Source organism: Herbidospora sp. NBRC 101105 (genome assembly GCF_030269205.1).
Taxonomy (GTDB): Bacteria; Actinomycetota; Actinomycetes; order Streptosporangiales; family Streptosporangiaceae; genus Herbidospora; species Herbidospora solisilvae.
This window is the reverse complement of the sequence record NZ_BSSX01000002.1, coordinates 224,601-339,943: the sequence shown is the minus strand read 5'-3', so window position 1 is coordinate 339,943 and position 115,343 is coordinate 224,601. Positions and strand designations below refer to the sequence as shown.

Annotated in this window: 77 protein-coding genes (2 of these 77 cut by a window edge); 38 read left to right on the top strand and 39 right to left on the bottom strand. The window is 72.2% G+C overall.

All coding sequences use genetic code 11. The features are described from left to right. On the bottom strand, positions 1-900 hold the beginning of the coding sequence (locus tag QSK34_RS10455) for a DEAD/DEAH box helicase (RefSeq protein ID WP_285582632.1). Its footprint begins 1,965 nt before the window's first position; only the first 900 of its 2,865 coding nucleotides appear in the window; the start codon lies at positions 898-900; the stop codon falls past the left edge of the window. 87 nt (positions 901-987) lie between these two features. Between QSK34_RS10455 and QSK34_RS10450 the strand changes: the two genes are divergently transcribed. The 3 genes from QSK34_RS10450 to QSK34_RS10440 are packed head-to-tail and all read left to right on the top strand — an operon-like array spanning position 988 to position 5,589. Then, complete coding sequence (locus QSK34_RS10450) at positions 988-1,380, top strand: hypothetical protein (RefSeq protein WP_285582630.1); 393 nt, start codon at positions 988-990, stop codon at positions 1,378-1,380. 1 nt (position 1,381) lies between these two features. After that, positions 1,382-3,511, top strand: a complete 2,130-nt coding sequence (locus tag QSK34_RS10445; protein ID WP_285582628.1) for a DUF4132 domain-containing protein — start codon at positions 1,382-1,384, stop codon at positions 3,509-3,511. A 14-nt stretch (positions 3,512-3,525) separates the two neighbouring features. Continuing rightward, entirely contained in the window at positions 3,526-5,589 is a 2,064-nt protein-coding gene (locus QSK34_RS10440; RefSeq protein ID WP_285582626.1) for a DUF4132 domain-containing protein, read from the top strand. Between the two features lie 142 nt (positions 5,590-5,731). Here QSK34_RS10440 and QSK34_RS10435 read toward each other — a convergent pair whose 3' ends face one another. The 4 genes from QSK34_RS10435 to QSK34_RS10420 all read right to left on the bottom strand — a co-directional run bounded on the left by QSK34_RS10435 (position 5,732) and on the right by QSK34_RS10420 (position 12,630). Then, a complete protein-coding gene (locus QSK34_RS10435) occupies positions 5,732-6,442 on the bottom strand; it encodes a hypothetical protein (protein ID WP_285582624.1) in 711 nt (236 codons plus the stop codon). A 56-nt stretch (positions 6,443-6,498) separates the two neighbouring features. Beyond that, the gene (locus tag QSK34_RS10430) at positions 6,499-7,086 is read right to left on the bottom strand and encodes a hypothetical protein (RefSeq protein WP_285582622.1); all 588 of its coding nucleotides are present in this window, start codon (positions 7,084-7,086) and stop codon (positions 6,499-6,501) included. A gap of 142 nt (positions 7,087-7,228) precedes the next feature. Next, positions 7,229-9,577 (bottom strand): glycoside hydrolase family 9 protein, encoded by a 2,349-nt coding sequence (locus QSK34_RS10425; protein ID WP_285582620.1) that lies wholly within the window; start codon positions 9,575-9,577, stop codon positions 7,229-7,231. 290 nt (positions 9,578-9,867) lie between these two features. Continuing rightward, positions 9,868-12,630 (bottom strand): glycoside hydrolase family 48 protein, encoded by a 2,763-nt coding sequence (locus QSK34_RS10420; RefSeq protein WP_285582618.1) that lies wholly within the window; start codon positions 12,628-12,630, stop codon positions 9,868-9,870. Between the two features lie 214 nt (positions 12,631-12,844). Here QSK34_RS10420 and QSK34_RS10415 point away from each other — a divergent pair, with 214 nt between their 5' ends. Continuing rightward, a complete protein-coding gene (locus tag QSK34_RS10415; RefSeq protein ID WP_285582616.1) occupies positions 12,845-13,186 on the top strand; it encodes a hypothetical protein in 342 nt (113 codons plus the stop codon). Here the strand turns inward: QSK34_RS10415 and QSK34_RS10410 are convergent, their stop codons facing one another. From QSK34_RS10410 to QSK34_RS10400, 3 genes are read right to left on the bottom strand one after another with little or no spacing between them, the layout of a single operon-like run. Next, positions 13,187-14,980 carry a hypothetical protein gene (locus QSK34_RS10410; protein ID WP_285582614.1) on the bottom strand — a complete coding sequence of 598 codons (1,794 nt, stop codon included), beginning with the start codon at positions 14,978-14,980 and terminating at the stop codon, positions 13,187-13,189. 14 nt (positions 14,981-14,994) lie between these two features. Further along, on the bottom strand, positions 14,995-15,627 hold the full coding sequence (locus QSK34_RS10405; RefSeq protein ID WP_285582612.1) for a DUF47 domain-containing protein: 633 nt from the start codon (positions 15,625-15,627) through the stop codon (positions 14,995-14,997). Further along, complete coding sequence (locus QSK34_RS10400; RefSeq protein ID WP_285582610.1) at positions 15,624-16,559, bottom strand: inorganic phosphate transporter; 936 nt, start codon at positions 16,557-16,559, stop codon at positions 15,624-15,626. The genes QSK34_RS10405 and QSK34_RS10400 overlap by 4 nt, the downstream gene beginning before the upstream one ends. Before the next feature lie 99 nt (positions 16,560-16,658). Between QSK34_RS10400 and QSK34_RS10395 the strand changes: the two genes are divergently transcribed. Then, on the top strand, positions 16,659-17,174 hold the full coding sequence (locus QSK34_RS10395) for a MaoC family dehydratase (RefSeq protein WP_285582608.1): 516 nt from the start codon (positions 16,659-16,661) through the stop codon (positions 17,172-17,174). Next, on the top strand, positions 17,171-18,325 hold the full coding sequence (locus QSK34_RS10390) for an acyl-CoA dehydrogenase family protein (RefSeq protein ID WP_285582606.1): 1,155 nt from the start codon (positions 17,171-17,173) through the stop codon (positions 18,323-18,325). Before QSK34_RS10395 ends, QSK34_RS10390 begins: the two co-directional genes overlap by 4 nt. A 2-nt stretch (positions 18,326-18,327) precedes the next feature. Here QSK34_RS10390 and QSK34_RS10385 read toward each other — a convergent pair whose 3' ends face one another. Further along, a complete protein-coding gene (locus QSK34_RS10385) occupies positions 18,328-21,120 on the bottom strand; it encodes a carbohydrate-binding protein (protein WP_285582604.1) in 2,793 nt (930 codons plus the stop codon). Between the two features lie 299 nt (positions 21,121-21,419). Between QSK34_RS10385 and QSK34_RS10380 the strand changes: the two genes are divergently transcribed. Next, the gene (locus QSK34_RS10380; RefSeq protein WP_285582602.1) at positions 21,420-21,827 is read left to right on the top strand and encodes an HIT family protein; all 408 of its coding nucleotides are present in this window, start codon (positions 21,420-21,422) and stop codon (positions 21,825-21,827) included. Here QSK34_RS10380 and QSK34_RS10375 read toward each other — a convergent pair. After that, positions 21,815-22,486: a response regulator gene (locus tag QSK34_RS10375; protein WP_285582600.1), complete on the bottom strand. Its 672-nt coding sequence runs from the start codon at positions 22,484-22,486 to the stop codon at positions 21,815-21,817. The genes QSK34_RS10380 and QSK34_RS10375 overlap by 13 nt on opposite strands. After that, positions 22,483-24,054, bottom strand: coding sequence for a sensor histidine kinase (locus QSK34_RS10370; protein ID WP_285582598.1), 1,572 nt, complete (start codon positions 24,052-24,054; stop codon positions 22,483-22,485). Before QSK34_RS10370 ends, QSK34_RS10375 begins: the two co-directional genes overlap by 4 nt. A 113-nt stretch (positions 24,055-24,167) precedes the next feature. Between QSK34_RS10370 and QSK34_RS10365 the strand changes: the two genes are divergently transcribed. From QSK34_RS10365 to QSK34_RS10320, 10 genes are all read left to right on the top strand, one after another. Next, positions 24,168-25,511 carry a cation:dicarboxylate symporter family transporter gene (locus QSK34_RS10365; RefSeq protein WP_161479251.1) on the top strand — a complete coding sequence of 448 codons (1,344 nt, stop codon included), beginning with the start codon at positions 24,168-24,170 and terminating at the stop codon, positions 25,509-25,511. 10 nt (positions 25,512-25,521) lie between these two features. Next, complete coding sequence (locus tag QSK34_RS10360) at positions 25,522-26,697, top strand: sensor histidine kinase (protein ID WP_285582596.1); 1,176 nt, start codon at positions 25,522-25,524, stop codon at positions 26,695-26,697. Between the two features lie 211 nt (positions 26,698-26,908). Then, entirely contained in the window at positions 26,909-27,661 is a 753-nt protein-coding gene (locus tag QSK34_RS10355; protein ID WP_285582594.1) for a LytR/AlgR family response regulator transcription factor, read from the top strand. Further along, on the top strand, positions 27,642-28,097 hold the full coding sequence (locus QSK34_RS10350) for a hypothetical protein (protein WP_285582592.1): 456 nt from the start codon (positions 27,642-27,644) through the stop codon (positions 28,095-28,097). Before QSK34_RS10355 ends, QSK34_RS10350 begins: the two co-directional genes overlap by 20 nt. Next, positions 28,094-29,581: a sodium/solute symporter gene (locus QSK34_RS10345; protein WP_161479253.1), complete on the top strand. Its 1,488-nt coding sequence runs from the start codon at positions 28,094-28,096 to the stop codon at positions 29,579-29,581. The genes QSK34_RS10350 and QSK34_RS10345 overlap by 4 nt, the downstream gene beginning before the upstream one ends. Before the next feature lie 184 nt (positions 29,582-29,765). Further along, positions 29,766-30,095: a DUF485 domain-containing protein gene (locus QSK34_RS10340; protein WP_030454132.1), complete on the top strand. Its 330-nt coding sequence runs from the start codon at positions 29,766-29,768 to the stop codon at positions 30,093-30,095. After that, complete coding sequence (locus QSK34_RS10335; protein ID WP_285582588.1) at positions 30,096-31,706, top strand: monocarboxylic acid transporter; 1,611 nt, start codon at positions 30,096-30,098, stop codon at positions 31,704-31,706. Positions 31,707-31,831: 125 nt separating this feature from the next. Further along, the gene (locus tag QSK34_RS10330; RefSeq protein WP_285582586.1) at positions 31,832-32,374 is read left to right on the top strand and encodes a TetR/AcrR family transcriptional regulator; all 543 of its coding nucleotides are present in this window, start codon (positions 31,832-31,834) and stop codon (positions 32,372-32,374) included. 81 nt (positions 32,375-32,455) lie between these two features. After that, positions 32,456-33,022, top strand: a complete 567-nt coding sequence (locus QSK34_RS10325; RefSeq protein ID WP_285582584.1) for a DUF998 domain-containing protein — start codon at positions 32,456-32,458, stop codon at positions 33,020-33,022. A 41-nt stretch (positions 33,023-33,063) separates the two neighbouring features. Then, the gene (locus QSK34_RS10320; RefSeq protein WP_285582582.1) at positions 33,064-35,337 is read left to right on the top strand and encodes an ABC transporter permease; all 2,274 of its coding nucleotides are present in this window, start codon (positions 33,064-33,066) and stop codon (positions 35,335-35,337) included. A 3-nt stretch (positions 35,338-35,340) separates the two neighbouring features. Here the strand turns inward: QSK34_RS10320 and QSK34_RS10315 are convergent, their stop codons facing one another. The 3 genes from QSK34_RS10315 to QSK34_RS10305 form a co-directional block, all read right to left on the bottom strand. Then, positions 35,341-36,771 carry a WS/DGAT/MGAT family O-acyltransferase gene (locus QSK34_RS10315; RefSeq protein WP_285582580.1) on the bottom strand — a complete coding sequence of 477 codons (1,431 nt, stop codon included), beginning with the start codon at positions 36,769-36,771 and terminating at the stop codon, positions 35,341-35,343. A 206-nt stretch (positions 36,772-36,977) separates the two neighbouring features. After that, a complete protein-coding gene (locus tag QSK34_RS10310) occupies positions 36,978-38,024 on the bottom strand; it encodes a molybdopterin-dependent oxidoreductase (protein ID WP_285582578.1) in 1,047 nt (348 codons plus the stop codon). Between the two features lie 52 nt (positions 38,025-38,076). Then, positions 38,077-38,601, bottom strand: coding sequence for a CGNR zinc finger domain-containing protein (locus tag QSK34_RS10305; RefSeq protein WP_285582576.1), 525 nt, complete (start codon positions 38,599-38,601; stop codon positions 38,077-38,079). Positions 38,602-38,690: 89 nt separating this feature from the next. Here QSK34_RS10305 and QSK34_RS10300 point away from each other — a divergent pair, with 89 nt between their 5' ends. Next, a complete protein-coding gene (locus QSK34_RS10300) occupies positions 38,691-39,563 on the top strand; it encodes an alpha/beta fold hydrolase (protein WP_285582574.1) in 873 nt (290 codons plus the stop codon). Beyond that, on the top strand, positions 39,560-40,366 hold the full coding sequence (locus tag QSK34_RS10295) for an MOSC domain-containing protein (protein ID WP_285582572.1): 807 nt from the start codon (positions 39,560-39,562) through the stop codon (positions 40,364-40,366). Before QSK34_RS10300 ends, QSK34_RS10295 begins: the two co-directional genes overlap by 4 nt. Before the next feature lie 92 nt (positions 40,367-40,458). Here QSK34_RS10295 and polX read toward each other — a convergent pair whose 3' ends face one another. After that, the gene (polX, locus tag QSK34_RS10290; RefSeq protein ID WP_285582569.1) at positions 40,459-42,138 is read right to left on the bottom strand and encodes a DNA polymerase/3'-5' exonuclease PolX; all 1,680 of its coding nucleotides are present in this window, start codon (positions 42,136-42,138) and stop codon (positions 40,459-40,461) included. A 5-nt stretch (positions 42,139-42,143) separates the two neighbouring features. After that, positions 42,144-43,478, bottom strand: a complete 1,335-nt coding sequence (locus tag QSK34_RS10285; protein WP_285582568.1) for a phenylacetate--CoA ligase family protein — start codon at positions 43,476-43,478, stop codon at positions 42,144-42,146. A gap of 23 nt (positions 43,479-43,501) precedes the next feature. Between QSK34_RS10285 and QSK34_RS10280 the strand changes: the two genes are divergently transcribed. After that, entirely contained in the window at positions 43,502-43,714 is a 213-nt protein-coding gene (locus QSK34_RS10280; protein ID WP_285582567.1) for a cold shock domain-containing protein, read from the top strand. A gap of 158 nt (positions 43,715-43,872) precedes the next feature. Here QSK34_RS10280 and QSK34_RS10275 read toward each other — a convergent pair whose 3' ends face one another. The 3 genes from QSK34_RS10275 to QSK34_RS10265 form a co-directional block, all read right to left on the bottom strand. Then, on the bottom strand, positions 43,873-44,355 hold the full coding sequence (locus QSK34_RS10275; RefSeq protein ID WP_161479266.1) for a hypothetical protein: 483 nt from the start codon (positions 44,353-44,355) through the stop codon (positions 43,873-43,875). Positions 44,356-44,690: 335 nt separating this feature from the next. Further along, on the bottom strand, positions 44,691-45,665 hold the full coding sequence (locus QSK34_RS10270; RefSeq protein ID WP_285582565.1) for an aldo/keto reductase: 975 nt from the start codon (positions 45,663-45,665) through the stop codon (positions 44,691-44,693). Between the two features lie 35 nt (positions 45,666-45,700). Beyond that, a complete protein-coding gene (locus QSK34_RS10265; RefSeq protein WP_285582563.1) occupies positions 45,701-45,913 on the bottom strand; it encodes a hypothetical protein in 213 nt (70 codons plus the stop codon). A 1,002-nt stretch (positions 45,914-46,915) separates the two neighbouring features. On the opposite strand from QSK34_RS10265, the gene QSK34_RS10260 reads away from it, so the two are divergent. Then, on the top strand, positions 46,916-48,769 hold the full coding sequence (locus tag QSK34_RS10260) for a hypothetical protein (RefSeq protein ID WP_285582561.1): 1,854 nt from the start codon (positions 46,916-46,918) through the stop codon (positions 48,767-48,769). Positions 48,770-48,805: 36 nt separating this feature from the next. On the opposite strand, the gene QSK34_RS10255 is transcribed toward QSK34_RS10260, so the two are convergent. After that, on the bottom strand, positions 48,806-49,801 hold the full coding sequence (locus QSK34_RS10255) for an SDR family oxidoreductase (protein WP_285582558.1): 996 nt from the start codon (positions 49,799-49,801) through the stop codon (positions 48,806-48,808). 103 nt (positions 49,802-49,904) lie between these two features. Here QSK34_RS10255 and QSK34_RS10250 point away from each other — a divergent pair, with 103 nt between their 5' ends. After that, entirely contained in the window at positions 49,905-50,771 is an 867-nt protein-coding gene (locus QSK34_RS10250) for a helix-turn-helix domain-containing protein (RefSeq protein ID WP_285582556.1), read from the top strand. On the opposite strand, the gene QSK34_RS10245 is transcribed toward QSK34_RS10250, so the two are convergent. Continuing rightward, the gene (locus tag QSK34_RS10245) at positions 50,722-51,129 is read right to left on the bottom strand and encodes a hypothetical protein (protein WP_030454114.1); all 408 of its coding nucleotides are present in this window, start codon (positions 51,127-51,129) and stop codon (positions 50,722-50,724) included. The two genes, QSK34_RS10250 and QSK34_RS10245, sit on opposite strands and share 50 nt — an antisense overlap. A gap of 266 nt (positions 51,130-51,395) precedes the next feature. Here QSK34_RS10245 and QSK34_RS10240 point away from each other — a divergent pair, with 266 nt between their 5' ends. Further along, the gene (locus QSK34_RS10240; protein ID WP_285582553.1) at positions 51,396-51,932 is read left to right on the top strand and encodes an RICIN domain-containing protein; all 537 of its coding nucleotides are present in this window, start codon (positions 51,396-51,398) and stop codon (positions 51,930-51,932) included. A 61-nt stretch (positions 51,933-51,993) separates the two neighbouring features. Continuing rightward, complete coding sequence (locus QSK34_RS10235; RefSeq protein ID WP_285582551.1) at positions 51,994-52,947, top strand: hypothetical protein; 954 nt, start codon at positions 51,994-51,996, stop codon at positions 52,945-52,947. 193 nt (positions 52,948-53,140) lie between these two features. On the opposite strand, the gene QSK34_RS10230 is transcribed toward QSK34_RS10235, so the two are convergent. After that, positions 53,141-55,012, bottom strand: a complete 1,872-nt coding sequence (locus QSK34_RS10230; protein WP_285582549.1) for an RICIN domain-containing protein — start codon at positions 55,010-55,012, stop codon at positions 53,141-53,143. Between the two features lie 115 nt (positions 55,013-55,127). Further along, entirely contained in the window at positions 55,128-56,156 is a 1,029-nt protein-coding gene (locus tag QSK34_RS10225) for a LacI family DNA-binding transcriptional regulator (protein ID WP_161479276.1), read from the bottom strand. A gap of 56 nt (positions 56,157-56,212) precedes the next feature. Here QSK34_RS10225 and QSK34_RS10220 point away from each other — a divergent pair, with 56 nt between their 5' ends. Further along, a complete protein-coding gene (locus tag QSK34_RS10220) occupies positions 56,213-57,106 on the top strand; it encodes a GNAT family N-acetyltransferase (protein WP_285582545.1) in 894 nt (297 codons plus the stop codon). Here the strand turns inward: QSK34_RS10220 and QSK34_RS10215 are convergent. Continuing rightward, a complete protein-coding gene (locus QSK34_RS10215) occupies positions 57,103-58,425 on the bottom strand; it encodes an MFS transporter (protein WP_285582543.1) in 1,323 nt (440 codons plus the stop codon). The two genes, QSK34_RS10220 and QSK34_RS10215, sit on opposite strands and share 4 nt — an antisense overlap. Positions 58,426-58,496: 71 nt before the next feature. Between QSK34_RS10215 and QSK34_RS10210 the strand changes: the two genes are divergently transcribed. Further along, entirely contained in the window at positions 58,497-59,336 is an 840-nt protein-coding gene (locus QSK34_RS10210) for a helix-turn-helix transcriptional regulator (protein ID WP_161479279.1), read from the top strand. A gap of 68 nt (positions 59,337-59,404) precedes the next feature. On the opposite strand, the gene QSK34_RS10205 is transcribed toward QSK34_RS10210, so the two are convergent. Beyond that, entirely contained in the window at positions 59,405-61,504 is a 2,100-nt protein-coding gene (locus tag QSK34_RS10205) for a M6 family metalloprotease domain-containing protein (protein WP_285582539.1), read from the bottom strand. Positions 61,505-61,611: 107 nt separating this feature from the next. Here QSK34_RS10205 and QSK34_RS10200 point away from each other — a divergent pair, with 107 nt between their 5' ends. Beyond that, positions 61,612-62,400 (top strand): phosphotransferase, encoded by a 789-nt coding sequence (locus QSK34_RS10200; RefSeq protein ID WP_285582537.1) that lies wholly within the window; start codon positions 61,612-61,614, stop codon positions 62,398-62,400. A 1-nt stretch (position 62,401) separates the two neighbouring features. Continuing rightward, entirely contained in the window at positions 62,402-62,764 is a 363-nt protein-coding gene (locus QSK34_RS10195; protein ID WP_285582535.1) for a DUF2203 domain-containing protein, read from the top strand. On the opposite strand, the gene QSK34_RS10190 is transcribed toward QSK34_RS10195, so the two are convergent. Together QSK34_RS10190 and QSK34_RS10185 are read right to left on the bottom strand one after the other, a co-directional pair. Beyond that, positions 62,761-63,165 carry a hypothetical protein gene (locus QSK34_RS10190; protein WP_285582533.1) on the bottom strand — a complete coding sequence of 135 codons (405 nt, stop codon included), beginning with the start codon at positions 63,163-63,165 and terminating at the stop codon, positions 62,761-62,763. The two genes, QSK34_RS10195 and QSK34_RS10190, sit on opposite strands and share 4 nt — an antisense overlap. Positions 63,166-63,207: 42 nt before the next feature. Further along, positions 63,208-64,077, bottom strand: coding sequence for a sirohydrochlorin chelatase (locus QSK34_RS10185; RefSeq protein WP_051760398.1), 870 nt, complete (start codon positions 64,075-64,077; stop codon positions 63,208-63,210). A 106-nt stretch (positions 64,078-64,183) separates the two neighbouring features. Here QSK34_RS10185 and QSK34_RS10180 point away from each other — a divergent pair, with 106 nt between their 5' ends. Together QSK34_RS10180 and QSK34_RS10175 are read left to right on the top strand one after the other, a co-directional pair. Beyond that, on the top strand, positions 64,184-65,059 hold the full coding sequence (locus tag QSK34_RS10180; RefSeq protein WP_502875417.1) for a ribokinase: 876 nt from the start codon (positions 64,184-64,186) through the stop codon (positions 65,057-65,059). A 5-nt stretch (positions 65,060-65,064) separates the two neighbouring features. Continuing rightward, a complete protein-coding gene (locus QSK34_RS10175) occupies positions 65,065-66,246 on the top strand; it encodes a DNA polymerase domain-containing protein (RefSeq protein WP_285582526.1) in 1,182 nt (393 codons plus the stop codon). Here the strand turns inward: QSK34_RS10175 and QSK34_RS10170 are convergent. The 5 genes from QSK34_RS10170 to QSK34_RS10150 form a co-directional block, all read right to left on the bottom strand. After that, the gene (locus tag QSK34_RS10170; protein WP_285582524.1) at positions 66,228-68,408 is read right to left on the bottom strand and encodes an FAD-dependent oxidoreductase; all 2,181 of its coding nucleotides are present in this window, start codon (positions 68,406-68,408) and stop codon (positions 66,228-66,230) included. The two genes, QSK34_RS10175 and QSK34_RS10170, sit on opposite strands and share 19 nt — an antisense overlap. Further along, positions 68,395-69,486, bottom strand: a complete 1,092-nt coding sequence (locus QSK34_RS10165; protein WP_285582522.1) for an alpha/beta fold hydrolase — start codon at positions 69,484-69,486, stop codon at positions 68,395-68,397. Before QSK34_RS10165 ends, QSK34_RS10170 begins: the two co-directional genes overlap by 14 nt. 71 nt (positions 69,487-69,557) lie before the next feature. Then, on the bottom strand, positions 69,558-72,365 hold the full coding sequence (locus tag QSK34_RS10160; RefSeq protein WP_285582520.1) for a helix-turn-helix transcriptional regulator: 2,808 nt from the start codon (positions 72,363-72,365) through the stop codon (positions 69,558-69,560). A 303-nt stretch (positions 72,366-72,668) separates the two neighbouring features. After that, positions 72,669-73,688, bottom strand: coding sequence for a glutamine synthetase (gene glnII / locus QSK34_RS10155; protein WP_285582518.1), 1,020 nt, complete (start codon positions 73,686-73,688; stop codon positions 72,669-72,671). 133 nt (positions 73,689-73,821) lie between these two features. Beyond that, positions 73,822-74,583 carry a VOC family protein gene (locus QSK34_RS10150; protein ID WP_285582516.1) on the bottom strand — a complete coding sequence of 254 codons (762 nt, stop codon included), beginning with the start codon at positions 74,581-74,583 and terminating at the stop codon, positions 73,822-73,824. Positions 74,584-74,730: 147 nt separating this feature from the next. Here QSK34_RS10150 and QSK34_RS10145 point away from each other — a divergent pair, with 147 nt between their 5' ends. From QSK34_RS10145 to QSK34_RS10130, 4 genes are read left to right on the top strand one after another with little or no spacing between them, the layout of a single operon-like run. Next, the gene (locus tag QSK34_RS10145) at positions 74,731-75,036 is read left to right on the top strand and encodes a hypothetical protein (protein ID WP_161479290.1); all 306 of its coding nucleotides are present in this window, start codon (positions 74,731-74,733) and stop codon (positions 75,034-75,036) included. A gap of 19 nt (positions 75,037-75,055) precedes the next feature. Further along, positions 75,056-76,951, top strand: coding sequence for an APC family permease (locus tag QSK34_RS10140; RefSeq protein ID WP_285582510.1), 1,896 nt, complete (start codon positions 75,056-75,058; stop codon positions 76,949-76,951). Next, entirely contained in the window at positions 76,941-77,288 is a 348-nt protein-coding gene (locus QSK34_RS10135; RefSeq protein ID WP_285582508.1) for a potassium-transporting ATPase subunit C, read from the top strand. Before QSK34_RS10140 ends, QSK34_RS10135 begins: the two co-directional genes overlap by 11 nt. Then, complete coding sequence (locus tag QSK34_RS10130; protein WP_285582507.1) at positions 77,285-79,822, top strand: DUF4118 domain-containing protein; 2,538 nt, start codon at positions 77,285-77,287, stop codon at positions 79,820-79,822. The genes QSK34_RS10135 and QSK34_RS10130 overlap by 4 nt, the downstream gene beginning before the upstream one ends. On the opposite strand, the gene ybiA is transcribed toward QSK34_RS10130, so the two are convergent. Next, entirely contained in the window at positions 79,767-80,324 is a 558-nt protein-coding gene (ybiA, locus tag QSK34_RS10125; protein WP_285582505.1) for a riboflavin biosynthesis intermediates N-glycosidase, read from the bottom strand. The two genes, QSK34_RS10130 and ybiA, sit on opposite strands and share 56 nt — an antisense overlap. An 85-nt stretch (positions 80,325-80,409) precedes the next feature. Here ybiA and QSK34_RS10120 point away from each other — a divergent pair, with 85 nt between their 5' ends. The 3 genes from QSK34_RS10120 to QSK34_RS10110 all read left to right on the top strand — a co-directional run bounded on the left by QSK34_RS10120 (position 80,410) and on the right by QSK34_RS10110 (position 84,471). Then, on the top strand, positions 80,410-81,474 hold the full coding sequence (locus QSK34_RS10120; protein ID WP_285582503.1) for a beta propeller repeat protein: 1,065 nt from the start codon (positions 80,410-80,412) through the stop codon (positions 81,472-81,474). Between the two features lie 129 nt (positions 81,475-81,603). After that, positions 81,604-82,959: a DNRLRE domain-containing protein gene (locus QSK34_RS10115; protein WP_285582501.1), complete on the top strand. Its 1,356-nt coding sequence runs from the start codon at positions 81,604-81,606 to the stop codon at positions 82,957-82,959. Positions 82,960-83,124: 165 nt separating this feature from the next. Next, entirely contained in the window at positions 83,125-84,471 is a 1,347-nt protein-coding gene (locus QSK34_RS10110; RefSeq protein WP_285582499.1) for a DNRLRE domain-containing protein, read from the top strand. On the opposite strand, the gene QSK34_RS10105 is transcribed toward QSK34_RS10110, so the two are convergent. The 3 genes from QSK34_RS10105 to QSK34_RS10095 are packed head-to-tail and all read right to left on the bottom strand — an operon-like array spanning position 84,466 to position 87,676. Continuing rightward, entirely contained in the window at positions 84,466-85,641 is a 1,176-nt protein-coding gene (locus tag QSK34_RS10105; RefSeq protein WP_285582497.1) for an alpha-hydroxy-acid oxidizing protein, read from the bottom strand. The genes QSK34_RS10110 and QSK34_RS10105 overlap by 6 nt on opposite strands. Further along, entirely contained in the window at positions 85,638-86,546 is a 909-nt protein-coding gene (locus tag QSK34_RS10100) for a ketopantoate reductase family protein (protein ID WP_285582494.1), read from the bottom strand. The genes QSK34_RS10105 and QSK34_RS10100 overlap by 4 nt, the downstream gene beginning before the upstream one ends. A 47-nt stretch (positions 86,547-86,593) precedes the next feature. Next, the gene (locus QSK34_RS10095; RefSeq protein WP_285582492.1) at positions 86,594-87,676 is read right to left on the bottom strand and encodes an enolase C-terminal domain-like protein; all 1,083 of its coding nucleotides are present in this window, start codon (positions 87,674-87,676) and stop codon (positions 86,594-86,596) included. Positions 87,677-87,810: 134 nt separating this feature from the next. Between QSK34_RS10095 and QSK34_RS10090 the strand changes: the two genes are divergently transcribed. Further along, positions 87,811-88,995 (top strand): cytochrome P450, encoded by a 1,185-nt coding sequence (locus tag QSK34_RS10090; RefSeq protein WP_285582490.1) that lies wholly within the window; start codon positions 87,811-87,813, stop codon positions 88,993-88,995. Here QSK34_RS10090 and QSK34_RS10085 read toward each other — a convergent pair. The 3 genes in view from QSK34_RS10085 to QSK34_RS10075 are tightly spaced (at most 14 nt apart) and all read right to left on the bottom strand, a layout consistent with a single transcriptional unit that may run on beyond the window. Continuing rightward, positions 88,985-91,981 carry a type I polyketide synthase gene (locus QSK34_RS10085; protein ID WP_285582488.1) on the bottom strand — a complete coding sequence of 999 codons (2,997 nt, stop codon included), beginning with the start codon at positions 91,979-91,981 and terminating at the stop codon, positions 88,985-88,987. The two genes, QSK34_RS10090 and QSK34_RS10085, sit on opposite strands and share 11 nt — an antisense overlap. A gap of 14 nt (positions 91,982-91,995) precedes the next feature. Further along, positions 91,996-103,212: a type I polyketide synthase gene (locus QSK34_RS10080; RefSeq protein ID WP_285582486.1), complete on the bottom strand. Its 11,217-nt coding sequence runs from the start codon at positions 103,210-103,212 to the stop codon at positions 91,996-91,998. A 7-nt stretch (positions 103,213-103,219) separates the two neighbouring features. Further along, positions 103,220-115,343, bottom strand: partial view of a type I polyketide synthase gene (locus tag QSK34_RS10075; RefSeq protein ID WP_285582484.1) — the 3' portion only. 5,630 nt of this gene lie beyond the right edge of the window; the window shows 12,124 of its 17,754 coding nt (coding positions 5,631-17,754); its start codon lies beyond the right edge, outside the window; its stop codon occupies positions 103,220-103,222.

Genomic DNA, 115,343 nt, shown 5'->3' with positions numbered 1-115,343 from the left:
TTCGGGCCGGGGGTCGCGGAGCGCCCGGTCGAGCTCCGGATAGAGCCGGACCGCCCGGCCCAGCCCCGCGAGCAGCTCGTTCTCCGCGACGACCCCCGGCAACCGCGCCCCCCGCCACACCTCGGCGGCCGGCAGGTCGAGGCTCGGGTCGTCGGCCGACTGCAACGAGAAGCCGACCTCCCAGCCGTCGTCGCCGGTCTCGGCCAGCCGGAAGGCCACCCTGACCGGGCCGTCGAAGGCGTGCGCGGCGTCGTGCCAGCGGTCGAGCTCCGCGCGCAGCTCATCGAGGTCGCCGTCGAGGTGGACGTCGTCGCCGATCAGCCTCACCGCCCACTGGTCGGCCACCGGGCTGCGTTTGCCCGGCCGGTGGCCCATGAGGATGCGGTCGGGCAGGGCGGCCCGGACGGCCCGGTCGGCCAGCCGGGTCAGCGCGTCGTGCAGCACCTCGCGGGCGGGCCGCGCGTCGGCCGCCCGGAACACCGGCGGCATCGCGGCGGCCAGTTCGGCGGCCCGGCTCGCGTCGGGGCCCGTCAGCACCGGCCGCCAGCGGGCCTCCCGGCCGACCAGGCCGGGCAGCACCCGGCCTCTTCTCACCAGGTCACGCGCGAACTCGTCGAGGGCGGCGAGGAAGCGTACCGACCCCGAAGGCTCCTCCAGTTCGGGTAGCTCGCCCGGGAAGACCGCGGACAGGGACCACTCGCGCAGATGGGTCGCCGTGGTGAACGACGAGTGCACCGGCCCGTCGGCGTCGGACGGCAACCGCAACACGACCTCCTCGGGCCGGCCGTCGACCTCCTCCGGCGGCCCGGCGAACGGATGACGTTCCGACGTCGCGGGGCATGGCGAACCTTCCGCCCAGAATCCGGCCCGCCCCCCGGCCCAGACCGCGTGCACTGGCATCCCGACAAGCTACCGCCGTTTTTGTCGGAAGCCGTTGCTATGAATTGGGGCCGACACATGATCTTCCCCACGAGGACGGGTGCCCCCATGGCATTGGTGACCTTCCGCGACGAGACCGCGACCGGCCGCGCGCTGGCCGAGTTCTCCCTGCCCGACCTGCCCGAACGCATCACCGCCCGGGAGCTGGTCCGGCTGCGCGTGCGCGAGGAGGTGGCCCGTCACAACGCCGCGCCGTCCCACCACTACCGGGGCCTGGTGAAGCCGACCGACGCCGAGGCCGACCTCAACGGCTACCGCATGCGCACGGCCCGGCGGCTCGACTGGGAGAAGCAGGCCGACGCGGCCGAGGCGGCGTTCCTCCGCAACGGCTTCCTGCTGCTGGTCGGCGACCGCCAGATCCTCGACCTCGACGCCGAGATCGACCTGCTGACCGACCCGGTCGTGTCGTTCGTCAAGCTGGTGCCGCTGGTGGGCGGCTGAGATGGGCGTGCTCGACGGGCTCCCGGCGGAGTCACGCGGCTGGCTCGACGAGCTCGACCCCGGGACGCTGCGGATGTTCGACCGCCTCGACGGCGTCGTCAGCCCGGGTGCCCCCTACGGCTACATCGACAACCCGCGCTTCAAGGAGCTGACCGGCGGGTGGGGCGAGGCCGAATGGCGGGCGACGGCACTGTGGGCGCAACTGCTCACGCTGACCGACGACGTCTTCGACTGGCCGTTCCTCGTCCAGGTGGCCAAACGCCGGCTCAACTGGACACCCCTGGAGCGGGACCTGCTGTGGCGCACCACGGGCACCGTCTCGGAGCGCTACGCCGACACCGTCCTGGAGATCCCCGTCTCCGCCGTCCGCCGGGTGCCGGTGGCCGAGCGCGAACCCCTGCTGGCCCTCATGACCCACGCCCGGCGCCAGATGGAGAAACTTCCCGGGGTCATCGCGTCGCCGGTCATGCGGCGGCTCGACGACCTCCTCGCCGAGCACCTGGCCGGCGATCCCGGCGCGGCCGTGCGCTCGCTCCTGCCCGCCGACGACGCCTTCGCCGACCTGCTGTACGACGAATACGGCGAGCGGCTGGGCCGTGTCCTGCCGATGGTGCGCCACTGGGCGTCCGCGACCGCCGCCACCCCGTCGAGGCGGTGGGCGCAGGTCGCCGCCGAACGCCTCACCCCCGAGGCGGCCGAGCTGGTCCGCGAGATCCTGGGCCGCGTACCGGCCTACCGGGAGAGGCTCCGGCACAACGGTTACGTCGAGCTCCTCGTCTACATGGAGCACCGCACCGCCGACCTGCTGCGCGGGATGATCTGGTCCTGCGAGCCGCTCGACGAGCCTTGGGTGACCGGCCTGCTGGGCGACGTCGCCCTCGCCACCGGCATCGGGATGGGCGGCTCGGGTCCGAACGCGCGCAACGAACGGGTCGCCAACGCGGCCCTGGGCGTGCTCGACCGGCGTGGCGGGCTCGACGTGGTGCCATGGCTTGCCCGGGTGCAGGCGAAGGTCCGCAAGAGGAACATCCTGGCCAAGGTCGCCGCGATCCTGGCGTCGATCGCCGCGCGGGAGGGGCTGTCCTCCGACCAGCTTCTCGAACGCACCGTGCCCACCTTCGGCCTGGGCTTCGACGGCTCCCGCACCGAAGACGGGCTCACCCTGTCGGTGACCGGCGCGATCACCCACCACGGCCGCACGACCATCCCCAAGAGCGTCGACCGCGTGCTGCTGGCCGAGTTCCGGGCCACTGCCAAGGAGCTCAAGAAGGCGCTGCCCGCCGAGCGGTTCCGCGTCGAGCGGGCCATGGCCACCGAGCGCGTCTGGCGCTGGGAAACGGTCCGGGAGTTCTACCTCGACCACCCGGTCACCGGTTCCCACGCGCGTGCCCCCATCTGGGAGGTCCTCCACGGCCCGGCCGGGCTGCCGGTCCAGGTCGACGGCCGGTGGGAGCTCGCCGATCCGGCCGGGCGGCGGGTCCGGCCCGGCCCCGAGACGCCGGTCCGGTTGTGGCACCCGCTCGGCCACCCCGCAGACGAGGTCCGGACGTGGCGCGACCACCTGCTGGAGAAGGGCCTGCGCCAGCCGTTCAAGCAGGCCTTCCGCGAGGTCTACCTGCTGACCCCGGCCGAGGAGGTCACCCGCGACCACTCGCGGCGCTTCGCCGGACACCCGCTCCGCTACGGCCAGGCCAAGGCGCTGCTCGCCGAACGCGGCTGGACCGGCATGTCGCTGGGCCACTGGGACGGCGCCGCCGGTTTGGACATGTGCACCGCCACCAAGGCGCTGCCAAGTGACCTCACCGCCGCCTGGGACTTCCACGTCGACCCCGACCGCGACGGCCTCACCGGCACGGTCTCCGCCTGCGTCAGCGGTGAGCTGCGGTTCTACGACGGCGGTGTGCCGATCCCGCTCGACGAGGTGCCGCCGAGGGACCTGTCGGAGGCGCTGCGCGACGCCGACCTGACCGTGGGCGTCGCCTCGACCGGCCTCGGCCCGCAGGGCGAAGCCGGCGATCTCCCCGAGACCACCAAGGTCAGGCACGACGCCCTGACCCGGCTGCTGCCCCGCCTCGCCATCGCCGACACCGAGATCACCGACCCCACCATCACCCGCCAGCTCCGCCCCTGACCGAAATGACGCACATGTCCTACATGGAACTCTCCCCCCTCGCCAAGCGCCTCTACGACGTGCTCGGGGGAACCGCCCGCGACACGACCACCCTGGCCGGGGCCAACATCCCCGACCTGCGGGTGATGGCGGCCGGGGCCCGCGAACTGGTCGAGAACCTCATGTACGACCGCCATCCCCGACTGGACACCTGGTCCACCGTGGTCGCGGCCGGGATCGGGGGCATGGACGCCCGGCTGGCGGCCTTCCTCGCCGAGAAACAGGGGGTCGTCGCGGTCGCCGAGAAACAGGGGGTCGTCGCGGTCGCCGAGAACACGGTGGTCTTCGGCTGGGAGGTCGAACGGCGGGCGTTGTTCAGCGAGCTGCTGCGGAGCGTCGCCGGGACGGTGCCCCGCAGGCCGATGCCGATCGACGGGCTCGACTGGCTGGCCGAGCAGCCCGGCTACCTCGCCTTCGCCCGCACCTCGCTGGAGTCGGCCGGGGCCAGGGTCGCCCGGTTGCAGGCGGGCGAGATCCCGTACACGACCCGGCTCTTCGACGACGCGGAGGTCGCGGCGCTCGGCCGGGCCGCCCGGCTGGCGCTCCACCGCGACGAGACCTGGCTGCCCGACCTGCTCGACGGTCTTGTACGGGGCATCGCCGTCGCGCCCACCAACGCCAAGACCCTGCCCTCCCAGGCTCTGCTGTACGAGATCGCCCGCGCGACCGAAGACCGGCCGACGCCCGAGGCGATCGCCTCGTTGCGCACCGCCGCCCGGATCACCCGGCACGCCGGGGTGCCCAAGGAGCTGGCCAAGAAGTTCAAGCGCATCGAGCCCACGCTCGCCGAGCGGCTCGACGTCGCGTTCCGGATGCCCGACGGGCGGCTCCGCGAGACCTTCGGCGAGCACACCGCGGTCATCTCCACCGACGGGGCCGTCGAGTTGTCGTGGTGGCACGGCGACCGGAAGCTCAAGTCGGTGCCCGCGGCGGTCCGGCGCGACCACCCCGACGACGTCAAACGGCTGAACGACGCGGCCAGGCAGGCCGCCCAGCGGCAGCTCACGCTGGCCAGGGCGCTGGAGGCCGGATACACGAGCCCGGCCCCGCCGCCCTACCGCCAGCTGGAGGGCAACCCGGTCGCCGACCGCCTGATCTGGGAGTTCGAGGTCACGCCCGGTGTGTGGGAGGCCCGGCTCGGGCTGACCGTCCCCGACGTGCCGGTGCGGTTGTGGCACCCGGCGCGGGCGTCGGTCGAGGAGGTGCGGGCCTGGCGGGAGGTCGTCCAGGACAAGGAGATCCGCCAGCCGTTCAAGCAGGCGTTCCGCGAGGTCTATCTGCTGACCCCGGCCGAGGAGGCGAGCGGGGCCGGTTCCCGCCGGTTCGAGGGGCACATCGTGCACTACTCACGGATCCGCGCGCTGTTCAAGGACCGCGGCTGGACCTCCCGCTACATGGGCTTCTGGGACGGCGGACACGACGACGGCCAGGCCCGGCGCGTGCTGGCAGGCGGGCAGTGGCGGGCCACCCTGAGCCACCACCTCTACGAGGAGGGCTACGCCCAGACCTCCGTCGTCACCTTCGACCGGCACATCGGCGACCGGTGGCGGGAGGCGCCGCTCACGGAGGTCCCGCCGCTGGTCTTCAGCGAGGCCATGCGCGACGCCGACCTGTTCGTCGGAGTCAGCTCGATCATGTCCGAGCCGCAGTGGGCCGACCGCGAACCAGGGGAGCTGCGCCACTACTGGGAGAGCTGCTCCTTCGCCGAGTTGTCGTCGTCGGCCGAGGTGCGCCGCGACGCCCTGGCCCGCCTGCTGCCCCGCCTCACCATCGCCGACCGCTGCACCCTGACGGGCCGCTACCTGGTCGTCAGGGGTGACCTGCGGACCTACCGGATCCACCTGAACTCGGCGAACATCCTGATGGAGCCCAACGACGCCTACCTGTGCATCGTCGCCAAGACCACCCCGTCGAGCGGCCTGTTCCTGCCGTTCGAGGAGGACGGCCGCCTGTCGCTGATCCTCAGCAAGGCCTTCCTCCTGGCCGACGACACCGCGATCACCGACCCGACCATCGTGCGCCAGATCAGAGCGGCCTAGAGGAACGACGTGACCAGGTTCACCGCCGACAACAACGCCGCGCCGGCGAGGCTCACGACCAGGACCAGACAGACGACTTTCACCCAGGGCTTCACCCGGCCATGCTGGGGCGCGATGGCACGTAAATCAAATCACCCGCGCCTCAGCCCAGCAGCAGCCTGACGAGTTCCCCGACGCCCAGGGCGGCGCCGACCGAGACGACGGCCAGCAGAATCGAGTACAGGCAGCCGGTGCGACCGCTGATCGGCCTGCCGTGAGCGGGCCGCTCACCGAGCCCTTCACCGGGCCCCTGCCACAGCGGTCTCGGTTCCAGCACCAGGAACAGCAGCGCGCCGATCTCCCCGACGGTGAACAACCAGAACCACGCCCACCGGTTGCCCAGCCGGGGCCGCGACCCCAGCATGAGCAGGAACGTGAGGATCCAGGCGGCCGCCAGCCACCACAGGTTCGTGCCGCCGGGGAACCGGAACGGCCATGAGGGCGCGAACGACCCGCCCCGTCGATCGTCGACCCGCACGATCGAGGGCACGACCGGGTTGCGCGAGGCGTCGGCGTTGAGCCGCTTGATCGTGTACGGCCCCTTGGCATCCCGCAGCCCGTCACTCTGGACCTCGTGCCAGACCAGCGGCGACTCCGACCACGTCAGCAGCCATATCTCGCCACCGTTGCCCCGCCACGTCACCCGGTCGACCTCACCGGACGAAAGGGCGAACCGGAACTGGTCGAGCGTGCGGACCGACGGCCGGAACGTGGCGCTGACGAGCACGGCCCCGGCCAGCAGGACGAGCAGCAGCACGATGCGCACCGCGAAATGGAACCAGTGCAGGAAACGCCGGGCTGAATCCGATTCCACACTTCGGTTCTACCGTGTTCTTTCCGGCGCGGATGTTCTCATCGCGCCAAGGAATTTCACCATCCGTCCCAGGTCTTGCACGACCACCACGGGCCGGACAGATGCCGGAACCTCTCGCACTCCGTATCGTCGGGCGGTTGAGTTCCGCCCGGAAGCCACAGGAAACCCCGGGACTGCGCGATGGGCGGATCGGTGACCATGAGCTGGGCCCCGCCGGCGATGGGCTGCGCGTCGCAGACGTTATAGAGGCCGACCATTCGGCAATCGGTCTTGGCGCCGGCGCCGGCGACGTCGCGCGCGTACGCCTCCAGGCTGCTCTCCGACAACGCGAAACGCGCTTTGTAGGGAAGGTCGAGCGCCATTCCGAGCAGGCAGACCGGGAAGACCACCAGCACCAGCAGCGACGGGACCGGCGAGGATCCGCCACCGGGCTTGGCCAGCACCAGCTTGACGACGAACGTCGGAAGAATGACGCACCAGGCAAGGAAGCCGAAGACCCACGCCTCCGAATAGGGGTCGGGAACGGAGGTCAGGTAGAAAGCCATCAGCGTCACCAGGATCGTGCAGGAAAGAAACATCTTCCCCGGCGGCTCACCCGTTCGCCGTGCGGCGGGCGAAATCGCTTGCTCGTCCAGATCGGTCACGCGAGCAGAATGCCGCACATCAAATCGGGCGTCCAGGAAACGCATGTGGAAAGCCCCGCCCCCCTGCGGAATGAGGGGCGGGGCCGTTTTGGGGGCCCGCCTCCCCCAGAGGGGTCCGTCTGGGGAAGGCGGGCGGCTCGGGTCAGGCCGGGGTGCAGGTCACCGCCGGCACTCCGTTGGTGCCGTTCCAGCTGGCGTTGAAGCCGAAGCCGGTCGAGGCGTTGGGGGACAGGTTGCCGTTGTAGTTCATGTTCCGGACGGTCACGGCCGAGCCCGACTGGGTGTGCTGGCCGTTCCAGAGCTGGGAGATGCTCTGGCCGTTGGGCCACGTCCAGTTCACGGTCCACCCGGTGATGGCGACGCTGCCGGAGTTCCGCACCGACACCTCCCCGCCGAACGCGCCGCCCCACTGGCTGCTGATCGTGTAGGTCGCCGTGCAGGCCTTACCGGTCGGGGAAGGCGACGGGCTGGGGCTCGGCGAGGGCGACGGCGAAGGCGAAGGTGAAGGTGAAGGCGACGGGCTGGGCGAGGGGGAAGGCGAGGGCGACGGGGACGGGGACGGGGACGGGCTGGGGGAGGGCGACGGGTCGTTGCCCGGGGTGTTGCCCCAGATCTTGGTCGTCCCCGCGTACAGCGGGATGTTGGTGACCCGCACCGGCGTCGAGCCCGGCGTCGTCGACACGCCCACGTACGACCAGTCGTTGGCCGCGCTCCACTGCTTCGAGCTGGCCACCCGGAACTGGACCTCGCGCCGGTGCTGGGACTGGCCCGCCGGGGCGATGTTCTGGCCGGTGCAGTTGATCGTCACGTAGTAGACCGCCCCGGAGTGCTGGGTGGGACCGGTCGGCGCGCTGCACTGGTTGTAGTTGGCCGTGATCGTGATGTCGGCCGGGGTGGTGTCGCCGTCGAGGGTGAAGTAGTAGCGGAACGAGCCGTTGGTCAGGTTCCGGGCCGGCCAGCCCGACTGGTTCCGGACCATGACCTTGACCTCGGTGAAGTTGGGTCCGGTCGCGTTCACCGACGCCTCGGTGAAGATCTCCGGTTCCGGGGCCGTCTCGGGCTGGGGGAAGTTGGCCAGCGGGGTGCCGCCGTACTCGCCGTAGAGGCGGGCCAGGGCGCTGGTGAAGCCGGCGTTGTAGTCGGTCGCGACCTCGTTCATCACGTAGTCGTCGCGCTTGTCGGTGTAGGCGTCGTTCGGGTCCGGGGGGCCGCCGACGAGGGCGCCGTACAGGACGTGGCGGGTCTCGACCGGGTTGGTCATCTGGTCGGTCCACGAGCCGTGCGCCGTGCGGTGGTGCGGGTTCTTCGGGGGGTTGGCGCCGAAGCCGATCACGTACGACGAGTTGCGCGGGTTGTCGCCGAGCGCGTAGTCGATCTGGCGCTTGGCGAAGTCGTGGTAGCGGGCCTTGCGCGTCGTGTCGGTGATCGAGTCGCTGTGGACGAGCGCCGCGAAGGAGGTGTTGGCGGCGTACCGGAGGGAGCCCCAGCGGTCGAGCACGGCCTGGCCGCCCGGCGAGTAGGCCACCCGCTGCCCGTTGACGCCGACGGTCCAGTAGTCGAGCCAGCGGTTGGCGTCGTCGAGGTACTGCTGCTTGCCGGTCAGCTTCGCCAGCAGCACGTAGGCGCCGTAGGACTTGTCGTCCCAGGCGATCGTCCACTTGTACGACTTGGTCGTCGACTGCGGCTCGGTGCCCAGGTTGGCGTACGCCGCCTCGGCCTTGGCCAGGTAGGACGCCTCACCGGTGGCCCGGTGCAGCCAGATGGCGCCCCACACGAGCTCGTCGTTGAAGCCGCTCCACGAGCGGTAGTAGCCGGCCGCGTCGGTGATGCAGTCGCTGTAGGCGCGCTTCACGTTCTCGGCGAAGGTGTAGAGCTGCCGCGCGTGGGTCACCAGCGTGTTCGCGTACGTCGGGTCGGTCGGCCGGAACACGATCGAGGAGGCCGCCATCGCCGCGGCCGTCTCCCCGGCCAGGTCGGCGCCGCCGCAGCTCGCGTCGATCTTGTACGACGGCCGGTTCATCTGCATCGCCTCGGCCGGACCCCACCAGGCGTGGTCGAGCCCGCCGTTGCCGACCTGCCCGTAGAGCACGTTGGCCGACGGGTGCGCCTTGATGAAGTAGTCGTTGACGAACCGCAGGTTGTTCATCAGGTGCGTGAGCTGGGTGCCGTACGACGAGCGGTACTCGACCGCCCCCCACGCCAGCATCGTGGTGGCCGCCGCCATCGGCAGGCCGAACTTGACGTGGTCGCCGGCGTCGTACCAGCCGCCGGTCAGGTCGAGCCCGACGTCCGAACCGTCGGTCAGCCCGGACGGGCCGCGCCACGAGACGCGGTTCCAGGAGGGCAGCGGGCCGGACTGCTGGGCCTCGTAGAACAGGATCGACTTCTGCAGCGCCTCGCCGTAGTTGAAGACGGCTGCGGAGGCCTGCTGCGGTTGCAGGGTGACGGCGGCGACCAGTGCCACGGCCGCGATGCGGAGCGTACGGCGCATAGGAGCGTCCTTACGGAGGGGGGTGTCGGGGGCGCGGCAGCGGGTCAGGCGCTGTCGCGCCCCTCGCCATCTGGGGCGTGGGAGCGCTCCCAAGCCGAATTTCGTGGACGACGGTTGAGATGTCAATCAAGGGGCCCCGGCCAGGCCGCTGACCTGGGCTTCCGTCGTCTGAATGTTTCACTTCGGGGCCCGCGCAAAAGGGAAGGAGCCCTCCGGGGAGGGCTCCTCAGGGGTGTTTCTTCAGGGGCGTGACGGCGGGTCCGGCACCGCCACGCCCCCGTCTTCGGGGATCAGCCGTTCGGGAAGAGGCGGCCGAACTCGCCCATGGCGACGGCTACGTCGACCTGGGCCCAGAAGCGGTGGTAGTTGAAGGTCGGGGCCGGGCCGGTCCCGTCCAGGTAGGCCTTCACCTTCGGCCAGTCGGGGTCGTTCTTGTAGAACGACCGGATCGAGATGAAGGTCGAGCTGGAGTTGATCGCGTCGCCGTTCGGCATGGTGCCGGTCCAGCCCGGGGGCACGTAGACCGGGTCGTCGATGCGGTTGTAGTCGGCCTTGGTCTCCGGCACCGAGACGCCCTTGGCGTCCTGGTTGAGCCAGACGCCGTCCAGCAGCGCCTTGGCCATGTTCTTCGCGCCCGTGTGGTTCGCGCGGGCGGCGTAGTACATGAGGACCTTCGCGTACGAGCCGGCGACGCCGACGTCGGTCGTGTGGTCGGCCACGGTCACGTGCAGGTTCGGGTTGGCCGGCGGCATGCCGGTGGTGGAGCTCCAGTTACCGGCGGGGGCGCCCGACCAGCGCAGCGTCGACGGGATCTGGTAGGTCCCGTTGGCGTTGATGGTGGTGTTGGCCATCGCCCAGGCGACCCACTTGTCGAGGATCGTCTTGGCGTCGGCGTTGCCGCTGGCGTAGTACAACGAGGCCACGCGCTCCATCGACCACGCCTGGAAGCCGAACCACTGGTTCGACGGCGGGTCGTGGTAGACGGGCTGCCAGTCGTAGGTCATGCCGTGGAACTTGGGCAGGTTCGACGGCGGGGTGGCGTAGTGACCCTGCCACGAGTTGGTCGCGCCGCCGGCGATGGCGCCCTCGTCCGACTGCAGCCACTTGTAGAACTGGAGCTGGCGGGTGAGCGAGGTCGCCCAGTCCGAGGCGCCGGTGGTGCTGCGCGGACGCAGGTCCGACTGGGTCGACAGAGCCCAGGCCGCGAGCGGGTTCTGGTAGCCGCCGTGGTTGTGCGACGAACCGATGCGCCAGGCCCAGCCGGCCGACGAGTCGGTCGCGCCGCCCCACGCGTAGTACCAGCTCAGCAGGTAGCTGGCGCTGTTCTTGCCGGTGCCGGCCGGGCACGAGGTGCTGGTGCAGCCGGGCTGCTTGAAGTACTTGTCGTACATCGCGTAGCGCAGGTAGTCGCCCATCTTCGCGGCCTTGGCCACGGTCGAGGCGATCTGCGACTGCTTGCCCTGGGCCTTGGCCCACTCGTTGGCGTAGTAGGCCACCTGCACGGCGCGGGCGTCGGCGTCGGGGGCGTTGGTGTACTTCCACTGGCGGGCGTAGCTGCTGTCCTTGATGAACAGGTCGAGGAAGCCGTTGCGGCCACCGTGCGCGAAGGTGTCGCACGAGGGCTGCGGGATGGTCTCGAAGACCGACTCCTCGGGGCCGCGCTGGTAGGTGTTGATGTACGCCGGCTTGGTCGTGCCGTCGCCGCACCGGCCGAAGCCGTAGGTGTTGTCGACGTCCAGCAGCCAGTGCATGCCGTAGATGTCGCTGGTGTTGTACGCCGTCCGCAGCTCGGCCGCGATCGGGTCGGTGCCCACGGAGACGCCCGAGTTGATCTGCGACGGGTAGGAGCTGATGTCGTCGAACTCACCGGCGTAGGTGGCCGGGGAGTTGGCGTTGTAGAACGAGTTGGTCGGCTGGTCCTGCGTGGAGGGGATGATGTACCTCTCCATCGACGCCCACGCGGTGTTGAACTTGGACCAGTCGCCGGTCACCTGACCGTAGACCGCTTCCAGCCACAGGTAGTAGCTGTAGGCCTCGGAGGTGGTCTCGTGCCCGTGGTCGGGCGCCTCGACCATGAAGGTCTCGACCGAGTGGTAGGGCACGCCCTCCGGCGAGAAGTAGCCGTTCGCCGGGTCGTGGATCTTGTTGTAGAGCGTCGTGAAGCGCTGGATGTACTCGTTGCCCGGCGTGGTCCCGTCGTCGTCGGCCTCGGTGGCGTCCAGGGCCGAGGAGAAGTAGAAGACCCCGCCCCCGCTCGTCGACAGGTTGAAGCGGGCGGTGCCGCCGATCGAGTCGGCGTCCTGGGCGGCGCTCACCGTGACGTTCTGGGTGACGTTCCAGTTGGCCGGCGTGAAGGTCAGCGTCGTGGGCGCCGCGGTCAGGTCGGCGTCACCGCCGCTCTGCTTCGACACGGTGACCGTGACGTTCGAGGTCGGCTGCAGCGACAACGACACCGCCGCCGTGGCCGAACCGCCCTCGGCGACCAGCACCGACGTCGGCGCGACGCGGACGAACCCGTCCGGCTGCGGCGACGGGCTCGGCGACGGAGACGGCGAGGGGCTGGGTGAAGGACTGGGTGAAGGACTCGGGGAGGGAGAGGGCGACGGGCTCGGCGACGGCGAGGGGCTGCCGCCGCAGACCACGTTGTTCACCCGGAAGGACGTCGGCTTGGGGTTGCTGCCGCTCCAGGTCCCGTTGAAGCCCAGGGAGAGGGTCGCGCCGCTCGCCAGCGAGCCGTTCCACGGCATGTTGGTGGCGGTGACGTTGGCGCCCGACTGGGTCCAGTTCGCCGACCAGCCCTGCTGGACGCGCTGGCCGGAGTTGGGGAAGGTGAAGCCCAGGTTCCAGCTGCTCAGGGCGTCGCCGGTGTTCCGCACCGTGATGTTCGCGGTGAAGCCGCCGTTGCCGGGGCTGGTCGTCCAGTCGTTCGTCACGTACGTCACGTCGCAGGTCACGGCGGCGGAGGCCGGTTGTGCGACCAATGTGACGGCGGCCGTGCAGACGGCCAGCGCGGCCGCCCACAGGGTGCGTTTGCGATAAGCACGTATCGCCATTGTCGGGGGGTCTCCAAGCTCTCAGGGACACAGGGGGAATGGGAGCGCTCCCACCGGTAGCATGCCCGGATCGCCCGAATCCCTGTCAATCGACGTGCGGATTCGCCGCTCTTTCACCTGCGCGGAGGTGAAACTTTCACCTCCCCAGGCGTCACGTGTGAGGCCGTCACCTGCGGGTAGTCGCGCGCGCATGGCCAACGACAGAGTGAATGAGATGACCGACGCCGCGAAGACGGCCGCCGCCAAGATCGAAGGGGCGTTCCACGAGACCGCCGCCAAGGTCGCCGCGACCGTCGAGGAGAAGATGCCCGAGGTCCGCGAGGCCGCCCAGAAGGCGGTCGCCACCGTGGACCAGCACATCCCCGACGCCGTGAAGGACAAGGTCAGGGGTGCCGGCGAAACCGTGTCGGCCAAGGCGGCCGAAGTCACGCCCGCGCAGTTCAAGGACGCCACCGACCGGCTGACCGCCGAGGCGAAGAAGCGCCCGATGCTGGCGGTCGCGGCCGGGGTCGCCGCGCTGCTGGTGTTCCGCCGGGTGTTGCGCCGCAAGAGGTGATCAGGGTGCCGTGCTCGCCGGGCGCAGCACGCGGGTGCCGCCCGCGATGAGCGCGGTGGCCAGGATCCAGCCCGATGCGATGAGCGCGTTGGCCACCCAGATCGTCCAGCCGGTGGGCTCCCAGGCGGCCCGCTGCTCGAACAGGCTCACCGGCACGAGATGGTCGAGGGTGTAGACGAAAGGGTTGAAGTGGCGGGGACGTTCGTCCAGTCCGATCTGGACCGGGGGAACCAGGGAGAAGACGACCGTCCCCGCCGTGAGCACGGCCGACAACCAGGCCGCGGCCAGCCAGGGACGGAAGCCGTAGCCGACGACGGCGTCCAGCAACACGCCCCAGGCGCGTCCGGCCACGGTCAGCGTGCGCCGCCGGGCCCGCTGTTTGGCCAGCAGGACCCGCCGGGAGTCGTGCTCGTGCCCGATCCGGCGGTAGTAGGCGGCCAGCTGCTCGTAGGGTTGCGGGCGGTAGCCGTCGGGGTGCCTGGTCAGCCACGACAGGCGGTCGCGCAGCGTCGCGGGGCTGCGGAGGGATTCGTACACGAGCCCGTTGAGCCGCACCGCGCCCGGGTAGCTCTCCGGACGGTCGGCGAGCAGCCCGACCCGGGTGTATCCGAGATCGACCCCGCCCTCGATCGACTCGGGAGTGAGCAGGAACTCACCGACGTCGAGGTGGCGGGTATGAACCGCCAGCTTCTCGGATTTCAGCCTCGCTCCGTCGAGCGAGAGGGTGCCGCTGATGCGAGCGCCACGCAGGCTGATCTCACCCTCGGCGGAGAACCCTGAACCCATGTTCACGACCGTCGCCTGCAGGTAGTCGCCGTGGACGGCGTAGCGGCCGGTCGCCGTGATCTCGGTGTGCTGCAGCCACAACCCGCCGTTGAACCGGGCGCCGTGCAGCCGCAGGCCGCCGGTCACCGTCATCCCGCGCAGGAACGCGCCGCCCTCCACCACCAGGCCGCCCGCCCAGAGCGCGGTGTGCTGCTGCTCCTGTTCGCGGGGGTCGCCGGTGTAGCGGTTGCCGGCCCACCCCGCCTCCTTCAGCGTCCAGTGGGCCGGGCTGCCGATCTCGCAGCCCGACATCCGCAACTGCCCGCTGACGTGGGCGTTGTCGAGGCGGATGCCGTCGTGGACGACGCAGCCGCCGATGTCGAGCACGCCGTCGACCCGCACCCGCCCGGCCCGTAATCGCAGCAGGTCGCAGTCGCGGAGGCGCAGCGCCCTGGTCTGCGCCTCGACCAGGTCGATCACCCCGCCCACCTGGCACTCGATCAGGTGGAGCGTGGTGGTCAGCTCGGCCCCCGCGAGGTCGAGATCGCCCACCACCCGGGCGCCGATGAGCCGGATCGCGGCCACCTGGCCGGGCAGGCCGGGCCGGGCGCCGAGCAGCAGCGCCCGGATCACCTCGGCCCGCACGACCCGCTCCCGATCGGCCGGGCCGTTCCGGTTCACGTAGGCCCAGGCCTCGCGGACCCGGCGGGCCGGTCTGTCGCCGTTCACTTCGGCTCGCCGGTTTTCGCTCAGCCGGGCCCAGGTCTCCCGGACCCGCCCGGCCGGCCTGTCGGCGTTCACGTCAGCTCGGCCGGTCTCGTTCAGCCGGGCCCAAGCCTCGCGGACCCGCCCGGCTCGCCTGTGCTCCTCGTGGTCGGTGGTCTGGTCGTCGTCGGGCGGGGACGCGTCCTTGGGGCGGGTGACGCGGTCGCCCTCGGGGCGGACGTCGACCCATTCGCCCGTCGGGTAGGCGGCGACGAGTCGCTTCTCCGCCGGTGTGAGGCGCCGGAAGGGGAGTGATCTTCGCATGGCCCCGACTGTAGTCACCGCTTCATCGCGCCGTCGGCGATGGCGTCGGCGGCCTCGCCGATCGCGGTGCCCACGATCTCCAGGCGGCGCACCAGCTCGCGTTCGCGCAGCGCCTCGGCGGTGATGTCGGAGGAGAGGATGCGGGCGATCTCGTACTGGTACATCCGCCGGATCGTGCCGCCGGCCTTCTTGGCCTCCAGGGCGTCGTGGCCGACCGCCGAGGAGCGGGTGGCCAGGTCGCGGACCGACTTCTCCAGCGCGTCGACGCCCACGATGACCTGGTCGAGCATCGGCGCGAACCGCTGGCGTCCGCGCACCCGGTAGAGGTGGGACTCGCGGACGAAGTCGCGCAGCGAGTCGAGGATGTCGTCGATCGACCGCGACAACCGGAACAGGTCCTCCCGGTCGATCGGGGTGACCAGGGCGCCGGCGAGCTCGGCGACCAGGCGGGCGCGGCAGGTGTCGCCGCGGTGCTCGATCTCGCGCATCGCCTGGTGGGCCTTGGTGCGGCCGATCTCGCCGCCGCTCATCGCGATGGCCAGCCAGGCGCCCTCCCGGGTCGCGTCGAGCTGGCCGATGAGCGCGTCGGCCAGGGTGGTGTCCATGCGGCCCCGCATCATGCCGAACACCCGCCGGAGCCGTCTCACCCCGCCACCCCCTTGATCATCAGCCCGGCCGTCAGGCCGAGCAGGCCGCTGACCGGCAGGGTCAGCGTCCAGGCGAGCACGATCTTCGACGTCGCCGCCCACCGCACCCGCCGGACGCTGTCGGCCACCCCCGCCCCGACGAAGCCGCCCGCGATGGCCTGCGTCATGCTCACCGGCGCCCCGGCCGCCGCGCAGCCGATCACCGACAGGCCGCTGCCCAGCCCGGCGGCCACGGCATGGAGCGGACGGGCGGGCAGCAACTGCCGGCTGAGGGTCCGCCCGGCGCGCGGCAGCCCGTAGACGGCGCCGACCGCGAACAGCGCCGCGACTAGCAGGCAGACCAGGGGAGGCGCGCCGCCCACCCCGAGCCCGACGAGGAAGACGGCCAGCATCTTCTGGCCGTCGTTGGCGGCGTACGCGAGGCACTGCACCGCGAAGCCGCCCCAGTGGAGCCGCGGCAGCGACTGCGCCCGGCCCAGCCCCGAGACCACGCGGCTGGCCAGCACCGCCACCGTGGCCCCGACGAAGGGCGCGGCGATCCCGGCGACCAGGACCAGGCCGACGGCGCCCGCCGAGACGGGCAGCCCGAGCCCGACGGCCGCGCCGGTCAGCCCTCCGACGATGGCCAGGGTGAGGCTGGTCGGCCACCCCCGGCTGCTGAGGGCCAGCACGACGACGAGCGCGCAGACCACCGCGACGGTCATCGCGACCTGCCCGGCGGAGCCCGGCAGCGACGCCAGCCGGGTCGTGAAGGTCGCGGCCACCCGCGACGTCACCATCGGGACCGCCGCGACCGCGGCGACCAGGACGAACAGCGCCACCAGCGGGCGCACCCCCGGGACCCGGAGCCCGGCGCCCAGCAGGGCGCCTCCGTCGTTGACCCCCGAGACCACCGCGAACACTCCGGCGAGAACAGCCAGTGAGGCGGACAACAATCTCCCCTCGTTTGCCTTTTGTTCACCATTTGTTCACCAAGACATTCCCGGCCGACGGGGTGATCACTCGGGAGACGATCTGGGGACGATAGGGGAGTGACCGTACACGCAGCCCATCTCGGCCGTTACTACGAGGATTTCGTCGTCGGCGACGTGTTCCAGCACCCCCTTGGGCGCACGATCTCCGAGGCGGACAACACCTGGTTCACCCTGCTGACGATGAACACCAACCAGAACCACTTCAACGCCCACTTCGCCGCCAGGGCACCGGTCGGGAAGATCATCGTGAACTCGGGGCTGTCGGTCGCGATCGTGCTCGGCCTGTCGGTGATCGACGTCAGCCAGAACGCCTCGATGAACCTCGGCTGGGACGAGATCCGGCTCACCCACCCCGTCTTCATCGGCGACACCCTCTACGCCGAGTCGCTGGTCGAGGCCGTGCGCGAGTCGCGGTCGCGCCCCTACGCCGGCATCGTCACCTGCCGCACCCGCGGCCTGAACCAGGACGGCGACGAGGTCATGTCGTGGCGGCGCTCCGTCATGGTCTACAAACGCGAGGCCCCCCACGACAAGGGCTTCTTCCCCGTCGCGAAGAACGGCCCGCTGGCATGAACTTCGACCTGACCGACGACCAGCGGCTCTTCCAGCAGACGCTGCGCGCCTTCGTCGACGCCGAGATCGTCCCGGTCGCGGCCGAGTGGGAACGCTCGGGCCGCTACCCGGCCGAGATCGTCGAGTCGTTCAGGGAACTCGGCCTCTTCGGCATGACGGTTCCGGAGGTGTACGGGGGCCTCGACCTCGACCGGGTCTCCTTCGCCCTCGTCTTCGAGGAGATCGCGCGCGGCTGGATGGGCGTGGCCGGCATCCTCGGCTCCCACTCGCTCGCGACGTGGATGGTCGCCCAGTACGGCACCGACGCCCAGAAGGAGGAGTTCCTGCCGGGGTGGGCGTCGGGCGAGCGGCGTACCGGCATCGCGCTGACCGAGCCCGGAGCCGGGACCGACCTCCAGGGCATCACCACCCGCGCCGTCAGGGACGGCGACCACTACGTGGTCACCGGCACCAAGACGTGGATCACCAACGCCCGGCACGCCGACCCGCTGCCCGTGCTGGTGAAGACGTCGGCGGAGACCCCGGCGCACCGGGGCATGTCCGTCCTCCTGATCGACCAGGACGACCTCCAGGTCAGCCGCGACCTGCCGAAACTCGGCTACAAGGGCACCGAGACGTGCGAGGTCGTCCTGGACGAGGTCAGGGTCCCGGCCGGGCGGCTGCTGGGCGGGGCCGAGGGCCGGGGCATGCAGCAGGTGCTCGCGGCGCTCGAACTCGGGCGGATCAACATCGCGGCCCGCGCGGTCGGGGTGGCGCAGTGCGCCTACGACGCCGCGCTGGCCTACTCGAAGGAGCGCACGGCCTTCGGGCAGCCCATCGCCGAGTTCCAGGCGATCCAGCTCAAGCTCGCCGACATGGCGACCGAGATCCAGGCCGCCCGGCTGATGACCTACTGGGCGGCGACCCGGTCGGAGCAGGGCGCGGTGACGGGTGAGGCGGCCATGGCCAAGTACTTCGCCTCCGAGACGGCCCTGACCACGACGATGGAGGCGATGCGGGTGCACGGCGGCTACGGGTACTCGCAGGAGTTCGTGCTCGAACGGCTCTACCGCGACGCGCCGCTGATGGCCATCGGGGAGGGGACCAACGACGTGCAGCGCATGGTCATCGCCCGCGCGCTGCTGAAGGGGGCGCTGAAGGTCGGCTGGTGAGGTCACCTGAACTCGATCCAGTTGACGCGCACGATCTCCCCTTCCTCCTGGGCCCGGAACTCCAGCACCACCTCCTGGAGCCCGGTCAGCTGACGGATCGTCACGTCCTTCGTCTCCCAGTTCTGCCAGCCGCCTGTGCGGGGGACGGCGATGGCGCCTATGGCGGTCCCGCCGTCCTGCAGGACGGTGAGCACACCGCCGTTGTGCGTCGTGGCGCCGTTCGCCAGCCGGATCTTGATGCTGGTGGCGGTGTTCGTGCCGAGGTTCACCCGGTAGGCGAGTCGCTGGCCCTGCTCCTTGACGACGACCGCCCGGGAACCTCCCGTGATGTCGTCGACGGCCACGACATCTGTGGCGCCGGAGCCCTCTTCGGCCTCGATCCGCCGGCCGAAGTCCTCGGCGGAAACACTCGGCGGGGGGCCGATGAACCTGTTGGCGAAGGGTGCGCCGACGGTGGTGACCACCGCGATGGCCAGCGCCGACAGCGGCGCGGCCAGGCCGCGCACGTTGAACCCCCGGATCCGGTGCCACGGCTCCCGGGCCAGCCACATCAGCCGCCACTCCCAGAACAGCCCGAGGGTCAGGGCGAGCAGCGTCACCTCCCCGGCGACGATGGCGAGCACCCCGAGTTTGTCGGCCGCCGGCTCCGTGCCGGTCAACCGGGGCAGCAGCGCCGCCACCTCGACGAGCAGGCCGGCGACGAGGAGATACGAGGCTTTGGAGAGCGGCCGGTCACCCCGGACGCGCGGATAGAAGTACCCGTACAGGAACCCGAACAGCGGCAGCCCGAAGACCATGCGCGCCGAGAGCAGGTGCATCACGGGGTCGGTCTGTTCGATGAAGGGCTGCTTGTAGACGATCGTGATGGGGGCCGTCACGGCGAGGGCCACCAGGAAGGCGGCCACGCCGTTCTGCCAGGGGGCGCGCCCGCCCGAGGTGGCGAAGGCCAGGTCAGGATCGACGGGTCCCGGGCGCTCGGCCGAGATGGCCTGCTCCAGGGCGGTGCGCTGCTCCTCGAACGCCGCCGTGGTCATCTCCCCGGTGCCCAGCCGCGCACGCCCGGTCCGGTAGAGGTGCCGCAGCGCCAAGCGCATGAACCGGCGGTGGATCGACGCGGCGACCGCTTGGGCGTGCGCCGTGCCGGTGACCGCCGCGAAGCCGGGTGCACGCCGCGCCGCCGTGCCGGAGAGCAGCCACCAGACGGCCGCCAGTGCGACCAGAGACGCCACGCCCACGATGGTCGGCGTGGGGATGAGATAGAGCAGCATCGCCAGAAAGGCTACGGAGGCGACGGTCTCGCCCGCGGCGACCGCCGCCGGTCGCCGTCCCAGACGGCGAAGGCGGAGCACCAGCAGGACGACCAGCACGAACGGCGCGGTGAACCCCGTCAATGCCAGCCATTGGGTGGTGCTCCCGGCGGCCCACTGGACGACGTAGACGGCGACCGCGCCCAGCAGCAGGGCGAGCGCGTGCGTTGCCCTCCACTCGCCCGCGCTCACCGCGACGGCGGCCGCCAGGACGACGAGCCACACGAGCGTGCAGGCGAGCCCCACCAGCCCGCCCTCTCCCAGCACCCCGCTGCCGCCGACGAGGACCACACAGAGAATCCCGCTCGCCACGCCGGCGACGGGTATCGCCAGACGCCGCGACGACCGGAACAGCACGCACACGACGGAGGGCGCGACGACGAGCAGGAGCGCGGGCCACTCGACGGACACCCCGCCCGTGGTCCACGTGAGCACTGTCGCCGCCACCCCGGCCGCCAGCAGGACCGCCGAACCGATGAGCACCTCGCGATGTCGCCAGCGTGGCGGCCCGACCCTGCGAAGCGCGTGGTGCACCGCGAGCACGCAGATCAGCGCCACCCAGATCAGTTCCCAGGCCGCCCCCCAGGGGACGATGAAGGAGCCGGCCACGTAGAGCAGCACGATCCCGGCCGCCAAGGCCCAGTTGAGACGCCGCCGCCACCACGCCCGGCCCAGCCACTGCAGCACCGAGACGATCAGCGCGATGGCCGTCATCACTCTGACCAGGTTCTCCCCCATCAAGGCCAGCTCATAGGGCGACTCGGCGGTGGGGTCGGCCGGCTCATCGGTCAGGGTGCCGCCCTGGGCCAGATAGGCGGTGAAGTCGGGCAGCTCAGCGGCGTCGGACTGGATGAGGGCTATTCGCGTCGGCACCCCGCCGGTCAGATCCACGGCCCCGGTGCCCAGCCTGGCCGGAATCTGGCCTCCTACCCCGGCCACCTGCCAGCCGGTCAGCCTGATCTGGACGGTGTGCGGCATGGCCTTCGGGTTGCTGAACAGATCCCAGTCGCTCCATGAGCTCAGTTCAAGCCCCGCATAGGGTGTGTTCTCCGTGTAGACGCTGTATCCCAGGCCCCGGACGGTGACGACGCCGCCACCCGTGTCGTCGGCCCGCAGTTCCGGCGGGAAGAAAACGGTCTCCAGGTACTTGGTGGAGTCATCCGTGTCTATGGATCCGAGGCCGTCTTGAATGAAAGCCGTGCTGAACTCGGCCGCGACGTCTGACCGGGCGATCTGGAGCAGCGGGTCTCCGGCATTCAACCGGACGGTGTGCACGATCGAGACCTTGATGAATTCCGACCCGGCCGGCGCCGGATCCGGCGGGAACTGGTATTTCTTGAGTTCGGCCATCAGCGGGGACTTTTCGGCCTCCGCCCGCGTCGCCGGTCCGAGGGTCACTGTGGTCCGGGCGCTGCGGGCCGGGTGTTGCCGGGCGGCCCATGCGTCGAAGTCCGGATAGTCGGAGTCCGGGTGGTCAGGCTCCACCATGAGACAGGGATCGCCGCCGGGCGTTGCTGCCATGGCTGTCTTCACCGGTTGAGGCGAGGCGGTGCTCGCGACGGTGAAGGTCGGACAGGGGGAGGAGGTCTCCTCGGCCTGTGGCGGTGTCTCGGGCAGCCCACCGGCCGCCCAGAAAGAACCGCCGGCAACGGCCAGAAACATGGCCGAGCCGATAAACGTGCGGACCAGCACCCGGGTGTATAAAGGCTTTCCTGCCGTGGCCGGCTCGTGCGCCATACCGACAATTGCTATCAAATATTTCGCCGGAAGTGACCTAGTCTCGTTGGGTGAGTGACTGCCTGTTCTGCGAGATGGTGGCCGGAACCCGGAACACCGTCGGGGTCTACGACGACGACGTCGTGTTCGCCTTCCTCGACCATCGTCCCGTCTTCAAGGGCCATGTGCTGGTCGTGCCGAAGGTCCACGTCGTCACCCTGCTCGACCTCGTCGAGGTCGGCCCCTACTTCGAGCGTGTCCAGGCCCTCACCCGCGCCGTCATGGAGGGGCTCGGCGCCAAGGGCACTTTCGTCGCCCTCAACAACGTCGTGTCCCAGTCGGTCGCGCATCTGCACACCCATGTCGTGCCGCGAAACCCGAAAGACGGCCTGCGCGGTTTCTTCTGGCCGCGCACGAAATACGCCTCCGATGAGGAGGCCCGCGAGTACGCCGCGAAGATTCGCGGTCAGATGAGCTGATAGACGAGTTCAGGCCGCCCTATTCCGCCGTACTGCGGCAGGCGGCGGGTCACGCCGTTTTCCGTCAGGTGTTCCAGGTAGCGCCGGGCGGTCACCCGTGAGACGCCGACCGAGGCCGCGACCGCCGTCGCCGACAGGCCGCCCGCCGCGCTGCGCAGCTCGGCCACCACCGCCTCCAGCGTCGGCTGGGTCAGGCCCTTCGGCAGGTGGGAGCGGGCCGGGCCGCGCAGGGCGGCGAGCATGTCGTCGACCTCGCCCTGGCCGCTGGCCTCACCGGGGGCGTCGACCGTCGAGCGGAACCTCGCGTACTGCCGCAGTTTCTCGTTGAGCGCGGCGAAGGTGAACGGCTTCAGGACGTACTGGGCCACGCCCGCCGACACCGCCGACCGGACCATCGACAGGTCGCGGGCCGAGGTGATGACGATGACGTCGCACAGGACGCCCGCGCCCCGGATCGCCCGGCACACCTCCAGGCCGTGCATGTCGGGCAGGTAGAGGTCGAGCAGCACCAGGTCGACCGGCCGCCGCCGGAGGAAACGCAGCGCCTCGCCGCCCGACCTGACCACCCCGGCGACCTCGAAGCCGGGGACGCGCTCGACGTAGACCCGGTTGGCCTCGGCGGTGATCTCCTCGTCCTCGACCACGAGCACCGAGATCACGACGGCGTCCTCTCGGGCAGGGGCAGGCGGACGGTGAAGACCGCGCCCTGGTCGGCGGAGACGTCGATGGTGCCGCCCAGCCGCCGCACCGCCTGGGCCGCCAAGGGCAGGCCGAGGCCCCGGCCGTCGCCCTTGGTCGTCCAGCCGCGCTGGTAGGCCTGCTCCACGCGGGCCGGATCGAGGCCGGGGCCGCTGTCGGCGACCCGGATCTCGCACACCGGGCCGGACGTGCCCACGTGCACCTCCACCCGCGCCGGGGGCGGGCCCGACTGGGCGGCGTCGACCGCGTTGTCGATGAGGTTGCCCAGGACGGCCACCAGGTCGTGGGGGTCGAGGCCGATGTCGTCGAGGTCGCTCTCAGGGCTGATCGACAACTCCACGCCGCGCTCGGCCGCCTGGGCCGACTTGCCGAGCAGCAGCGCCGCCAGGACCGGTTCGCGGACCGCCGCGACCACCCGGTCGGTGAGCTCCTGGGCCGCCCGGAGCTCCTCGGTCGCGAAGGACACCGCCTCTTCTGGACGGCCCAGCTCGACCAGGCTGATCACCGTATGGAGGCGGTTGGCCGCCTCGTGGGCGGCCGAGCGGAGGGCGTCGGCGAAGCCGCGTTCGGCGTCGAGCCGGCCCGTCACGTCCTGCAGTTCGGTGTGGTCGCGCAGCGTGACGACCGTGCCGAGAGAACGGGAGCCCGAGCGTACGGCGGCGACGCTGACCAGCAGCACCCGGTCGCCGGTCAGGTGGATCTCGTCGGTCCGGTCTCCGCCGGAGGAGAGCAGGTCGGTGAGGGAGGGCGGCAGGCCCAGCTCGGTGATGCCCAGGCCCTCGGCGTCGGCGGGGAGGCCGAGCAGCTCGCGGGCGCCGTCGTTGCACAGCGTGAGCACGCCCCGGCCGTCGACCAGCAGCAGGCCTTCGCGGACGGCGTGCAGGATCGCCTCGTGGTACTCGTACATGCGGGTCAGCTCGTGGGTTCCCAGGTCGTGGGTGTGGCGGCGGAGGCGGCGGCCGGCCAGATAGGTGCCCGCGGTTCCGGCGGCGAGGCCGAGCAGGCCCGCGAGCACGCCGGCCTCCAGCTGCTCGCGCAGCCGCCCGCCGATGTTCTCCACCGTTATACCGGCGCTCACCAGCGCCCTGACCCGCCCTGCGGCGTCCTCGACGGGGGTGATGGTGCGGATCGAGGGGCCCAGCGTGCCGGTGTAGGTCTCGCTGTAGGGCCGTCCGGCCAGGGCGGGGGCGATGGTGCCCAGGTAGGGCTTGCCGATCTCCTCGCGGGTCGGATGGGTGTAGCGGATGCCGGCCGGGGTCATGATCGTGATGAAGTTGACCCCGGTCTCGGCCCGCACCTTCTCGGCGTAGGGCTGGAGCAGGGCCGTCGGGTCGGGCTCGTCGAGCGCCGCCAGCACCGACGGCGCCGAAGCCACGCTCACCGCGACCGCGTGGGTCACCGCCGTCGCGTCGTCCGCGACCAGCTCACGGGTCTGGAGCACGGCCATCACGGTGCCGGCCGCCACGGTCGCCACCACGACGACGATCTGCAGCACGAGCATCTGCCGCGCGAGGCTCCACCGCCGCATCGGCCTCACCCCTTCTGACTCGGTCCGGTGAACGAAATGTACGCAATAGTGACCCAGGTCACTCCCCGGGCAGATAGTCGCCCCACCGACACCCCCCAGGGAGAGTGAACCTGATGTCCGAACCCCAGGTGAGGCGCGACAAGACCCGCTACCTCTACCTCGCCGTCATCGTGGCGGCCGTCGCCGGTGTCGCCGTCGGCTTCCTCGCCCCCGACCTCGGGGTGGCGCTGAAGCCGCTGGGCACCGCGTTCGTGGCGCTGATCAAGATGATGATCAGCCCGATCATCTTCTGCACCATCGTGCTCGGCATCGGCTCGGTGGCCAAAGCGGCCAAGGTCGGCCGGGTCGGCGGGCTCGCCCTCGGTTACTTCCTGGTCATGTCGACCGTGGCACTCGCGATCGGCCTGGTCGTGGGGAACCTGGTCGACCCCGGTCAGGGGCTGCAGCTTACCGACTCCGCGCGGGAGGCCGCCGCGGCCGAGGCCGCCAAGGGCGGCGAGAGCGACACCACGGCGTTCCTGCTCGGCATCATCCCGGCCACGCTCGTCTCGGCGTTCACCGAGGGCTCGGTGCTCCAGACGCTGCTGGTCGCGCTGCTCGCCGGGTTCGCGCTCCAGGCGATGGGGCCGCGCGCGACGCCCATCCTCACCGGCGTCGAGCACATCCAGCGGCTCGTCTTCCGCATCCTGGCCATGATCATGTGGGCCGCGCCGGTCGGCGCGTTCGGCGCGATGGCGGCGGTGGTCGGCGCCACCGGCGTCGACGCCCTCACCAGCCTCGGCGTCATCATGCTCAGCTTCTACGCGACCTGCCTGCTGTTCGTGTTCGTCGTCCTCGGCCCGCTGCTGCACCTGGTGGCCCGCGTCAACGTGCTCTCGCTGTTCTCCTACCTGCGGCGCGAGTTCCTGCTGATCCTGTCGACCTCGTCGTCGGAGTCGGCGCTGCCGCGGCTGATCGCGAAGATGGAGCACCTCGGCGTGAGCCGCCCGGTCGTCGGCATCACCGTGCCGACCGGCTACTCGTTCAACCTCGACGGGACCGCGATCTACCTGACGATGGCCACCCTCTTCGTGGCCAGCGCGACCGGGGCCCCGCTGTCGTTCGGCGAGCAGGTCTCGCTGCTGGTCTTCATGATGATCGCGTCCAAGGGCGCGGCCGGGGTCACCGGCGCGGGCCTGGCCACCCTGGCCTCCGGCCTCCAGTCACACCGGCCCGAGCTGGTCGACGGCGTCGGCCTCATCGTCGGCATCGACCGTTTCATGTCGGAGGCCCGCGCGCTGACCAACTTCGCCGGCAACGCGGTGGCGACCGTCGTGATCGGGAGCTGGACCGGCGAGTTCGACCGGGAGCGCGCTCAGGAGGTGCTGTCGGGCCGAGACCCGTTCGACGAGACCACGCTGCTGGACGAGGAGCACGAAACCGTCTCGGAAGACAAGGTTCCCGAATCGGTCCGGTAGGCTCCGCGACGTGGAGCCCCTGGTCGCCGTCCTGGTGGTCGCAGCCCTGGTCGGCGTACCGGCGGTCGTGTTGTGGCGCGTGCTGCGCGGACGGCGTGAACTCGGCAGCGGACCGGCCGAGCGGGCCACGTTCGAGACCCTGCACACCGCCAGCCTCGCCGCGCCCCCGCTCCGCGCCGGGCTCACCCAGGCGGGCGTCCTGAAGGCCTCACGTCATCTGCGGCAACTCCTCGGCTCACCGGCGATAGCGATCACCAACGCCGAGGAGTTGCTCGTCTACGACGGGACCGGCGACCACCACGCCCGCGAGGCCTTCGACCACGCCAGGAGCACCCTCAAGGACGGCCGCATCCAGGTGCTCCAGCTCTCCTGCACGCAGCCCGAGTGCCCGATCAGGCACGCGGTGGTCGTCCCGCTCACCACCGACGACCGGGTGGTCGGCTCGCTGGCCGCCTACGGCGACCACACCTCGGCCGGGCTGGTGCGGGCCGTGCAGGAGGTCGCGCGGTGGGTCGACTCCCAGCTCGAACTCGCCGAGCTCGACCGGTCGCGCACCCTGCTCATGGAGGCGGAGGTACGGGCCCTCCGGGCGCAGATCTCGCCCCACTTCATCTACAACTCCCTCACGACGATCGCCTCGTTCGTGCGCACCGACCCCGAACGGGCCCGGGAGCTCCTGATCGACTTCGCCGACTTCACCCGCTACTCGTTCCGGCGGCACGGCGACTTCACCACCCTGGCCGAGGAGCTGCGCTCGATCGACCGCTACCTCACCCTGGAGCGGGCCCGGTTCGGCGACCAGCTCCAGGTCACCCTGCGCATCGCGCCCGAGGTGCTGGCCGTGGCGGTGCCGTTCCTGTGCATCCAGCCGCTCGTCGAGAACGCGGTCAGGCACGGACTGGAGAGCAAGCCCGGGGTGGGCCGCATCTCGATCGTGGCCGAGGACGCCGGGTCGGAGTGCTCCATCACCGTCGAGGACGACGGGCTCGGGATGGACCCGGAGCACCTGCGGCGGGTGCTCGCGGGGGAGGAGCGGGCGACGGGGGTCGGGCTGGCCAACGTCGACGAGCGGCTCCGGCAGGTCTACGGCGACGAGTTCGGGCTGGTCGTCGAGACCGGCAAGGGCGCGGGCACGAAGGTCAGCATGCGGATGCCCAAGTACCGGCCGGGGGTGACGGTCCGGTGAGAGCTTCCGGCGGCCCGAGCACGTTCTCGTCGCGGCGCGCGGTGGCGCGGCCGGTTGGCGCCGGGTGCGGCGCCAGCCGGGTGTGGCGGTCGGTGCCGGGGTGGGCGGAGCCGTAACGGAAGGGCTTCGTAGTTAACGATTCCGAACGAGCGTTGACTTCCAAATGGCGATTTATCACGCTCTAGGGACTTATCAAGGGAAGGGGTAGGACGTGAGCGGGTTGCGGGTGCTGGCTGTGGACGACGAGCAGCCTGCGCTCGAAGACCTCGCCTATCTCCTGCGCGCCGACCCCCGCATCGGCGAGGTGCAGACCGCCCGCGACGGCGCCGCCGCGCTGAAGCTCCTCGACCGGGCCATGGCCGACGGGCGGCCCATCGACGCGGTCTTCCTCGACATCCGCATGCGCGGCCTCGACGGCGTGGTGCTCGGCCGGCTGCTCACCCAGTTCTCGCGGCCCCCGAAGGTCGTCTTCGTCACCGCCTACGACGACCACGCCGTCGACGCCTTTGAGCTGAAGGCCGAGGACTACCTGCTCAAGCCGGTGCGCCCCGACCGCCTGGCCGAGGCGATCCGCCGGGTCTGCGCCGGGAGCGAGTCCTACACCGAGCCCGAGACCAGTGACACCATCCCGGTCGAACTCGGCGGCGTCACCCGGTTCGTCGCCTCGACCGAGGTGCGTTACGTGGAGGCCCGCGGCGACTACGCCCGCCTCCACACCGCGACCGGCAGCCATCTGGTCCGCATCCCGCTCGCCGCCCTCGAAGAACGCTGGGCCTCGGCGGGTTTCCTGCGGGTGCACCGCAGCCACCTGGTCGCGGTCAAGCACATCGACGAGCTGCACATCGACTCGGGCCGCTGCGTCGTGCGCATCGGCGACACCGAGATCCCGGTCAGCCGCCGCCACACGCGTGAACTCCGTGACCTGCTGGTTCGACGGGCCCGCCGTGCCAAGCCGGAGCAGTGACCCGCCCCCGGCCCCGCGCCGCCGCCGCACGCCGGCCCGCCAGCCGCGCGCCGGGGACGACCCGGACCTGAGCAGACCGCGCCGCGAGACGGTGACGAGCCCCCGCACGAGCGCCGCCCGCCGACCGCGTTACCCCGCCACGCGGGAGATCGACGAGCAGACCCGGCTCGGCGAGGTCTACATGCGGTCGCTGATCCGCACCCAGCTCCGCCTGGCCCTGTTCGTCTGCACGCTGCTGGCCTGCGTCATCGGCGGGCTGCCCTTACTGTTCATGCTGGTCCCGTCGATGCGGGAGGTGGTCGTCCTCGGGCTGCCGCTGCCGTGGCTGGTGCTCGCCGGGCTCATCTATCCGGCGTTCGTCGTCGGGGCCTGGTTGTACGTCCGGGCGGCCGAGCGCAACGAACGGCGGTTCGCCGAGCTGGTGGAGGGCGATTGAGCTCGCTCGTCGCGATCGTGCTCGTGGTGCTCGCGGCGGTCCTCATCGGGGCGTTCGGCGTCCGGGTGTCGCGGACCACCTCCGACTTCTACGTCGCCTCGCGGACCGTCACCCCGTTGTGGAACGCCTCGGCGATCGGCGGGGAGTATCTGTCGGCGGCCTCGTTCCTGGGCATCGCCGGGCTCATCCTCACCTACGGCGCCGACATGTTGTGGTTGCCCGTCGGGTGGACCGGCGGCTACCTCGTGCTGCTGGTGCTGGTGTCGGCGCCGCTGCGGCGGTCGGGGGCGTACACGCTGCCCGACTTCGCCGAGGCGCGGCTGGAGTCGATGGCCGTGCGGCGGGTGTCGAGCGTGCTCGTCGTGCTCATCGGGTGGCTCTACCTGATGCCGCAGTTCCAGAGCGCCGGCATGGTGTTCCGGGCGATCACCGGGGCGCCCGCGTGGGCGGGCGGGCTGCTGGTCGCCGGGGTGGTGGCGGTGAACGTGCTCTCGGGCGGGATGAAGTCGATCACGTTCGTGCAGGCGTTCCAGTACTGGCTGAAGCTGACCGCGCTGGCCGTGCCGCTGGTGTTCATGCTGCTGGCCTGGCGGGCCGACGGCGCCCCCGGGCTCCAGGCGGGCGATCCGTGGGCGCTGCCGCTGCACGGGCGCGAGCATCCGGTCTACGCGACGTACTCGCTGATCCTGGCCACGTTCCTGGGCACCATGGGGCTGCCGCACGTGCTCGTGCGGTTCTACACCAACCCCGACGGGCGGGCCGCGCGGCGCACGACGCTGGTCGTGTTGTCGCTGCTGGGCGCCTTCTACCTGCTGCCGTCGATCTACGGCTATCTCGGCCGGGTCTACTCCCTGTCGCTCGACGGGCCCGACTCCGTCGTGCTGGCCCTGCCGGGGCACCTCGTGCCCGGGGTCGCGGGGGAGCTGCTGACCGCGCTGGTCACCGGCGGGGCGTTCGCGGCGTTCCTGTCGACGTCGTCGGGGCTGGCGGTGTCGGTGGCGGGCGTGCTCGGGCAGGACATCCTGCGGTTCACCGACGGCGTGCGGTCGTTCCGGGTCGCCACGGTCATCGGGGTCGCGGTGCCGTTCGGGCTGGCCGTCGTCGCGCGGGCGCTGCCGGTCGCCGACGTCGTCGGCCTCGCGTTCGCCGTCGCCGCCTCCTCGTTCTGCCCGCTGCTCGTGCTCGGCATCTGGTGGCGGCGGCTCACCACGTCGGGGGCGATCGCCGGGCTGCTCGCCGGGGGCGGGCTGGCCGCGGTGGCCGGGCTGGTCACCGTCGTCGGCGGGCCGCACGGCGGCTGGGCCGGGGCGCTGCTGGCCCAGCCGGCCGCCTGGACGGTGCCGATCTCGTTCTCCGTCATGGTCGTCGTCTCGCTGCTCACCCCCGGCCGGACGCCGCCGAACGTGGCGCGCACGATGGTACGTCTGCACACACCCGAGACACTTGACGTGGACCGGGGCGATTGGCGTCCACGGTCGTCATAACGGACTGTTGAGGTCGGCCGAAAAGGGTGCCGTTCGTCGCGGATAGCGGACCATTCGGCGCAAGCCGTACAACATTGAGCGCCTTTGCCCGTCTGCTCGGCGAAGGACGGGTCTCCGTATCTCCTCCAGGGGTAGCGTCCACTCCTACCGTGTGGGTGATCCAGATCACAGCGTGGGAGGTCTCGTGACGACGGAGCAACATGACTCCTCGGTATATGAGCAGATAAGGGCGACGGACCGGTTCCAGGAGCTGCGCCGCCGCTACCGCTCGTGGGCGTTCCCGATGACGGTCGCCTTCTTGGTCTGGTACCTCCTGTACGTCGTGTTGTCGGCGTTCGCGCGCGACTTCATGGCCATCAAGGTGCTGGGCAACATCAACGTCGCGTTGATCTTCGGACTGCTCCAGTTCGTGTCCACCTTCTACATTTCGTGGGCCTACTCGCGCCATTCGGCGGCCAAGCTCGACCCCCTGGCCGACGAGCTGCGCGGTGAGATCGAGAAGGCGGACAGGTAAATGAGCCACACGACACTCGCCACCGTCCTGTTCCTGCTGTTCGTCGTCGGGACGCTGGCGATCACCTTCTGGGCCAGCCGGCAGAACAAGACCGCCGCCGACTACTACGCGGGCGGGCGCGCCTTCAGCGCGGCGCAGAACGGCCTGGCCATCGGCGGCGACTACATGTCGGCCGCCTCGTTCCTCGGCATCGCGGGCCTCATCGCCCTCTACGGCTACGACGGCTTCCTCTACTCCATCGGCTTCCTGGTGGCGTGGCTGGTCGCGCTGCTGCTGGTCGCCGAGCTGATGCGGAACTCCGGCAAGTACACGATGGCCGACGTGCTCGCCTTCCGGATGAGCCCGCGCCCGGTCCGCACGGCGGCCGGCGTCTCGACGATCGTGGTCTCGATCTTCTATCTGCTCGCCCAGATGGTCGGCGCGGGCGCGCTGGTGGGCCTGCTGCTCGGCATCACCTCCGACTCGGGCAAGGCGCTCACCATCGTCGGGGTCGGCATCCTGATGATCGTGTACGTCGTCGTCGGCGGCATGAAGGGCACCACCTGGGTCCAGATCGTCAAGGCCGTGCTGCTGATGGGCGGCGCGACCCTGGTGACGCTGCTGGTCCTCGGCAAGTACGGCTTCAACGTGTCGGGCCTGATCGGCGAGGCCGCCGCGCAGAGCGGCAAGGGCGCGGCCTTCACCGAGCCGGGCCTCCGTTACGGTACCGACGCCCAGGGCATCTGGGGCAAGTTCGACCTGATCAGCTTGGGCCTTGCCCTGGTTCTCGGTACCGCCGGTCTGCCGCACATCCTGATCCGCTTCTACACCGTGCCCACCGCCAAGGACGCTCGCAAGTCGGTCCTGTGGGGCATCGGCATCATCGGCACCTTCTACCTGCTCACCCTGGTCCTGGGCTTCGGCGCGGCGGCCATGGTCGGCAGCGAGGCGATCCGGGCGGAGAACGCGGCGGGCAACACGGCGGCGCCACAACTCGCGCTGGCGATCGGCGAGGCCATCTTCGGCGACATCGGCGGCACGATCCTGCTGGCCGTCATCGCCGCCGTCGCCTTCGCCACGATCCTCGCGGTCGTCGCCGGTCTGACCCTCGCCAGCTCCTCCAGCTTCGCCCACGACCTCTACGCGCACGTCTTCAAGCGCGGCAACGTCACGGAGAAGCAGGAGATCCTGGTCGCCCGCGTCTCGGCCTTCGTCATCGGCGCGGTCGCGATCGGGCTCGGCATCCTGGCCCAGGCGCAGAACGTCGCGTTCCTGGTCGCCCTCGCCTTCGCCATCGCGGCCTCGGGCAACCTGCCCGCGATCCTCTACAGCCTGTTCTGGAAGAGGTTCAACACCGCCGGCGCGGTCGCCTCGATCTACGGCGGTCTCGTCTCCGCCCTGGTCCTGGTGATCTTCTCGCCGGTCGTGTCGGGCCGCCCGACCTCGCTGATCAAGGACATGGACTTCCACTGGTTCCCGATGGAGAACCCGGGCCTGTTCTCGATCCCGATCGGCTTCCTGTGCGGCTACATCGCCACGCGGATGAGCAAGGAGTACAACGAGTCGAAGTACGCCGAGATGGAGGTCCGCTCCCTCACCGGCGTCGGCGCCGAGAAGGCGTCCACCCACTGATCGCCACCCAGTAACCCCTCCAGAGAGAAGCCCCCGGGACCCGCCCCCGGGGGCTTCTCGCTTGGAAGGCTGGTGTCCCTTTTCCGGCATGTCGGGGCGGTACGGACAGCGGTTAAGGTCGGCGCGTGGACAGCCCATCGGACGCGCGCAGCCGGATCCTCGACGCCGCCGAGGAACTGTTCGCGGGCGGCGGCTACGACGCCACCCCGACCGCACGGATCGCCGCGGTCGCCGGGGTGCCCAAAGGACTCGTCTTCCACTACTTCCCCCGCAAGATCGACGTGCTGGTGTCCCTGGTCGACGAACGCACCCTCGTGACCGAGGAGGACCCCGAACCCGGGGATCCGGCGCATGCGCTCTCCACACTGGCCCGGCGTCTGCCGCTCACCGCGTCGCCCTCCATGCGGCGCATCCTCTTCCGCGAGGCCGACACCCACCGATCGGTCAAAGACCGTATTCACGGGCTGAACAGCGAGCTCATCCGGCGGGCCCGGTTCGCCCTCGAACTGGCACTGCCGGGCGGGCGGGGAGACGCGGCACGGCTGGAGGCGGCGGCGGCCACGTTCGCGGCGGTGCTGCTCTACCAGGAGAGCATCGCCCACCTGACGGGGCACACGATCGACGCCGACGTGGTGGCCGACCTGATCGCGACGGCGCTGTTCGGCTGAACCCACAGCCGTCCGTCGGGCATCACCGGGAATTCTCCGGGGCGGCGGTAGAAAATCGTCGTCCCCGTTCGAGGAGTAGGCATGAACCGACTCATGCCGTTCCTCGGCGCTCTCGCCGGCCCCCTCTACGTCGTCGTCTCCCTGCTCGAGATCGCCCTCCGCGACGGCTTCGACGCCCTGACGCACCCGTGGAGCGCCCTGTCCCTGGGCGACCTCGGCTGGATCCACGTCACCACCCTCGAACTCTCCGGCCTGGCCGTCATCGCGGGCGCGACGGCGTTCACCGGTCTGGTCAGAACCCTCTTCTGCCTGTACGGCCTGAGCCTGATGGGCGCCGGCATCTTCACGATCGACCCGGTGGGCGGCGAGGTGAGCCCGTCCGGCATGCTCCACTTCGTCTGCGGCGCCGTCGGCTTCACCGCCATCACCGTCGCGGCTCTGGTCCTGGCCCGGCGCCACCGGCACGCGGGCGACCGGGGCTGGTCCCTCGCCTCGGCGTTGTGCGGTGTCTTCTTCTTCGCGAGTTTCGGCGCGATGGCCGCGGCCGGCGGCGCGGGCTGGAGCCTCCTCCTCTTCACCGCCGGAGTCATCGTGATCTCCGCCTGGTTCACGGCGATCTGCCTGCGGAGACTCCGGCCGGAGGGCTAACCCCATGGCGGCCCGATCCGCCGGCGGGGTGCGATGACCCCATGTGGACGTGGATCCGGCTGGACGCGCGGCGTCGCCTGCGCCCGCTGGTGGCGCTCGCCCTGCTGGTCGCGGTGGGCTCGGCCGCGGTGACGGCCGCCGCCGCGGGCGCCCGCCGTGGGGCCTCGGCCGTCGACCGGCTCAGCGCCGTCACGCTGCCGGCGACCGTGCTCGTCCAGCCCAACCAGCCGGGGTTCGACTGGGACGCCGTCCGGCGGCTGCCGGGGGTCGCCGCCGTGGCGACGTACCTGATCAGTGACATCCGGTTCGAGGGGCTGCCCGATCCGGGCATCCAGTACGTCGCGCCCGGCGGCGATCTTCTGCACACCGTCGAGCGGGCCGTGGTCGTGGCAGGCCGGGCCGCCGACGAGGACCGGGCCGACGAGGCCGTCGTGACGACCGACTTCCTCACGGCCAACGGCCTGCGGGTCGGTGACGTGGTGGTCGCCGGATCGGCGCGGGCGCGGCACCCGGTCACGATCGTCGGGGTGGTCCGCTACCCGTTCGCCGTGATGGTCCCGGCGTTCACCACGACGCGGGCGTTCGCCGAGCGCCACCGCGCCGACCTGGAAGGGACGACCGGGGACGCCATCCACAACGCGATCGTCCGGCTGAGCGGCGGACCCGCATCGATCCCGGAGTTCCAGCGTGCGTTCGCCGCGCTGACCGGCCGCAACGACATCGAGATCCGCGACCTCACCCGGCTCCTGGGCAAGGTCGACCAGGCGAACGAGTTCGAGGCGGTCATCCTGGCCGCCCTCGCCCTGGCCGCGCTGGTGACCGGGCTCGCGCTCCTCGGCCAGGCGGTGGCCCGCCAGGCCGCCGGGTCGGCCGGCGACCTGCGGGTCCTGCGCACCCTGGGCATGCGGCCCCGGCAGGCGCTGGCCGCCGCCGTCTGCGGGCCCGCCTCTTCGGTGGTGGCAGGTGCGCTGCTGGGCGCCGGGCTCGCGGTCGCCGCCTCGCCCCTCTTCCCGATCGGCTCGGCGGCGTCGGCGGAGCCGGCCCCCGGCGTGTACGCCGACCTGCCGGTCCTCGCCGGGGTCGCGGGCGTCGTGGTGGCCGTCCTGACCGTGACCGCCGCCCTCGCCGCGTGGCCGTCACCCGGGCGGGACGCCGCCGTGGCGCGCAGGTCGGCCGTGGCGGCGGCCGCCCATCGGATGGGCCTGCCGATCCCGGCCGTCATGGGGGTGCGGCTGGCCCTCGAACCGGGCACGGGACGGCGGCCGGCCTCCGTACGCCCCGTGCTCGCCGGGGTCGTGGCCGGCACGGCCGGGGTGCTGGCCGCGCTCACCTTCCAGGCCGGGGCGGCCGACGCCGTCGTCGCGCCCTCCCGGTTCGGCCAGACGTTCCAGCTGTGGGCCATGACCGGCTTCGACGGCGACGAGGTCATCCCGGCCGATTCGGTCCGCGCGTGGGCGGCCGACCCCGCGGTGGCCTCGGCGACCGAGACCACGGTCGGCGTCGTCACCGTCGGCTCCACCCCGGTCACCGTCTTCACCCGCCCCGGGTCGCTTCCCCTCGTCGCGATCGAGGGCCGCCCGCCCAGCGGGCCGGGGGAGATCGCGCTGGCCCCCGACTCGGCCCGCACGATCGGCGCCGGCGTGGGGGACACGCTGACCGTCAGGGCCTACGCCGCGGCCGACCTGACGGTGACCGGGATCGTGTTCGTCCCGGAGAACCCGCACAACGGCTACGCCGACGGCGCCTGGCTGAGCGGTGACGGGTACGCCCGGCTGTTCCCCAACGGCTACTTCAAGTTCCGCGAGACCCTGCTCGCGCTGCGCCCCGGCGCCGACCCGGCCGAGGTGTCGGCCCGGCTCGGCGCGGGGACTCTGCCGCCGATGGAGCCCGGGGCCCTCGACCGGCTCCGCAACGTGCAGGCCCTGCCGCCGGTCCTCGCCGGGTTCCTCGGGCTGCTCGCCGTCGGCGCCGTCGGCCACGCGCTCGGCACCGCGGCCGGCCGCCGCCGCCACACGGTCGCCGTCCTGCGCGCGATCGGCATGACGCCGCGCCAGAGCGCCGCGATGGTGTTCGCCCAGGTCGGCACGCTCGCCGCCGTCGGTCTCCTGGTGGGCGTGCCGCTCGGGGTGGCGGCGGGACGCGCCGCCTGGCGGGCCGTTGCCGGGCTCACCCCGCTGTTGTACGTGTCGCCGCTCGCCCCGCTGGCCCTCGGGCTCGCCGTGCCGGTCGCGCTGCTGGCCGGTGGCGTGCTCGCGGCCGGGCCCGCCCGCCGCGTGGCCCGGTCGCGGCCGGGCGACGTGCTGCGCGGGGAGTAGGTCCTATTCGGGGTCGGTGGCGTCGGCGAGCTTGACGAGCTCGGCCATCGCCTCGCGCAGATGGTCCATGATCCGCCATACGTCCGGCACTCTGGCCGGGCACGCGACGACGCCGAAGTCGAGGCTGCCGTCGTAGGACAGGCACGTGATGGACAACCCGCCCGTCACGTCGCTCAGCACCGACATCGGGTAGTAGGCCAGCAGCCGGGCCCCGCACAGATAGAGCGGCAGCTGCGGGCCCGGCACGTTCGACACGATCAGGTTGACCCCGGGCGTCACCTTCCCGGCCAGCCGGAACAGGTGGGGCGTCGCGAAGGTGGCGATCGGGGCGGGCAGGACCGAGCACAGGTCGTTCAGCCAGTTCGTGCGCGACACCGCGAAGCGGCGCTTGGCGGTGGCCATCAGGCCCCTGACCGCCGACAGGCGCTCCTCGGGGTCGGCCACGTCGGTGGCCAGCGGGGTGATCATCGCGGAGATCTGGTTGCCGATGGTCTCGTGCCCCTTGGTGGTGCGCACCGCCACCGGGACCGCCGCCACCAGCGGCTGGCCCGGCAGGGCGGCGTGCTCCTCCAGCCACGACCGCAGCGCGCCCGACACGACCGTCATCACGACGTCGTTGACGCTCATGCCGAACGTCCGGCCGACGTGCTTGACGTCGCTGAGCGCGATCGACCCGTAGGCGAAGGTGCGCATGCGGGTGATCGGGCCGTTGAACGGGGTGCGCGGCGCGGCCAGCGAGGGCAGCGGCGGCAGCGGCTTCTCGCCGAGCAGGCGGCGGGCGGCGCTGGCCAGGCGGTGGGCGCCGGGCAGGCCGCCGGAGACCGGCATGGCGTCGAGGTCGCCGACCGCGCGGGTCAGCGACCGCACCGTGTCGCCGGGCTGGGTCAGCAGCCGGCCGAACGCCTCGGCGAGCATCTCGGCCGGGTTGGGCGCCTTGGCGCGCGGCGTGTCGGCCGAGGGCGGCTCGACCTGCCGCTGCTCGGGCGTGAGGTCGAGGAAGGCGCCGAGGATCTCCGAGCCCGACACGCCGTCGATGGCGGCGTGGTGGACCTTGGTGTAGACGGCGACGCGGCCCTCGCCCAGGCCGTGGATCAGGTGCATCTCCCAGAGCGGGCGGCTCCGGTCGAGCTTGCGGGCGTGCAGGCGGGCCACGTGGACGGCGAGTTCGTCTTCGTGGCGCAGCGTCGACTCGTGCACGTGGTCGGCGACGTCGAAGTCGTCGTCTTCGGTCCAGTAGGGCCGGTCGAGCCCGAAGGGCACGTCGGCGAGCCGCATCCGCAGCGGCGGCGCGAGATGGACCCGGTCGCGCAGCAGCGCGACCAGGCGGTCGCGGGTGACGCTGCCGTCGAGGACGGCCACACCGGCGACGTGGGTGACCGTCGTGTCGGACTCCGTGCTGAGGAACTGCGCGTCGAGTGCCGTGAGCTGGCCCATGGGCAACCTCCCCCTGTCGTTCTCCGCCGGGTTCCGCCCCCATCCTCCTGAGGAGCGGTTACCGGGGCGTTACCAAGACGTCTCCAAGGAGCGATTCTGGCAGCGCGGAATCGTCTCCCCGTACTTCCCCCATAGGCGGCCAGCCCCTCGCGAACCCCCCCGAGCTGCGCGAAAACCAGCGAACCTTCCGCAAAGGTAACACTTGGCTACTCGACGATCACCGGGTGCGCCACGATGGCGTCGAACAAATACCCCATCTTGTCGTACGCAGTGAATTCCGGCTGCCTGTACCCATTGTGATCTACCGCCCTGGCGAGCAGCACGCCGGGGCCCTTCTCCCTCGGACACCACTCCAGGTGCCACGGGGTCCAGGCGCGGGTTCCCCTGCGGTGGAAGGCCTTCCGCCACGACCGGCCGCCGTCGGTGCTGACCTCGATCTTCGCGATCGCGCCCGCGCCCGACCACGAGCGCCCGCGCAGGACGTGCCGCCGCCCGAACGGAATCCGGGCGGGTCGCGGCAGCTCGAAGGCGCTCTTCACCGACGGCGTGGTGACGCCCGTGCCGAACGGGTTGTCCAGGGGCCGCGTCGACACCTCGACGTCCCCGAGCCACTTGACCGACGCGATCCCCACCCACCCCGGCACCACCAGCCGGGCCGGATAGCCGTGGTCGGGCGGGAGGGTGACGCCGTTCATCTCGTACGCGACCAGCACGTCGTCGAGGGCCTTCGCGAGCGGGACCACGTGCCGGACGTGCCCCCGCCCCTCGACCGGGTCGTCGAGGCCGGTGGCCAGCACGTCGACCGCCTCGGGCCGGATCCCGGCGAGCGCGAGCACACTCCGGAGCGGCGCGCCGCGCCAGCGGGCCACCCCGATGCCGCCCAGCCCCCACCCGTCGTCCCGGGGGCCGAACAGTGACCGGCCGTTGTGGGCGCACTCGATGGCGACGTCCATCGTGCGGGCGGGCAGCCGGCGCAGGTCGGCGTAGGTGAGCAGGCGGGGCCCCGCGAGGCCGTCGCCGTGCAGGCGCAGCCGCCAGGAGTGGGCGTCGACGAAGGGGGTGGTGGTGTGGTTGCCGACGAAGAAGCGGTCGTTGGGGGTGTGGTAGCCCTGGCCGGCCATGGCCTCCCAGCGGGTCTCGGCGCTGGAGCCGCGGGTGGTGAACAGGTCGGCGGGGAGTGGTTTGACGATGGGGCCGCGGTGGGCGGAGAGAGGCGGGATGTCGCCCAGGGTGCACAGAGCCGTCCGGTCCATGAGGAACCCCTTTCCCTTGTAGGTATTTCCTACCAGGAAAGCGGCAAATCTGTCAGCCGCCGGTCCGGGTGTTCTTGCGGCGTTCGTAGTGGCGGCGCGCCTTCATGCGGTTGCCGCAACCGGCCATCGAGCACCATCGGGCGCTGTTGCTCTTGGAGTGGTCGATGAGGAAGAGCGTGCACTCGTCCGCGTTCTCGCACGGGCGGACCCGGCCGGGGGCGGTGCGCCGGAGGGTGTCCCAGGCGAGGGCGGCCCGGGCGGCCAGGGTGTGCTCGCGAGGGGTAGAGAGCCGCCATTCGATGCCGGTGTCGCCGATGACCGGCCGGTAGGCGACGCCGTCGAGCGCCGGGGCGAGCGCCGCCGGGGCCGCCTGGCCGTGGACCAGCGCCTGCAGCGTGTCGCGGGTCGAGCGCAGGAGCGTGAGGTCTTCGTCGGCGTGCCGGTCGCCGGCGTGCTCGACGATCCAGGCGCGGGCCGCCGCCGGGTCGGCGAGCCGGTCGTCCACCTCTCCGCCGACGGTCGGGGTGGTGTTCAGCAGGGCCAGGAGGAGCGCCTCGTCGGGTTCCGCCGCCTTCATTCGGTCTAACCTCCATTCGCCTGTTGACAAGGTTACACGTCGCATGCCTACGATCTAACCGTCCTTAATGATGAAAGGTGGTTAGATCAATGAGCGTGAGGGTGCACCACCGGTATGCGACGGTCGACGGGCACCGTCTCTTCTACCGCGAGGCCGGGTCGGCGGGCCAGCCGACGGTCGTGCTGCTGCACGGCTTCCCGACCAGCTCGTTCATGTTCCGCAACCTGATCCCCGCGCTGGAGGGATATCGGGTCATCGCCCCCGACCACCTCGGGTTCGGACTGTCGGACGCGCCGTCGGTCGCCGAGTTCGGCTACGGCTTCGACGCGCTGGCCGGCCTCACCGCCGGGCTGCTCGGCCAGTTGGGCGTGACCCGCTACGCGATCGGCGTCCAGGACTACGGCGCGCCGATCGGCTGGCGGCTGGCGCTCAGCGACCCCAAGGCGGTCGTCGCGGTGATCAGCCAGAACGGGAACGGCTATGACGAGGGTTTCGTCCCCGCGGGCTGGCAGGGCGTGTGGGACTACCAGCGGGACCAGAGCCCGGAGAACGAGGCGGCGCTGCGCGAGGCCTTCACGCTGGAGGCGATCCGAAGCCAGTACGTGACCGGCGTCGAGGACGAGAGCGTGCTCAGCCCGGACACCTGGCACCTCGACCACGCCTTCATCTCACGACCCGGGAACGCGGAGATCCAGCTGCAGCTGTTCCTCGACTACGCCACGAACCCGCCGCTCTACCCGGCGCTGCACGAATGGCTGCGGGCCAGGCGGGTGCCGGTGCTGGCGGCGTGGGGCAGGCACGACCCCTTCTTCGGCCCAAACGGGGCCCGCGCCTTCGCCCGCGACAGCCCGCACGCGGAGATCCACCTGTTCGACGGCGGCCACTTCCTGCTGGAGAGCGCCGGAGACGAGGTCGCGGCCCTGATCCGCGCGTTCCTCGCCAAGCACCTCCCGACGGCATGAGCCCGGACACGGGATCGGTGGTGGCGCTGCGGCGCTACCCGGTCAAGTCGATGCTCGGGGAGGACGTCGAAGCGGCGGCCGTGACCGAGCAGGGCGTCGAGGGCGACCGGGTGGCCGCGCTGCTGGACGTGGCGACCGGGATGGTGGCCAGCGCCAAGCATCCCCGGTTGTGGCGGGACCTGCTCGGCTTCGCCGCCCGATGGGACGACGGGACGACCCTGATCCGGCTCCCGGGCGGCCGGACGGTGCGGGCCGACCACGCCGACGACGCCGTCTCACGGGCGCTGGGCCGCGAGGTCCGCCTGCTGACCACCCGGCCGGAGCAGGCGACGGTGGTCCGGCCGGACCCCGAAGCGGTCATGGACGCCGGGGTCGACGCGGACGTGCCGTACATCCACCTCCAGATCGGCCAGGGCACGCCGGGCCGCAATTTCGTCGACTACGCCGCGATCCACCTGGTGACGACCGCCACCCTCGCCCAGGCCCGGGCCGAGATGGTGCGCTACCGGCCGAACCTGGTCCTCGACCTGCCCGATGCGACGCCCTACGCCGAGAACGACTGGACCGGCCGCGAGCTCACCGTCGGTCCGGTGGTGCTGCGGATCCTCGGCCCCACCCCGCGCTGTGCGGTCCCGACGCTCGCCCACGGGGACCTGCCGCGCCGGACCGACACCGTCAGGACCCTGCTGCGCGACAACCACGTCGGGGGATATCCCTGCCTGGGGGCCTACGCCGAGGTCGTCCGGCCCGGCGGTGTCACGGTCGGTGATCGGGTTGTGTGGCTGAGTCGTGACGGCGAGTAGCCGGGAGCCGGTGCGGGGCGCCGGATGCGGCGCCCGGCCGGGGGCGGTGGTCGGCGCCGGCCGGGCGGGAGCCGTAACGGAGGAAGGCTTTTTCAGCGGCCCAGGAAGCGCAGCAGTTTCTCGATCGGCCAGGTGTTGATCACGTCGTCGGGGGTCAGCCAGCCGCGCTGGGCGATGCCGACGCCGAACTTCTGGTTGTCGAGGTGGGGGATGGCGTGGGAGTCGCTGTCGATGGAGAACTTGACGCCGTGGTGGCGGGCCAGGCGGACGAGGTCGGAGGGCAGGTCGGCGCGGTCGGGGTAGGCGTCGATCTCCAGCGCGGTGCCGGTGCGGGCGGCGGCGCGGAAGATCGCGTCCCAGTCGGCGTCGACGCCCGGACGCCTGCCGATCTTCCGGGTGGTCGGGTGGCCGATGATGTCGACCTGGGGGTTCTCGCAGGCGGCGATGAACCGGCGGGTCATCTCGTCGCGTGACTGGTTGAAGTGGGAGTGGACGCTGGCCACGCACACGTCGAAGCCCGCGAGGATCTCCTCGGGCCAGTCGACGCTCCCGTCGGGCCCGATGTTGAGCTCGCTGCCGTGCAGCAGCCGCATGCCGGGGTAGCTCTTCTGGAGCTCGTCGAGCCGGGCCCGCTGCGCCAGGGCCTTCTCCAGCGTCATGCGCTGCATGACCAGGTCGGGGGCGTGGTCGGTGACGGCGTAGTAGGCGTAGCCGCGCTTGGCGGCGGCGGCCACCATGTCCTCCAGCGTGGCGATGCCGTCGGTCAGGTCGGTGTGGGTGTGCAGGTCGCCCTTCAGGTCGTCGAGCGTGACCAGCCGGGGCAGCTCGTGCTTGAGCGCCGCCTGGATCTCGCCGCCGTCCTCACGCAGCGTCGGGGGGATCCACTCCATCCCGAGCGCGGCGTAGATGTCCTCCTCGGTCGCGGCGGCGATGACGTTGTCGTCGGCGTCGAAGAGCCCGTATTCGGAGAGCTTCCACCCCTTCTTCACACACATCTCGCGAAGGTGGACGTTGTGCTCCTTCGACCCGGTGAAGTAGATGAGCGCGGCCCCCCACGACTCCTCCGGGACCAGCCGAAGGTCAACCTGGAGCCCCCGGTCGGTGCGGACCGACGTCTTCTTCTCGCCGCGGGCGATGACCTCGGTGACATAGGGCTGCCCGGCGAACCGCTCCATCAGCTCGGGCGAGCCCACGGCCAGGATGTCGATGTCGCCGACGGTGTCGCGCATCCTGCGGAGCGACCCGGCGAAGGTGATCTGGTCGGCGTCGAGCGAGGCGATGACCCGGTCGGCCAGCTCGGCCGCGACGCCCAGGTGGACGCGGGTCTCGGCCATCTGCGCGATGCCCTTGAGGATGTTCTCCTCGGTCTTCGGCCCGAAGCCCTTCAGCCCCTTGAGCCGCCCCGCGCCGATCGCGGCGGCCAGCGCGTCGGGGGAGTCGATGCCGAGCTCCTGGAACAGGAACAGCGCCTTCTTCGGCCCGAGGGTCGGGATCCTCGTCAGCCGGCGCACGCCGTCGGGCACCTTCGACCGCAGGTCGTCGAGCTGGCGGAAGCTCCCCCGTTCGAGGAACTCCTCCATCTTCTTCGCGATCGCCTCGCCGACGCCCGGGATCTGGCGGACCGGGATCTCGCGCAGGTCGTCGGGGTAGCCGGCGATCGACTTGGCCGCCTTCTGGTAGCTGCGCACCCGGAAGGCGTCGCCGCCGTTCAGCGCGAACAGTTCGGCGTACTCTTCCAGGGCCGCAGCGGCCTCGTCATTCGCCCGTGCCATGCCGATCAGCGTACATAGCGGTGCTTGACGCCGGGCGGGAAGTCCACGGCGTCGGCGTAGGGCCGCAGCGTGACCAGCGGGAGCTGCCTGCGCTCCGGCACGTAGTGGGCGAACTCGCTGTTCAGCCGCCGGAGGTGGGTGACGATCCGGTCCGCGACCTGCTTCGCCAGGTCGTCGGACGGCTCCTGGCCGGGGGCGAGCTCGACCGTGACGTGCAGCCCGTCGGCGCCCTCCGGGGCCGCCAGCACGAACTTGCCGGTCACCGCCCTGTTGACCTCCGGCTGCTCCAGGCCGACCGAGATGTTCTCGGCGTAGACGTTGGCGCCGTAGAAGGAAACGGCGAAGCGGCTGCGGCCGAAGACGTACACGAACGGAAGCTCGGGCCCCTCGCTCGCCGGCCGGAAGCCGATCCGGTCCAGCATCTCCCGGTAGGGGATCAGGCCGCCCTCGTCGGCGATGTGGTAGCGGATCAGCGGGATGCCGTTGTCGCCGCTGAACAGCAGCGTCCCGCCGGACTCCTCGAAGAAGCGGACCGCCGGGTCGTACTGGACGAGCGTCGGCAGCCGGTCGGCCCCGAAGATCTCCCTGGCCTTCTCGGGACGGGCGGCCAGATGCCGCCTGATCTCGATGGACAGCGGCGTCTCGTTGCCCAGGACGCCGGCGTCGGCGGTGCCGTACAACGACGCGAACGACCTGACCGGGTCGGCGATCCCGGCCCGCTCGGCGACCAGCGTGCGCCACTCCTCGGAGAAGACCTCACCCGCGGTGACGATCTTGATGTTGTACGACGCCCAGGGGAGGTCGAGGGTGTCGATGACATCCTTGACGAAGGGCGGATAGCCGAACAGGACCGTCTGCTCGGCCAGCGGGGCCAGCTGCGGCACGACCCGCGCGATCTCCGCCGGATTGTTTCCCGGGGCGACGACGGTGATCGGGTAGCCGCGGTCCTGGAGGTGCCTGACACAGGCGAGGGTGAACAGGCCGCCCACCCAGGTGCCGAGGGAGAAACACACGACCGCCAGCGTGGGCCTGCGGCCGAAATTGTCCATGACCTGGGCGAACCGGTCGGCGATGACCTTCTCGTCGTCGGCGGTCCGCGCCCAGAACGACGGCTCGCCGGTCGAGCCGGAGGAGACGGCGATCATGCCCTGGAGCACGCCGTCGCGGCAGAGGTCGTTGAGCGGGTGGCGCCGGGTGTAGTTGTCCTTGGTCGTGAAGGGGAGGGTGGCGAAGTCGGTGTCCGTCCTGATGCCGGCCGGGTCGACGTCGTGCTCCCGGAGGAACGCGGCGTAGGCGGGGACGGTGGCCGCGACACGGTGGAACAACTCGATGGGCGCCATGGGGGCGACTGTATCGTCCGGATATGGGCGTTCGAGGGGTGGTGCGGGAGTGGCACGCCGACGAGGGGTGGGGGGTCATCGACTCTCCGGAGACGCCTGGCGGGTGCTGGACGCACTTCAGCCATATCCAGGCTGCGGGGTATCGGGTGTTGACGGCCGGGCAACCTGTCGACCTGGAGTGGGAGGCTCCGGGGCAGGACGGGTACGGGTTCCGGGCGGTGTCGGTGTCGGCGTGACCCGGTTCCTCGTGCGGTCGATCAGCACGGCACGGGGCGAGACCGGCGGGGCATGGTCTGTTCCGGGGTCGCAGGTGCCGGTCGGCGGCTCCGGGTTGGCGTGAAGTGGTCCGGCTACGGAAGGGGGAGCGCCGGACCACCGGCCTCAAGGGGTCGGCTCAGTAGAGGCCTTCTTCGGTGTTGGACTGGGCGCTGATGGTCGCGCCGTCGCCGTCGATGAACTTCGCGACGATGTAGACCTCGTCGCCGTTGTTGGCGAAACCGCTGTCCTCGTTGAGGAAGGAGCCCTGGGGCACCTCCCAGCCGTAGTCGAGGTGGATGCCGTCCGGGCCGGCGGTCAGGCCGTAGTCGTCCTTGTACCAGGTGACCGGGCCGTAGAGCAGCGGGTCGGTGCCCGGGTCGCTGCCGTAGAAGCGGACCTGGATCCGGGCGCCGTGGATGAGGTAGCCGTTGGCGTCGTACTCGTTCATGGGGACGTGCACGCTCAGGTTGATGGTCCGGGCGGCCGGCACGCCGTTGTTGAAGCCGATTTCGAGGTGGGCGGTGATCTCGGTCGCGGCCTGGGCGGGGGCCGTGGTCAGGCCGATGACGCCGACGGTGGCGACGAGGGTGGCGGCCAGCCGGGTGAGAACGCTTTTCATGGGTCTGTCCTTCTCGGGTTACGTATCGAGGGCACTTCGAGACACGGCCGGTGGCCGGGTCTCACCCATAAGGCGTTCCATGCCGTTCCGCCGGAGGGACAAGTGATGGAACTGATCGCCTTTCGCCGGTCGGGACGGCGAACTGGACAGGCACCTTGGCGCCCGAGGTGCCTATGACGGCGATCCGCACGAAGTCGCGGGCCCACCTGCGCACATTCTGATCGGCCCGTGCCGGACCAGAGGTTTCGTGCTTGATTCGCGTTCGCGGGATCGTGCTTCGGTCGCATCCAGGCCGACGGGTACCGCGCGCCCGTCGGCCTGGATCGGCGCCTGTCTCAGAAGTGGGCGGACCGGGGCTGGTAGGGCTCTTGGAGAGTGGCCAGTTCCTTGTCCGACAGATCGAGACCGACGGCGGCCAGGGCGTCGCCGATGTGGCCGTCCTTGGTCGCGCCGATGATGGGTGCGACCACGCCGGGCTGGTGGAGCAGCCAGGCCAGCGCGAGAGTCGCGGGGGCGACACCTCTTTCTCCGGCGAGTTCGGCCACCTTGGCCAGGACGTCTCCGTCTCCCGGTCCGCCGTAGAGGAAGCGCTGGCGGTCGCCGTCGCCCTCCTGGCGGGTGGTGTGCTGCTCCTGCCCGGCGCGGGCCAGCAGGCCCCTCGCCAGCGGGGACCACGGGATGAGGCCCACGCCCTGGTCGGCGCAGAGCGGGATCATCTCGCGCTCCTCCTCGCGGTAGAGGAGGTTGTAGTGGTTCTGCATCGACACGAACCTGGTCCAGCCGTTGACCTCGGCGACGTGCTGGGCCTTGGCGAACTGCCACGCCCGCATGGAGCTCGCGCCGATGTATCTCGCCTTGCCTGCCTTCACCACGTCGTGCAGGGCCTCCATCGTTTCTTCGATGGGGGTTTCGTCGTCCCAGCGGTGGATCTGGTAGAGGTCGACGAAGTCGGTGCCCAGGCGGGTGAGGGAGTCGTCGATAGCGGCCATGATGTGCTTGCGCGACAGGCCCTTGTCGTTGTGGCCCTGGCGGACCGGGAAGAAGACCTTCGTCGCGAGGACGTAATCGTCGCGGCGGTCGAAGAACTTCCTGAGCAGGTTGCCGGTGACGACTTCGGAGGCGCCGGCGGAGTAGACGTCGGCGGTGTCGAAGAAGGTGATGCCCGCTTCGACGGCCTGGCGGACGAGGGGTTCGGCCTGGTCTTCGGGGAGGATCCATTCGGTGCCCTCGCGCGGTTGGCCGTAGCTCATCATGCCGAGGCAGATCCGGCTGACCTTGAGTCCTGTTCGTCCCAAACGTACGTATTCCATAAGTGCGACCCTAGATCGTGGTCAGCGCCGCGATGTCAGGGGTCCACGGCCTCATCTCTGGCCTGCCTGCCGAATGACGGCTTATCCGGGATCGCCAGAGCTCGACGGACCAAGCCCTTGGAGGACCTGCGCATGCCGAGCGAGGGCATGCCGCTGGAAATACGGACCACCCGGAAGACGGCGACGACTTCTACGCCCGCCACACCCAGCACCTGGCTGTCCGCAGTCAAAAGGCCCTGGAACGCCATTGCCAATCTGCCTTGCAATAAGGGGATCGCGGTTTGGCGCAGGGCTGACAGAAGGCTTTTGCTTGTTTGATGAACAGGCCCACCATCTGCGCCAAGGTGATCACCGTGTCGCTTTGCGCCATTATTCCGCGACCTTCGAAGGATTCGGCTGATAGAGATCACGGAGGAGCATTCCCGCCACGCGGGAGATCCCGCTTCATAGCGATCTGGAGACGCTCCTGATTCTCTTGGAAATCGGCCATCAAGAAAGCGGCTGATGCGGCGCGGGCAAGCGTGCGCCCGACGTCCTTCGAACACCGTCGGCCGGTGACCGGGTCTGTCTCGCCTCGTGACAAGCGGCGTTACTTCGCCGTGCCCATCCCTGTGGCCCCCGACCGTCGACGGCCCACGCCGGTGTCGGGATGAACCGTCGATTCGACATTCTCGAATGCCCGGTCGATCGGCCGGGAAAGTCCGCGAATCGAAACCCTTGACAAGGTGTCTCGCATTTATCGAGGCTGTGGTGAGGTAGCAAATCGAAGAGGATTCGAGTTATTCGAATGGTGGCGACAGGAATGCCGGCGACGAGGAAGTCGTCGAATACGATTAAGGTGTTCGAGCTGCTGGAGACGGGTGCGAGCGCGTGCGATCCGGCAGCCGCGTGCCATCGCTCCGCCGCATCCCTGCTCGAGCTCGGCGTCCTGAGAAGGACCCGACCGGCCCAGCCGATATGCGTACACGGTGTTCCAGGACACACGGCACGGCGAAGAGCTACGAGTACCGGTCTCGCACGGACTCCCGGCACCTGTCGCGACGCTCGTGCGCACCGATGGTGGCGGGAAGGAGTTGCCGCGCGCGAGCGCGACCGACGAGTGAATCGAACCAGCGCACATCGGCACCCGTGACGGGGGCCGCGCCGCAGGCGCGGTCCCGAGGCCCGGAGCGGCACGAACGGACGCCTTGCTCAACCGAAAAGGAAGTGCATTGAAAGCAACAACTCGCAATCGTGGACGTCGCTCGACCGTGGCGGCCCTGAGCGTGGTCACCCTGGGCGCGTCTCTGCTCCTCAACGCGACGCCGACCGCCGCGACGTCGGCCGCCGCGGAGGGGACCGTCGCCTCGATCGTCTTAGGCGAGGTCAACGAGGAGAACGGTCTTCGCCAGATCGAGCAGGGTGACGGCACGACCGCGCCCGTGACGGTCGGCGGGAAGAACGCCCGCAAGACCGTGCAGACCTCGGCTCCGGCGCAGCACATGTACTTCCAGGTCGACGACGCGGTCGCCTTCGACGGCGCGTACGTCGCGTGCCTGCAGGTCGAGTACTTCGACGAGGGCGGTGCCACCTTCCGCGTCCAGTACGACTCGACCGGCAGCGCCTACGGCTCGACGGGTTCGGTCAACCGCACCGGGTCGAACACGTGGAAGACGGCGGGCTTCGAGCTGATGGACGCCCGGTTCGCCAACCGCGAGAACGGCGGCGCCGACTTCCGCGTCGAGGCGGGCACGACCGGGGTGACCTTGCAGAACGTGAAGTTGACGATCATCCAGGACGACGACGGTGTGACCCCGCCGTGCGCGGCCGCCGAGCCCGAGCCGGAGCCCACCCCCATTCGCTGGCGGCTCAAGTATGACGAGCCGTTCAACAAGAAGATCCGCACCGAGGCCAGCCCGTGGGTGCTCGACGACTACAGCGACCCGGTCGACGACTACAACGACGACAACGGCGACCTCTACCGCCTGCAGCTCGGTCCCGAGTTCGACGCGTCGATGGCGACCATGCGGACCTACCGGCAGGAGACCGAGTTCGGCAAGGACGGCTGGCTCACGGCGTCCCTCTCCACGCGTGAGAGCGGCGGGCGGGTCGACGACAGCTACACCGACACCGCCGAACGTCCGTCGATCAAGACGGAGAAGCTGGACACCGTGGGCGCCGTCGCCAACATCACGGTGCCTCACTACACGGGTGGCGCGATCATCCGCAACACCGAGCCGCTGCCGAAGTACTACCGCATCGAGTACGAGCTCAAGACGCTCGACTTCGGCGGCCTGCGCAACGGGTCGCTGTTCTACGACGGCAAGTACAACGGCTACAAGCTCGGGGAGTGCAAGACCTTCTACCCCTGGGTCAGCAACCCCAACGACATCGACCCGAACGACCCCTGCGCCACCCGCTCGGTGCGGGAGGACAGCAACGAGGCGTACAACGCCTTCCACTTCATGTCGATCCTCGACTTCCCGGCGATGCCCCGGAACCTGGCGATGTACCACTGGCACCGCAAGGTGCTGATGGACCAGTTCAGCCCGGCCCCGTCCCGGAACACCAACGGCTACGACGTCTGCAACTCGCTGACCGGCCAGAAGTACCCCTGGGACCAGAGCAACAAGACCACGGTCAACATGCTCTACTTCACGGGTTCGCTCGGCCAGTCGCAGACGTTCGTGACGAGCTGCGACCGCCGCCCGGTCTCCGGCGTGCAGAAGTCGGCCGTGGAACTGCAGCCCGAGCTGATGCCCCACAAGGACTACTCCTTCGCCATCGAGCGCACCCCGGCGGGTTACACGATGGAGGTCAGCGGCGTCTTCAAGCACGTCGGCAAGCAGACCTACCGGTTCACCCGGGGCTTCATCGACGACGACGCCGGCGTGATCGGGGCCAACGTCCCGATCTTCCACTACAACGTGGACGCCTCGGAGTACAACGGCCAGTTCAACACCTCCCACCGCGCGTCGGGCGCCTTCGGCTCCAAGACGTGGGACAACCAGTGGCCGGCCGGCTCGGCCTACCCCGACTACTTCGTCATCGGTGAGCCGTACACGAACGTCGGCGAGGGCCAGGCCCGCATCGACAACATCCGGCTGTACGTGCCGAAGGACTAGGCACGGGAGAACCGACGCAGCCGCGCCCCTGGGACCTCAGACGGACCCAGGGGCGCGGCCCGTTACAGGACTCTTGCTGATCATGCTGTCCGCACCCGCCCTGATCGCCTCCTCGGCGTCGCGGGGCCGCCACCGCAGCACACTGCGGGCCCGGTCGCTGGAGACCTTCTTCGCGGGGCCGGAGTCGTCATCGCCCGGCGGGAAGAGGGTCGCGAGTCCGGGGACGGAGTCCGTGAGGTGGGCGCTCAGGACGGCGGCGATCTGCCGCACCGTAAGGGCCGGGCCGCTGGACAGGAGGAACCGCCGGCCTGCCGCCGCGGGCTCGGTCATGGCCAGGACGTGGGCACTCGCGACGTCGCGGACGTCCACGATCGGGATCCACATGCCGGGCGGCCCGGCCGGCTCGCCGTTGAGCAGCCGCTGGACGATCTGATTGGCGCCCGAGACGTCGGCGCCCATGATCGGCCCCATCACCGCGACCGGCAGGAGGCTGACCAGTTCCATCGCCCCGCCCGCCGTGAAGTCCCAGGCCGCCCGCTCGGCGAGTGTCTTGGCCCGGCCGTAGGCGTCCATGCCGGGGCCGTCCAGGACGGACCAGTCCTCCTCGGTGAACGTGTGGTCGGTGGGCGGGTGGCCGAAGCCGGCGGCGTGGAAGGCCGAGGTGAGCACGACCCGCCGGACACCGGCGTCGCGGGCGGCCCGCAACACGCGCAAGGTGCCCTCCCGCGCGGGGGCGATCACCTCGTTCTCGTCGTCGACCGGTCCGAGGCGCACGGGGGAGGCCACGTGGAGCACGAAGTCGACGCCCTCGACGGCGTCGGCCCATCCCTCGTCCGTCATGAGGTCGGCCGCGACGAAGCTCAGGTCGCCGTCGGCCATGCGGGCGTCGGCGAGCACCGCCCGGACGGCGGCCTCCCGCGTCAGGGACCGGACGGTGGTGCGGACGGAGTAGCCCTGATTGAGAAGCTGAAGGATGCAGTGTCCGGCGATGAAGCCGGATCCGCCGGTCACGAGAACACGTTGGCGAGTCATGGCCGCATCGTCCGCCGCCCGGCTCCGGCCGAGCCAGGTCCCTCCCGGCCCTGGTAGTGACAGGGACAGGCGGGCATCCGGTCACCTCGCATACCGTGAAGGCATGACCGTCGAGCCGAACCTGCTGGGCGAGTACCTCCGTGCCCGGCGTGAACTCGTGACCCCGGAGCAGGCGGGCATCCCGTCCCTGGGCACCCGGCGGGTGCCGGGGCTGCGGCGTGAGGAGGTCGCGATGCTCGCGGGGATCAGCGCCGAGTACTACCTGCGGCTGGAGCAGGGCCGCGACCGCCACCCCTCGGTGCAGGTGCTGCGGTCGATCGCCCGGGTGCTGCGGCTCGACGACGACTCCTACCTGCTCGGGCTCGCCGAGGAGAGGCCCCGGCGAGCCCGGCGGCGGCCCCGGAGGGAGGTCGTGCCGCCGAGCACCGCCCGGCTGGTGGCGTCACTGCCGTATCCCGCCTTCGTCGAGGGGCGCTACCTCGATGTGCTCGCCGCCAACGCCCTCGCCACCGCGCTGTCGCCGCGGCTCCGGGTGGGCGGCAACCGGCTGCGCGACGTCTTCCTCGATCCGGCCGAGCAGGCGCTGTTCCCCGACTGGGAGCGGGCCTCGGCGGTGCTGCTCGCGGGGTTCCGGCAGTCGGTCGGCGGCGACATCGACGACCCCCGGTTCATCGAGCTCGTGGGGGAGCTCTCCCTGGCCAGTGAGCACTTCCGCCGGTTGTGGGGACGTCACGACGTCGCCGGGCGGCTCGGCGCCACGCTCACCTTCAACCATCCCCAGGTGGGGGAGCTCAGGCTCGACCGCGAGAAGCTGGCCATCAGCGGGACGGACGGTCAGATGCTCGTCGTCTACCATCCCGAGCCGGGCACCGAGGGCGCGGAGAAGCTCGCCCTGCTGGCCTCGGCCACGGCCACGCCGGTCAGATCGTCGGCTCCAGGATGTCGTACTGGCGGTACGGCAGCGGAGTGATCACCGTCAGCGACCCCTTCTCCTTGTGCTTGGCCGCCTTCCACAACGCCCCGAACGTCGCCTTCAGGTCACGCAGCGGCTCCGGGTCGAGCCCGTTGGCGATCGCCAGCCGGTGACACACCACCACGAACGTGTGGATGAACCGCCAGTCGGGCAGCACGTCGCGCCGTCCCGACAGGTAGTCGGACAGGGTCGAGTCGGGTAACCGCACCCAGCCCGCGTTCTCCTCCTCCGCGCACAGGGCGGCGGCGGCCTTCTCGACCTCTTTGAGTGACGGGTTGCCGGCATCGACGCGCAGGCCGACCGACGTGTCGCGGAGCAGGTCTCGTGAGGCCTTGCCGGCGAGCTCATCACGCATTGGGGGGATCCGTTTCTGGACGCGGTGATAACCGTGGCAATTGTGAGAGTAATACCTGTCGTGATGGCATGCACCATTGATTACTGATTTTCGATCGGTGAGCCGATGTGCGGATATGGCGAGGAAATTCCGGTGATATCCGTGGCCGTCCGGGGTCATCCGGCCACGTCCGGGCGTGCGGAAAATCCCAGGTCCGACGGTATCCGGCGGAGGGTGTGTATAAGTGGAGCCGGAAGGGCGTCCGCCTGGGAAAGGGGAAGCCGACTGTGCGAAGCATCGTGCCGATCGCGGTGGTCTGTCTGCTGGGGGCCGCGAGCCCGGCGTACGCCGACCACACCACCGACATCCGCGTCTACAACCGGATGGACGGCAGCCGCCTCGCGGTGGCCGACAACGGCACCGCCGAGGGCGCCCGGGTGATCAGCCTGCGGTCGCCCGCCTGGCAGTACACGACCGCCCGCTGGACGGTCGACGAACGGTCCGACGGCTACACCGTCTTCAAGAACGAACTGGCCAACAAGTGCCTCCAGCCGGGCACCGCGAACCCGGTGGCCGGCGACGCCCTCGTCATCCGCACCTGCGACGGGTCGAAGCTGCAGGACTGGTCGAGGCGGGCCGAGGAGACCTACGCCGACACGCCGACCGGATGGGGGACCTTCCGGCCCCGGCTCAACCCGGGCCTGGCGATCACGATCGCGACGTGGGAGGCCGGGGGGAGCCGGGACTCGCTCTACCTCGACGCCGACCAGAACTCCACCGACCGGCTCTGGCGGCTCGCCAGGGGGAACAACACCTGGTGGTGAACGGTTCCGGCGTGGAACGTGCCGTTTCACGCCGGAACGCCCCAGGAGTAACGTTCGCCGAATGCGTCTCCTGTTACCCGCCGTCCTGCTCGCCTCCGTGCTCCCGGCGACGCCGGCCCAGGCGGCGGCCGTCCAGGTCATCGGCAAGGGAACCCCCGCGAGCTGCACCTCCCAGGCGGTCGTGAACGCCGTGGCGAAGGGCGGCACCATCCGGTTCGCGTGCGGGCCGAAGCCGGTCACGATCAAGATGACCGCCACAGCAAAGGTCCGCAACACCAGCCGCGACGTCGTCATCGACGGCGGCGGCAAGGTCACCCTCAGCGGCATGGGCAGACGCCGCATCCTCTACATGAACACCTGCGACCGGGCCCAGGTGTGGACCACCTCCCACTGCCAGGACCAGGCCACCCCCCGCCTGACCATCAAGAACATCGGCTTCGCCGACGGCAACTCGATCGGCCAGCGGGCCGAGGGCGGCGGCGGTGGCGCGGTCTTCGTCCGGGGCGGCCGCCTGTCGGTCAGCAACACCACCTTCACCCGCAACCGCTGCGAGGCCAGCGGCCCCGACCTGGGCGGCGCGGCCATCCGCGTGCTCGACCAGTACCGGGACCTGCCCGTCACGGTCAGGAAGAGCCGCTTCACCGACGGCACCTGCGCCAACGGCGGCGCGCTGAGCAGCATCGGCGTCTCGTGGGTGGTCGTCGACAGCGTCTTCACCGGCAACCGCGCGACCGGCACGGGCGCGAACCCGGCCCGCAGCGGCAAACCGGGCGGCGGCAGCGGCGGCGCCCTTTACATGGACGGCAACCTCTTCACCGTCAAGATCAGCGGCTCCACCATCCAGAACAACCGCGCCAACGAGGGCGGCGGCGCGATCTTCTTCGTCAGCAACGACAACACCGGCACCCTGCACATCACCAAGTCGAAGCTCCGCAACAACCCGAGCCTCGGCTTCGAGACCTCCGGCTTCCCCGGCATCTTCTTCAAGGGCAAGGGCAAACCTCACATCAGCTGAGAAGCCTTCTTTCCGTTACGGCTCCCGCCCACCCCGGCACCGCTCGCCGCCCCGGCCTCCCGCCGCATCCGGCGCCAACCGGCCGCGCGGGGAGCGGCCGTCGACGAGCAGCGGGCACCACCCGGCAGGCGCGAACACGAAGATGGCCGGACCCCCCGAGGTCCGGCCACCCCTTCACTCCCCATTCAGATGGCTATGCGTTCCATTTCTGGTTGGCCGCGCCCGTGCAGGTCCAGATCTGGAGCCTGGTTCCGTCGGCGCTGGAGTTGCCCGTCGCGTCGGCGCACTTGCCGGACACCGGGTTCACCAGGTCCTGGCCCGAGGTGTACGTCCACTGCTGGTTGGCCGTCCCGCCGCACGTCCACAACTGGAGTTGCGCGCCGTTGGCGGTGCTCTGGCCGGTCACGTCGAGGCACTTGCCGAAGGCGCGGACGGTGCCGTCGCCGGGGCGGGTCCACTGCTGGGCGGCGGTGCCGTTGCAGGTGTAGAGCTGCACGGCCGCGCCGTTGGCCGTGCTGGCCCCGGCCACGTCGATGCACTTGCCGCCGAAGCCGGTGATCGGGCCGGTGGTACCGCCTCCGCCGCCGCTCTGGGTGCCGGTCCACGTGAAGGTCGCGGTGGTGCGGGCCGGGAGGGTGTAGGTGAAGGCCTGGTTGCCCCAGTTGACCCGGACCGACTGCGCCGACGTGGTGCCGTTGTGGGCGATCAGGGCCTTGGAGCCGTCGGTGTTCTTCCAGGCGACGTTCTGGACGGTGCCGTTGGCGGTCGAGTCGATGCGGGCCGCGCCGGGCTTGACGAACTTGGTCAGGTGGCCGGTCGTGTAGTACTCGATCGTGTTGTCGACCTGCCCGGCGCGGGCGCCGCCCTCCTGGACGGTGACCAGGCCGGTGCAGACGTCACAACCGCCGTTGTGCGGGCCCATCGACTGGTTCAGGGCGAGCGACCACTTCACGATGCTCTTCGACCAGTTGCGGGTGTAGTTCACGATGTCGGACATATCTTCGTTGTGCTGGTTGCCGATCCAGGTGCCGCCCGAGTGCTCGGTCGAGAACTGGTTCACGTTCGGGTACTGGTTGTGCACCTGCGTGCCGACGTTGGGGTCGCCGAAGTAGCCGTGCCAGGCGATTCCGGCGAAGAGGGGGTCGTTGCGGACCGCCGGGTCGGCCAGCAGGCCGGCGCCGATCTGGTTGTAGTCGCCGTAGTTCCAGTCGTGCACCATCACCTTGGTGGTGATGCCGGCCGCGCGGAACGCCGGGTAGATGTGGTTCTTGGTCAGTTCGACCAGGCCGGAGGAGTTCCAGCTCATGCCGGGGTAGTTCATCGCGGTCGGGTTGCCCGCCTGGCAGCAGTTGGGCTCGTTCTGGACCGAGACGTAGTCGACCGGCACGCCGATGGCCTGGTAGCTCTGGATGTACTTGACGAAGTACTGGGCGTACATCGAGTAGTACTGCGACTGGAGCCAGCCCATCTGGTCCATCCGGCCGTTGTCCTTCATCCAGCCGGGGGCGCTCCACGGCACGCCCTTCACCCGTAGTTGCGGGTTGAGCTGCTTGGCCTGCTGGGTGAGCAGGCGCACGTTGGTGTCGTAGCCGTTGGCGCCGAAGTCGTTGAGGTTGCAGCAGGTGTCGTCGAGCGAGACGTTGCCGGGCCGGGACAGGTCGGAGGCCCCGATCGGGTTGCGCACGAACGACAGGCCGATGCCGTCGACCGGGTGGAACAGGCGGCGCATCACCGCGTCGCGGGTGGCCGCGCTGATCGCGCCGCCGCGGAACAGGTGGGCGGTGGTGTCGGTGATCGACGCGCCGCCGCCCTCGAAGGTCTGGTAGGTCGTGTTCTCGTTGACCGTGATCGTGTGGGTGGCCCCACCGGCGGTGGTGCCGAAAGTGACGGGCGACTGCTGCTGGAGGCCGCGGGTGACGTTGCGGCCGCCGCTGTCGGACGTGGTGGTGAGCCAGACGTTGACGGTCTCGTTGGCGGCGTACGCGGCGGGAGTGGCCGTCATGAGGGCCGCGGTGGTGACGAGGGCGGCGCCGATCGCGACGGCCCGGCGAAGGGGAGGTAACACCGTGATTCCTTTCGCGGTCCGCGGGACGCCGGCTGGCGGACCATGTAACAAATGAAACAGGAAAGAAACCTTGCTGTGCGCCACAGCACAACACGCACGGGAAAACCTGTCAAGGTCAGTGTGAAACAGATGGAACAGACGGGACCGGTCCAGTGGATCCCCGCACTACCAGCTCGGCGCCCAGCGAGACGTGCAGCGCCTCGACGGCCTGCCGGCCGAGGATCCGCATGAGCAGGGTGACCGCCGTGCGGCCCATCTCCTGCAGCGGCTGACGCACGGTCGTCAGCGCCGGGGTCGTCGCGCGGCTGACGTCGATGTCGTCGAACCCGGCGATCGACAGGTCGCCGGGGATCGACAGGCCGCGCTCGGCGGCGGCCCACATGGCGCCGACGGCCATCTTGTCGTTGAACGCCACCAGCGCCGTCGGCCGCTCGGGCAGGTCGAGCAGTTCGGCCGCGGCGCGGTGGCCGTTGCGCGTGTTGGGCTCGACGACCGCGCGGGTCAGTTCCGGCGCGGGCAGCACGCCCGCCCCGGCCAGCGCGGCGGTGTAGCCGGCCAGGCGGGCCTCGGAGGCCAGCCACTCGACCGGGCCGCCGATGATGCCGACCCGGCGGTGGCCCAGGCCCACCAGGTGGGAGGTCACGGCCCGGCCCCCGGCGAAGTGGGCGGCCGACACGGCGGCCATGTCCTTGGCGGGCGGGGTGCGGGGGTCGACGACGACGAAGGGGAAGCCGCGGTCGCGAAGCCGTACCAGAACCGAAGGCTCCTCCGGAGGCAGGATCAGGATCGCGCCCGCGATCCCTGAGCGGCCCGGCAGGGTGCCCAGCGTCTCGGCCGGCTGGGCGGCCTCGCCCGCGTTGAGGATCATCTGGCGGCCGTGCAGGTCGATGGTCTCGGCGACCGACGACACGATGAGGCCGAAGTAGTCGGTCAGCAGGTAGGGGCAGCGCACGAACACCGCCCCGGCGGCCTGCTCGGCGCGCGGCCGGGGCGCCTGGTCGCCGAGGCGGCCGACGGCGGCCAGCACCAGCTCACGGGTGTGCGGCGCGACGTTGGCCTGCCCGTTGAGCACGCGGGAGACGGTGGCGATGGACAACCCGGTCGCCGCCGCGACGTCGCGGACCGTCGCCCTGTCTCTGGCCATACCGTCTCCAATGAATTCACAAGCCGCCGACAAGCGGGCAATCCTATAAAAGAGCCATGGAACTCACGCGGCCCAAACCGGCGGACGCCCAGGCGATCCACGCCCTGATCGCCGAACTCGACACGATCGTGGTCGGGCGGCCCGACTCCACCCTCGACGACATCGCCGACCTGCTCGTCGACCCCGACTTCGACCCGGCGACCGACGGCTGGCTCTGCTACGAGGACGGCCGCCTGACCGGCTTCGGCCAGGCGATGCGCAAGGGCCGCAGCGACGAGGTCATGCTCGACGTTCGCGCCCGCACCACCGCCGCGGCCGAGGCGTTGTGGGAGCGGGTCCTGGGCCGCTTCACCGGCGTCACCGCCGAGATCGGGGTGTACGCCCAGGACACCGCCCAGCGGGAGGCCGTCGAGTCGCGTGGCTTCACCTACGCGACGACCTTCCACCGCATGCGCATCGACCACCATGAGCAGCCCGAAGTGGTCTTCCTGCCCGGCGTGACCGTGGAGGCGGGCGCCTGGGACAAGGAGAGCATGCTCCGCGACGTCCACGACGTGCTGGAACGCGGCTTCGCCGAGCACTTCGGCGCCTACGAGCGCAGCTACGACGAGTGGTACGAGTCGCGCGAGGCCGCCAGTTCCACCGACTGGGGCCAGATGCTGCTGGCCCGGCTGCACGGCAGACCGGCCGCGGCCCTCGTCGGGACGAACAACTTCGTCCCCGACGAGAACTGCGGCTACGTCCAGCGGCTGGCCGTGCTGCCCGAACACCGCGGCCGGGGCCTCGGGAAACTGCTGCTCAGCCGGGCCTTCGCCGCCGACTACCGGCGCGGGCGGGTCGGCACCATCCTCGACGTGGACACCAACAACGTGACGCCCGCGCTGGGGCTGTACACGTCGATGGGCATGCGGCCCTACATGGCGCTCGACATCTGGTGGGCCCGCCTCTAGCCCTGAAGCCACCTGGCCGCGACGGCGGACGCGAACGCGGTCGCGGCCAGGCACACCATCGTGACCGAGATCGACCCGGTCGACAGGAACAGCGTCCCGAACACGGCCACCCCCACGACCTGCCCTAGCTGCAGCATCATCGCGAGCAGGCCGCTGGCGTCCGGCGCGTCGGCGGGCGCCACCCGGGCCAGCGCGACCGTCATGAGCGGGCTGAACGCCCCCGCCATCCCGGCCCCGATCACCGCCAGCACGATCAGCAGGTACGGCAGCCCGTGCCCGCCCCCGGAGAACACCCCGGCCAGCGCGACCAGCCCGAGCCCCACCACCACGGAGGCCGACACGATCAGCCGCCGGTGCAGCCTGGCGGGGATGCGCTTCCAGTTGAGGCTCGCCAGCCCGAACGCCCCGGCCATCGGGACGAAGGTCAGCCCCGCCCGGAGCGGGCTGTCGTGGAGGTCGTGCTGCAGGTGCAGGGCATTGGAGAACAGGAAGCCGCCGTACACGGCCATCACCCCGAAGATCGCGACCCCCGCCGCCACGAGCCCGGGAACCCTGAGCAGCCGGCCGGGGATGAGCGGATGCGCGACCCGGCGCTGGATCACCACGAACCCGGCGAAGACCAGCAAGCCCGCGATCATGACCGCCCAGCCGCGCTCCAGCACGAGCGGCACCACGACGAGGCTCGTCGCCAGCGACAGGGTGAGCAGCCCCGGCAGGTCGAGCCCCCGGCCGGGCTGGGGCTCGTCGGCGGGCAGGTTCCTGGCCCCGAGCCAGAGCAGCACCAGCCCGATGGGCACGTTGACCAGGAAGATCGGCCGCCACGAGGTGCCGAACAGGTCGAGCGTGACGAGCAGGCCACCGAGGATCTGCCCGCCGACCGCCGCGAGGGAGATGACGGCGGCGTAGACGCCCAACGCCCGCGCGCGGCCCGCCTGCGGAACGCCGACCTGGATGAGACTGAGCACCTGCGGCACCATCAGGGCGGCTCCCGCGCCCTGAAGCAGCCGGAAGGCGATGAGGGTGACCGCGCCGGGCGCGATCCCGCAGAGCAGCGACGCCACGGTGAACACGGCGAGCCCGGCGAGGAACCACCGGCGATACCCCGACCGCCCGCCGAGACGGGCGCCGGTGATGAGCAGCATCGCGTACGCGATCGTGTACCCGGCGACGATCAACTGGAGCTCGGCTCCGGACGCCGCGAGGTCGGCCTGGATGGTGGGGGCGGCGACGTTGACGATCGACACGTCGAGGATCGCCATGAACTGGCCGGTCAGGATGAGCCCCAGCAGGGGGCGCGACCGGGTTTCGACGAGGGACATGCCCTGTATGGTGGCTCTGCGCTTATCCAGTTACTAAGAGCCTGCTTATCCTGGTATTGGGGCTACCACCTATGGTCCGCCACGAACTCGCCGCCTTCCTGAAGAACCGCCGCTCCCGCATCTCACCCGCCGACGTCGGCCTCCCGCCCGGCACCCGCCGCCGCACCCCCGGCCTGCGCCGCGAGGAGGTCGCCCAGCTGGCCGGGGTGGGCGTGACCTGGTACACGTGGCTCGAACAGGGCCGCCCGATCAACGTCTCGGGCCAGGTCCTCGACGCCGTCGCCCGCACCCTGAAGCTCGACGCGGACGAGCGCGAGCACCTCTACCGCCTGGCCGACGTGCCCGGGGGAGTGGCCGGCGGCCCCGCCGACGACGAGCTCGACCAGGCCGTCCGCGACATCCTCGCCGGGCTCGACCCGCTGCCCGCCGCCGTCTACAACGCCCGCTACGACGTGCTGGCCTGGAACCAGGCGTATGCGGCGATCTTCTGCCGTATGGTGACGGTCCCCCGGTGCGAGCGCAACGCGCTCTGGCAGATGCTCATCGGGCCGTCGTGCTGCGCCGTGATGATGAACCGCGAGGAGGAACTGCCCCAGATGGTGGCGACCTTCCGCGCGGCCTACGCCCGCCACCTCGGCGAACCGGCGTGGACGACCTTCATCGACCGGCTGACGGTGGAGAGCGCCGAGTTCGCCCGGATGTGGGCGACCCACGACGTGACCCGGTCGTGGCGGCGGACGAAGATCCTCAAGCATCCGGCGGTGGGCCTGCTGAACCTGGCCAGCACGAGCCTGGCACTGGGTTCCCCGGCCGAGTCGAGGGTCGTGGTGTACACGCCGGCCGACGACGCGAGCCGGGCCAACGTGCAGTGGCTCTACGAGCACAAACCGGGCCTCGACCACGACCACTGAGCGAGGCGGACGAGAAAAGGGCGGCCCCTGGGGAGAGGGGCCGCCCTGGTCTCACGTGAGCGGGACGACTACCGGCCGACGGCCAGGCAGGTCGCCGTGGCCTTCTTCGTCGGGTCGCTCTCCGACGTCGCGGTCAGCTTGACCGTGCCCAGCAGGCTGCCGCCCTTGGCGCGGATCGCGTGGACCGGCACCGTCACCTTCTTGCCGAACTCGGCCGAGGTCAGGAAGTTCGGCACGTTGACCGACCAGCCCTTCCCGTCGACCGTGGTCGAGAGGCGGTACACGTCGCTCTTGGTGTAGGCCGAGACGTCCTCGGGGTGCGCGGCGGTCGAGGCCGCCGCCTTGCCCGTGTTCATCAGCTGGAACTTGCAGGTCGCCATGCCGTCGCCCAGGGTCACCCCGGCGGCGGGGAGCACGCGCACGCCGCGCTTCTGCGGGCCCGAGCCGTCCAGCGAGCGCACGGCCACCTTGTAGGACAGGGTGCCGTCCTTGGCGCGCTTGAGGTCCAGGACGTAGAAGTGCAGGCGGTTGGCCTCGTCCTTGAACTCGTACTCCGAGCCCGAGTCGGCGCCGGCCTTGAACAGGGCGTCCGAGAGCTGGCGGTAGTCGCCGATCGTGATCGGGACGGCGGTGCCGTCGGGCAGGACGTAGTCGGTCATGCCGATGTCCTGCGGGTTGGCGTCGACGACCCACTCGAACGGCGCGGAGTCCTGGTCCTTGGTCTTGGCGATCAGGACGCCCGAGTCGGGCGTGAACGAGTCGGCGCCCATGCGGTCGACGACCTCGACCGTGTAGTTGTTGTAGTTGCCGCCGTCGCACAGCGGGTCGGTCTGCCACTGGCAGGCGGGGGACTTGTCGCCGCTCTGGAAGGCGATGTTGACGCCCGACAGGCCCGTGGGGCCGGGCTGCACGACGCGGGCGGTCACGTCGGCCACCACGAGGCCCGACTCGTCGAGCTGGTCACGGTTGAGGCGCAGCACGTTCTGCTCGTCGACCATGTTCAGCTTGATCTTGTTGCGCAGCATGTGCTGGGCGCCCATCGAGCCGCCGCCGGTCGGCGGGATCAGCCAGCGGCTGTGCGGGCCGCCGGGGCCGTTGAAGCTGCCGCGGCTGAGCATCTCCCAGATGCCGGTGTACGCCCGGCGTACCGGAACCCCATAGGGGTTGTTGTAGTTGTCGGCGATGCCGAAGATGTGCGACAGCTCGTGGGCGTACACGCCCATGCCCGAGCTCTCGGCCTGGACCGAGTCGACGCCGAAGCGGGCGTTCGGCCAGAAGGTCGAGCCGGCCTGCCAGGAGGTCCAGTCGACGTAGCGGGTGGCCGACCAGTTGGGCAGGGCGGGGTCGTCGGGACCGAACTCGTCGGTCACGTCCTCCTTGGTCGGGAACTTCATCATCCCGAACTCCTGCCAGGTCGACGACTCGTCCTGACCGGCGCTCAGGTAGAAGACGAAGTCGAACTGGTCGGCGACCTCCTGGCCGACGGCGTTCAGCCACGCCGTGTTGCCGTCGGTGCGCAGGTTCTTGTTGCAGGTGTCGCCGGCCGGGCACGCGGCCCGCTGGTACTCCAGGGCGTACTCGTGGTCCTTGCCCGGCATCTGGTAAGGCCCGAAGCCGGTGAGCTCGACGCCGATGCGGCCGCCCGAGTCCTCCATCCAGTACTCGTGGATGGTGTGGCCCTTGTTCAGGTCGTTCGGGGTGTTCAGGAAGTCCTGGTAGAACTTGGCGACCTGCTCGCGCGGGATGTCGTGGGCCTGCGCCGACGGGTTCTTGAACACCGTCGAGCCCTGCGGCTGCGTCACGACGAACGGCTGGTTCGGGTAGTCGAGCAGGACCAGGGCGCCCTTGAAGGTGCGGTCGCTGCCCTTCACGCTCGGGTCGTTCCAGTTGGTGCCGGGAGGCTTCTTGTAGTCCGACCACGTCATGTGGTCGGGGTTCTCCCAGTTCTGCGGGTCGATCGGCTTCGGCATCTCCGCGTGACCGCCGAGCTTGCGCGCCATGGCGGCCGGCTCGTCCTGCTGCCAGGGCTGGGTCTGGGGCCAGTGGTCGTACCGCCACGGGGTCTCCGTGTCGGGGAGGGGTTCAGCGGCGAACGCTTGGGTGGCGTTCGCTAAGGCGAGGGGTGCGAGCAGCGCTGCCGCGACCAGCAGCCTGAGGGGGCGTTTCATAAAATGTCACGTTATATAAGCGCGTTTGGGGGATCAACCGTCACTCTGTTAGTACTCGAGTCATGCTCACGCCTCCCCGGGAACTCCCAGCCGATCTTCTCCGGACTGTGATCCAGCGGTCATGGAATCTGGACACGACGGGGCTCGGCTATCTTCCCGTGGGCTTCGGCAGCCACCACTGGACGATCGGCGACGAGTGGTTCGTGACCGCCGACGACAAACCCCACGACGCGCTGGCGGCGGCCCTCAGCGCCGTGCCGCCCTCCGTCGGGGTCGCGCCGGCCGCTCCTCTGGTGACCGTCGGGCGGTGGACGCTCCAGCTCTACCCGTACCTGAAGGGAGAGAGCTTCGAATGGGGGGAGTTCAGCTCGCCCGAACACCGCGCCGCGACCCTCCGCATGGTCCGCGAGGTGCACCGCTCGCCCGTCTGTCAGGCCCGCTTTGACACGTTCCACATCCCCGGCCGCGACGCCGCCCTGGCCTTCACCCCTGGAGAGGGCCCGTTCGGCGCCCGCGCCGCCGACCTGCTCGCCGGGCGCGCCGAGGTGCTCAGAACCCACTTCGGCCGGTACGACACCCTCGTGCGCGACGCCCTGAAGCTGCGTGACCGGATGGTGCTCACACACGGCGAGCCCCATCCGGGCAACACGATGCGCACCCGCGACGGCTGGCGGCTCATCGACTGGGACACCGCCCTGATCAGCCATCCCGAGCGCGACCTGTGGCTGCTGGAGGAGACCGAGGGCGCGCTCCCGTGGCTGCTCGACCTCTACCGGCTGCGCTGGCGGCTCAACGACGTCGCCGAGGAGGCGCGGAGGTTCACCCTGCCCCACACGGGCAGCGACGACGACGCGTTCGGCTGGACGATCCTCCGCGACACCATGAATGATCTCTGACATGGATCGAACCTTCGACCTCGACGAGGCCGACGCCCTGATGCCCGAGGTGCTGGCCCGCGCCATCGTTCTCGTGGACCTGCGGGCCGACCTGGCCGAGCTCACCCTCGACCTGCGCGCCTCCGGCCACTCCCGGCTGGGCGGGCTGGCCGAGTCGAAGGCCTTGGAGGCGCGGCTGGCCGAGACGATCGGCTGGTTCACCGAGACCGGCATCGAGGTGAAGGGCCTGGCCCCGTTCCTCATCGACTTCCCGTCGGTCCTCGATGGCGAGTCGGTCCGGTTGTGCTGGCTGGAGGGCGAGTCGTCGTTGTCGTGGTACCACCTGACGGCGCTGGGTTTCGCCGGACGCCGCCGCCTCCCCTAGCCGCCTTGGGTCCAGATCGTCTTCCACTTCGAGCACTTGTTCACGGGCTTCTTGGCGGTGCCGCGGCAGACCTGGGCGCGGATCTGGAGCACGCCGCCCAGGTTCTTGGTGAACGTGCCGGTGCCGGCGACGCAGTTGTAGATCCCGTGCGTCCGCCACCGGCCGTTGGTGGCGCTCATCGACCTGATCAGCAACCAGGAGCACGTCCTGCCGCGCGAGTCGTCGAGGTTCCCCGAGATGCGGTGGCCCGACTGGCCGACGGTGATCTTCCCCCAGGCGGTCGCCCAGCCGTCGGTGGAGTGGATGCCGCCCCACTTCCAGGTGGTCGGGGCGGCGTGGGCGGGGGTGGCGGTCAGGGTCAGCGCGGCGGCCGCGACGGCCGTGAGGATGCGTCGTTTCACGTCCCCATTGGTAGCCGGGCCGACTTGTGACCGGCTTGCGGTCTAGTGGGGGTCGTCTTCGACGAACTCCTCGTCGTAGTCGGGGTCGAGGCTGCCCCAGACGGTGCCGTAGCGCAGGGTCACCAGGCGGCCGACGGCCTCGTGGGCGCCCAGTGGGGCGGCGCAGTTGAAGTTCTCCGTGAGAGCGCTCACCCGCTCGGCGTCGGCTTCCGGGCCGATGATGAACGGGGCCAGGGCGATGCGGGAGGCGCCGATGTTGCGCAGCCGCTCGGCCGCGTCGGCCACCGTCGGGCGGCCGTCGAAGGCGGCCGGGACGACCGGCAGGGCCAGGCGGGCGGCCAGCAGGACCGCCGTCGCGTCGGCGCCGCGGGCGGACTCGTCGCCCCCGGCCGTGGCCACGATGATGCCGTCGACCGGAGAGGTCACGTTGAACAGCCGGATGCGGTCGGCGCGGGCCAGGCCCTTCTCGGCGAGGCGGACGTGCAGGGCCTCGGCCAGCAGCGGGTGGGGGCCGAGCGGGTCGGTGACGACCACGTCGGCCTCGCTCTCGCGGGCGGCCTCGCGGACGGAGCGCATGACGCGCGGGTGGGGCCCGGTGACGAGGGGTACCGTGATGGCGGCGTGGCCGTCGGCGGTGCGGGCGTTGCCGATGGCGGCGAACTCCTTGGCGAGGTCGGCCCCGCCGTCGCTGAGCGAGATCAGGCGCAGGTCCAGGGTCGGGTTGTCGACCCGGATCATGGTCGCCAGTTCCGTCACGACGTCGTCGACCGCGCCCGGGACCGCGAGCACCAGAACCGGCGCGTCGGCGGGCAGCGTGACGGGCAGCGGGCGCCGGTGGCGGCCGCCTCCACCCGGGCGGGACGAGCGCTCCCGTGTGGGGAGCTTCGCCGGAACGTCATGACCTTCGTTCACACCGGCGGATTCTAGGACCAAGCGGGCGATTTCGTGGAGTCGACGGGCCGAGTCGTTCGCAGAGAGGACGATGGAATCCATGATCACTGTGTTCGGCAGCGCCAATATGGATCTTGTAGCGTACGTGGAAAGGGCCCCTGAGCTGGGCGAAACCGTTTCGGGACGGGAATTCCGGACGATTTGTGGCGGAAAAGGGGCCAACCAAGCAATTGCATCGGCACTTGCGGGCGGAGACGTGCGATTCGTCGGCGCGGTGGGCTCCGACGGGTTCGGCGCCGAGCTCCGCGAGGCGCTCGACCGGTCGGGAGTGGACACCCGCGCGCTCCGGACCGTCGACGGGCCGTCGGGGATCGCGCACATCGTCGTCGAGGACGGCGGGGCCAACTCGATCATCGTCGTCCCCGGCGCCAACGGAGAAGTGTCCGAGGAGGACGCCCGGACCGTCTCCGCGAACGCTCCGCAGGGCCGCTCCGCCGCGGGCCGCACGACGGACGCCCTTCTGCTCCAGCTGGAACTGCCCATGCCCGCCGTCGTCGCGGCGGCCCGGGCCTTCTCCGGGCTGGTGGTGCTGACGCCCGCGCCGGTCGTGCCGCTGCCCCGGGAGCTTCTGGACGCCGTGGGGCTTCTCCTGCCCAATGAGCACGAAGCTGCCGCCATCACCGGTCTCACAGCGCCTGAGGAGGCGCTGGAAGCCCTTCTGGCGCTGGTTCCCGAGGCGGTGGTCACTCTTGGTGCCGACGGGGCGATCTACGGCTCACGGGACGGCTCACGCCTCCGGGTGCCCGGCCGCCCGGTCGAGGCGGTCGACACGACCGCCGCCGGCGACACCTTCGCGGGGGCGTTCACGGTCGCGCGGACGGAGGGCCGTACCGCCCAGGAGGCTCTGGAGTTCGCCACCGCGGCCGCCGCGTTGTCGGTCCAGCGGCCCGGCGCGTCGACCTCGATGCCGACCAGAGAGGAGATCGACGCCGAAGTAAGGTGAGAACCATGCCCGGCGCGGAGATCGTGGAGGCCGGCGGGCGCGAGGTGACGATCACCAATCCCGATCGGGTGGTCTTCCCGCGCACCGGCCACACCAAGCTCGACCTGGTCCGTTACTACCTGTCGGTCGGCGGGGGAGCCCTGCGGGGCGTCGCCGACCGGCCGACCGTGCTCAAACGGTTCGTGCACGGCGTCGACGAGGAGCCGTTCTTCCAGAAGCGGGCGCCCGCCAAGCGGCCCGTTTGGATCGACGTCGCCGAGTTCCGCTACCCGAGTGGGCGCAGCGCCGAAGAGGTGGTCGGGCGCGACCTGGCGACCGTCGTGTGGTGCGTCAACCTCGGCTGCGTCGACCTCAACCCGCATTCGGTGCGCTTCCCCGACATCGACCACCCCGACGAACTGCGCGTCGACCTCGACCCGGTCCCGGGCGTGCCGTGGCCCGACATCATCGCGGTCGCGCTGACCGCCCGCGACGTCCTGGAGGAGCACGGCCTGACGCCGTTCCCCAAGACGTCGGGCTCACGCGGCTTCCACGTCTACGCGCCGATCGCGCCCGAATGGACCTACCCGCAGGTGCGCAAGGCCGCCGAGGCGGTGGCCCGCGAGGTCGAGCGCCGCGCCCCCGAGATCGCCACCTCCCACTGGTGGAAGGAGGAGCGGCAGGGCGTCTTCGTCGACTTCAACCAGAACGCCCGCGACCGCACCACCGTCAGCGCCTACTCCGTCCGCCCCACGGGCTGGGTGTCGACCCCGCTGACCTGGGACGAAGTGCCGTCATGCGACCCCACGGAGTTCACGATGGAGGCGGTCACCGCCCGCTTCGAGGAACGCGGCGACCCGTGGGCCGCGATGGACGGCGTGGAGGGCTCGCTCGACTCGCTGCTCGCGCTGGCCAAGGCGCAGGGGCCCCGGCCGAAGAACCCCGAGAAGTTCCCGGTCATCGAGATCGCCCGCTCCGAGAAGAAGGAACCGGCGCTCCAGGCCCTGGAGAACTGGAAGAGGCGTCACCCGGAAGCGGCCGCGCGGCTGGAACCCGCCGACGTCCTCGTCGACTCCATGCGCGGCCGCTCGTCCACCTGGACCCGCATCCGGGTCAACCTCCAGCACGTGCCGGAAGACGAGAGGCCCCCGCAGGAGCCCCTCGAAGTCGACTTCGACCCGTGGGCCGCCTACCGCCCCGGGCCGTAGATGTCCCACAGCTCGCCCAGGAAGAAGGTGCCGAACCGGGCCAGTGCCGCCAGCCCGTTCGGCCCCGTCGTCGTGAACGTGGTCAGCATGCGCGCCAGGTCGGACGGCGAGATGTGCATGGTCCCCGAACCGAGCGGCTTCGCCGGGTCGTCGTCCTGCACGTGGCCTTCGAGCAGCCGCGTGTGCAGCGTCGAGGTGTCGAGCCAGAGCCGCGTGGGCGGCCCGTGCTCGACGTTCTTGACCCCCGCCAGAGTGCGGGGCCGGCCCTCGCCGTCGCGGAAGTGCAGCAGGTAGCGCATCTCCCGGCGATCGGGCGCCTCTCCGGGTGCGAAGAGGTTGAACCAGCCCCGCTCGATGGGACGCCGGCCCCCGCAGACAGCGGCGTCTATCCATCCCTCGGCCCGCGCCGTGTGCTCGGGCTCGGCGAGGAAGCGGTCGACGTCGTCGGCCGTGATGGTGATCCGGAAGCTGATCGGATCGCTTCCGTCGAGCGAACCGCGCATCTCCTCGGTGAAGGAGAGCGAGGTGACCGTGCGGATTCCCATCAGACGTGCCTTCTTCGTCGTGATCATTCGGTCGGCCAGCCGGGTGGCCAGCCGGTCGGCCATGGCCGCGATGGTCAGGGCCGGATTGGCCCCGACCGGGCCGGGCATGGCCGCGCCGTCGGCGACGTACAGGCCCTCGTGGCCGAAGACCTGGCCGTCGGCGTCGACGACGCCCTCGCCGACGTGGCGGCCCATCGGCGCGCCGCCGAGCGGGTGGACGGTGACCACCCGCTTCAGCGGCGCGTCGGAGTAGTCGGCGCCCAGCACGTCGCCGATCCGGCGGATCGTGCCGCGCACCCGGTCGAAATATGCGTCGCTGGTCTCGGCCGTCCAGTCGAGAACCAGCCGGTCGCCCGACAGACGCAGGATGCCGTCGGGCACGTCACGGCCCATGGCCAGCATCGGCAGCGACCGGTCCGAGAGCTCGCCTCTCCCCATGAGGCGGGCGAACTCGGCCGACAGGTTGTGGTCGCGGGTGACCAGTCCCCGTACGCGCTCCAGCGCGAACCTGACCGCCCGCTTGAACTCGTCGCCGACGTCGGCGGCCTCCGCGATCCAGTCGATGAAGGCGGGGAACCCGCCCTCCTGGATGTACGCCGACCCCGGCAACCTGACCACACTCGTGATGACCGGTCCCTTCGACGCCGCGACGGGCCGGTCCTTGGCCCGCAGCAGGAACGCGATCAGATCGCCGTTGCCGGAGAACCGGGTGCCCAGCATGTGGCTCATGCCGGGCAGCGCGTGCCGGTTCGACAACAGCAGCTTCACCGTGCCGTACGTCCCCGCGGCCAGCACCAGCGCGTCGCAGCTGATCGTGTGCGGGCCCGTGAGGGGGTCGTGCTGCACGTAGCCGATGTCGTAGCCGCCGCCGGTGCGCGGGATGATCGACTTCACCTCGTGCAGGGTCCGGATGTCGGCGCCCATGTGGCGGGCGGCGGACAGGTAGTTGTGGTCGAGGCTGTTCTTGGCGCCCTCGTTGCAGCCGATGTTGCACTCGCCGCAGAGCCGGCAGGTGCGGCGGCCGGTGGCGTGCAGGCTGCCGTATTCGGGCTCGACGATCGGCAGGCCGAGGCCCGGTTCGGCGCCCGGCTTGGGGGCGAAGGCGACCGCCAGCGGCGGCAGCGAGAAGTCGAGGCCCAGCTCGGCCGCGGCGTCCTGGACGACCCGCGTCTTCAGCGTGTCGCGGTAGGCCGGGCGGTCGATCGGGTAGGTGGTGGCGCCGAGCATGCGCTCGACCTCGTCGTAGTGGGGGTCGAGGTCGGCCCGGCCGATCGGCCAGTGCTCGTGGCCGCCGCCGGGCAGCGGCGACTCGGTGACGAACGCCTCCTCGTCCTTGCGCAGCAGCACGTTGGCGTAGATGAGCGAGCCGCCGCCGAGGCCGCTGGAGACGATCGAGTCGCACGAGCCGAAGCTCCACACGTCGTACATGCCGTGCAGGCCCTCGGACGGGTCCCAGAACGCGCGGCCCATCTGGGCGGGGCTGCGCGGGAAGCTGCCGGGCGGGTAGGGACGGCCGCGTTCGAGCACGACGACCGACAGTCCGGCCTCGGCGAGCCGGTAGGCCGCCACGGCCCCGCCGAAGCCGGAGCCGACGACCACCGCGTCAACGTGCTCCACTGCCGCTCCTCGTGATGAAGTCGAGGATGTGCGGGAAGACGTCGACGTGGGCGTTCTTGCCGATGATGGGGTCGACGTGGCCGTAGCCGGGGAGGATGCGAAGTTCGTGCAGGCCCGGGTTGTGCCGCGACATGATCTCGTGGCAGACGACGTTGGAGTCGGTGAAGACGTGGTTGCGGTCGCCGGTGAGGAACAGCACCGGCACGTCGATGTCGGAGGCCGCCTCCAGGTAGTCGGCGGGCAGGTCGCGGAACCGGTCGTCGTGCCGGACGGCGTGCCCGGCGCGCACCATCTTCCGCATGTGCCGGTAGTAGTGGACGCCGTTCGCGCCGAACAGGTCGGCCACCCGCTGATGGGTCTCCTCGGCCAGGTTCTCGTGGCTCCACAGTCCGGGGTTCCCGGCGCCCCACATGAAGCTGATCATGTGGCACGACCGCACGTCGCACTCGCGGTGGAACAGCGACACCATGCGCGAGATCATCCAGCCGCGCGTCATGACCGGCGCGTCGCCGAACCGCGGGTCGAGGAACGGCACCCCGGCGACGTAGTCGAAGAAGCCCGGCCCGAACGCCAGCTTGAGCTTCGACCAGGTCGGCACGTGGGTGACCAGGGCGACGCTGTTGGAGGTGACGCTGGCGATCCCGTCGACCAGGCCGGCGGCCAGGCTCATCATGAACGACACCGACCCGAGGCACTGCGCGATCACGTGGATGCGCTTGTGCGGCCCGATGTGGCGGCGCAACTCGGCCAGGCCGGCCGGGTGGTCGAACAGCGCGATGTCGTCGAGGGTGAAGCGGTGGGTCTCGGTGTCGTACGGATGGCGGCAGCTCATCCGGAAGTCGAGCGACCAGACGTCGGTGAGCCCGTTGTTGAGCAGGAAGGTCACCAGGTTGACGTGCTCCGGCATGATGAACATGTCGGTGGAGGCGGGCAGACCGTGCAGCAGCAGCACGACGTCGTCGGAGTCGGCCCGAAAGAACCGCGTCAGTTCCAGTCCCAGCCCGTCGTCGGTGGGGAACGGGTACATCGTGATCTCGGCGTCGCTGACGCCGTCGTTGGTGAACCGGGCGATGCGCATGAGTCCGCCTCCTCTCGGGTCCCACAATGCCAAGGCGCGGTCCACCCCTACATCGTGGAAAACTCGTACATTCAGCCGAGCTGGCCGAGCGCGGCCGTCATGCCGCCGCGAGAGGTCACCCCGAGCTTCTCGAACGCCCTGGTCAGGTGGGTCTCGACGGTGCGCACCGAGATGTGCAGGCGGGCCGCGATCTGCTGGTTGCTGCACCCCTCGGCGACCAGCCGGGCGATCTCCAGCTCGCGCCCGGTCAGCCCGTGGGCCCCGGTGGCCCGCGCCGCCGCCACCCGCTTGCCGGCCCGGCGCTGCTCCCGCACCGCCGCGGCGGCCATGCCGCGGGCGCCGCAGGCGGTGAAGATCTCGTGGGCCGCCTCCAGGTGCGGCAGCGCGGCCCGTTTGCGGCCCCCGTCGACGCACGCCACACCCGCCCGCAGCAGCGCGCGCCCGGCGTCGAGCCGGTGGCCGGCCTTGGTGAGGATCTCGGCGGCGGTCAGGGCCAGCTCCTCGGCTTCCGGCCCGATGGTCGCGTGGGCGCGGGCCAGCCGGGCCAGCCCGTCGGTCAGCTCCAGCTCCGGGCGGACCATCGTGGCCGCCCGCTCGGCCCAGGCGGCCGACTCCTTCGGCTCGTTCCTGGCGGCGTGGGCGCAGGCCATGGTCTCGCAGAAGGCGAGCATGCTGAACTCTTCCAGCCGGTCGCCCGCGAAGTCCTCCTCGACGGCGGCGATCGCCTCCTCGTCGATGCGGCCGGAGTTGGCCAGCGCGGTGGCGTAGGCGAAGCGGGCCTGCGCGCCCGGCCACTCGCTGACGCTGACGCCGGAGGTGGCGGCCTCGTGGCCCAGGCGGATGGCGTCCTCGTCGTCGCCGGCCGCGCCGGCCAGGAGGCTCTGCTGGGCCATGGCGACCACGCGGGCGTACCCGGAGTTGAGCAGCAGGGCGATCTCGGCCGACTCCTCGGCGGCGATCTGGCCCTCGGGGATGCGCCCGAGCACGCCGTTGAGGCGGGCCAGCCCGGCCAGCATGTTGGTCAGGATGAAGGTCTGCCCGGTCGCCTTCACCGCCGCGATGGCCTGCTCGAACCGGGCCAGCGCCGGGCGGTGCTGGCCGAGCCAGATCTCCGACCAGCACATCCAGGCGACCGTGTCCATCCAGGCGAGCTGGTGGATCTCCGGGGTGGCGTCGGCCAGCGCCTGCGCGGCGGCGACGTGGCGCAGCGCCTCCTCGACGCGGTGCCCGGCGTAGGCGGTCATGGGGCGCAACATCGCGATGGCCAGCCGCAGGCCCGGGTCGTCGCTGTCGTCGGGCATGAAGTCGAGCACCGCCTGGGCGGCGCGATGGTCGCCGCGCATCAGGCTCTCGGCCACCAGGCGCAACCGCATCGGCAGCGCTGCCGGGAGGCGCGGCTCGGGGATCTCCCGCAGCTCGGACACCAGCACGGCCCGGCCCTCGCCCGGCCGGTCGAGCAGCCGCTCGACGAGGGCGCAGAAGCGGGCGGCCTGGGCCCGGCGGCCGTAGTCGTCGCGGGGGAGCAGCCGCAGCACCTCGTAGGCGGTGTTCCTGGCCTCGGTTAGGCGTCCGCTGACGGTCTGGTTGCGGGCCAGCTCCAGCAGCAGGTCGAGCCGGTCGGTGGTGTCGGGCAGCAGCCCGAGCGCGGCCTGGAGCCAGTGGGCCGAGGTCGCCGGGGCGGTGGTGGCCACCTGGCGGGCGGCGGTGACCAGCACGTCGACCGCGTCGCGGTCGCCGAACGCCGCCGAACGTTCCACGTGGACGGCGCGCAGCGGGGCCGGGGCGTCGACCTCGGCCAGCCGTTCGGCGATCCGGCGGTGGGCCGAGAGCCGCCACCCGGCCTTGGCCGATTCGTACGCGGCCTGCCGCACCAGCGGATGACGGAACCGGAACCGCCCGCCCGCGCCCGGCCGCACCAGGTCGCGGTCGACCAGCTCGTCGAGCGCGTCGAGGGCGGTGGACAGCGGCACCTTGGCGGCCACGGCGGCCAGACCGGCCTCGAACTCGTCGGCGGCCACCGCCGCGCCCTGGGCGACGATCAGCGCGTCACCCGACAGGTCGCGCAGCTCCAGGGCGAGCGCGTCGTTCTTGGAGCCGGGTAAGTCGCCCGCCTCGACCCTCGCGAGGGCCTGCAAGTAGAAGGGGTAGCCCTCGCTGGCGTCGTACAGGGCCTTCTTGCGGCTTCTGCTCACGTTCGGCCCGAGCAGCTCCCCGGCCTCCTCCTCCGAGAGCGGCCCGATCGTCACGCGCGACCCGCCGAGCGCCAGCCGCGGCGGCGCCTGCTTCGGCCGGTAGGCCACCACGACCAGCAGCGGCGCCTTGGGGGAGTGGCGGCTGACGTGGTCGAGGAACTCGATCGTGGCGTCGTCGGCCCAGTGGACGTCGTCGAGCACCAGCACGAGCCCGTTCGGGCGGGCGATCCGCGCGAGCAACTGGGCGACGGCCCGATAGAGGCGATAGCGGGCGAGCGCCGACACGTCGTCGGAGGGCTCGGCGGTGGCGCCCAGGGCGGGGAAGACGGAGGCGAGCAACTGGGCGTCATGCCCGGCTTGGGGAGACGCGCCCTGGTCGTGCGGACCGGGCGTGTCGTGGTGGCCCAGGTGCTCGTGGCGGGTGTCGTCGAGGTGGCCGTCGAGGGCGTCGACCAGCGCGGAGAACGGCATGACCTGCTCGAACTCGGCGGCCCTGCCCCACAGGGTGAGACAGCCGCGTTCCCCGGCGAGCCGTTCGAGCTCGGCCAGCAGCCGGGTCTTCCCGGCTCCGGGCTCACCGACGAGCGCGAGCAGCCGGAACTCTCCGCTCACGATCGCGTCCAGCGACCCCCGAAGATCATTCAGCACGTCCCGCCGGCCGACCAGGGGGGCAGAATGATCATTCATCGGCGGCACCATGATCACTTGCCTGGTATCTCACAGCGACTTTACAGCGACGGCGAAAACGATGCCCGGCATTAACCCGCATCACCGCCGCATTCAACGCATAGTCATGCAAATCGTGACGGGCACTCGCCTGATTCTTGCGCGACGCCGTGACTTCTGGCGCGAACGGGCAACCAGGGGCATGCCCGATTCCCGAGTTTCGGCCGCCGGGGTCTGCGGATGCCCGGGGTCTGCGGACGCGGGCCAACGGACGCGGCCCCTCCGCGCTCGTTCGCGCGGAGGGGCCGAAGTCGTGGCCTTGGGTTAGACGAGGCCCTTGGTCTCGAGGACCGAGCAGCAGGTGTTCACCAGCAGGCGGGTGACCACGTAGGGGTCGGCGTTGGCGTTGGGGCGACGGTCTTCGATGTAGCCCTTCTTGTCGACCTCGACCTGCCACGGGATGCGGACCGAGGCGCCGCGGTTGGAGACGCCGTAGCTGTAGACGCTGTAGGGCGCGGTCTCGTGGTGGCCGGTGAGGCGCTGCTCGATGCCGAAGCCGTAGCCGGCGATGTGCTCCTCGACCTTGCCCTCGCCGCCGAGCGCCTCGCAGGCCGCGATGATCGCGTCGTAGCCCTCGCGCATGGCCTTGGTGGAGAAGTTGGTGTGGGCGCCGGCGCCGTTCCAGTCGCCCTTGGCGGGCTTGGCGTCGAGGGTGGCGGACACGCCGTAGTCCTCGGCGATCCGGTAGAGCAGGTAGCGGGCCATCCACAGGTGGTCGGAGACCTCGAGGGGACCGGCCGGGCCGATCTGGAACTCCCACTGGCCGGGCATGACCTCGGCGTTGATGCCGGAGATCGCCAGGCCCGCCTCGATGCAGGCGTCCATGTGGGCCTCGACGATGTCACGGCCGACGACCTCGTCGGCGCCGATGCCGCAGTAGTAGGGGCCCTGCGGGCCGGGGAAGCCGCCGACCGGGAAGCCGTAGGGGCGGCCGTCCTTGAAGAACGTGTACTCCTGCTCGATGCCGAACCACGACTCCTGGTCGGCGAAGCGCTCGGCGATCGGGGTCAGCAGCGCGCGGGTGTTGGTCGGGTGGGCCGAGCCGTCGACGTTGTAGACCTCGCACAGCACCAGGACGTTGTCGCCGCCCCGGATGGGGTCGGGACACGAGAAGACCGGCTTGAGCACGCAGTCGGAGGCGTGGCCCTCGGCCTGGTTCGTGCTCGAACCGTCGAAGCCCCAGGTGGGGAGCTCGGCACCGTCCGCCAGCACCTTGGTCTTGGACCGGAGCTTCGGGGTCGGCTCAGTGCCGTCAATCCAGATGTACTCGGCCTTGAACGCCAACGTCTTTCCCTTCCTCGGAGGCGGACCGCGTTGATTGGCCGCCACGCCGAGATTGCCAAGAAGCCATTTCGGGTCCGTTGCCCGTTTGTGAACACGATGTGAAACGGGAGGTCCCAGTGTTAAATCGTCCGGTTCAGCTGCTGGTGATCACCGCGAATCGGGCGCCGAACTGGTCGGCCAGGACCGCGAACCGGCCCACGGTCTCGACCGAGACGGGCGGGTCGAGGATGGTGCCGCCCTCGGTGACGGTCGCCTCGACCGCGGCGTCGACGTCTCTGACCTCGAAGTAGGGCAGCCAGAACGGCTTGGTGCCCGGGTTGAGGGTGACCACGCCGCCGATCGTCGGGCGGTCGCCGCCCGGCAGCCGGATCGTGGTGTAACCGACGCCGGCGACGGTGGCCTCGATCGACTGGTGGTCGAGGGCCGCCGCGTAGAAGGGCGCGACGGCGGGCGGGCTGGCGACGTAGAGCTCGGTCCAGCCCAGGCTGCCCGGCTCGGTCACCGCGTCGAGGCCCTTGCGGGCCCGGCCCTGCCAGATCGCGAAGTCGGCGCCGGCCGGGTCGGTCAGCGCGGCGGTGCGGCCCTGGTCGAACACGTCGTAGGGGGCGACCCTGATCGTGCCGCCGGCCTTCTCGGCGCGGGCCACGGTCTCGTCGGCGTCGGGGGTGGCGAAGTAGATCGTCCAGGCCGAGCTGGTGCTCTCTTCGGTCAGCGGGCCGACCGCGGCGACGATCTTGCGGTCGTGGAGGAAGAAGCCGTAGCCGCCCGAGTCGGGGCCGGCCGACTGGAAGTCCCAGTCGAGCACGGCGGCGTAGAACGTGGTCGAGGCGTCGGTGTCGGGCGAGCCGAGGTCGACCCAGCAGGGGGCGCCCGGCAGGTAGTCGGTCGTGAGCATGCGAGCTCCTTCGAACAGGTTTTCGGATGACGACACTCTGTCACGTCCTGCCGACAGTTTTTCCAAGATCGCTCCCGAAGCCTCCTGGAAAGAGGAGTATTTCCGGCGAAATGGGGCGCCCGTGACTCCACTCGATAGGGTCCGCTCATGCCGACCCAGATCATCCGCTACCGCGTCGCCGACCAGGAGAAGGCCGAGGAGAACGTGCGCCTCCTTCAGGAGGTCTTCGCCGAACTGGCCCGGGAGCGGCCCGGCGGGATCACCTACCAGTCCTACCGGCTCGACGACGGCCTGACCTTCGTCCACGTCGTCACGACCGACGACCTCCAGATCCTGATGCGCTTCGAGAGCTTCCTCGCCTTCACCCAGACCCTGGGCGGGCGGCTCGACGGCGTCCCCCACCGCGAACAGGCCACCCCCGTCGGCTTCTTCGACGGCCACCTGCGATCATGAGAAATCTCCCCCTCCACAGATGAGGGGGGTGGCCGTGGCCCTGCGGGGGTGGCTCCTGAACGGGCTCACGGCCGACCGGAGCCACGTGGAGCAGGGCCCGGCGGAGAAGCACGCCTGGTGGCGGGTCATGTGCCTGACCGGCGTCGACTACTTCTCCACCCTGGGCTACCAGCCGGGCATCGCCGCCCTCGCGGCGGGCGCGTTGTCGCCGGTCGCGACGCTGTTCCTGGTCGCGCTCACCCTGTTCGGGGCGCTGCCCGTCTATCGGTACGTCGCCGGGGAGAGCCCCCGCGGCGCCGGGTCCATCGCGATGCTCGAACGGCTCGTCCCGGCCTGGCAGGGCAAGCTCTTCGTGCTCTGCCTGCTCGGCTTCGCCGCCACCGACTTCGTCATCACCATGACCCTGTCGGCGGCCGACGCGACCGCCCACATCGTGGAGAACCCCTTCGCGCCCCGCTGGCTCGACGGCCAGGAGATCCCGATCACGCTCGTGCTGCTGGCCGCCCTCGGCGCGATCTTCCTGGCCGGGTTCACCGAGGCCGTCGGGGTGGCGACCGTCCTCGTGGCGCTCTACCTGGCGCTGAACGCCGTGGTCGTGGCGGTGGCCGTCGAGCACGTCGCGGGCAATCCGGCCGTTTTCGCCCAGTGGGAACGGCTGCTGGAGGCCCGGCACGCCTCCCCGCTGGCCATGATCGGGGTGGCGCTGCTGGTCATGCCCCGGCTGGCGCTGGGCCTGTCGGGGTTCGAGACCGGGGTCGCGGTGATGCCCGTGATCCGGGGCGACATCCCGCAGCGGATCAGGTCGGCCCGCAAGATGCTCACCGCCGCCGCCCTCATCATGAGCGTGTTCCTGATCCTGAGCAGCTTCGTGACCACCCTGCTGATCCCGGCCCACGAGTTCCAGCCCGGCGGCACGGCCAACGGCCGGGCCCTGGCCTACCTCGCGCACGCCTACCTGGGCGAGTGGTTCGGCACCCTGTACGACGTCAGCACCATCGCCATCCTCTGGTTCGCCGGAGCCTCGGCGATGGCCGGCCTGATCAACCTGGTGCCCCGGTTCCTGCCGCGTTACGGCATGGCCCCCGAGTGGACCTCGGCGGTCCGGCCGCTGGTGCTGATCCTCACCGTCATCGCGTTCGTGATCACCTTCATCTTCGACGCCGACGTCGACCAGCAGGCGGGCGCGTACGCCACCGGCGTGCTGGTGCTGATGTTGTCGGCGGCCGTCGCGAGCTGCCTGTCGACCCGGGCCAAGGGGCGGCGCGGGGCCGCGCGGGCCTTCGGGGTGATCAGCGCCGTGCTGACGTACACGCTGGTCGACAACGTGATCGAGCGGCCCGACGGGGTCAAGATCGCCGGGTTCTTCATCGTGGCCATCGTGGTCACGTCGCTGATCTCGCGGGCCACCCGGTCGACCGAGCTGCGGGTGACGCGGGTGCGGCTCGACCCGCTGGCCGAGGAGTTCGTCAACGAGTGCTGCGCCGGCGAGCTGCACCTCATCGCCAACGAACCGCAGCGCCGCGACCAGGCCGAGTACAACGACAAGCTGCGCGAGAACTGGTTCATGCACCGGCTGCGCAGCTCCGAGCAGGCCATGTTCGTCGAGGTCACCGTCAACGACGCCTCCGAGTTCGAGACCGAGCTCTACGTCCGGGGCGAGGAGCGGTTCGGGCACAAGGTGCTGAACGTCGAGAGCTCGACCGTCGCCAACGCGCTGGCCGCGCTGCTGCTCTACCTGCGCGACCGGACCGGCCGGGTGCCCAACATCTACTTCCACTGGACCGAGGGCAACCCGATCAACGCGATGCTCCGCTACCTGATCTTCGGCGGCGGCGACGTGCCGCCGCTGACCCGCGAGGTGCTGCGGCTCGCCGAGCCCGATCCACTGAGGAGGCCGCACGTCCATGTGGGGTGACCTCATCCTCGTCGTGCTGACGGCCTTCGTCGTGAACGAAGCGTGCCCGGCGGTGCCCTTCATGACCGAATATCAGGGAGTGAACGTCGAATGCGCCCAAATAGGACAGAACTATGTGGCCGGCTGGACGATCCCGCCGGACGCGGTGACCGCCGGTGGGCCTGGCCTCGCTCCGCACATCTCGGTCAGGTACGCCGGCCTCCGGGCCGCCCGCGTCGTGAGGGAACGCGGCCGCCCGGTCGAGGAGGTCCGCTCCCTCATCCGCCGCCCTACCGACGTCCCCGCTCTCGGCTTCATGGGTGACGCCCCGGCACGCAGCCTGGGCCTCGGCGGATGACGGTCCGGGGCCGCCTGCGCGTCTACCTGGGCGCCGCCCCGGGTGTCGGCAAGACCTACGCCATGCTCGGCGAGGGGCGCCGCGCCGCCGAACGCGGTCGCGACGTCGTGGTCGGCCTGGTCGAGACGCACGGCCGCGCCAAGACGGCCGCGCTGCTGGCCGGTCTGGAGGAGGTGCCGCGCCGGGAGCTGGAGTACCGGGGGACCCGGCTCACCGAGATGGACGTCGACGCCGTGCTCGCCCGCCGCCCGAAGGTCGCCCTGGTCGACGAGCTCGCGCACACCAACGTGCCGGGGTCGCGCAACGCCAAACGCTGGCAGGACGTCGAGGAGCTGCTCGACGCGGGGATCGACGTCGTCACCACGGTGAACGTGCAGCACCTGGAGTCGCTCAACGACGTCGTCGAGGAGATCACCGGCGTCCCGCAGCGGGAGACGGTGCCCGACGAGGTGGTCCGCCGGGCCGACCAGATCGAGCTGGTCGACATGTCGCCCGAGGCGCTGCGCCGCCGCATGGCCCACGGCAACGTCTACGCCCCGGAGAAGGTCGACGCGGCGCTGTCCAACTATTTCCGGGTGGGCAACCTGACCGCGCTGCGCGAACTGGCGCTGCTCTGGGTGGCCGGGCGGGTCGACGACCAGCTCGACCGCTACCGCGCCGAACACGGCATCGCCACCACCTGGGAGGCCCGCGAACGGGTCGTCGTGGCGCTGACCGGCGGGCCCGAGGGCGACACCCTGATCCGCCGCGCGGCCCGGGTGACCGCCCGGACCAAGGGCGCCGACCTGCTGGCCGTGCACGTCACCCAGGGCGACGGCCTGGTCGGGGGGGACCCCGCCCACCTGGCGCGGCAGCGGGCCCTGGTCGAGGCGCTCGGCGGCACCTACCACCAGGTCGTCGGCGACGACGTGCCCCGGGCGCTGCTCGACTTCGCGCGCGGGGTGAACGCCACCCAGCTCGTGCTGGGCGCGTCGCGGCGCGGGCGGCTGGCCCAGATCCTCTTCCGCGGGGTGGGGGCCGAGACGATCGCGCGGTCGGGGTCGATCGACGTCCACATGATCACCCATCAGCAGGCCCGCAGGGGCCTGCCCCGGCCCGGCTCCCGGGCCGCGCTGACCCGCACCCGCCGCCTCGCCGGATGGGCCACCGCGCTGGTCGGCATGCCCGTGCTGACCGCCGTCGTCTACCCGCTGCGCGACCTGCTCGCGCTGCCCAGCGAGATCCTGCTGTTCCTGCTGCTGGTCGTGATGGTCGCCCTGGTCGGCGGCATGTCCCCGGCGATCACGGCCGCCGTCGTCGGCTTCCTGCTGCTGAACTACTTCTTCACCCCGCCGGTCGACAAGATCACCGTCGCCGACCCGCAGAACCTGCTCGCGCTCTTCGTGTACGTCCTGGTCGCCGTCATGGTGAGCCTGGTCGTCGACCTGGCGGCCCGCCGGACCCGCGAGGCCGCCATGGCGGGCGCCGACGCCGAGGTGCTGTCGACCCTGGCGGGCCACGTGCTGCGCGGCGAGGCGGCGCTGCCCTCCCTGCTGGCCCGCCTCCGCGAGACCTACGGCCTGACCTCGGTGACTCTGCTCGAACGCGCCGCCGCCCCGGCCCTCGACGACCGCGCCGACCCCGAGGCGTGGCGCATCGTCGCCACCTCCGGAGGGGTGCCGTGCACGAGTCCGGGGGCCGCCGACACCGACGTGGTGATCGACGACAACCTGGTGCTGGCGGTCAGGGGCCGCCTGCTGGGCGCCTCCGACCGCCGCGTCCTGGAGGCCTTCGCCGCCGAGACGGCCGTCGCGCTGCGCCAGCGCCGGCTGGAGGCGGAGGCCGAACAGGCCAAACCGCTCGCGGAGGCCGACCGGATGCGCACCGCCCTGCTCGCCGCCGTCAGCCACGACCTGCGCACCCCGCTCGCCTCGGCGAAGGCGGCGGTCGAGGGCCTGCGCAGCACCGACGTGACCTGGTCGGCCGCCGACCAGGCCGAACTGCTCGCCACCGCCGACGAGTCGCTGGTGAAGCTGACCCGGCTGGTGGAGAACCTCCTCGACATGAGCCGGTTGCAGGCCGGGGTGCTCGGTGTGGCACTCCAGCCGGTCGCGCTGGCGGAGGTGCTGCCGAGGGCGGTCGAGGACACCCGGGTGCGGATCGACGTGCCCGACGACCTGCCCGAGGTGACCGCCGACCCGGCGCTGCTGGAACGGGTGCTGGCGAACCTGGTCTCCAACGCGCTCCGCTACAGCCCCGAGTATGTGCTGGTGACGGCCAGCTCCCACGACAACAAGGTGGAGATCCGCGTGGTCGACCGGGGCCCCGGCATCCCCCCGGAGGCCCACGACCAGGTCTTCCAGCCGTTCCAGCGCCTCGGCGACCGCGACAACCACGCGGGGGTCGGGCTCGGGCTCGCGTTGTCGCGCGGGCTGGCGGAGGCGATGGGCGGCACGCTCACCCCGGACGAGACGCCGGGCGGCGGGCTGACGATGACGGTCACCCTTCCGTCAGCCGATCCCGCGCCTCCATCAGGGCGAAGCCGAGCAGGTTGAGCCCCTGCCACGTCGCCGGCGAGGCGGCCCGCTCGTCGGCGGCGGTCAGGCCGATGCCCCACACGCGGTCGTGGGGGCTGGCCTCCACCAGCACCCGGTCGCGGGTGCCGAGCAGGTATGCGCGCAGGTCGGGGTGGGCGGCGAACTTGGCGGTGCTGCCCCGCACGACGATGGCGTAGCGGTGCTGCGTCCAGACGTCGTCGTCGAAGCCGCGGACCTTGCGCCCCAGCTTCTTCGCCTCGCCCGGATGGGCCGCCGCGAGGATCTCGGCGGCGGTCTCGGCGTCGTCGAACAACCAGGCCTTGTGGGCCATCATGTAGTGCTCGGCCGAGCGGAACACGTGGCCGTCTTCGGTGAAGTCGGCCTCCCACCACTGGCTCAGGCAGCCCGCGCCCACCCCGCCGTCGCGGGGCGGGCGGTGGCCCCAGAAGAAGAGGTAACGGAGCGCCTGACCGGAGGCCTCGGCGTGGACGGCTTCTTCGACGGAGCGGGGTAACGTCACCGGGCCAACCTAACGGGCGCACCCGACGTTCTCCGGCTCCGGATCGCAGCATAATCGGAACCTTCCGGGGCGATGGAGGCAGATCGTGTGGGCAGTCGTGATCGCGGCGGTGCTGGCGGGCGGCATGGGAGCGGCCTCGGCCGGTGAGGCGTCGCCCTGGCGGCACGCCCCTCTCCCGGCGAAGAAGGGGCACGACGGCTTCAGTTCGGTCGCGGCCGTCGGACCGAGGAACATCTGGGCCGCCGGATCGCAACCCGCCCTGCTCGAACGCTTCGACGGCAGGCGGTGGCGGTCGATGCCGATGCCCGGCGCGATCACCGCGCTGTCCGCCTCGCCCTCCGGCGACGTGTGGGCGCTCACGTCCGGTCGGGCGCACCGCTGGGACGGCACGAGGTGGCGGGCCGTGCGGTCGGTCTCGAAGCAGGCCTACGTGCTGCTCGCCGCCGTGCCCGGCGGGGCCTGGGTGTCGGAGAAGGACCGGCTGAGCCGGTACGACGGCAAGCGGTGGCACCCGGTGCCCACTCCGGCCGACCTCAAGGTCAGCGGCGTCCGCTTCCAGGGGGGAACGGTCTGGGTGCTCGGCCGCTTCGAGACCGGCACCGCCGACTACGACCCGGTCGGCCGCAGCACCCCCGCCGTGCTGCGCTGGAACGGCCGCGCCCTCGAACGGGTGCCGGTCCCCGTGCGGGCGGACGTCCGCGGCCACCTCAACATCGACGACGTCGTGGTGGGCCGGGGCGGCGACCTGTGGCTCGCCGGATACTCGGTGCTCGACGGCGAACGCCTGCCCGTCCTGCAGCGTCGCGGCGGGAGGTGGACGGCGCTGACCCCGCCGCGCACCCGCCCGCCGGAGGCCATCGAACCCGACGGGGCGGGCGGCGTCTGGTTCGATTACGGCCTCGACCAGCCGCTCTGGCGCAACCGGGCCGGGAAATGGACGAAGGTCGCCGCGCCGAAACCGCCGCCGGGCCGCGCGCTCGGCCTGTTCACCCACTCGGGCAGCGGCGTCACGGCGCACATCCCGGGCACGACGCTGCTGGTCAGGGCGGGGGCGACGCACATCCCGCAGGGCCGGCTGATCAATCCGGAAACGAGCGAGCGCGCATACGCGTCGACCGACCGGTTGTTGGTGACCGGCCCGTACCGGTGATTAATAGACGGGGTTTGTCGGTCCTTTCGAATTTCATTTCCTGAATGTCAATATTTCGATTGTTCAGGGATTTTGTTAGCGTCCTTGCGCGATGCCAAAGATCATCTCCGCGTCCCAAGGAGCTCGATGATGTCTGCACCATCCCTCCTGCGGAGGAGGGCGTTCGGCGTGCTGATCGCCGCCCTGACCGTGGCCGGACCGGCCGTCGCGCCGGCTCCGGCGGCGGCCGACACGCCGACCCTCGTCGTCGTGAAGACCCTCGCGCCGGTCGACGACGTCCACGTCATGACTCTCCACAACCACGACTCGCCGGCCCCGCCCCATTCGCAGTTCCTCCTTCTCGGAGGGATGCGGTCGACCGACGCGCGGGGCTACCTGCGGTTCGACCTGTCCTCGCTGCCCGAGGGCGTGATCCGGTCGGCCGCGCTGCGGCTCGCCGCCGTCAAGACGCCGGTCTGCGGGCCGGTGGCCAGGGAGGGCATCGAGGTGCGCCGGGTCACCGAACCCTGGGCCGCCGACTTCCTGCACTGGGGCAACACGCCCCTCTCGACGCCTGAGGACGCGGTCACCGCCCTCGCCGACCTCCCGTGCGGGGTGCCCGCCGGTCAGACGGAGTGGCCGGTCACGGGCATCGTCCAGGATTGGGCGGCGGGTGCGGAGAATCACGGCCTGGTGCTCCAATCCCCGGACGAGTCCACCGACGACGGCGTCTGGTACTTCTCGTCCTCGGAGAACACCTCGTACTCCGCCCCTCTTCTCTCGGTCACGATGGAGGTCCCCTCGACGCCGTCCGCCAGCGGGTTGAACGTCTCGCAGAGCCACCGTGAAGGCGACCGTCTCTGGCTGGCCGGGACCGCGCCCAGCATGTTCACCGTGGTCCGCGACCCGGCGGGCGGGCGGTTGACGGCCGAGTTCGAGATCGAGCACGACCCCGCCGTCCCGGGCCAGGGCACCGGAGTGATCTGGAGCGCCATGTCGTCCCCGACGTCCAACACCCCCAAGCCGCTGGTCCGGGTTCCGGCCGGCCTGCTGGAGTTCGGCTGGCAGATCCGCCTGCGGGTGCGCGCCCACAACGTGACGGCGGGCACGGTCTCCGCCTGGTCGCCGTGGCAGTCCGCGACCCTGTCCGACGTCGTCCCCGAGATCACCGGACCGGAGATGACCCCGTCCCAGGAGTCCGGCGGCGTGACGGTGACCACGAGCCTCACCCCGACGTTCAGCGCCACCGCGAGCCACCCGTTCGTCGACCCGCTGTACGTGGCGTTCGAGATCGAGCACGACCCGGACGCGCCGGAGCAGGGCACCGGCTACATCTGGTCGGGCGCCGAGCCGGACGACCCGGCCTCGGGGGCGCGGACGCAGGTCACCGTGCCCGCCGGGGTGCTGCAGGACGGCTGGCGGCTGCGCTGGCGGGTGCGCGCGAACGGGGGGCCGTTCGTGTCGCAGTCGGAGTGGCGGACGTTCACGGTCGACCTGGACCGATGATCCGGCCAAGCCCGGCGGCCGTCGGCGGATGCCCTGCGGGGGCGCACCCGTCCGGCGGTCGCCGCGGCGGCCGACCTCTTCGCCGTCGGGTTCATGACCGCGTTGCCGGGCCATTCGATTGAGAATCCGGAATGTCAATCATCTCCGCGTTCAAGGAGTTCGCTGATGTCACGCCGGTCCCTCCTGCGCAGGAGGGCACTCCCTCTGCTGGCCGCCGTCATGCTTCCGACCGGCCTCACCGCCATCCCGTCCGCGCACGCCTCAGGCTCGACCACGGTCGAGGTCGTGCACGTGTTGAACGCCGTCGAGGACGTCAGCGTGGCGTCGCACAGCGACGAGACCATGCCGGCCCCGCCGGGCAACGAACTCCTCTTCCTCGGCGCCTTTCCCGACAGCACGAGGGGCCGGGCCTATGTCAGGTTCGACACGTCCCGACTGCCGGCCGGCGTCGTCACATCGGCCACGCTCCGGCTCGCCAACTACTCCGCGCCGTCGTGCGGGTCCCAGACCGGTGAGGGGATCGAGGTCCGGCGGGTCGTCGAGCCCTGGACCGACGGCTTCCTCCACTGGGGCAACAAGCCGGGCTCCACGCCGGATGACGCCTACATCGCCGCCGCCGAATGCGACGTGCCGGCCGAGCAGGTGGAATGGCCGGTCACGGGCATCGTGCAGGACTGGGTCGACGGCACGTCCAACTACGGATTCGTCCTCCAGCACCCTGACGAGACTCTCGACGACGGTTACTCGCGCCTCGCGTCGGTGCAGAACACCGAGCTGGCCCCGCCGCGACTGACGGTCACGATGACCGTCTCGTCGGCGCCCGCGTTCCGGCGGGTCGTCATGCAACCCCTCTCGACGGACGAGAGCACCCTCATCGCGACGGCGCCTCGGTTCGTGATGGTCATGGACGACCCCATCGGCGGCTGGCTGTCGGGCGAGTTCGAGATCGAGCACGACCCCTCCGCGGGCCAGAGCGGGCAGATCTGGAGCGGCTTCTCCGCGTGGGCCAGGTCCGGCAGGCAGAGCATGGTGCAGACGCCGCCCGCCGGGCTGCTTCAGGACGGCTGGCACGTCCGCTGGCGCGCGCGGGCCAGGAACCTGGACGCCGGCACGGTCTCGGACTGGCTGCCCTGGCAGCACGTCGTCGTGGACATCGCCGCTCCTGAGATCCACTCGCCCGAGGTCGTCCCGTCCACCCGGACTGACGGCACGACCGTGATCACGAGTCTGACGCCCGAACTCCGTGCCGTCGTCAATCATCCGTACAGTGACCTGTGGGTGGTGAACTTCGAGATCGAGCACGATCCGGACGCACCCGGCCAGGGGACCGGCCCCATCTGGGGCGGTGGTTACAAACCGGGGAACATGGCGAACGGAGTCAAGAAGGCGGTGGTGCCGTCCGGTCTGCTGGCAGACGGATGGAAGATCCGCTGGCGGGTCACGGCCACGTCGAAGGCGCTCGTCACGGTGTCGTCCGACTGGCAGAAGGCCACCGTCGACGCAGAGTCATGACCCGGATGCCACCGGCCGAAGGGTCTCGGGGGTCAGGTCGGCGATGGTCGGGTAGCCGTCCACGGCCATGATGAGATCGGCCTCGGCGAGGATCGTCCGCAGCACGTGGACGATCCCGTCGGCGCCCCCCAGCGCCAGCCCGTAGGCGTAAGGGCGGCCGATGCCCACGGCGGTCGCGCCGAAGGCCAGGGCCTTCACCACGTCGGCTCCCGAGCGGACGCCCGAGTCGAACAGCACCGGCAGGCCCCCGGCGGCCTCGACCACCTCGGGGAGCACGTCCAGGGCCGGCAGGCCTCCGTTGGCCTGCCGGCCGCCGTGGTTGGAGCAGTAGAGGCCGTCGATCCCGGCGTCCGCGGCGCGGCGGGCGTCGTCGGGGTGGCAGATGCCCTTCAGCAGCAGCGGCAGGTTGGTGGTCGAGCGCAACCACGGGAGGTCGTCCCAGGTCAGCGGGTTGCCGAAGATTCTCGCCCAGTACGCGGTGGCGGCCTGGGGGTCGTCCTCGGGGGTGCGGGCCAGGCGGGACCGGAAGACCGGGTCGGTGGTGTAGTTGGCCAGGCAGTGGCCCCGAAGCTGGGGGAAGTTGGCGGTGCTCAGGTCGCGGGGGCGCCAGCCGGTCACCCACGTGTCGAGGGTGACGACCAGGGCGCGGAAGCCGGCCGCCTCGGCGCGGTGGATCAGGCTCTCGGCGACGTCGCGGTCGGCCGGGGTGTAGAGCTGGAAGAAGCCCGGCGCCGGGGCCAGTTCCCCGGCCACGTCCTCCAACGGGTCGACGGAGAACGTCGAGGCGATCATCGGGACGCCCGTGCGGGCCGCCGCCCGGGCGGTGGCGAGGTCGCCGTGGCCGTCCTGGGCGCACAGGCCGATCACCCCGATCGGGGCCAGGAAGACCGGGGTGGGCAGCCGCATGCCGTACAGGTCGACGTGCAGGTCGCGCTCGACGGCGCCGGCCAGCATGCGGGGGAGCAGGCCCCAGCGGCGGAAGGCGGCGACGTTGGCGCGCTGGGTGTGCTCGTCGCCGGCGCCGCCCGCCACGTACGACCAGATCGACGGCGGCAGTGCGGCCTCGGCCCTGGCCTCCAGGTCGGCGAAGGCCATCGGCAGCGGGGGGACCCGCCCGTGCAGGCCGCCCGAGTAGATGTCGTTCTGGTAGTCGCCGAAGCGCGGGTTCATGCCCGTGTTCTCTGGTAGACGCGCAGGTTGAGGGTGACCAGGCTGAGCAGCGGGACCGGGGCGCCGAGCAGGCGGGCGCGCCGCACCAGGTCGCCGAAGATCTCCTCGACCTCCACGGGGCGGCCGCGGACCAGGTCGCGGTAGGCCGACGACGTCAGCGACGAATGGGGGGCGGTGACCGTCTTGCGGGTGCCGTCGAGCGACTCCTTCGGCACCGGGTGGCCGGCGGCCTCGGCGACGGCGGCGCACTCGTCCACGACCGCGTGGGCGAACTCCGTCCCGCCGGGGGTGGAGGCGACCTCGCCGATCGTCGCGCGCATGAGGCACGTCACCGCGCCGGTCGCGGCGATGAACACCCATTTGGCCCACATCTCGCCGACGATGTCCGCCGCGAGGCGGGTCTCGAAGCCCGCGCCCCCGAGCACGCCGACCAGTTCGTCGGGCGGGGGGCCGGCGCGGGAGCCGTAGGTCAGGCTCTGCACGTCGGCGAGCCGGAGGATGTCGCCGTCGGCGTCGACGGTGGTGCTGACCATCACGACCCCGCCGAGGACCCGCCGCTCGCCGAAGCGCCCGGCCAGCTCGTCGAGGTGCCGCATCCCGTTGAGCACGGGCAGGATCAGCGTGTCCGGCCCCACGGCGGGGGCGAAGTCGTCCATGGCCGAGCGCAGCGCGGCGGCCTTGACCGAGACCAGGACCAGGTCGAACGTCGAGGTGATCTCGTCGGCCAGGATCGTGCGGGGATGGAGCGTCGTGTCCTCGCCCAGGCCCACGATCCGCAGTCCGCGTTCGCCGATCAGCCGGGCCCGTTTGGGACGGACCAGGAAGGTGACGTCTCGGCCCGCCTGAACGAGTCGGCCGCCGAAGTAGCCGCCGACCGCTCCTGCCCCCACGACCAGGATCTTCATCACAAAAACGTATGCAGAATACGTTTTTCCCCACAATCCAGGAATGGTCAAAACCTCGGCGTGTACGCCGCGACCGCCTCGTCGTCCCAGGCGATGCCCAGCCCCGGCCCTCTCGCGGTGATCCGGCCGTCGACCGGCCGGTAGGGCTCCCGCACGACCGCCCCGGCGAGGTCGAGGTGCTCCACCCAGCCGGCCGACGGGGTGACGGTCATGGCGTGCGCGCTCGCCTCGACGAACAGGTGGCTGGAGACGGGCAGCGAGGCCGCCTCGGCCTGGCCCGCCGCGAGGGTCCAGCCGGTGAAGCCGCCGATCTTCATGATGTCGAACATGGCGAAGTCGCAGGCCCCCGCCGCGATGGCGGCGTGACAGCCGGCCGGGAACCACCAGTTCTCGCCGGTCTGGACGCGGATGTCCGTGGTGCGGCGCACATAGGCGTGCCCGGCGAGGTCCTCCGCCTGGACGGGCTCCTCGACCCAGTAGAGGCCGAACCCGTCGAGCCGGGCGAGGCGGCGGCGGGCCTCCTGCGGGGTGAGCGACTGGTTGTAGTCGACCATGAGCTCGACGTCGGGGCCGATGATCTCGCGGACCCGCGCCACCACCTCGACGTCGCGGGCGGCGTCGGGATGGCCGAGCTTGATCTTGACCGCGCGGAACCCGCTCTCGACCGAGCCCCGGAGGGCCCGCTCCTCCTGGACGGGGTCGATCATCCCGTAGCTGTCATAGGCCCTCAGCGGGGTGGGCTCCCCGCCGAGCAGCGTGGCGACGGGCAGGCCGGTGAGGTGGCCGAGGGCGTCCCAGAGGGCCATCTCGACGCCCGACACCACCATGCCGGCGACGCCCTGCAGGCCGGGCAGCCGGAACCTGGCCTGGAAGTCCCGCATCCGGGCGCCGGGCGCGAGGGCCTTCCCGGCCAGCCCGGGGGCCAGTTCCCCGGCGACGGAGGCGAGCGCGGGCAGCAGCGCCGCATCGTAGGCGAACACGTAGGAGCGGCCGGTCACGCCGCCGTCGGTGACCACGTCGAACAGGAGCAGCGGGGCGGCCGTGATCGAGCCCGAGGCGGTGCGCAACGGCCGCGCCATCGGGACGACCACCGGACGCGCCCGCACCCGCGAGATCGTCTCGGCTCCCACAGTCCAACCCCATCACGGGAACCCTCTGCTGCCGTTAAAGCGCGGCTGAATTCAGCGCGACTTCAGCGCCGCCGTCCATGCTCCGTCGCACCGCACCACCCACCGAGCCACCGATGAGACTGTGCGAGGAACGGATGAGTGAGATCCCCGACTTCCCCATGAACCGCGGTTGCCCCTACCACCCGCCCGCCGGGTACGAGCGGCTGCGGGCCACCGGCGTCGCCGCGCCCGTCCGCCTGTACGACGGGCGGACCGCCTGGGTGATCACCGGGCACCCCGAGACGCGGGCGCTCCTGCTGGACCCCCGCCTGTCGTCGGACCGGTCGCGGGCCGACTTCCCGGTGCTGGTGCCCCGGATGGCCGCCTCGAAGCTGGTCGCGCTCGTCGGCATGGACCCGCCCGAGCACGACGTGCAGCGGCGCATGCTCGCCCCGAGCTTCACCGTCAACGGGCTCAAGAAGCTGCGGCCGGTGATCCTGCGCATCGTCACCGAGCGCATCGACGCGATCCTCGACAAGGGGCCGGGGGCCGACCTGGTGCCCGAGTTCGCGCTCGCGGTGCCGTCGACCGTGATCTGCGAGCTGCTCGGGGTGCCGTACGGCGACCACGACTTCTTCGAGGCGCAGACCAGGAAGATGCTGATGGCGACCAGCAGCGCCCAGGACGCGGCCGACGCGGCCGTGGCGCTGACCGCCTACTTCGACGAGCTGATCGACCTGAAGCTCGCCGAGCCGGGCGAGGGCGTCGTCGACACCCTCATCCGGGAGCGGCTGGCGACCGGGCAGCTCACCCGCGCCGAGGTCGCGTCGATCTCGATGTTCCTGCTGGTCGCGGGGCATGAGACGACCGCCAACATGATGGCGCTCAGCATCCTGACCCTGCTGGAGCACCCCGACCAGCTCGCCGTGCTGCGCGACCATCCCGACCGGGCCAAGGACCACGTCGAGGAACTGCTGCGGTTCCTGTCGGTCGCCGACGAGCTGCAGCGCGTCGCCGCCGCCGACATCGAGGTCGGCGGGGTGACCATCCGCGCGGGCGACGCCGTCTACCTGCCCAACGCCGCCGCCAACCGCGACGAACGCGTCTACACGAATCCCGACGCGCTCGACCTGAACCGCGACGCGCGTGGTCACCTGGCCTTCGGGCACGGCGTGCACCAGTGCATCGGGCAGAACCTGGCCCGCGCCGAACTGGAGATCGGGCTGCGCGAGCTGGTCACCCGGGTGCCCGGCCTGCGCCTCACCGAGCCCGTCGAGGCGCTCGGGGTCAAGCCGGGCGGTTCGGTTCAGGGCATCCACCGGCTGCCCGTCACGTGGTGAGCCGCTCTTCCAGGAAGCCCGCGACGGCGGCGGGGGTCGGGTAGTCGTACAGCAGGACGGGCGGCAGGGTCAGGCCGGTCGCCTCGCACAGCCGGTTGCGCACCTCCAGGGCGCTGAAGGAGGAGAAGCCGATGTGCAGGAAGTTGTCCTCGGGGCCGATCTGGTCGGGCGCGGCGTGGCCGAGCACCTCGGCGGCGTGCACCCGCACCAGGTCGAGCAGGGTCGTCTCGGCCGGTCGCTCCTCCGGGCGGCCGGTCCCCGGGTCCGAGCCCCACCAGTAGTGCTCCCGTTCGAACGGGTAGGGCGGCAGGTCGGCGGGCGGGCCCGCGGGATGCCAGGCCGACCAGTCGACCTCGCCGCCCGCCGCGTGCAGCCGGGCGACCAGCGACGCCACCGCCTCCGGTTCGGGCCGGTCCCGGGTCAGCGCCGGGAGCACGAGGGCGTCGTCGGGCAGCGCCCGCGCCGCCATCGGGGTGAGCACGGCGTCGGGGCCGACCTCGACGAACGTGCTCACCCCGGCGGCGCGCAACGAGGCGACCACGTCGCCGAACCGGACCGTGTCGCGCAGGTGGCGCACCCAGTAGTCAGGGTCCTTCAGTTCCTCGTACGCCGCCTCGCGGCCGGTCACCTCCGACACGAGCGGGATGGCCGGTGCGTGGAAGGTCACCCGGGCCGCCGCCGCGCGGAAGGCGGCCAGGGCCCCGTCCATGTGCGGCGAGTGGAAGGCGTGGCCGACCCGGAGCCTGCGGGTGCGGTGGCCCCGCGTGGTGAACCCGGCGGCGATCTCGGTGACCGCGTCCGCGTCGCCCGAGACGACCACGGCGGCCGGGCCGTTGACGGCGGCCAGGTCGACCCGTCCCCGGTAGGCCTCCAGCACCTCGGCGACCTCGGCCTCGGTCGCCTCGACGGCCGTCATCGCGCCGCCCTCCGGCTGGGCCTGCATCAGCCGGGCCCGCGCGGCGACCAGGGCGCAGGCGTCCTCCAGCGACAGCACCCCGGCGGCGTGCGCGGCGGCCAGCCCGCCGAGCGAGTGCCCGGCCACCCGCGTGGGCGGCGGGGCGAGCCGCTCCAGCAGCCGGAACAGGGCGACCTCCAGGGCGAAGAGGGCGGGCTGGGCGTACTCGGTCCGGTCGAGGGCGGCCGGGTCGCCGCCGAACAGCAGCTCCTTCAGCGGACGGTCGAGATGGGGGGCGAACGCGGCGGCGACCTCGTCCAGCGCCGCCGCGAAGGCCGGCCACTCCTCGTAGAGGCCGCGGCCCATGCCGGGGCGCTGGCTGCCCTGGCCGGTGAACAGGTACGCCGTGCCGGCGCGTTCGGCGGCCACCGCGCGGACCAGGTGCCGCGACGGGCGGCCCGCCGCGAGGTCGGCCAGGGCGCGCAGGCGCTGGTCGCGGTCGCCGGGCAGCACGACCGCCCGGTGCCTGAGCGGGGTGCGGCCCAGCGCCAGGGTGCGGCCGACGCCGGTGTCGTCCAGGCCGGGGTGGGCGGTCAGGCGGTCGAGCAGGCGGGCCGCCTGGGCCTGGAGGGCGGTCTCGGTGCGGCCGGACAGCGGCCACGGCGCGGCGGGCGAACCGGCTTCCGCCCCATCGGGCGAGGACGAGGGCGCGGGCGCCTCCTCGATGATGACGTGGGCGTTGGTCCCGCTGATGCCGAAGGACGAGACCCCGGCCCGGCGCGGCCGTTCGCCCCGGGGCCACGGCACCGGCTCGGTGAGGAGGCGGACCGCGCCGCTCCCCCAGTCGACGTGCGGAGTCGGCTCGTCGACGTGGAGGGTGCGGGGCAGGGTCTCGTGCCGGAGCGCCTCGATGACCTTGATGACCCCGGCCACCCCGGCGGCGGCCTGCGTGTGGCCGATGTTCGACTTCACCGACCCCAGCCACAAGGGCTCGGCCCGGTCCCGCCCGTACGTCGCCAGGATCGCCCCCGCCTCGATCGGGTCGCCCAGGCGGGTGCCGGTCCCGTGGGCCTCGACGGCGTCGACCTGCTCGGGGGTGAGCCGGGCGTCGGCGAGCGCGGCCCGGATCACCCGCTCCTGCGTCGGGCCGTTGGGCGCGGTCAGGCCGTTGGACGCGCCGTCCTGGTTGACGGCCGAGCCGCGCAGCACGGCGAGGATGGTCCGGTCGTTGCGCCGGGCGTCCGAGAGGCGTTCCAGCAGGAGCAGGCCGACCCCCTCGGCGAAGCCGGTGCCGTCGGCGGCGGCGGCGAACGCCTTGCAGCGGGCGTCGGGGGCCAGCCCGCGCTGGCGGCTGAACTCCACCAGCAGCACCGGGGTGGCCATCACCGTGACCCCGCCCGCCAGCGCGAGGTCGCACTCGCCGCTCCGCAGCGACCGGGCGGCCAGGTGCATGGCCACCAGCGACGAGGAGCAGGCCGTGTCGACGGTCACCGCCGGGCCCTCCAGGCCCAGGTGGTAGGCGATCCGCCCGGTCGCCACGCTGGTCGCGTTGCCGGTCATCAGGTGGCCCTCGTAGCCGTCCGGCACCCGGTCGGGCGGCGGCACGTAGGCCTGCGACACCACGCCGGCGAAGACGCCGGTCCGGCTGCCGCGCAGGGATCCGGGCGCGATCCCGGCCCGTTCGAAGGTCTCCCAGGCCGTCTCCAGCAGCAGCCGCTGCTGCGGATCGGTGGCGGTCGCCTCGCGCGGGCCCATGCCGAAGAACGCGGCGTCGAACCGGGCGGCGCCGGACAGGAAACCGCCTTCCTTCGTGTACGCCGTCCCGGCGTGGTCCGGGTCGGGGTCGTACAACGAATCGAGGTCCCAGCCCCGGTCGGCGGGGAGGCCGCCGACGGCGTCGACACCTGCGTCGAGCAGCCGCCACAACGCCTCGGGGTCGTCGGCGCCGCCGGGCAGGCGGCAGGCGGCGGCCACGATCGCGATGGGCTCGTGCTGCCGGTCCTCCAGTTCGCGGACGCGGCGCCGGGCCTGGCGCAGGTCGGTCGTGGTCCGCTTGAGGTACTCGCGCAGCCGGTCCTCGTTGCTGGTCATGTCGTCTCCAGGGGTCACAGCGGGTCGAGCTCCTCGTCCAGGGCGCGGAACAGCTCCTCGTCGGTCGCCGCGGCGAGGTCGTCGTCGGGCTCCTCGGCGGGGCGGGAGCCCTCCTCCCAGCGCCACAACGCCGCGCGCAGCCGGTCTTTGATCTTCGTGAAGCCGGGTCCGTCGGTGGTCACGGCGGCCAGCAGCCGGTCGAGTTCGGCCGCGGTGTCGCCGGAGGTGTCGTCGGTGGTGTCGCCGGGCGCGAGCAGGCCGCGCAGGTGGGCGGCGAGCGCGGCCGGGGTCGGGAAGTCGAAGGCGAGCGTGGTGGGCAGCCGCAGCCCCGTCGCCGCCGCCACCCGGTTGCGCAGCTCGACCGAGGTCAGCGAGTCGAAGCCGATCTCCTTGAACGCCTGGTCGGCGGCGACCCCGTCGGTTCCGGCGTGCCCGAGCACGGCCGCCACCTGCTCCCTGACCAGGGTCAGCAGCGCCTGCTCCCGGTCGGGCCCCGGCAGCGCGGCCAGCCGCTCGGCCAGGCCGGCGGGGGAGACCGGCGCGTGGCGGGCGGCCCGCCGCACCGAGGGCGCGCGCACCAGCCCGCGCAGGACCGGCGGCACCTCCCCGGCCTCGGCCCGCGCCCGCAGCGCGGCCTCGTCGAGCACGGCCGGGACCAGCAGCGGCCGGTCGGCCCGCAGGGCGGCGTCGAACAGCGCCAGCCCCTCCTCGGCCGACATCGGGGTGAGCCCGCCCCGGGCGATGCGGGCCAGGTCGGCCGCGCCCAGGTGACCGGTCATGCCGCTGGCCTCCCGCCACATGCCCCAGGCGAGGGAGGTCGCGGGCAGCCCGCGCTCCCTGCGGTGCGCGGCGAGGGCGTCGAGGAAGACGTTGGCGGCGGCGTAGTTGGCCTGCCCCGCGCCGCCGAGCTGGCCCGACGCGGAGGAGAACAACACGAAGGCGTCGAGGTCGCCGGTGAGCTCGTGCAGGTTCCAGGCGGCGTCGACCTTGGGGCGCAGCGCCGCCTCGATCTTCTCCGGGGTCAGCGAGGCGAGCACGCCGTCGTCCAGGACCCCGGCCGTGTGGACGACCGCGCGGAGCGGCCGGTCGTCCGGGACGCTCGCCAGCAGGCCGGCCAGCGCGGCCCGGTCGGCCGCGTCGCAGGCCGCGATCCGCACCTCGGCCCCGGCCGCGGTCAGCTCGGCGGCCAGGTCGGCCGCGCCCGGCGCGTCCGGGCCGCGCCGGCTCGTCAGCAGCAGGTGCCGCACGCCGTGCGCGGCCACCAGGTGCCGGGCCAGCGCCGCCCCGATCGTGCCGGTCCCGCCGGTGACCAGCACGGTCCCCTCCCGTACGGGCGGCAGCGTCAGCACCAGCTTGCCCACGTGGGCCGCCTGGGCGAAGTGCCGGAACGCGGCCGGAGCCTGCCGCACGTCCCAGGTGGCGACCCGCGACGGGCGCAGCGCCCCCGACGCGAACAGCGCCAGCACGCCCTGGAAGGCGTCGGCCACCTCCTCGACCGGCATGTCCAGCAGCTCGAACGGCAGGTACGCCACCCCCTCCTCGGCGAGCGCGCGGGGGTCGCGGGGGTCGGCGATGCCCATCTCGACGAACCGGCCGCCCGGCGGCAGGAGGCCGAGCGAGGCGTCCAGGAGGTCGCCGGTCAGCGAGTTCAGCACGACGTCGACCTCGCCGAAGCTCGCCGCGAACTCATCGGTGCGGGAGGAGGCGATGCGCTCCGGCGGCACGCCCAGGGCACGCAGCGCGGCCCACTTCGCGGGGCTCGCCGTGGCGTAGACCTCCGCGCCCAGATGCCGGGCGAGCTGCAGCGCCGCCAGCCCCACGCCGCCCGCGGCGGCGTGCACGAGCACCCGTTCCCCCGGCTGGACCTGGGCCAGGGTGACCAGACCGTGGTAGGCGGTGGTGAAGACGGCCGGCACGCTCGCCGCCTCCGCGAACGACCAGCCGTCCGGGATCCGGGCGAGCAGCCGGTGGTCGGCGACCGCGACCGGCCCGACCGCGCCCGGCGCCAGCCCGAAGACGCGGTCGCCGACGGCCAGACCGGCGACCGCCGACCCGGTCTCCAGCACGACGCCCGCCGCCTCCGCGCCGAGCGGGGTCGCGGAGGGCACCATGCCGAGCGCGGTGAGGACGTCGCGGAAGTTCAGCCCGGCGGCGCGGACCTCGATCCTGACCTGGTGCGGGGCCAGCGGGGCCAGGGCCTCGGGGAAGGGCGCGGCGTGCAGGTCGTCGGGGGAACCTCCCGGGGTCGCCAGCCGCCAGGCCCCGCCGGGCAGGTCGAGCGGGGCGGACCGGCTCACGCGGGTCAGCCGGGGGACCAGCGCGACGCCGTCGCGGAGGGCGAGCTGCGGTTCGCCGGCGGCCAGGGCCGCCGGGAGGGCGGCGGCCGAGGCGTCGTCGACGTCGACGACGACGATCCGGCCGGGGTTCTCGGTCGCGGCCGACCTCGCCACCCCCCACAGGGGAGCCGCCGCCAGGTCGACGTGGTCGCCGGGGCGCACGGCCACCGCGTTCCTGGTCACGATCGCCAGGCGCGAGGCGGGGTCGGGCTGGTCCGCCAGCCAGGCGGTCAGCCGGTCGACCAGGGCCCGCACGTTTGCGGCCACGGCCCGGGGGACCCCGCCGTCGGCGACGGTGGCGGGCCACTCGACCACGGTCACGTCCGGGGTTTCCGCTTGCACCAGGGGAATCTCGGTCCAGGCCGGTTCGTACAGCGACGTGGGTTCGGCGGTCCGCGCCGTGGGGGCCGCGCGGAGGGTCAGGGACTCCACCCGGGCGACCGGGGCGCCCGCCGGGTCGGCGAGGGTGATGGTGACGGTGTCGTCGCCGGCGGGGGTCAGGGTGGCGCGGAGGGCGGTGGCCCCGGTGGCGAACAGGTCGACGCCCGACCAGGCGAACGGCAGCCGCACCCCCTCGCCGAGGAAACCGCCCAGGGCCATGGCGTGCATGGCCGCGTCGAACAGGGCCGGGTGGAGGGCGAAGCGGGCGGCGTCGTCCTCGTGGCCGTCGGGCAGGCGGACCTCCGCGTGGACGGTGTCGCCCGCCCGCCAGGCGGCGGTGAGGTTGCGGAAGGCGGGACCGTACTCGTAACCGAGGTCGGCCAGCCGGTCGTAGAGGTCGTCGACCTCCAGAGGGACGGCGCCGGGCGGGGGCCAGGCGGTCGCCCCGTCCGGTTCGCCGGGGGTGGCGGGGGCCAGGGTTCCGGCGGCGTGCCGGGTCCACTCCTCGTCGCCGCCCCGGCGGGAGTGCACGGTCACCCGGCGGCGGCCGGACTCGTCGGCGGCGCCCACCTCCGCCTGGAGGCGCACGCCGCCGTGTTCGGGCAGGTGGAGCGGGGCTTCGAGGGTGAGTTCGTCGACGCGGAACGCGGTCCCGGAGAGCTGCCCGGCCTGGAGGGCGAGTTCGAGCAGCGCCGTCGCCGGGAGCAGCGCCGTGCCGCGCACGGCGTGGTCGGCGAGCCAGCCGTGGGAGTCGCGGGAGACCCTGCCGGTGACCACCAGCGCGCCCGTCTCGGCCAGCACGGTGGCCGCGCTCAGGAACGGGTGCTCGGCGGCGTCCAGGCCGAGGCCCCCGGCGTCCCCGCCCACCGAGGGGCCGGTCAGCCAATAGCGCTCGCGCTGGAAGGCGTAGGTCGGCAGGTCGGTGACGCCCTGCTCCGGCAGGTGCCAGGTGACGGGGTGGCCGTCGGCGTGGAGGGCGGCCAGGTTCAGGTGGAACTGGTCGAGGGTGCCCTTGTGGCGTCGGAGAGTGCCCGTGACCAGCAGCGACGGGTGTTCGAGGGTGTCCTGGACGGCCGTCGTCAGGACCGGGTGGGGGCTGGCCTCGACGAAGGTGGTGTGGCCGTCGTCCAGGAGCTTGGTGAGGGTCTCGTGGAAGCGGACGGGGTTGGCGAGGTTGTCGAACCAGTACTCGGGGGTGAGGTCGGCGGTGTCGGTGGTGACCGTGGAATAGAGGGGGATGGCGGCGGGTCGGGGGCGGATGCCGTCGAGGAGGGTGAGGAGTTCGTCGCGGAGACGGTGGACGTGGGGGCTGTGGGAGGCGTAGTCGACGGGGATCTTGCGGGCGTCGAGGGTGGTGAGCAGGTGGTCGAGCTGTCCCGCGTCTCCGGCGATGACGGTGGCGTTGGGGCTGTTGGTGGCGGCGATGTGGAGGTCGTCGTAGGGGGTCAGGAGGGCGGCGACCTCCTCGGCACCTTTCTGGACCGACGCCATGCCGCCGGTTCCGGCGAGGGCGAGTAGTGCCTTGGAGCGGAGGGTGACGATCTTGGCGGCGTCGTCGAGGGTGAGGGCTCCGGCGATGTGGGCGGCTGCGATCTCTCCCTGCGAGTGGCCGATGACGGCGTCGGGGTGCACGCCGTGGTGTTCCCAGAGGCGGGCCAGGCTGGTCATGACGGCGAAGAGGGCGGGCTGGATGACGTCGACCCGATCGGGCGACGGGCCGTCGAGCACGTCGATCAGGTTCCAGCCGGCATACCGTTCGATCGCCTCGGCGGCGGCGTGCAGGTGGTCGGCGAAGACGGGGGAGGTGGCGAGCAGGTCGCGGGCCATCCCGTCCCACTGGGAGCCCTGGCCGGGGAAGACGAAGACCGTCTTGCCCAGCGGCCTGACCTGCCCCCGCACCAGCAGCGGGTCGGGCCGGTCGTCGGCCAGGGCGGTGAGGGCGGCGAGCAGCGCCTCGCGGTCGCCGGTGACGACGGCGGCCCGGTGGGCGAGGGCGGCGCGGCCGGTGGCGAGGGTGCGGGTCAGGTCGGACGGCAGCAGGTCGGGGCGGGTGGTCAGGTGGTCGCGCAGCCGGGCGGCCTGCTCCCGCAACGCCCGGGGGTTGTGCGCCGACAGCAGCACCGGCGCATCGCCGAAGGACGCCTCGGCCTGGGGGCGCGGGGCGGGGGCCTCCTCGATGACGACGTGGGCGTTGGTGCCGCTCATGCCGAAACCGGAGATGCCCGCGCGGCGGGTGCGGCCGGTCTCCCGGGTCCAGGGGCGGGCCTCCGTGAGGAGGCGCACGTCGCCCGCCGTCCAGTCGACGTGGGGGGTGGGCTCGTCGACGTGCAGTGTCTTGGGCAGCACCCCGTGCTGGAGGGCCTGGACCATCTTGATGACGCCGCCGACCCCGGCCGCCGCCTGGGTGTGGCCGATGTTCGACTTCAGCGAGCCCAGCCAGGCCGGTTCGTCGCGGTCCTGGCCGTAGGTGGCGAGGAGGGCCTGCGCCTCGATCGGGTCGCCGAGGCGGGTGCCGGTGCCGTGCGCCTCGATCGCGTCCACGTCGGCGGGGGACAGGCCGGCGTCGGCCAGGGCGGCGCGGATGACCGCCTGCTGCGACGGGCCGTTGGGCGCGGTCAGGCCGTTCGACGCGCCGTCCTGGTTGATCGCCGTCCCCCGGATCACCGCCAGGACGGGGTGGCCGTTGCGGACGGCGTCCGACAGGCGCTCCACCAGCAGCAGGCCCACCCCCTCGCCGAAGGCGGTGCCGTCGGCGGCGGCGGCGAACGCCTTGCACCGGCTGTCGGCCGACAGGCCGCGCTGGCGGCTGAAGCCGATGAAGATGTCCGGATGCGACAGGACGGTGGCGCCGCCCGCCAGCGCGAGGTCGCACTCCCCGTCGCGCAGCGCGCGGACCGCCAGGTGCAGGGCCACCAGCGAGGCCGAGCAGGCGGTGTCCACGGTGACGGCCGGTCCGCGCAGGCCGAGGGTGTACGCGATCCGCCCCGACGCGATGCTGCCCGCGCTGCCGATGCCGAGATAGCCCTCCATGTCCGGCGGGAGCCGTACCCGCGAGCCGTAGTCGGTGTAGACCACGCCCGCGTAGACGCCGGTGGCCGAGCCGTGCAGCGAGGCCGGGTCGATGCCGGCCCGTTCGAACGCCTCCCAGGCGGTCTCCAGCAGCAACCGCTGCTGCGGGTCCATGCTGACCGCCTCGCGCGGGCTGATGCCGAAGAAGGCGGGGTCGAACCCGGCGGCGTCGTGCAGGAAACCGCCCTCGCGGGCGTAGGAGGTGCCCGCGTGGGAGGGGTCGGGGTCGAACAGGCGCTCCAGGTCCCAGCCCCGGTCGGCCGGGAACGGCGAGATGACGTCGCGCTCGCCCGACACGACCGACCACAGGTCCTCGGGGGTGCGCACGTCGCCCGGATAACGGCAGGCCATCGCCACGATCGCGATCGGCTCGTCGGCCCGGCGCGGCGTGGCGGCGACCGGGGCGGCGGGGGCGTCGGCGCCCAGGAGCTCCGAGCGCAGGAAATCGGCCAGGGCACGCGGCGACGGATGGTCGAAGACCAGCGTCGTGGGCAGCTTGAGGCCGGTGGCCGTGGCCAGCCGGTTGCGGAACTCGACCGCCGTCAGGGAGTCGAAGCCCAGGTCCTTGAACGCGCGGGTGACGTCGATGCCGCTCTGGTCCGGGAAGCCCAGCACGGCGGCGGCCTGGGTGCCGATGGCGTCCAGGAGCAGCCGTTCCTGGTCGGCGGGCGAGCGCCCGGCCAGGGTGGCGAGCACCGGCGTGCCCGCGGCCGCGGTGACCGGACCGGCGAAGGGCCGCAGCGGCGGCGGCAGCAGACCGGCGGCGGCCAGCGCGCGCAGCGCGGCGGTCGCCGGGCGGGCCGCCACCAGCGCGGCCCGCGCCGAACCGAGCGCCAGCCCGAACAGCGGCGCGCTCTGCCCCGCGCCCGCCGGGACCAGCCCCGCGCGGCCGGACCCCGGCTCCTCCTCCCGGGGCCCCCACGCGACGGCGACGCCGGGCAGCCCGAGCGTGGCGCGGTGGTGCGCGAGCGCGTCGAGGTAGGCGCCGGTCGCGGCCCGCGCGCCCTGCCCGGTCCCGCCCAGCACTCCGGAGACGTGCGGGGTGAGCAGCACGAACAGGTCGAGGTCCAGGCCCAGGGTCAGTTCGTGCAGGTTCCACGCCGCGTCACCGGCGCGGCGCAGCCCGGTGGTGAACTGCTCGGGTGTGTACGACGTGAGCACCGTCTCCACGTCGGCGTCGGCGACGTGCACGACCCCCGTCAGCGGGTGCTCCGCCGGGAGCAGCGCCAGCGCCTCGGCCAGCGACTCCCGGTCGGCCGCCCCGTCGGCGGCCACCATGACGTCCGCCCCCAGCCCCCGCAGCCGCTCGGCCAGGCCCGGATCGCCCCCCACGAGGAGGAGGTGGTCACGCCCGAGCACGGTGACCAGATGCTCGGCCGCCGCCGCGGCGAGATCGCCGGAACCCGAGACCAGGACGGTACCCGAGCCCCTCCGCGGCTCCGACGGGAAGTCGGCCGGGGCGGCGGTGACCAGGCGCGGGACGTGCGCGACCCCCTGCCGCAGCGCGACCTGCGGCTCGTCCAGCGCCAGCGCGGCGGGCAGGGCGCGCAGCGACGACTCGTGGCCGTCGAGGTCGACCAGGACGATCCGCCCCGGATGCTCCGACTGGGCCGCCCGGACCAGCCCCCACACGGGCGCGGGCGCGAGGTCCTGGACGTCGCCCGCGGCGACGGTGACGGCGTGCCGGGTGACCACCACGAGCCGGGCGGGCGAGTCACCGGCCAGCCACGCGAGCAGCTCGGGCAGCAGGGTGCTGGCCGAGGTGACGGGCAGCAGCGTGAACGCCGCGTCGTCCGGGTCGGCCGCGTCGGATGGGGCCAGGCCGGGGATGCCGGGGGCGGCCACCGTCCAGGAGGCGGCGGGGTCGGCGGGCAGCGGGGTCTCGGGCCAGGTCAGGGTGAGGAACCGGTCGGGGCGGGCGCCGGCGGGCCGCAGCCCGTCGAGCCGCCGCAGCGTGACCGACCCGACCGTGGCGACCGGAGCGCCGTCGGGGCCGGTGACGGCGAGGGCGAAGTCGTGCTCCCCGGTCCGGGTCGCGTGGAGGCGGAGCGTGGTCGCTCCCGGGCCGTGCAGGACCACGCCGCGCCACTCCGCCGGCACGGCGGCCGGGCCCGCCTCGGCGAGCAGCGGCTGGAGCGCGGCGGTGAGGAGGGCGGGGTGCAGGGCGTGCCGGGGCGCGTCCGGGGTCGCCGGGCCGGGCACCTCGGCGAAGACCTCGTCGTCCCGCCGCCAGAGCCGGGTCAGGCCCTGGAAGGCGGGGCCGTGGTCGTGGCCCGCGGCGGCCAGGGCCTCCTGGACCTCGGCCACGTCGACCTCCACCGCGCCCGGCGGCGGCCAGGCCGGAGCGGCCGGGGCCGGTGCGCCGGGCGGGGCCAGCACGCCCGAGGCGTGGCCGGTCCACGGGACCTCCTCCGCGTCGCCGGGGCGCGCGAACAGGGTGAAGGGGCGCTCGCCGTGTTCGTCCGGCGGGCCGACGGTGAGCTGGAGGTCCACGCCGCCCTCGGTGGGCGGGCTCAGCGGCGGGCCCGCGACCAGCTCCGCGACCGCGAGGCCGCCGAGTGCCCGCCCGGCCTGGAGGGCCAGGTCGAGGTAGGCGGCCGGGGGCAGCACCGGCGTGCCGTGGATCGTGTGCTCGGCCAGCCACGGGTGGACGCGGGCGGCGGCCCGCCCGGTCAGCAGGAGGGTGTCGGTCGCGAGGGTGGTCGAGGCGGGCAACAACGGGTGGCGGGTGGCGCGCAGGCCGAGGCTCTCGGGGTCGCCGGGGGCGGCGGCGTCCTCCAGCCAGTAGCGCTCGCGCTGGAAGGCGTAGGTGGGCAGGTCGGTGACGGCGGTCCGCGGGAGGCGCCAGTCGACGTCGTGGCCGCCGGCCCGCAGGGCGGCCAGGTTCAGGTGGAACTGGTGGAGGGTGCCCTTGTCACGGCGCAGGGTGCCGGTGACCAGCAGGGCGGGGTCGTCGACGGTGTCCTGGACGGGGGTCGTGAGGACCGGGTGGGGGCTGGCCTCGACGAAGGTGGTGTGGCCGTCGGCGACGAGCCTTTCGAGGGTCTCGCGGAAGCGGACGGGGTTGGCGAGGTTGTCGAACCAGTATTCGGCGGTGAGGTCGGTGGTGTCGGTGGTGACCGTGGAGTAGAGGGGGATGGTGGCGGGTTGGGGGCGGATGCCGTCGAGGAGGGTGAGGAGTTCGTCGCGGAGGGGGTGGACGTGGGGGCTGTGGGAGGCGTAGTCGACCGGGATCCTCCGGGCGTCGAGCGTGGCGAGCAGGTGGTCGAGCTGGGCGGGGTCGCCCGCGATGACGGTCGCGTTGGGGCTGTTGGTGGCGGCGATGTGGAGATCGTCGTAAGGAGCCAGGAGGGCGGCGACCTCCTCCGCGCCCTTCTGGACCGACGCCATGCCTCCGGTTCCCGCCAGCGCGAGCAGCGCCTTGGACCGCAGGGTGACGATCTTGGCGGCGTCGTCGAGGGTGAGGGCTCCGGCGATGTGGGCGGCGGCGATCTCCCCCTGCGAGTGGCCGATCACGGCGTCGGGGCGCACGCCGTGGTGTTCCCACAGGCGGGCCAGGCTGGTCATGACCGCGAACAGGGCGGGCTGGATGACGTCGACCCGATCCGGCGACGGGCCGTCGAGCACGTCGATCAGGTTCCAGCCCGCATACCGTTCGATCGCCTCGGCGGCGGCGTGCAGGTGGCCGGCGAAGACGGGGGAGGTGGCGAGCAGGTCGCGGGCCATCCCGTCCCACTGGGAGCCCTGGCCCGGGAAGACGAACACCACCTTCCCGCGCGGAGCCGCCACCCCCTTCACGAGGTTCGCGTGCGGCCGGTCGGCGGCCAGGGCGTCGAGCGTGGCCAGCAACGAGGCCCGGTCGGCCGCGACGGCCACGGCGCGGTGGGGGAGCGCGGCCCGTCCGGTGGCGAGGGTGTGCGCGATGTGCGACGGTCCCAGCTCGGGGCGCGCGGCGAGGTGGTCGCGCAGGTGCCGCGCCTGTGCCCCCAGGGCCTCGGCACTGTGGGCGGACAGCAGGACCGGGACCGGGCCCGTAACCGCCTCACGCGTCTCCTCGGGGTTCGGCGGCTGCTCTTCGAGGATGACGTGGGCGTTGGTGCCGCTGATGCCGAAGGACGACACCGCCGCGCGGCGCGGGCGGTCGTCGCGGGGTTCCCACGGGCGGGCCTCGGTGAGGAGCCGGACCGCGCCGCTGTCCCAGTCGACGTGCGGGCTGGGTTCGTCCACGTGCAGGGTTTCCGGCAGGAGGCCGTGGCGCATGGCGTGGACCATCTTGATGACGCCACCGACCCCGGCCGCCGCCTGGGTGTGGCCGATGTTCGACTTCAGCGAGCCCAGCCAGGCCGGTTCGTCCCGGTCCTGGCCGTAGGTCGCGAGGAGGGCCTGCGCCTCGATCGGGTCGCCGAGGCGGGTGCCCGTGCCGTGCGCCTCGACGGCGTCCACGTCGGCGGGGGTCAGGCCCGCGTCGGCCAGGGCCGCGCGGATGACCCGCTGCTGGGCGGGGCCGTTGGGGGCGGAGAGCTGGCCGCTCGTGCCGTCCTGGTTGACCGCGGTGCCGCGCACGACCGCCAGGACCGGGTGGCCGTTGCGGACCGCGTCCGACAGGCGTTCGACCAGCAGCAGGCCGACACCCTCGCCCCAGCCGGTGCCGTCGGCCGCCGCCGCGAAGGCCTTGCAGCGGCCGTCGGGCGACAACCCGCGCTGGCGGCTGAACTCGACGAACAGGCCCGGCGTGGCGATCACGGTCGCGCCGCCCGCCAGCGCGAGGTCGCACTCGCCGGCCCGCAGCGCGCGGACCGCCAGGTGCAGCGCCACCAGCGACGACGAGCAGGCCGTGTCGATCGTGATGGCCGGGCCGACCAGGCCCAGCACGTACGACAGGCGGCCCGAGGCGACCGAGCCCGCGCTGCCGGTGCCGATGTAGCCCTCCAGCTCCTCGGGGGCCTGCCGGATCCGGCCGCCGTAGTCGGCGTACATGACCCCGGCGAACACGCCCGTCCGGGAGCCGCGCGCCGACTCCGGGTCGATGCCGGCCCGCTCGAACGCCTCCCAGGCGGTCTCCAGCAGCAGCCGCTGCTGCGGGTCCATGCTGACCGCCTCGCGCGGGCTGATGCCGAAGAACGCCGGGTCGAAGTCGGCGGCGTCGTGCAGGAAACCGCCCTCCTTCGTGTACGTCCTCCCCACCCGCGCCGGGTCGGGGTCGTACAACGCCGGGACGTCCCAGCCGCGGTCGGCGGGGAACGGCGAGATGGCGTCCACGCCCTCGGAGACGACCCGCCACAGGTCCTCGGGCGACCGCACGCCGCCCGGATAGCGGCAGGCCATCCCGACGATCGCGATCGGCTCGTGGCGGGCCGACTCGAGCTCCGACAGGCGCTGCCTGGTCTGCAGCAGGTCGCCGGTGACCCGTTTGAGGTAGTCGCGGAGCCTGGCCTCGGTGGTCATCGCGCCATCACCTTTCGTCGTGGTCGGAGCCGAGTTGCGTGTCGATGAGCTGGAAGAGTTCGTCGTCGGTGGCGTCCCGGACGACGTCCGCCGGGCCGGAGGGGGACACCAGCGCGAGCAGCGCCGACAACCGGGCCGCGACGAGCTCCCGGTCGCGGTCGCCGAGCGCGGCGGCCGACTCGGCCAGCGCGTCCAGCGCCGTCAGGGCCGGGCCCGCGCCGCCGGGCAGCCGGACGGCGAGCTCGTCGTGCAGGTGGGCGGCGAGCGCGGTGGGGGTCGGATGGTCGAACAGGAGCGTGGCGGGCAGCCGCAGCCCGGTCTCCACGGCCAGCCGGTTGCGCAGCTCGACCGCCGTCAGCGAGTCGAACCCGAGGTCGAGCAGGCCGCGCTCCGACGGCACGGTCCGCCCCGACGGCAACCGCAGCACGTCGGCGACCACGTCCCGCACCCGCTTGAGCGCGAGCCCCGGCCGGTCGGCGACCGGCGCGCCGGTCAGGGTCCGGACCAGCGGGGGAACGCCGTCGTCCCGTTTTCTGGGGGGCCGGCCGGGCCGCAGATCGGGCAGCCGGTCGAACCGGGCCGCGACCACGGCCGGCACGTCACCCGAGAGCGCGGCGTCGAACAGGGCGAGCCCGTCGGCGGGATCGAGCGGGGCGACGCCGGTGCGGGCGATGCGGGCCAGCTCGGCCGCGCCGAGCCCGCCCCCCAGCCCGGTGTCCTGGGCCCACAACCCCCAGGCGATGGACGTCGCGGGCAGCCCCAGCGCGTGCCGGTGCCCGGCGAGGGCGTCGAGGTAGGTGTTGGCGGCGGCGTAGTTGGCCTGCCCCGCGTTGCCGATGACGCCGGCGACCGAGGAGAACAACACGAACGCGTCCAGGTCGAGGTGCCGGGTGAAGTGGTGGAGGAAGTGGGCGGCGTCGGCCTTGGCGGTCAGCACGGCGTGCAGCCGCTCGGGCGTGAGGTCGGTGACGGTGGTGTCGTCGAGCACGGCGGCGGCGTGCACGACCGCGCTCAGCGGCCGGTCGGCCGGGATGCCGTCGAGCAGCCGTCGCAGCCGCACGGGGTCGCCGGTGTCGCAGGCCGCGACGACGGGGGCCGCGCCCAGGTCGGTGAGCCGCCGCACCAGCTCGGCCGCGCCGGGGGCCTCCGGGCCGCGCCTGCTGACGAGCAGCAGGTGCCGCACGCCGTACCGGGTGACGAGATGCTCCGCCAGCAGCGCGCCCAGCGCCCCGGTGGCCCCGGTCAGCAGGACGGTGCCCTCGGGCCGGAGGCGACCGGTGTGCGCGCCGGCCGGGACCGGCTTCAGCGCGGGCAGCAGGGCCCCGCCGTTCCGCAGGGCGACCTGCGGTTCGCCCAGGGCCAGCGCCTCCCCGGGGTCGGCCGAGCCGTCGGTGTCGACGAGGACGAACCGGCCGGGATGCTCGGTCTGCGCCGTGCGGACCAGCCCCCAGAGGGCCGACTGCGCCAGGCCGGTGACCGGGTCGTCGTCGAGCACCCGCACGGCGTGGTGGGTCAGCACCGCCAGCCGGCCCGGCGCGTCCTGCTCCAGCCAGGCCTGGACGACCTCCAGCACGGCCGAGGTGACCGGCCCGTAGCCGGTGCCGCGTACGTCGAGCACCACGTCGCCGGTCCCGGGGGCGCGGAGGTGGTCGAGCGCCTCACCCGCCGACCGCAGCAGCGTGTAGGGCGCGGCGGCCCGCCGGGGCGCCGGCGTCCACGCGACCCGGTGCAGCCCGCCGGACCTGCTCACCTGGACGGCCAGTTCGCCGTCGAGGACGGCCTCGCCGTCGGCGTTCCGCACGGACAACACGAAGCGGTCGCCGCCCTTGGGCGTCAGCCGCGCCCGGACGGTGCCGACAGCGGGCACGCCGCGCCGCACACCCGTCCACGCGAACGGCAGCCGGACGGTGTCGCCGTCCAGGGCGAGGGGGTGCAGGGCGGCGTCGAGGAGCGCGGGGTGCAGGGCGAAACCCTCGTCGTCCAGGGTGACCTCGGCGAGGAGGTCGTCGCCGTGCCGCCAGGCGGCGCGGAGGTTCCGGAAGGCCGGGCCGTAGGCGTAGCCGAGGGCGGCCAGCCGCTCGTAGGCGTCGTCGAGGTCGAGGGGCTCGCCGGGCGGCCAGGCCTCCGGGGTCCCCGCCTCTTCGGGGAGGTCGTCGGTGAGGTGGCCGGAGGCGTGCGGCGTCCACTCGGCGCCGGGGGCGTCGGCGCGGGAGTGCACGGTCAGCGCCCGCCGCCCGTCCGCGCCCGGAGCGGCGACCGCGACCTGCACGACGACCGCCCCTTCGGCGGGGATCGGCAGCGGGGCGGTCAGGGTGAGCTCGTCCACGACGGGGGCGCCGACGTGGCCGCCCGCGTGCAGGGCCAGGTCGAGCAGCGCCGTGGCCGGGAGCAGGGGCGTGCCCGCGATGACGTGGTCGGCCAGCCAGGGATGGGTGCGGGCGGACAACCGCCCGGTGAGGACGACGCCGTCGTCACCCGCCAGGTCGACGGCCGAGGTGAGCAGCGGGTGGCCGGTCTCGTCGTGGCCCTTCCGCGTGGGCGGCGGGTTGAGCCAGTAGCGCTCGCGCTGGAAGGGGTAGGTGGGCAGGCCGGCGGGCGCGGTCGCCGGAAGACGCCAGTCGACGGGATGGCCGGTGGTGTGGAGGGCGGCGAGGGCGCGGGTGACGGCCTGGGGTTCCGGCTGGTCGCGGCGGAGGGTGGGGTGGGCGTCGTGGTCGGGGAGCAGGGAGGTCAGGACCGCGTCGGGGCCGATCTCCAGGAAGGACCGGATGCCGTTGGTGAGCAGGGTGTCGATGACGCCCGTGAACCGGACGGGTTCGCGGACGTGCCTGACCCAGTGGTCGGGGTCGTCGAGCCCGCCGAGGTGTCCGGTGCGGTCGGAGACGATGGGGATCGTCGGCTCGGCGAACTCCAGGGTGTCGAGGACCTGGCGGAACTCGTCGAGCATGGGTTCCATCAAGGGTGAGTGGAAGGCGTGGCTGACGGTCAGGCGTTTGGTCTTCGCGCCGTGGGCGCGTTCGATGACCTGCTGGATCGCGTCCTCGGTGCCGGAGACGACGGTGGCGTGGGGGCCGTTGATCGCGGCCAGGGATGCCTGGTCGGTGAGCCCGTCGAGGAGTTGCAGCGCGTCGGCCTCACCGAGGGACAGTGCCGCCATGGCTCCGCCTGCCGGTAGTTGCTGCATGAGGCGGGCGCGGGCGGTGACGAGTGTGGCGGCGTTGGGCAGGTCCAGCACCCCGGCGACGTGGGCGGCGGCGATGGAGCCGACCGAGTGTCCGGCCACTGCGTCGGGGCGGAGGCCGTGGTGTTCCAGGAGCCGGTAGAGGGCGGTTTGGAGGGCGAAGAGGGCGGGCTGGGTGTGGCGGGTCTGGTCGAGCTGGGTGTCTTCGCCGAAGATGATCTCGCGCAGTCCGGGTTCGAGGTGGGCGAGGACGTCGTCGAGGGCGGCGGCGAAGACGGGTTCGGCGTGGTAGAGCTGGCGGCCCATGCCGGGGCGCTGGCTGCCCTGCCCGGTGAACAGGAACGCCGTCTTCGGCTCGGCGGCCTCCCCTCGCACGAGGGCGGGGTGCCGCTCCCCGTCGGCCAGGGCGGTGAGCGCGGCCAGCAGCTCGTCCCGGTCGCCGGTGACGACGGCGGCCCGGTGGGTCAGCGCGGCCCGTCCGGTCGCCAGCACGGGGACGGCGGCCAGCGGATCGTTGAGGGCGAAGTGGTCCCGCAGACGGCGCGCCTGGGCCTGGAGGGCCTCGGGGGTGTGGCCCGACAGGAGCACCGGCGCCAGGCCTGGTGTCACGACGGGTGCGGTCACGGGTTCCGGTTCCTCCAGCACCACGTGGGCGTTGGTGCCGCTGATGCCGAACGACGAGACGGCGGCCCGGCGCGGCCGGTTCTCGTCGTGCGGCCAGGCGGTGGGCTCGGTGAGGAGGCGGACCGACCCGCTCTCCCAGTCGACGTGCGGGGTCGGCTCGTCGACGTGCAGCGTCTTGGGCAGCACCCCGTGCTGGAGGGCCTGGACCATCTTGATGACGCCGCCGACGCCGGCCGCCGCCTGGGTGTGGCCGATGTTGGACTTCAGCGAGCCCAGCCAGGCGGGCCGTTCGCGGTCCTGCCCGTAGGTGGCGAGGAGGGCGTGGGCCTCGATGGGGTCGCCGAGGCGGGTGCCGGTGCCGTGGGCCTCGACGGCGTCCACGTCCGACGGGTCGAGGCCGGCGTTGGCGAGCGCCTGGCGGATCACGCGTTCCTGCGAGGGTCCGTTGGGGGCGGTCAGGCCGTTGGAGGCGCCGTCCTGGTTGACCGCGGTGCCTCTCACGACCGCGAGCACGGGATGGCCGTTGCGGCGGGCGTCGGAGAGGCGTTCGACGAGCAGCAGGCCCGCGCCCTCCGACCAGCCGGTGCCGTCGGCGGCAGCCGCGAAGGCCTTGCAGCGGCCGTCGGGCGACAACCCGCGCTGGCGGCTGAACTCCACGAACGTCGCGGGGCTGGCCATCACCGTCACCCCGCCCGCCAGGGCGAGTTCGCACTCGCCCTGCCGCAGCGCCTGGACGGCCAGGTGCAGCGCCACCAGGGAGGAGGAGCAGGCCGTGTCGACGGTGACGGCCGGGCCCTCCAGCCCGAACGTGTACGCCACCCGCCCCGACGCCACACTGCCCGCGCTGCCGCTGACCAGGTAGCCCTCGAAGCCCTCGGGCGACCGGTCGGCCTGGTGCAGGCGCGCGCCGTAGTCGCTGTACATGACCCCGGCGAACACCCCCGTGCGCGAGCCGCGCAGGGTGCCGGGGTCGATGCCGGCCCGCTCGAACGTCTCCCAGGCCGTCTCCAGCAACAACCGCTGCTGGGGGTCGATCGCCGCCGCCTCCCGGGGGCTGATGCCGAAGAACCCGGCGTCGAACCCGGCCGCGTCGTACAGGAAGCCGCCGTCACGGGCGTAGCTGGTGCCGGGGGTGGCCGGGTCGGGGTCGTACAGCGACTCCAGGTCCCAGCCCCGGTCGGCGGGGAAGGGGCCGACGGCGTCGACGCCGTCGGCGACCAGCCGCCACAGGTCCTCGGGCGAGGCCACCCCGCCCGGGTAACGGCAGGCCATCGCGACGATCGCGATCGGGTCGTCGTCGGCGCGGGCCACCGGGGCGGGCGCCTGCGGCCGGGGCGTCTCGTCCGCGAGCCGCGACCGCAACCACGTGGCGAGGGCGGCCGGGCTCGGGTGGTCGAAGACCAGAGTGGTGGGGAGCGCGACGCCCAGGGCGGCGCTCAGCCGGTTGCGCAGGTCGACGGCGGCCAGCGAGTCGAAGCCCAGGTCGGTGAAGGCCCGCCCGGCCGCCACGGGATCGGCCGACGTGTGCCCGAGCACGGTCGCCGCCGTCTCCCTGACCAGCTCCAGCAGGTCCGTCGCGGCGCGTTGCGGCGCGGGGGCCGGGTCCTTCCGCGGCACGAGCGACCGCAACGGCGGCGGCACGACCGCACCCGGCGCGGCCAGCGCCTTGGTGTCCAGCCGCGCCGTCACCAGCACGGGACGGTCGGCCCACCCGGTCCGCAGGGCCGCGTCGAACAGAGTCAGCGCGTCGTCGCGGGAGAGCGGCGCGATGCCGGTCCTGGCCAGCCGCGCCAGGTCGGCCGCCGACAGGCGGGCGGCCATGCCGTCGTCCTGCTCCCACAGACCCCAGGCGAGCGAGGTGGCGGGCCGGCCCAGCGCGTGGCGGTGGGCGGCCAGCGCGTCGAGGTAGGCGTTGGCGGCGGCGTAGTTGGCCTGACCGGCGGTGCCGACGGTGCCGGTGATCGAGGAGAACAACACGAACGCGTCGAGGTCGCCGGTGAGGCGGCTCAGATTGCCGGCCCCGTCGGCCTTGGCGGCCAGGACGGCGCGCAGCCGCTCCGGCGTCAGGTCGGCGACCGTGGTGTCGTCGAGCACGGCCGCCGTGTGGACGACGGCGGTGACCGGCCGGTCGGCGAGCAGGCGGGCCAGCGCGTCGGCGTCGGCGAGGTCGCAGGCGACCAGCTCGGGCACGCCGCCGAGCGCGGTCAGCCGGTCGAGGAGGTCGCCCGCGCCGGGGGCGTCGGGCCCGCGCCTGCTGACGAGCAGCAGGTTCCGCACCCCGTGGTGGACGACGAGGTGTTCGGCCACGAGCCCGCCCAGCGACCCGGTCGCGCCGGTGATCAGCACGGTCCCGTCCGGCCGCAGCAGGCTCGGGCCCGCGCCCACCCCCACCCGGGTCAGGCGCGGCACCACGACGTGTCCCTCGCGGAGGGCGAACTGGGGTTCGTCCAGGGCCAGCGCGGCGGGCAGCGCCCGGTCGGAGGCGGCCGTGCCGTCGGTGTCGACCAGCACGAACCTGCCCGGGTGCTCGCTCTGGGCGCTGCGCACCAGCCCCCAGACCGCCGCCTGGCCCGGCCGCTCCACCGGCTCGCCGGCCTTGGTGGCGACCGACCGCGTGGTCACAAAGGCCAGCCGGGGCGTGTCGCCGGACAACCGGGCCTGGACCAGCGCGAGCGCCCGTTCGGCCGCCTCGCCCGCCGGCCCGGGCGGCACGTGCACGAGGTCGGTGTCGTCGGCGGGCGTCGCCGGGAGCGGGACGGGCCGCCAGGTCAGCTCGTAGGCGGGCGCCGTCCGGGCGCCGGCGCGCAGGGTCACCGACGCGATCGAGGCGACCGGACGGCCGGCGTCGTCCCAGAGGGTCAGCGCCGCGCCGTCGCGGCCGGCCGGGTCGATCCGGACCCGCAGCGCCGACGCGCCCGTGGCGTGCAGCCGCAGCCCCGACCAGGAGAACGGCAACCGCAGCCCGGTGCCGTCGCCGGTGACGGGCAGCGGGTGCAGCGCCGCGTCCAGCAGCGCGGGATGCAGCGCGAACCGGCCGTCGGGCGGCAGCGAGAACGCCACCTCGGTGAAGATCGTGTCTCCCGACCGCCAGGCCGCCCGGACGTTCCGGAACGCCGGCCCGTACTCGTAGCCGACGTCGGCGAGGGCGGTGTACCAGGCGTCGACGTCCACCGGCTCGGCCCCCGGAGGCGGCCAGGCCTCGGGCGCTGCGGCCGGGGCCGGGGCAGGGGCGGTGGTGGTGAGGTGGCCGGAAGCGTGCCGGGTCCACGGCTCGTCGCCGTTCCTGGCGTGCACGGCGAACGCCCGCCGCCCGTCGTCGCCCGCCGGTTCCACCAGCACCTGGAACCGGGCCGGGAGCGGCAGCGGCGCTTCGAGGGTCAGTTCGTCCACGACCGGAACCCCCGCGTGGGCGCCCGCCTGGAGCACCGCGTCGGCGAGGAACGCGCCCGGGAGCGGGACGCCGCCCGCGATCCGGTGGTCGGCCAGCCACGGGTGCGCGCCCTCCGTCAGGTGCCCCGCGACGAGCACGCCGCCGTCGGCCAGCTCGGTGACCTGATCGAACAGGCTCTCCTTCGGCGTGGCGTCGAGCCAGTACCGCGCCCGCTGGAAGGGGTAGGTGGGCAGGTCGGCGGGTGGGGAGTCGTCGGCGCCGATGAGCCGCGAGAGGTCGAGGGGGGTCCCCTTCGTGTACGCCGCCCCGATCGCCGCCGAGACGGTGAGAGGTTCGGCGTGGTCGCGGCGGAGCAGCGGGACGCCGTCTCCGACGAGGGCGCTCAACACGGCGTCGGGCCCCAGTTCGAGGATCGTGCCGACGCCGTGCTCCCGCAGCACGGCGACCGCGTCGTGGAACCGGACCGTGCGGCGGATCTGCCCGGCCCAGTACGCCGGGTCGGCCAGCTCCTCGGCCGTGGCGATCCGGCCGTTGACCGTGCTCACGATCGGGACGACCGGGGCGCGGTAGACGAGGGTGGCCGCCACGGCGTGGAACTCGTCCAGGACGGAGTCCATGTGTGGCGAGTGGAAGGCGTGGCTGACCTTCAGCGGCCGGACCCGGCGGCCCCGCTCGGCGAACCGCGCGGCGACCGCCTGGGCCTCGGCGGGGTCGCCCGCGATGACGACCGCGTCCGCGCCGTTGACGGCGGCCAGGTCGACGCCCTCCGTGAGGTGGGGCCGGATCTCCTCCTCGGCCGCCTCGACGGCGATCATCGCCCCGCCCGCCGGGGCGGCGTGCATGAGCCGGGCGCGGGCGGTGACCAGCGCGGCGGCGTCGGGCAGGTCCAGGACCCCGGCGACGTGGGCGGCGGTGACCTCGCCGATGGAGTGACCGGCGAGCAGGTCGGGCCGGACGCCGACGTGGTCGAGGAACCGGAAGAGGGCGGTCTCCAGGGCGAAGAGCGCGGGCTGGGTGTGGCGGGTCTCGTCGAGCCCGGAGGTCTCGCCGAAGACGATCTCCTTCAGTCCGGGTTCGAGGTGGGCGAGGACGTCGTCGAGGGCGGCGGCGAAGACGGGTTCGGCGTGGTAGAGCTCGCGGCCCATGCCGGGGCGCTGGCTGCCCTGCCCGGTGAACAGGAACGCGGTGCGCGGCTGGGCGACCGCCTCGGCCCGCGTGGCCGACGGGTGGTCCCCGCCTTCGGCCAGTGCGCCGAGCGCGGCGAGCAGCCCGGCACGGTCGGCCGCGACGACGGCGGCCCGGTGCGCGAGGTGCGCGCGCCCGGTGGCGAGCGTGCGTGCGACGGCCCGCAGGCCGACTTCCGGGCGGGCGGCGAGACGGTCGCGCAGGTGCGCGGCCCGCGCCCGCAGGGCGTCGGGGGTGTGCGCCGACAGGAGCACCGGCACCGGCCCGGTCTCCGTCGCGGCGGGGGCGGGCGCGGGCTCGGGTTCTTCCAGGATGACGTGGGCGTTGGTGCCGCTGATGCCGAACGACGACACCGCCGCGCGGCGGGGCCGGTCGTCCGGGCGTTCCCACGGCCGGGCCTCGGTGAGGAGGCGGACCGCGCCGCTGTCCCAGTCGACGTGCGGACTCGGCTCGTCGACGTGCAGGGTCCTGGGGAGCACGCCGTGCCGCATGGCGTGGACGACCTTGATGATGCCGCCGACCCCGGCCGCCGCCTGGGTGTGGCCGATGTTCGACTTCAGCGACCCCAGCCAGACGGGCTGTTCGCGGTCCTGCCCGTAGGTGGCGAGGAGGGCCTGGGCCTCGATGGGGTCGCCGAGGCGGGTGCCGGTGCCGTGGGCCTCGACGGCGTCCACGTCGGTGGGGGTGAGGCCGGCGTTGGCGAGCGCCTGCCGGATGACCCTCTCCTGGGCCGGGCCGTTGGGGGCGGTCAGGCCGTTGGAGGCGCCGTCCTGGTTGACCGCGGTGCCTCTCACGACCGCGAGCACGGGATGGCCGTTGCGGCGGGCGTCGGACAGGCGTTCCACCAGGAGCAGGCCCGCGCCCTCCGACCAGCCGGTGCCGTCGGCCGCCGCCGCGAAGGCTTTGCAGCGGCCGTCGGCCGACAGTCCGCGCTGGCGGCTGAACTCCACGAACGTGCCCGGCCCCGCCATCACCGTCACGCCGCCCGCCAGGGCCAGGTCGCACTCGCCCCGGCGCAGCGCCTCGACGGCCAGGTGCAGCGCCACCAGCGAGGAGGAGCAGGCCGTGTCGACGGTGACGGCCGGGCCCTCCAGCCCGAACGTGTACGCCAGCCGCCCCGACAACACGCTCCCGGTGTTGCCCGTCAGGAGGTAGCCCTCCAGGTCCTTCGGCGCCCGCGTCAGCCGGGCCGCGTAGTCGTTGTACATGACCCCGGCGAACACGGCGGTGCGGGAGCCGCGCACCGAGTCGGGCGCGATGCCGGCCCGTTCGAAGGTCTCCCAGGCCGTCTCCAGCAGCAGCCGTTGTTGCGGGTCGATGGCCGCGGCCTCCCGGGGGCTGATGCCGAAGAAGGCGGGGTCGAAGTCGGCGGCGTCGTACAGGAATCCGCCCTGCCTGGTGTACGACGTGCCGACCCGGTCGGGGTCCGGGTCGTACAGCGACTCCAGGTCCCAGCCCCGGTCGGCGGGGAAGGGGCCGACGGCGTCGACGCCGTCGGCGACCAGCCGCCACAGGTCCTCGGGTGAGGCCACCCCGCCCGGGTAGCGGCAGGCCATGCCGACGATGACCACCGGGTCGTCGTCCCGGACCGCCGCCGTCACCGTCGCCTTCTCGCGGGTCGCCGGACCGGTGAGCAGGCCGGTCAGATAGGTGGTGAGCGCGTCCGCCGACGGGTGGTCGAAGGTGACCGTGGCGGGCAGCCGCAGCCCGGTCACCGCGCCGAGCCGGTTGCGCAGCTCGACCCCGGTGAGCGAGTCGAAGCCCAGGTCCCGGAACGCGCGGGCGGGGTCGATGCCCGACGAGCCGGAGTGGCCCAGCACCTCGGCGACGGCCGTCAGCACCGTCTCGGCGACGGCCCGGGGCCGCTCGTGCGCCGGGAGGGCGGCGACCCGCTCCGGCCACGACCCCGCCTTCGTGCGCCGGACCGGCGGGACGAGCCCGCGCAACGGCGCGGGCAGCGGCCCTTCGGCGGCGCGCCGCCGCAGCGCCGGGGTGTCCACCCTCGCCGGCACGAGCACCGCGTCGCCCCCGGCCGCGAGCGCGGCGTCGAGCAGCTCCAGCCCGCGCGCCTCCGTCAGCGGCGACAACCCCGACCGCGACCAGCGCGACCGCGCCGCCGTGTCGAGCCCGCCGCCCATGCCGCCCTCCCACAGGCCCCAGGCCAGCGACAGCGCGGGCAGCCCGGCCGCGCGGCGGTGCAGGGCGAGCGCGTCGAGGTAGGCGTTGGCGGCGGCGTAGTTGGCCTGACCGGCCGTGCCGACGACGCCGGTGACCGACGAGAACAGGACGAACGCGGCGAGCGGCAGGTCGCGGGTCAGTTCGTGCAGGTGCGCGGCGGCGTCCGCCTTCGGCCGCAGGACCGCGTCGAGCCGTTCTCCGGTCAGCGACTCGATCGTGCCGTCGTCGAGCACACCCGCCAGGTGCACCACCGCGCCGATCTCCACGGTGGCCGACACGGTGGCCAGCACGGTCGCCAGCGCCTCCCGGTCGGCGACGTCCACGGCGACGAACTCGGCGTGCGCGCCCAGCCCGGCCAGCTCGTCGGCGAACTCGGCGGCCCCGTCGGCGTCCGGCCCGCGCCGGCTGAGCAGCACCAGCCGCCGCACCCCGTGCCGCTCCACCAGATGCCGGACGACGGGCCGCGCCAGCCCGCCCGTGCCGCCGGTCACCAGCACGGCCCGGTCGTCGAAGACCGTGGCCGTGCCGGTGGGCTCGGCGCGAGCGAGCCGGGGGACCAGGATCACCCCGTCCCGGACGGCGAGTTGCGGCTCCTCCGCCGACAGCGGCACGAGGGCGTCGGCCGGGACGCCGGGCGGGACGTCGGCGACGGCGAACCGGCCCGGCCGCTCGCTCTGCGCCGCCCGGATCAGGCCCCACGCGGCGGCCTGCCACGGGTCGTCGACCCGGTCGCCGTCGGCGGCGGCCACGGCCCCGTCCGTGAGGAACAGCAACCGCGCCTCCGCCGCCTCCCGGACGGCCCGCAGCACGAACGTGGCGGCGCCGCGCCCGGCCGGAACCCTGACCGGGACGGCGTCGCCCTCGCCCGTGGGGGTGGCCGGGACCGGGGTCCAGGTGAGGCGGTGCAGGTCGGTGAACGCGGGACGGGCGGCCGGGAGCGGGCGGAGGGCCACGGTCTCAGCCGTGAGGACGGGGGCGCCGGTGTCGTCGGTGGCGTGCAGCCGGTGACCGCCGGGCGCGGGCGACCAGGTGACCCGCAACGTCGTGGCCCCCGTGGCCGAGAGCCGCACGCCGGTCCACGCGAACGGGACGGGCAGCCCGTCCGCGAGTTCCCCGTGCACGAGCGGGTGCAGCGCGGCGTCGAGCAGGGCGGGGTGCAGCCCGAACGCGCCCGGTTCGCCGGGGAGGTCCAGTTCCGCGTGGAGGCGGCCGTCCTGCCGCCAGGCCGCCCGCACACCCTGGAAGTCCGGGCCGTAGGCGTAACCGGCGTCGGCGAGGTCGGCGTAGAGCACGTCGGGGTCGATCTGCTCCGCGCCCGCAGGCGGCCACACCCCGGCCGCCGGCGCGGCGTCGTCCTCGGCGGGTGCGAGCACGCCGGTCGCGTGGCGGCGCCAGGGTTCGTCCGAACGGTCGGGGCGGGCGTGCACGCTCAGCGGGCGGCCGCCGCCGGGGCCTGCCGGGCCGACGGAGAGTTGCAGCGCCACCCCGCCCTTCTCCGGCAGCACCAGCGGGCTCTCGATGGTCAGTTCCTCGACCCGGGGGACGCCGGCGCGGTCGCCCGCCGTCAGGGCG

What these genes read in the sequence shown, in the direction of transcription:
- QSK34_RS10080 (WP_285582486.1), bottom strand. Translation starts at nt 103,212, where the DNA reads ATGACCACCGAGGCCAGGCTCCGCGACTACCTCAAACGGGTCACCGGC.
- QSK34_RS10450 (WP_285582630.1), top strand. Translation starts at nt 988, where the DNA reads ATGGCATTGGTGACCTTCCGCGACGAGACCGCGACCGGCCGCGCGCTG.
- QSK34_RS10415 (WP_285582616.1), top strand. Translation starts at nt 12,845, where the DNA reads ATGACCGACGCCGCGAAGACGGCCGCCGCCAAGATCGAAGGGGCGTTC.
- QSK34_RS10165 (WP_285582522.1), bottom strand. Translation starts at nt 69,486, where the DNA reads ATGCGCATCGCCCGGTTCACCAACGACGGCGTCAGCGACGCCGAGATC.
- QSK34_RS10090 (WP_285582490.1), top strand. Translation starts at nt 87,811, where the DNA reads ATGAGTGAGATCCCCGACTTCCCCATGAACCGCGGTTGCCCCTACCAC.
- QSK34_RS10410 (WP_285582614.1), bottom strand. Translation starts at nt 14,980, where the DNA reads ATGCGAAGATCACTCCCCTTCCGGCGCCTCACACCGGCGGAGAAGCGA.
- QSK34_RS10100 (WP_285582494.1), bottom strand. Translation starts at nt 86,546, where the DNA reads ATGAAGATCCTGGTCGTGGGGGCAGGAGCGGTCGGCGGCTACTTCGGC.
- QSK34_RS10315 (WP_285582580.1), bottom strand. Translation starts at nt 36,771, where the DNA reads ATGGGCCAGCTCACGGCACTCGACGCGCAGTTCCTCAGCACGGAGTCC.
- QSK34_RS10105 (WP_285582497.1), bottom strand. Translation starts at nt 85,641, where the DNA reads ATGAACCCGCGCTTCGGCGACTACCAGAACGACATCTACTCGGGCGGC.
- QSK34_RS10420 (WP_285582618.1), bottom strand. Translation starts at nt 12,630, where the DNA reads ATGGCGATACGTGCTTATCGCAAACGCACCCTGTGGGCGGCCGCGCTG.
- QSK34_RS10150 (WP_285582516.1), bottom strand. Translation starts at nt 74,583, where the DNA reads ATGCTCACGACCGACTACCTGCCGGGCGCCCCCTGCTGGGTCGACCTC.
- QSK34_RS10135 (WP_285582508.1), top strand. Translation starts at nt 76,941, where the DNA reads ATGTGGGGTGACCTCATCCTCGTCGTGCTGACGGCCTTCGTCGTGAAC.
- QSK34_RS10370 (WP_285582598.1), bottom strand. Translation starts at nt 24,054, where the DNA reads ATGCGGCGGTGGAGCCTCGCGCGGCAGATGCTCGTGCTGCAGATCGTC.
- QSK34_RS10270 (WP_285582565.1), bottom strand. Translation starts at nt 45,665, where the DNA reads ATGGAATACGTACGTTTGGGACGAACAGGACTCAAGGTCAGCCGGATC.
- QSK34_RS10215 (WP_285582543.1), bottom strand. Translation starts at nt 58,425, where the DNA reads ATGTCCCTCGTCGAAACCCGGTCGCGCCCCCTGCTGGGGCTCATCCTG.
- QSK34_RS10305 (WP_285582576.1), bottom strand. Translation starts at nt 38,601, where the DNA reads ATGAAGGCGGCGGAACCCGACGAGGCGCTCCTCCTGGCCCTGCTGAAC.
- QSK34_RS10275 (WP_161479266.1), bottom strand. Translation starts at nt 44,355, where the DNA reads ATGAAAAGCGTTCTCACCCGGCTGGCCGCCACCCTCGTCGCCACCGTC.
- QSK34_RS10160 (WP_285582520.1), bottom strand. Translation starts at nt 72,365, where the DNA reads ATGAATGATCATTCTGCCCCCCTGGTCGGCCGGCGGGACGTGCTGAAT.
- QSK34_RS10440 (WP_285582626.1), top strand. Translation starts at nt 3,526, where the DNA reads ATGTCCTACATGGAACTCTCCCCCCTCGCCAAGCGCCTCTACGACGTG.
- QSK34_RS10245 (WP_030454114.1), bottom strand. Translation starts at nt 51,129, where the DNA reads ATGCGTGATGAGCTCGCCGGCAAGGCCTCACGAGACCTGCTCCGCGAC.
- QSK34_RS10210 (WP_161479279.1), top strand. Translation starts at nt 58,497, where the DNA reads ATGGTCCGCCACGAACTCGCCGCCTTCCTGAAGAACCGCCGCTCCCGC.
- QSK34_RS10145 (WP_161479290.1), top strand. Translation starts at nt 74,731, where the DNA reads ATGCCGACCCAGATCATCCGCTACCGCGTCGCCGACCAGGAGAAGGCC.
- QSK34_RS10205 (WP_285582539.1), bottom strand. Translation starts at nt 61,504, where the DNA reads ATGAAACGCCCCCTCAGGCTGCTGGTCGCGGCAGCGCTGCTCGCACCC.
- QSK34_RS10280 (WP_285582567.1), top strand. Translation starts at nt 43,502, where the DNA reads ATGGGCGTTCGAGGGGTGGTGCGGGAGTGGCACGCCGACGAGGGGTGG.
- QSK34_RS10310 (WP_285582578.1), bottom strand. Translation starts at nt 38,024, where the DNA reads ATGGACCGGACGGCTCTGTGCACCCTGGGCGACATCCCGCCTCTCTCC.
- QSK34_RS10220 (WP_285582545.1), top strand. Translation starts at nt 56,213, where the DNA reads ATGGAACTCACGCGGCCCAAACCGGCGGACGCCCAGGCGATCCACGCC.
- QSK34_RS10110 (WP_285582499.1), top strand. Translation starts at nt 83,125, where the DNA reads ATGTCACGCCGGTCCCTCCTGCGCAGGAGGGCACTCCCTCTGCTGGCC.
- QSK34_RS10285 (WP_285582568.1), bottom strand. Translation starts at nt 43,478, where the DNA reads ATGGCGCCCATCGAGTTGTTCCACCGTGTCGCGGCCACCGTCCCCGCC.
- QSK34_RS10390 (WP_285582606.1), top strand. Translation starts at nt 17,171, where the DNA reads ATGAACTTCGACCTGACCGACGACCAGCGGCTCTTCCAGCAGACGCTG.
- QSK34_RS10085 (WP_285582488.1), bottom strand. Translation starts at nt 91,981, where the DNA reads ATGACCAGCAACGAGGACCGGCTGCGCGAGTACCTCAAGCGGACCACG.
- QSK34_RS10365 (WP_161479251.1), top strand. Translation starts at nt 24,168, where the DNA reads ATGTCCGAACCCCAGGTGAGGCGCGACAAGACCCGCTACCTCTACCTC.
- QSK34_RS10130 (WP_285582507.1), top strand. Translation starts at nt 77,285, where the DNA reads ATGACGGTCCGGGGCCGCCTGCGCGTCTACCTGGGCGCCGCCCCGGGT.
- QSK34_RS10295 (WP_285582572.1), top strand. Translation starts at nt 39,560, where the DNA reads ATGAGCCCGGACACGGGATCGGTGGTGGCGCTGCGGCGCTACCCGGTC.
- QSK34_RS10325 (WP_285582584.1), top strand. Translation starts at nt 32,456, where the DNA reads ATGAACCGACTCATGCCGTTCCTCGGCGCTCTCGCCGGCCCCCTCTAC.
- QSK34_RS10320 (WP_285582582.1), top strand. Translation starts at nt 33,064, where the DNA reads ATGTGGACGTGGATCCGGCTGGACGCGCGGCGTCGCCTGCGCCCGCTG.
- QSK34_RS10425 (WP_285582620.1), bottom strand. Translation starts at nt 9,577, where the DNA reads ATGCGCCGTACGCTCCGCATCGCGGCCGTGGCACTGGTCGCCGCCGTC.
- QSK34_RS10235 (WP_285582551.1), top strand. Translation starts at nt 51,994, where the DNA reads ATGCGTCTCCTGTTACCCGCCGTCCTGCTCGCCTCCGTGCTCCCGGCG.
- QSK34_RS10175 (WP_285582526.1), top strand. Translation starts at nt 65,065, where the DNA reads ATGCCCGGCGCGGAGATCGTGGAGGCCGGCGGGCGCGAGGTGACGATC.
- QSK34_RS10445 (WP_285582628.1), top strand. Translation starts at nt 1,382, where the DNA reads ATGGGCGTGCTCGACGGGCTCCCGGCGGAGTCACGCGGCTGGCTCGAC.
- QSK34_RS10250 (WP_285582556.1), top strand. Translation starts at nt 49,905, where the DNA reads ATGACCGTCGAGCCGAACCTGCTGGGCGAGTACCTCCGTGCCCGGCGT.
- QSK34_RS10335 (WP_285582588.1), top strand. Translation starts at nt 30,096, where the DNA reads ATGAGCCACACGACACTCGCCACCGTCCTGTTCCTGCTGTTCGTCGTC.
- polX (WP_285582569.1), bottom strand. Translation starts at nt 42,138, where the DNA reads ATGGCACGGGCGAATGACGAGGCCGCTGCGGCCCTGGAAGAGTACGCC.
- QSK34_RS10385 (WP_285582604.1), bottom strand. Translation starts at nt 21,120, where the DNA reads ATGGTGGAGCCTGACCACCCGGACTCCGACTATCCGGACTTCGACGCA.
- QSK34_RS10225 (WP_161479276.1), bottom strand. Translation starts at nt 56,156, where the DNA reads ATGGCCAGAGACAGGGCGACGGTCCGCGACGTCGCGGCGGCGACCGGG.
- QSK34_RS10180 (WP_502875417.1), top strand. Translation starts at nt 64,184, where the DNA reads ATGGATCTTGTAGCGTACGTGGAAAGGGCCCCTGAGCTGGGCGAAACC.
- QSK34_RS10300 (WP_285582574.1), top strand. Translation starts at nt 38,691, where the DNA reads ATGAGCGTGAGGGTGCACCACCGGTATGCGACGGTCGACGGGCACCGT.
- QSK34_RS10265 (WP_285582563.1), bottom strand. Translation starts at nt 45,913, where the DNA reads ATGGCGTTCCAGGGCCTTTTGACTGCGGACAGCCAGGTGCTGGGTGTG.
- QSK34_RS10115 (WP_285582501.1), top strand. Translation starts at nt 81,604, where the DNA reads ATGTCTGCACCATCCCTCCTGCGGAGGAGGGCGTTCGGCGTGCTGATC.
- QSK34_RS10195 (WP_285582535.1), top strand. Translation starts at nt 62,402, where the DNA reads ATGGATCGAACCTTCGACCTCGACGAGGCCGACGCCCTGATGCCCGAG.
- QSK34_RS10140 (WP_285582510.1), top strand. Translation starts at nt 75,056, where the DNA reads ATGAGGGGGGTGGCCGTGGCCCTGCGGGGGTGGCTCCTGAACGGGCTC.
- QSK34_RS10255 (WP_285582558.1), bottom strand. Translation starts at nt 49,801, where the DNA reads ATGACTCGCCAACGTGTTCTCGTGACCGGCGGATCCGGCTTCATCGCC.